We start from the raw sequence: 113,103 nt of genomic DNA, 5'->3' as shown, positions 1-113,103 counted from the left end.
ACCGTCACCTATCCGTTTCGCGCCAACACGAATGAAAGCACCTTGCTGATCGGCAGCGATGGCGCGGCCATCGATGTCGACGAGCACTCCGTGCGCGAGGAAGACCGGGCCACGCCTGCCTGGCAAGCGTTTACCGCCGCCCACCCGGACGCCATGCCGTTCGCGCCCGCCGAGTTCGTCGGCAGCACGGCCACCGGCGATGGCGGCCAGAGCGTGCTGTTTTCCACGCCCCTGATCACCTGCCACGCCTGTGCCGACGATGGCGCCCTGCTGGTCGCCTACACGATCGACAAGGCCGGTATCGTGCGCGAGCGAAAACTATTGACGATCAAGTAAGGCTGCATCAAAGACAAGAAAGATGAGATAGAATTGCTTGGTGGCATGTCTATACGAGTACATGCCATCGATCCAAACTTACTTATCACAGGAAACCATGCGCCGCTCTTGCCTTGCACTGCACCTCACCGCCGCCCTGCTGCTGTCCAGCCCCTTCCACCTCGCCACTGCCGCGCCCGCCGCTACCGCTTCCTCCAGCGCAGCCACGCCGCTCGTCATCGGCGAAAGTTTCAGCATCGATTCGCAGGCGCTGAAAGAAAAACGCCACATCAATGTGTACATGGCGCGCGCCTGGGATACGCCGCCCGACGCCCCGCTGCCCGTGCTGTACATGCCGGACGGCGGCGTGGCCGAAGACTTTTTGCACGTGGCCGGCTTGCTGCAAGTGTCGGTGGCGAATGGCACGATGCGCCCCTTCATGCTGGTCGGCATGCAAAACACGCAGCGCCGGCGCGACCTGACGGGCCCGACCGGGAATGCGGAAGACCGCAAGATCGCCCCCGTCGTGGGCGGCGCGGCCGCTTACCGGACCTTCATCCGCGATGAGCTGATGCCGGAAATCAAGCGCCGCTACCGCACGACGGGCGAGACGGCCATCGTCGGCGAATCGCTGGGGGGCCTGTTCGTGGTGGAAACCTATCTGCTGGAACCGCAACTGTTCGACCATTACGTGGCGTTCGACCCCAGCCTGTGGTGGAATCATGGCGCCCTGCCGCGCCAGGCGGCGGCCCTGCTGGCGAAAGGCACGCCGGGCAAGCACAGCCTGTACCTGGCGTCCAGCAGCGAAGCAGGCATCGCCGTGGAAGTGCAGCGCCTGGCCGACGTGCTGGAAAAACAGGCGCCGCGCGACTTGCAATGGCATGTGGAAAAGATGCCGGAAGAAACCCACGGCACGATCTATCACCCTGCCGCCCTGAAAGCGTTTCGCAGCGTCTTCAAGCCGGCCACGCCGCCGCAATAAGCGGGACGGGAACGGGGACGGCTACGGCGCCGGCAGCGCCTGCCCCATCTGCTCGCGCAGCCAGTGCAGCAAGGTGGTGCGGCGCGCGTCGCCATCGAATGGCAGCGGCGACAGCAGGAAATAGGCGCTGCCGTCGCGCCGGAAACCGAAGGGCGCGACCAGGCGCCCGCTGTCGAGGTCTTCGCGCGCCATGAAGACTGAGCCGATGGCCACGCCGAGGCCGGCGCAAGCCGCTTGCAGGCTCAGATAGAAGTGCTCGTAGGTCTGGCTGCCGCCCTGGCCGCCGCCGTCGGCATCCTTGCCGGCGGCGCGCCAGTGGGTCCAGGCGGCCGGGCGCGACGCCGTGTGCAGCAGGCGCCGCGCGGACAGGTCCAGCCTGCCTTGCCGCAGCAGGGCCGGCGCGCACACGGGCGCGATCCATTCATCGCATACCTTTTCCGCATGCAAGCCCGCATCCCACAGAAAATCGTTGCGGCGCAGCGCCACGTCCACCGCGTCGCGCTGGAACGCCACCGGCCCGCCCGAGGCGAACAGGTGCAGTGGCACCTCGGGATGCCGCTGGTAAAAGTCGCCGAGGCGCGGTATCAGCCATTTCATCGCGATCGTCGGCTCGCACGACACCACCAGCGGCCCCTGGCGCACCGGCTGGCGCACGGCGTCGAGGGCGGCGTCGAGCCGTTCGAACGCTTGCTGGACGGCATCGCGCAGCTGCGCGCCCGCCGGCAGGAGGAACACGCCGCGGTTGCGGCGTTCGAACAGGGGCGTGCCCAGCGACGTTTCCAGCAGGCGGATTTGCCGGCTGACGGCCCCGTGCGTCACGTGCAGCTCCGCGGCCGCCTGGACGAAACTGCCCAGCCTGGCTGCAGCCTCGAAGAACCGCAAGGTGCCCAGCGCCGCCTGCCTAGTCATGATCTGTCACTTTTTCTCACACATATCCGCAAGATATCATCGTTTTTCATGGAAGGCCATTCTAGCGATAATTTGTCTTCCGGCAGCCCGCATGCGCGCCGCGCCCTTGCCCAATAGGCGAGAAATAGTCACCGATGGCCGTGCGGGCGCCACCACTGCCCAAGGAAGACACATGATTGCATTGCTTGCCGTTGCCCTGATTACCCTGCTGGCCTCCATCGTCCCCGGCCCCGATTTCGCGATGGTCACGCGCAACAGCTATCTGCATGGCCGCCGCGCCGGCCTGCTGGCCGCGCTCGGCATCGCGCTGGGCGTGCAAGTGCACGTGTTCTATACGATGTTTGGCGTAGCGCTGCTCATCGCCGGTTCGCCTGCGATATTTACAGCGATCAAGCTGGCCGGCGCCCTCTACCTGGCCGTGATCGGCTGGAACACCTGGACCAACCACGCCGGACTCGTCATCGACCTGCACGGCGGCGCCAGCGTGCCCCGGCATAAAATCTTGCTCAACGGCTTACTGACCAATGCCCTGAACCCGAAAACGACCCTGTTTGTCATCAGCACCTACACCCAGGTGGTGCAGCCCGGCACGCCGTTGGCAGTCCAGTTCGGTTACGGGCTGTGCATGTCCGCCATCCACCTGGCCTGGTTCGCCCTGGTGGCCGTCTTTTTCTCGCAAGCGCGCTTCCGCATGCGCATGGTCAGCCACCAGCGGAGCATCGATCGGCTGATCGGCGCGGTCCTGATGGCGCTGGGCGTCGCGCTCGCCTGCGCCAACATGGACAAACTGTAATCTGGCGCGGGACGTGCCCGCCACATCCGGCGGGTAAAATCGGCGACCCTTCTCCCCCCGCCGAGTACAGATATCCATGAGTTTTTTACAACTATTTATTCTTTCCATCGTCCAGGGCTTCGCCGAGCTGCTGCCCGTGTCCAGCTCCGCCCACGTCATCATGGCGGAAAAGCTGATGGGCCTGGACCCCACGTCGCCGGAGCTGACCATGCTGCTGGTGATGCTGCACACGGGCACCATGTTCGCCGTCATCGTGTATTTCTGGAAATCCTGGCGCGCCACGTATTTCAGCTCGGCCACCGCCTTCCGCAGCAATGTGCTGCTGCTCGTGGCCGCCACGGCCCTGACGGGCATCGTCGGCTTTGGCTTGCTGAAAGGCATTACGCACGTCATGAGCAAGGATGCGCCCGGCTTTGAAATCGAGCACCTGTTCGGCAACGCGAAACTGATGGCCGCCGCCCTGGCCGCCGCAGGCGTGCTGATCATTGTGTCGTCGCGCCTGCAGGCGCGCCAGCATGGCACCTTGTCCATCGGCAAGGCAATGGTGATCGGCGCCGTGCAGGGACTGTGCCTGCCATTCCGGGGCTTTTCCCGCTCGGGCGCCACCATTTCCGCCGGCATCGCCATGGGCGTGCCGCAGCGCCGCGCGGAAGAATTCAGCTTCGCCCTGGCCGTCGTGCTGACGCCGGCCGTGCTGGTCAAGGAAGGCTGGCGCTTCTACCAGGCCGTGGCAAACGGCAGCCTCGATCATCTGGAGCACGGCAACAGCCTGCTGCACCTGCTCGGCCCCAGCCTGCTGGGCATGCTGCTGTCGTTCCTGGCCGGCTTGCTGGCCCTGCGCTGGCTGTCGGGCTGGCTGGAACAAGGGCGCTGGCATTTCTTTGGCGCATATTGCCTGCTGGCCTCCTTGGTGGTGCTGTACGTAGGGTAAAATCGCCGGGTTTGCGTTAAACGCCTATAAAACCTACTGCGCGTCGTGATTTACGGCCTGCGATGCTCACTGTACCTGCGTACAGTTGCGCTTCTCGACCGCAACTCCCTTCCGCTCGCTACGTTTTCTTCGGCGTTGTTGCTTTATTATCCCAGCCAGGTTTTACTGAAAGCCAACGATGAATTTCGCCGCCACCGCCGCCCTCTCGCTTGCCATGTCCACCGATGCCTTCGCGGCCGCCGTGGGCAAGGGCGCCGCCCTGCACAAGCCGCAATGGCGCGAAGCGCTGCGCACGGGGCTGATCTTTGGCGTCATCGAAGCCATCACGCCCATCATCGGCTGGGCCCTGGGCAGCGTGGCCGCGCCCTACGTGGAAGCGTGGGACCACTGGATCGCCTTCAGCCTGCTGGGCATCATCGGCTTGTTGATGATACGCAATGCCCTTTCCGATGCCGACGAAGAAGAAGCGCCAGCCCAGTCGCACTCGTTCTGGGTGCTGGCCGTGACGGGCCTGGCCACCAGCATCGACGCCATGGTGGTGGGTGCGGGTCTGGCTTTGCTGGGCGCCAACATCGTCGTGACGGCCGCCGCCATCGGCTTTTCCACCTTCGTCATGGTCACCCTGGGCGTGATGCTGGGCCGCGTGCTGGGCACGGTGGCGGGCCGGCGCGCCGAGCTGGTGGGCGGCCTGGTGCTGATCGTCATCGGCTGCGTGATCCTGTACGAACATATCGGCCATCCTGCCTGAGGCCAGGCAAGGCTTGCGCACGCAATGGCCGGCGGCGCAGGCGACGCGCCACTTTGTGCTACATTCAAGGCTCTGCATTCCTGTCCCGCAAGGTGACCATCATGGAAACTCTTGAGCTGCTTTTTGCCTCGCTGGTGCGCGAAACGGCCGAATCGATACGCGACCACCACGTCCCTTTTGCCATCAAGCACGACGAGCGCGCCTATTTCGAGTGGATGGACGGGCATCCGCTCGATGGCTATATCCAGGAAGCGTATCGGGAAATCGAAGAAACAGCCCAGCAGATCCGTGCCATCCGCGCTGGATGATGACGGCGGCCGCAAGCTACTGCACGGGCGGCTTTGCGGCTGGCGATGCTCACCGCACCGAAGTGCAGTTGCGCTTCTCAGCCACACATCACCGCCGCTCGCTACGCTTGCGACAAGCGCCGAGACCTGCGTCGAATCGTGGCTTGAAATGGCGGTCTTGATTCAGATCAAACACTCTGCTGTTCCTATCGAATTGATGGCCCAATGCCGTGACAATGGAATTGGAGGCGGGAGACATGGATCAGGAACAAAAACACCAGATCAGGGGTTATGAATTTCATGTGACGGGGGCGCTGGAGAAGGATGGGCGCTACCGGGGCATGATCTTGATCAGCAAACGCGGCGATACCTTGCAGGCGTATGCCAAGCCCGTGCTGATTGAAACGCCGAGCAGTTTCAAATCCGTGCATGCGGCCTTGATCGAGGCCTCGGCGTACGCCCAGGAACTCATCTATAACGGCGCCATCAAGGCGCTGCTGCCGGCCGAGGCGCCGCTCGCGGGTACACAGGCCGATACGCAGGCTGGTACGCAAGCGCCGCAGCCGCCGGATTTCGTCGGCAACTGACGCCGGCAAGCCAAACCAGCGCCCTGGGCGCGCGTATAATGACGCGCTTTCCCGGATGAAAACGCAAAACCATGGAATATGTGAACTTGCCGCTGGCCTTCCTCGTCGGCTGCGCCCTGATTGCCTTGCTGGCCAAGAAGAATGGCTATTCGTGGTACCTGTTTTTCTTCGCCATCGCCGTGCCCACGCCCCTGTTGCTGCTGGCCTTGCCGCATGTGGTGGGCGTGGAGGCCGCTTCGCTGACCTCCGTCCGGCTGGGTACCGCCCTGCTGTTCCCCGTGGCCGGCTTGCTGCTGGCCCTGCGGCGAAAACACTGACCCGCAAGCGGTCTCAACGTGCCGGCACGCCATCGGCCAGGCGCCAGCCGACGGACAGCGCCAGTTGCTGCGCCTCTTTTTCATTGCTGCAATCGTCGTAATCGCAGGTATCCGCATACGCGCCGCACGCCTGGTTCTGGCTGACATACGAGCCGACCCAGCGGCCATCGCGGCGCTGGCTGGCCGTGGCGCTGATGGTAAAACCCTTGTGGATGGTGGGATTTTCAAAAGGCATAATTCCTCCGATGCAAGAAGCGTCAGGGACCTGACTGGCTTCCACTATGCGCCTTGCGGCCGCCCACGTCTGTACGTTTGACCACACTCACGAAAAGGGCGCGCGCCGCGCTCGCGCCGGCAGGCGATCGGGTATGATTTCCCCATGTGTGGACGATTCGATCAAAATGACACGGCGCGCGTGCTGGCGTCATCCTTCGGCTGGACCGACGCGGTGTTCGACAGCGAGGCGGAAGCGCACCTGAACGTCTCGCCCGGTACCTACCGGCCCATCCTGCACATCCAGGATGGCGTGCACCGGGTCGACGATGTCTTCTGGGGCTACCGCCCCGCCTGGGCCGCCGCGGCCACGCCCGCTCCCGGCAAGAAGAAAATCCCCATCGCCATCAATGCCCGTCTGGAAAAGCTCGCCGGCGCCTACTGGAAACCCTTGCTGCGCGCGGGGCGCGGCATCGTCTGCGTTTCCGGCTGGTATGAATGGACGGGCGAGAAAGGCGGCAAGCAGCCGTGGCACATCCACCGCAAGGACCGCGCGCCCCTGTTCCTGCTGGCGCTGGCCCAGTTCGGCCCCTACAAGGTCAATCGGGAAGAAGCGGGCTTCGTGCTGGTGACGGCCGACAGCATGGGCGGCATGGTCGACATCCACGACCGCCGCCCCGTGGCCGTCAGCCGGGAAGACGCGCACCGCTGGCTGGCCCCCGCCCTGACACCCGAGCAAGCGCTGCACCTGGCGCGCACCTGCATGCTCGACGTGGACTTGTTCGAATGGCATGCCGTCGACAATCCGCTGGTGCCGTCCGCCAGGGCCAAGGCGCCGCCGCCGGCCGCGGCGCAAAGTACGTTCGACTGGGGTACGGATTAAGGCAGGCGCGCAAGGCGGCGCCACAGCGCTTCCATGGGACCTTGCCTGAAATGGCGCAGCCAGTAGCGGCTCAGCAGCACCTGCCCCGCCATCATCACGACCGCCAGGCCCAGCATCTCGGCGGGACGCAGTGTTGCGCCCCAGCCCAGGCCCGGCCCCTGCAGCAGCCAGGTGCCGATCAGCGATTGCAGCAGATAATTGCTCAGCGCCATGCGTCCCACGGGCGCCAGCCATGCACCGAGCCAGCGCAGCATGAAGGGGCCGGCCAGCATCAGCGCGGCCACATAGCCAGCCGCGAGCACGGGGCCGCCGGCGAACAGGCCCACTTCGAACAGGGCCGTGTCGAACACGGTTTGATACGGATCGGCCACCTGCCACGCGACGGCCCCCGCCGCCAGCAGGTTGAACGGCAAGCCCGCGCCCAGTCCCACGGCACGCACCCAGCGCCACAGGTGCTGGTGGCGCTGCGGCTGCGTCAGCCAGCCGAAACGCACGGACAAGATGCCCAGCAAGAACAGCACGATGATATGCGGCAGCATGACGGCCGAGTACAGCAAGGAGACGAGGAAATCGTTGGCGCGCAGCCTGGCGACGGCCCATGCGCCGCCCTGCGTGTAGACCGCGTAACGCTCCGCAAAGGCCTGCAGGTCGCGTGCGATGTCCGGCGCGCCGCCCTGCTGGCCCACAGGAATCAACAGGCACATGAATAATAGAAAACCGGCCGCCACCAGCCAGGCGCGGTTGCGCACGCGGCTGAGCCTGGCGGACAGCAGGGGCAGGACCAGCATGCCGGCGACGGCATACGAGGTCAGCACGTCGCCGCTCCAGATGCAGAAGCCGTGCAGCAGGCCGAACACGAGCAGCCAGCGCAAACGGCGCCGGTAAGCCGCTTGCGCCGCCTCCCAGCTACCCAGTTGGCGCCGCAGGGAACGTGTCTGCAGGGCAAAACCGGCGCCGAACAGAAAAGCGAAGATGGGGTAAAACTTGAATTGCGCTAACGCCGCCACGCCGAAAATGACGAGCTGGTCGAGCACGGGCGGCTGCGCCGGCAAGGTGCCGTAGCGCAAGGACAGGCTGCCCCAGGCGAACGACCAGATATTCACCAGCAAGATGCCAAACACGGCGATGCCGCGCAGCACATCGAGCTGCAGCAGGCGTCCGGGTTTGACGTGCATGGAAGCAACGGCGTTCAGGGGCGCGCCAGGGTCGGGTAATCGCCCACCTGCAGGCTGAAGCCGGACGCATCCGATTGCAGCCGCGCCTGGCCGCCGAACGGCAAGGTGACGCGGCGGCGGATGTGGCCGAATTCCAGTCCCGTCAACACGGGCACGGGCAGGCGCTCGCGCACGTAGGCCAGCATGGCATCGACATCGTAGCCCTTGTCCATCGGGCTCAGTTTATAGCCGGAAAAGTCACCGAGCACAACCGCTTGCTGGCGCTGGATCACGCCCGCGTGCAGCAGTTGCAGCAGCATGCGCTCGACCCGGTACGGGTGTTCGTTGACGTCTTCCAGGAACAGGATGCCGCCATCGATCTGGGGGAAATACGGCGTGCCCAGCAAGTGAACCAGCATGGCCAGGTTGCCGCCCCACAGTTGCCCGCTCAGCTCTACCTGCGGATTGCCCGCCGCCGCGCCCGTGACCGTGTGCGTGGGACCGGCCAGGCACGACCACAGTTGATCCAGCGTAAATTGCTCGGGCTCGTCGCGGATAAAATCGTCACAGATCATGGGGCCGGCAAAGCTGGCGCGCCCCGTTTTTGCCAGCAAGCCCATGTGGAAGGCCGTAAAATCGCTGTAGCCGACAAACAGCTTGCCGCTGTCGGCCATGCGGTCGAAATCGATGTCGGGCAGGATGCGGCTGATGCCGTAGCTGCCGCGCAAGGCGATCACCACTTGCACGGCCGGGTCGGCGGCGGCCGCGTTCAACTGCGCCAGGCGGCCCGCATCCGTGCCGCCGAAGCGCTGGAATGTGTGGTCGGGGTCGTAGTAATTGTGGACGGTGGCGCCTTGCGCCTGCAAGCGGGCGATGCCGCGCGCCAAAGCCGCCTCGTCGGGCGCACAACCGCCCGGCGCGACGATGGCAATGCCAATCTCAGGTGTCTTCAAAATATGCCTGGCTAGTCAAGTGGTGGGCGCGCCTGGCTCAAGCTGGCTGGGAGCGCATCTGGGGCGCCATCTTACCTTGCAGATGCACATCGATCAAGGCGAGCAGGCGCTCGATCAGCTGGGGCGGCATGTCGTGCCCCATGCCTTCGATCACTTCCAGCCGGGCTCCGGGGATCAGCGCCGCCGTATCGATGCCGCAGGCGACGGGGATCAAGGGGTCGGCCGCGCCATGGATCACGAGCGCCGGGCAACTGATGCTCGGCAGCAAGGCCGTACGCTCGCCCGAGGCGGCGATCGCCACCATTTGCCGCGCCACGCCTTCGGGGCAACTGCCCCGCTGCAGTGCCGCTTCGATGCGCTGGTACAGCAGTTTTTCCGACACGGGATAAGCGGGACTGCCGATCACGCGCACGGTGGCGGCCATGTGCGCCATCAGTTCGGCGCGGCTGGCGTTGCGTTTCGGGCGTTGCAGCAGCGCATTGCGCGCGGCCCGCGTGGGGCCGGGCAAGCCGCGCCGGCCGCTGCTCGACATGATGGAGGTCAGGCTGAGCACCTGCAGCGGCGCGCGCGCCGCCATCACTTGCGCGATCATGCCGCCCATCGACACGCCGATCACGTGCGCCTGGGCAATCCGCAGGGACGCCAGCAAGCCCAGCGCATCGTCCGCCATGTCATCGAGGGTGTAGGAAGTCTTGAGGGGCCAGCCCAGCAGGTTTTTCACGTAGGCCAGCGGCAGATACGGCTTGCCCGCCAGCGCCATCTTGCTCGACAGGCCGCTGTCGCGGTTGTCGAAACGCACGACCCGAAAGCCTTGCTCGACGATGCCTTCGACGAAGTCCGCCGGCCAGGCAATCAGTTGCATGCCCAGGCCCATGACCAGCAGCACGCACGGGTCATCGGGGTTGCCGTGGCTCTCATAAGCTATGTTGAGGCCGTTCGCCATGATGGTTGCCATGATTGCCTCTCTTCAGGAACCAGCACGCAGGCACGATCGCTGCGGCCTTGCAATCAGCATACCACTATTGTGCTTCAGACATGAGACCGGCACGCGGTACACAAGCTGAAGTGTTGCCGCGCCGGTACGGCGCGCGGCAACCGTGCAGAATCATCGCTACTGCTTACTTGGCCTTCGGCAAGGAATCGGCCAGATCCACCCAGCTTTGCGGCTGCGGTTTGCCGCGCTCGCGCACGCCGAAGAAGGAGACCACTTGCGTGCCGTCGTTGTCGAAGAACTCGACGGAAGTGACGCCGCCGCGCTTGACGATCCAGCCGCTGCGCAGGGCCGTGTCGCGGATGTGCAGGTTGAAGTCCGGGTCCAGCACGTTGAAGAAGCCGCCGGCGGCCATGGTTTTCTCGATCTTGCCGCTGTAGATCTGCGTCAAGCCTTCATTGCCCAGGAACACCATGATGGCGACCTTGTCCTTGGCCGCGTTTTCCAGCAGGGTGCGCAGCGCCGCTGGCGTCACGCGCTCGACCACGCCGGCCGGCGCCAGGCGCAGGGCCTGTTCGCGCGACAGGTGGAATTCGCGCATGATTTGCGCAAACTGGTGCACGTCCGTCATGTCTTTCCAGGCCAGCTGGAATTCCTTGACGTCGATCTCGGCATCCGGCTTTTCCGCCGCTTTCGGCGCCACGGCCAGCACGTTCAGCTCCGCGCTTTGCTGGGGCATGCGGAAGGTCGCCACCAATTTATCGTAGACGGCCACACCCGGCTCGTTACGCAGGTAGATCTTGTGCACGGCCGTGCCGTTGGCGTCGAAGAATTGCAGGCTGCGCGTCGGCTTACCATCGCGGCCCGCTTGTTCTACCGCAAATGCGTATTTCCAGTTTTCAAAGTGGAAACGCAGGTCAATCTGGCCGCCCAGGTAACCGCCCGCGATATTGCGCTGGCGCGCTTCCGTTTCCGGGTCCTTGGCGTCGGCCTGCTCGGACTTGTCGCCCGCCTGCTTGAATTTGCTGGCGACGCCCGTCGTTTCGATGACGCCGTTTTCATTGCGCGTGATCGCTTGCACGATGCCCAGGTCCAGCGCGGCGCGCATGATTTCGCGCGGCTGGTTGCCGTCGGCCTGCAGGCGAGTGACGCCCTTGCCGATGTTGGTTGCCAGCAATTGCGCTTCGGATACACCCAGCGCGCGCGCCGCGTCGCGGATCTGCAGCTTCGGCTGCTCCGTGCGCAAGGTGGACCAGCGTTCCGCCAAAGTGGCTGGGGCCGCGTATGCGTTTGCGATCAGCAGGCTGCCTAGCAGGGATAGAACGAGTTTGGATAACTTCATAGAGAGACCATTCAATCAAACATGGAAAAAAAGAGGGGCAAGCACCCCTCCCCGGTAGAAATCAATAGTTGACGCTGAGGCTGGCGGCGACGTTGCGGCCCGGCTTGGCGTAGCGCTCGATCTCCAGGCGGCTGGCAGCCGTGGTGCCGGCGGCCAGGCTGCGCGCGGCGGCGTAATCCCAGTACTTGCGATCCGTCAAGTTGTACACGCCGACGATGATCTTGGCGTTCTTATGCACGTTCCAGTAGGTCGACAGGTCGAAGATGGTGTACGACGGCACCTTGAAGAGCGGCGCGGTCCCGCCCATCAGCAAATCGTTCGGCGCCTGTTTCTCGCCGGCATGCAGCGCCGTCAGTTCCAGGCCGAACAACTTGTTCGTATGGTCATAGCCGAAGGTCAGCGCCGTCTTGGCCGGCGCCACCGAGGCCAGGCCGCCGCTCTCGCCCGTCAGGGTATTGAAGGAGCGGCCCTTGGCCACGCCCGTGGCCAGGTCGACGCGGTAGCCCTGCATGGCCGGCAACCAGGTTCCCAGCTCCGCGCGCAGGCTCAGCTCGGCGCCCCAGGTGCGCGCATTGCCGATGTTTTCCGGACGGAACAGGCCCAGGGTGAGGGTCGGGTAATTCACCGGATCCAGCTCTTGCGCCACGTACTCGATCATGTTCTTGTACTCCGTCTGGTAGACGGACGCCTGCATGCTCAAGCCCCTGGTCACGTCGCCTTTGAGCCCCAGTTCATATGCCTTGCTGGTTTCCTTGCCCAGATTCGGATTGCCCAGCACGGCATAGCCATTCCCCGTGCCCGTATAGCTGATGGAATCATAGGTACCCGTGCGTTCGATCGCCGTCGGCAGGCGCGTGCCGCGCGTGAACGTGGCGTAGGCTTGCATTTCCGGCAGCACTTCCACGGACAGGCTCAGGCTCGGCGTGAAGTAGGAATCGCTCTCCTTGCGCACTTCCTTGGCCGCATTCGGCACGCCGATCAGATAGTTCTGCAGGTTTTTCGGCTCCAGTTTGCGGTAGTCGGCACGCAGGCCCGGCGTCAGCACGGCTTTCTTGCCGCCCAGGTCGAAACTGAGGTCGTCGCGCACATACAGGGCCAGCTTGGTGACATCCATGTCGGCCATGCGGTTCTTGCGCGTGATCTGGTGCTCGCCCGTGGCGATGAGGGTGCGGTCTTCCATCCAGGGACGGCGCGATTTGGCCTGTTCCAGCTGCACGCCGTACAGCAGCGCGTTGTCGGCGTTGAGCTGCTTGAACGCTTCCGAGGTCAGGCCGATGCTGTCATTCTTGAAGCTGGTGTCGATGGCGCGCAGGGAGTTGCCGCGGTAAACATAGCGCCCCTTGCTCTTGTCCTCGATCTTCGCGTTCTGCAGGTAGACTTTCGAGGTCAGGCGGTCGAACAGGGCGAAATCCTTCAGCACCACCTCGTGGCCCAGGCTGACGCGGGTGCGCTTGGTGGTGGAATCCTGCTGCACGCCGTCCGGGTACATGGCGCTGACTTTATTGTTGAGGTCGCGCTTGTTCTTGCGTTCGAACATGTCGACCGTCAAGTCCAGCTTTTGTTCGCCCGGCAAGGCCCACACCAGCTTCGACAGCAAGGCGTTCGAATGCCAGTCATCCGGGTTGACGGTGGCGCTGCCGCGGCTGTCCAGCTGCTCGCCATCGCGGTGCACGTACACTGCCAGGCCTTGCAGACTGGCGCCGATCTTGGCGGCGCCCGTCAGGGTGTGCGCATTGCTGCGGTCCACCGTGGCGCGGCCGTATTTATACGCCACATAATGGTCCACCCCTTCGCCCAGGTAATCTTCGGGCGACTTGGTGATGAAGGCCACGCCGCCGCCCAGGCCGGGATTGGCGCCGCTGACGGCCGTCGTGCCCGAATCGATGCGCACTTCGCGGAAAGTTTCTGGATCAAAATAATCGCGGCCCATGCCGAAGGCGTTCATGTTACTGCTGTCCGGCTTGGGTGCCGCGTCGGGCAGGGAAATGCCGTCGAGTTCCAGGCTGACCCGGTTGCCTTCCAGGCCGCGGATGTTGTAACCGGTATTGCCCGCGCCATCCCACATGCCGCCGCCGCCCGAGGCCGCCATTGACGTGCTGATCAGCGGCTGATAGCGCACGACGCCGGCCATGTCCGTCACGTTGCGGCGCTCCAGGTCGTCGCTGCGGATCACCGTCTTGGTGCCCGCGCGGCGCTCGTAATCCTGTTTGGCGTTCACGACGATTTCCGGGAAGACAGGCAGCTTGGCCGGTTCCTGCGCGGCCGTGCCTGCATTGACGGCGGCGTTTTGCGCGGCCACGGGCAGCAGCGGCGCGGCGAACAGGCCCAGCAAGGCGGCGCGCAGCACCAGGTTATGGCGGCGGACAGGCAGGTGAGCTGGGGATACGACGGGTGCAGCGAGGCGCTGCGTAGGCACAGTAGTCATGATGATCCGGTGGAAGAGTAAAGGCTGGCTCTTGAACCCGGATCGATAACGAAAGTGTTAACGATGTATAAGGAAAGTTTGCTGGCGAAAACAATACTGTAACACGAATCATTCTCATTTGAGAATGGCAAAGTGGTCTAGACAGATGTTATTTCGCAACAGTTGTAAAAAATGCCAGCCGGGGTGGCTGGCATGGCTGGCACGCGGGACAAGGCCGTGGCGGCCCCGCCCTGTCTGGGGCGAAATCAGGCCGGCGGATGGGCCAGCTTGCGCGCTTCCGCCTGCGCGCGGCGGCGCTCGGCAAAGAAACGCTTGAGGAAAGCGCCGCACTCGTCGGCCAGCACGCCGCCAGCGATGGCCGTCTGGTGGTTCAGCGCCGGCTGCTCGAACAGGTTCAGCACGGAACCGCAGGCGCCCGTCTTCGGGTCGCCCGCGCCGTACACGACGCGCGCCAGGCGCGCATGCAGCATGGCGCCCGAGCACATCACGCACGGTTCCAGCGTCACGTACAGCTCGCAGCCGGGCAAGCGGTAGTTGCCCAGCTTTTCGGCGGCCGCGCGCAAGGCCATGACTTCCGCGTGCGCCGTGGGGTCGTGGCGGCCGATGGGCTGGTTGTAGCCGACGGCGATGACTACCCCATCCTTGACGACGACGGCGCCGACGGGCACTTCACCCAGGTCCCATGCGTGCTGGGCCTGTTCCAGGGCCAGCTGCATGTAGCGCGCGTCCTGCGCGCTAGCGTGCGTTTCAGTCATCGGTCACTTCTGCCCAGCAATTCGGCGTTTCATGCAACACCAGCTTATGCAGGTGCAAGCCCGTGCCGAAATGGTCGGTAAATGCGGCTTTCAGGATGTCGAAGGCGATGCGCGCCAGGTTTTCCACGGTCGGGATGCGGTCGATGACGACGGTTTTATGGTCGGGCAGGCTGGCCAGGAAGTCGCGCACGGCCGTATCCTTTTCGTACACGAGGAAGGCGTGGTCCCACACATCGACCAGGTGCTGCTTGGCCAGGGTTTTCACGTCGGAAAAGTCCATGATCATGCCATTGTCGGAATTGCCTTCCGCTTCGATGACCTTGCCGACCAGGGTGATTTCCACCGTGTAGCGGTGGCCGTGCAGGTTGCGGCACTGGCTTTTGTGGTCGGGAATGCGGTGGCCCGCGTCGAATTCGAGCTTGCGTGTGATAGTCAGCATATTATTTGTTTTAAGGGATTTGCAGGAGTTTATGGGTTTGCAGGCTCAGCTTCCACTTCGGGTTGCTTTTGCATGTTTCGATGGCCAGCTTCATGTTGTGCGCGGCCAGGGGGCCGTCCATCGCCTGCACGAAGAAGTTCTCGAAGTCCAGTTGTTCGTAGGCGGCCAGGTCTTGCTGGAACTGGGGGATGACCACCTTGATTTCATTGCCTTTGTGCACCACCAGGGTGGAACCCATCTTCGGGCTGACGCAGATCCAGTCCACGCCGGCCGGCACGGGCAAGGTGCCATTGGTTTCGATGGCGATGGTAAAGCCGACCGCGTGCATGGCGTCGATCAGGGCCGTGTCCAGTTGCAGCAGCGGTTCGCCGCCCGTAAACACCACGTATTTGCTGGGCGCGTAGCTGGCGGGCCACAGGCTGTCGATCAGCGCGGCCAGTTCCTGCGGCGTCTTGAACTTGCCGCCCAGTTCGCCGTCCGTGCCGACGAAATCCGTATCGCAGAACTGGCACACGGCCGTGGCGCGGTCGCTTTCGCGGCCCGTCCACAGGTTGCAGCCGGAAAAGCGGCAAAACACGGCCGGACGGCCCGCGTGCGCACCTTCGCCCTGCAGGGTATAAAAAATCTCTTTGATGCTATAAGTCACTGTATTTCCTAAGAGCTGGCTGGCGTCATCGCGCAGGGCGAACGCATCGGGGCTGGCGCGTGGCGCCGTTACCGCAAAAGCCGATTGACAACCCTCTATTATATGCCGCCGCGACACTTCCCGTGCAAATGCCGTGCCCGCCGCCTGCCGCTGCGGCATCCGGGGGCCGGAAATCGACACGGGCAGGCATAACTGCGCGGCTTTTGCGTTTAGACAATGTAAATGATCTCAAGTTAATATATTTTCTGTAAGAACATTGCCTGATGGAAAACATTGAGGGAGCATGGATATGGTGCAACGCTGGCTACGCCCGCCGTACCGCCTGAGTATTCTGGCCTGCCTGGCGGCGGCCGCACTCGCGGCCCTGCACGCCGGCCATGCCGCCGGGCCGATGCAGCCGGCCGGCACGCCCTCCCCCTTGATGCTGGCCTGTGCCGTCCTGCTCGGCGCGCTGGCGTTGCTGCTGTGGCGCCAGCGCCGCCTGGCGCTGCGCCTGCAGGCACTGGAACAGCTGCGCGCGGAGGCGGAACAGGCGCGCCTGGCCGGCGAACAGCACAAGGCGCGCGCGCAGGAACGCCTGCGCATCGGGCGCGACATCCACGACGACCTGGGCCAGCATCTGCTGACCCTGAAAATCGACCTGGCCATGCTGCAGACCAGCACGCATGACGCCGCCCCCTTGCTGGCGCGCCAACTGGATATGATGGCGCGCAATATCGACCTCAGCATCGCGGCGCTGCGCTGCGTCATCCACGACCTGCGCCCGCCCGCCCTCGACGCGGGCCTGCAAGCGGCGTGCGACGGCTTGCTGGCCGATTTCAAGCGCACCACGGGCATCGCTTGCAGCTGCGACTACCGGCTCGACGCCGCCGCCGGCAGCGCGCACGGCCCGCTGCTGTATCACGTGCTGCAGGAAGCGCTGGCGAACATCGCCCGCCATGCGCGCGCCACGCATGTTCAGCTGAGCCTGCAGCAAGCGGGAGCCACCCTGGCATGCCGCATCAGCGATGACGGCGTCGGGCTGTCGGGCTCGCCACCGCGCCTCGGCTGCGGCCTGTCCGGCATGCATGAGCGCGTGGCCGCCGCCGGCGGCAGCCTGCACATCGAAAGCCGCAGCGGCGCCGGCACCACCTTGCGCCTGTCCCTGCCGCTGGCCGCCTGCGAGGAGGCGCCCGTGCTGCACGACTGATCGTGGTGCCATAAATATTGCTCAATATCAACACCTTCCGTCCCGCTGCGCTGCATCATGGCCAACGAGCCAGCCCCATTCACCCCAAGAAGGATGCTTACATGCCGGATAGCCATGCTCATGCCAGCGCATCGCCCTGCGATGCAGCCCAGGGTTTTGCCGTCAAGATGATGGAATTGCTGGTGGTGCCCACCTTTGTCCTCGACGTGCATGGCCAGGTGATGATCTGGAACCGCGCCTGCGAGCAGCTGACGGGCGTGCCGGCGGCCGAAGTGCTGCGCACGCGCGAGCCGGGCCGCTGCTTCTACAACGACGAGCGCCCCACCCTGGCCGACCTGCTGCTGGCCGGGCGCGGCGGCGACATGCGCGCGCTGCACGCCCAGCAGCAGTACCGCAGCAGCACGGGCGGCAATCTGTGCGCGGAAAACTGGTGCGACATGCCGCGCACGGGGCGGCGGCGCTACCTGGCCGTCGATGCCAGTCCCATCTATGGCAATCACGACGAGCTGATCGCCGTCGTCGAAACCCTGCGCGACATGACGGATGAAAAACGCGCGCACGTGGAACTGGAACGCCTGGCCACGCGCGACGGCCTGACGGGCCTGGCAAACCGGCGCTGCTTCGACGACACCATCCTGGCCGAGTGGCAGCGCGCCCAGCGGCAGGGCCAGCCCCTGTCGCTGCTGATGGTCGACGTCGACAATTTCAAGGAATACAACGACAGCCATGGCCACCAGGGCGGCGACCTGTGCCTGCGCAAGGTGGCCGGCGCCGTGGCCAGCGAAATGCGCACGAACGACCTGGTGGCCCGCTATGGCGGCGAAGAATTTGCCGTCATCCTGCCGAACCAGTCGCTCAAGGGCGCGGCCATCGTGGCCGAACGCATCCGCCAGCGCGTGGAACGGCTGCAACTGCCGCGCAAGCGTCCCGACGGTGCCTGCGTCACCGTCAGCATCGGCGCCGCCACGGCCCTGCCCGGCCCCGGCACGGAACTGGGACAGCTGATCCACACGGCCGACTGCGCCCTGTACCGCGCCAAGCACCTGGGCCGTAACCGCATCAGCCTGCCGGAAACGACGCTCACGTAGGCAACAGGGAAGCACGACCAAATTTGGTGTATATTTAGTCCTATCACAGTTTTTCGCATTCGGAGCCGCCATGGACCTCAAGGAACGCATCAAGCCGATTTCCTATCTCAAGGCCAATACGACGGACATCGTCAACAGCTTCGACGCGGGCCAGGACGAGCCCATCATCATCACGCAAAATGGCGAAGCGAAGATGGTCGTGCTGTCCATGCACGCGTATCAGGAAGGCAAGCGGCAAGCGCGGCAGATGCAGGAGCAGCATGCATTCATGAAACTGATCGCCATGGGCAACCAGGACATCGCGCGCGGCGACGTGGTGTCCGAAGAAGACTTCCTGGCCAGCCTCGATCAGGACTGACATGGCGCGCATCGTCGTGCTGAAAAGCGCGCAAGCCGATTTCAATGAACTGCGCAGCGACTTCAAGGCGCGCCACACGGCGGCAGCGCACGCGCAGTTCATCGCAGCTTTCCGGCAATTATTCGCCGATCTCAAGACCTTCCCCGACAGCGGCACACCCGTCGCGGCCGCCCGCGAAGTCGGCATGGATGTGGAGCAACGCCTGTGCGAAGTGATCCGCGTCATCTACCACCATGACCGCGCGCACGACACCGTGTACATCCGCATGTTCCTGCCCACCAAACGCGACTTCCTCGCCCACTTGACGGCGCGCATCCTGCGGCCCGACTTTTAATCTCCCCCCAGCGCAGCGTTCCGACAGCGCCTTGCCCCTATGCACGGCGGCACGAATATTCTATGCTGCGGCGTTGCACTTTCCACATTCCAGAAAAAGAAGGAGCCCCCGTGTCAAGAATCATGCCTGTGTTGTTACCCGCTTTCGCCCTGGCCCTGTCGGCCATGGCCTCGTCGAACCTGGGCGCCGCGCCCGTCAAACCGGCCGCCGCCCATAGCGCCGCGGCCAGCAAGGCCGATCTGCTGCCATTCAAGGCAACGGAAAAGACCTTGCCCAACGGCTTGAAGATCATCATCGTGCCGACCGGCTTCCCGAACCTCGTCTCGCTGCAGATTCCCGTGCAGACGGGTTCGCGCAACGAAGTCGAGCCGGGCAAGTCCGGTTTCGCCCACTTCTTCGAGCACATGATGTTCCGCGGCACCAAGGCTTATCCGCCCGAGAAATACCAGGAAGTCATCACCCGCGCCGGCGCGCGCCAGAACGCGTATACGAGCGACGACCTGACCAATTACCACACGACGTTTGCCAAGCAAGACCTGGAAACCGTGCTGAAGGTGGAAGCGGACCGCTTCCAGCACCTCGACTATGCGGAAGACGCGTTCAAGACGGAATCGCGTGCCGTGCTGGGCGAATACAACAAGAACAGCGCCAATCCCGTGTCGAAACTGTTCGAAGTGATGCGCGACAGCGCCTACACGACGCATACCTACAAGCACACGACGATGGGTTTCATTCAGGACATCGAAGACATGCCGAACCAGTACGCATATTCGAAGCTCTTCTTCGACCGCTGGTACCGTCCCGAGCGCACCACCATCATCATCGCCGGCGACGTGGAACCGCAGCAAGCGATCGCGCTGGTGGAAAAATACTGGAGCAGCTGGCAGCGCGGCAAGCAGCAGGCGGCCGTGCCCGTGGAACCAAAGCCGCGCGGCCCCGTCTACAAGCATGTGGTCTGGCCCACGCCGACCCTGCCGTGGGTGGCCGTGGGCTTCCACGCGCCCGCGTTTTCCGTGAAGGACAAGGACCAGGCCGCGCTGGCCACCCTGCTGTCGCTGTCGTTCGGCCGCACCTCGCCCCTGTATAAACGCCTGGTGCAGAACGAGCAAAAGGTCGACCAGTTGTTCGACATGACGCCGGACCGGGTCGACCCGACCCTGGCCGTGCTGGGCGCGCGCGTGAAAAACATCGATGACGCCGTCTACGTGCGCGACGCCATCCTGGCCACCGTGGCGCGGCTGCGCGACACGCCAGTGAGCGACAAAGACCTGGCGGACGCCAAGTCGGCGGAAAAATACGGCTTGATCCGCTCGCTCGACAACACGGAACAGATCGCCGGCACCCTGGCTTCCTTCGTGCATTTCGACCGTTCCTACGCCACCATCAACCAGTACTACCGCCTGATCGATACGCTCACGCCGGCCGACCTGCAGGCGGCCGCGCGCAAATACCTGACGGACGAGGGCCTGGTGGTGACGACCCTGTCGCACCAGCCGATTGCGGCCGCCATCGCCGCCACGCCAAAGCTGGCCAGCCTGCTGCCGGCCGCCCCGACCGCGAAGTTCGACGTGCTGGTGCAAAAGTCGGCGCTGCCGCAGATCCGCTACAAGCTGCTGTTCATGGCCGGTTCCGCGCAAGACCCGCAAGGCAAGGAAGGCCTGGCCGCGCTGACGGCCGCCATGGTGGCGTCCGGCGGTTCGTCCGAGCGCAAGATCGACGAAGTCAACCAGGCCCTGTTCCCGCTGGCCGGCAGTTTCAGCCAGCAGACGGACAAGGAAATGACGACGTTTACGGGTTCCATCCACAAGGATAACTGGACCCAGTTCAACGCCATCGCCCTGCCGCTGCTGCTCTCGCCCGGTTTCCGCGAAGACGACTTCCGCCGCCTGAAGGATGCGCAAAAGAACGCGCTGCTGCTGGACCTGAAGGACAATAACGAAGAGGAATTCGCCAAGGAACGCCTGCAAACGAATGTGTATGCGGGCACGCCGTACGGCCACCCCGTGCTGGGCACGGTCGCCGGCATCGACGCCATCACCCTCGACGACGTGAAACAGTTCTGGAAGAGCGCGTATGCGCAAGGCGCCGTCAAGGTCGGCATTTCCGGCGACGTGTCGGACGCCATGACGGCCTCGCTGACGCAGGCGCTGGCAAGCTTGCCGGCCGGCCCGGGCTTGCCCGCCACCGTGAAACCCGCGGGCCGCAAGGCGCAGGGCCTGGAAGTGGAAATCATCGAGAAAAACACGCGCGCCACGGCCATTTCCTTCGGCTTGCCGCTGGACGTGACGCGCACGCACCCGGACTTCCCCGCCCTGTGGCTGGCGAAGACGTGGCTGGGCGAGCACCGCGCCTCGAATTCCTACCTGTACCAGCGCATCCGTGAAATCCGCGGCATGAACTATGGCGATTACGCGTACATCGAAGCCTTCCCGCGCGGCATGTACCAGTTCTTCCCGAACCCGAACCTGGGCCGCAAGGCACAGCTGTTCGAAATCTGGATCCGCCCCGTGGCGCCGGACAACGCCCATTTCGCCCTGCGCGTGGCACTGACGGAATTGGGCAAGCTGGTCGACAACGGCTTGACGCAGGACGATTTCGCCACCACGCGCGACTACCTGATGAAGAACGTCTTCGTCATGACGTCGACGCAAGACCAGCAACTCGGTTATGCGCTCGATTCGCAATGGTATGGCACGCCGGAATTTACCAAGTTGATGCGTGATGGCTTGTCGAAACTGACGCTGGCCGACGTCAACCGCGCCATCCAGCAGCACCTGTCGGCGAAGAACCTGTCCGTGGTGATCGTCGCCAAGGATGCGGCCGGCTTGAAGGATAAGCTCGTCAGCGACGCGTTCTCTCCCATCAAGTACGACGGCAACAAGCCGCAGGCGCTGCTCGATGAAGACAAGGTCATCGGCGCGATGAAGCTGGACATCAAGCCGGCGGCCGTCACCGTCACGCCGGCGGCACAGGCGTTCGCCAAATAGCCGCGGCAACGCACCAGATAAATGCAGCTATGGCCGCCAGCATAATGCTGGCGGCTTTTTTTATGCACGAAAATGATGCATCGCAGCACCAGGCTCTAATTATGTTCCGACATTATTTGATTATCTCCCGGCATTATCTCGCCCTCCCCAGTAGGGCCAGCGATAATCGCCGACGCACCAAAATTGTGCATCTGCAAAATATTACAAATGTAAAAATTTGCAACATTCCTGGACGTATGAAAAAATGACAATTTATCACAACGCGGATTAAATTTAAAATAAACACATATAAAACAAACACTTACCTGATTTATGGAAAATATTTTTATTACATAAAATGTAATAATTTGGAATTTATTAGCACAGTTTCTTTTTAACGCCATCAATTTTTTATCAAATATGTAAGCGCAAAAATATTCTAGATTAACTGTTGTGTCAACGTGACAATATTAAAAAAAACATAGCGCGGCGTTTCCGAAGATGTTTTGATAAAGGTCTAGGCAATACTGTTTATACGGTTTTGCAACAAAAATCGCTCAAGCGATTCACTAGACCGGGAAAGCCGGACATTGCACAACGATGGTCGGCCATGTGTTCAGCAGTTGAAAATTGATGGAGAATATTTTGCTCAAAAAAATAGTCTTAAAACAAAGCGTCATCGCAGTCGCATTGACCCTGTCTTCTTCGCAACTGGTCTATGCCCAGCTGGCTCCGCAGGAGCCGGCACTGCAAAAAATCCTGATCACCGGCTCCAACCTGAAGCGCGCCGACAAGGAAGGCACCTCGCCTGTCGACGTGATTACCGCCAAGGACATCAAGGACAGCGGCGCGTCGACGGTGGCCGAACTGATGAAGCTGATTCCATCGATGGGCACCGATACCAATCAGGATCAGGCCAGCGGCAGCGGCTTCGCCAAGGGCGTGGCCACGGCATCATTGCGCGGCCTGGGATCGAGCTCCACCCTGATCCTGCTGAACGGGCGGCGCATGACGCCATCCGCGTACGCCGATCCGAACAATGGCAATTCGACCCTGTATGACTTGAACAGCATCCCCCTGTCCGCCCTCGACCGCGTGGAAATCCTCAAGGATGGCGCATCGGCCGTCTACGGCTCGGACGCCATCGGCGGCGTCATCAACTTCATCACCAAATCGAACTACCGAGGCGGCCAGTTATCCGCCAATGCGAGCGCCAACGACGACAACCGTTTCCGCCGCAAGAACATCAATGGCTTTTTCGGCACCGGCGACTTCGATACCGACGGCTATAACGTCTTTGTCGCCGTCGATTACTCCGAACGCGATCGCGTGGCGCGCCGCGATGTCAATGACATCGCCTATTCCACCTACCAGGACCTGAACGGCCGTTTCCGCTCGAACTATTCGAGCGCCGTGTCGAAATATGCAACGATTTTCCGCGAGTCCGCACCCGGATCGAAAAGCTTTGGCGTCACCCAGGCCAATGGCCCGGCCCGCATGACCTTCAACCTGGGCTGCGATCCCAGCGAGCGCATTACGGGCGGCACAAAGGACGGCCTGCTGCCAACCAGCGTGCTGATCGGCCGCACCTTCTGCAACTACAACGGTGACCAGTTCCTCGAAGGCACGGGCGCCGGCAAGGATGCCAGTGTCCTGACACGCGGCACGCTGAAGATCAACAGCAAGGTGACAGGTTTCGCCGAAGGGGCCTACACGCGTTCGAGCCGCAGCTACACGGGATTGCCTATTACCTTGGGCAATGCCCAGGTTACCAACTTTACCGCCACGGGAACGGGCGAACCTTTCCAGGTCATCCTGCCCATCGGCCACCCGGACAATCCGCTCAGCAATGCACGCGCCTCGGTCAACTACCGTTTCGAAAACCTGCGGGGCGGCTCGCAAACCGTGAATGAAAACTCGCGCCTGCTGGCTGGCTTGCAAGGCGACCATTTCGGCTGGAACTGGGAAAGCGGCGTGCTGTGGAATCGTTCTGAGCGCGAAGAAACAACATATGGCCAACTGTACCTGCCAACCTTGCGCAAGCTCAACACAGGTACATCGCTGGCGCAACTGGTGGCCGATCCCACGCTTGGCCACGATGTCACAGACCGCGGCATAGCTGAAATTCTCCAGTGGGATGGCAAGGCCAGCACGGAATTTGGCCAACTCGGCGGCGGCGCCATGGGACTGGCGGTGGGCTTTGAACTGCGGCGCGAAAAAATCCGCATCGATCCTGACAGCCTGACGGCCAGCGGGCAAATCCTGGGTGTCGCCAATACCGCCATTGACGGCCAGCGCAATGTCAAGTCGGCTTTCGTCGAACTGCGCACGCCATTCACGAAAAGCTTCGAAATGGATTTCGCCGGACGCGTCGACAAATATCCTGGCATCAAGACCAACTTCGTGCCGAAGGTGGGTGCCAAATGGACAGTCACCGATACGCTGGCGCTGCGCGGCACCTACGCCGAAGGCTTCCGCGCGCCGGCACTGTCGCAAGTGACGCCCGGCGGTGCGCAATATTTCCTGCGCGGCGTGTATGACCCGAAACGCTGCGAGGAGGATGAAGAGACGCCGCGTCCGAATGGCGTCGCTTCCGACTGCAACAAGACGACTTCGGGCGTCGGTAACGCCAATCCCGACCTGAAACCGGAAACCTCGAAGAGCTACTCGCTGGGCCTGATCTACTCCCCGGCAAACTGGCTGGACTTCGTGGTCGACGTGTACAAGGTGCGCAAGGAGAAGGAAGTGGCGCTGGGTACGGCCAGCGACGCCTTGAAAAACGAAGACCGGATGCCTGAAAACGTCATCCGCGACCAGAATCCGGTCAACTTCATCACCGACGCGAATGGCAATCCGATTCCAGGCACGGGCCCGCTGCTGGGGGTCAAGACGCCATGGACCAACCAAGGTGCCACCGAGTTGAAGGGCATCGACCTGGAAGCGCGCATGCGCAACAAGCTCGGCGAATGGGGTTCGCTGAGCTCGGCCTTCCGCGCCACCTATGTCTACAGCTACAAGATGGCGCAGGTGGCAGGCGACGTGGAAAATAACGTCACCGGCAGCCGTCCTGGCTTGTCCGACTGGCAATTGGGCGTGGGCACGGACATGCCGCGCGTAAAAGCCTCGCTGACCACGTCGTGGACCAAGGGCGATCACAACGTGAATGCCTCGCTCAATTTCGTCGACAGCATTTCGCTCAAGCGCTTCCGCGATGGCGCTACCGTCTACGACCAGCCTTTCTGTGCCTATGGCACGAAGAAGCCGACCGATGCGGCGCCGGATCGCAATACCTCGATTCCCGGCTATGAAACTGCCTTCCCGGATTGCAAGGTCGCCAGCTGGACCACGGTCGGTCTCGGCTATACCTACACGGGTTTCAAGAACGTGAGTCTGAGCATCAACATCCAGAACTTGTTCGACCGTGCCGCGCCTTACGATCCAGGCTACCCAACTACGGGCTACAACGAGGGCTTGCATAACAACTATGGCCGCTACTTCACCTTCAACGGACGTTATACGTTCTAATTAGCTGCAGGCACGCTCTTGACGCCTCCTTCGGGAGGCGTTTTTTTTGCCGTGCCGACATCAGATGCGGAAACGCTCCCGGCGTTGCCTTCAGCAATCTACTCGAAGGGATTGGCCACCGACGTCACTTCGGGCGGCGGCAGCTGGTCGGGCAATTCCTGCTTTTCCAGTTGCGCCACCACGTCGCCCAGCAGTTTTTGCAACTGTTTCGCCAGCGCCAGGCCCGGCTTGTCCAGGGTCAGGTCGATGTCGCCGCTGATGCTGATGCGGTCGACACGGTTTTCGATGCTCAGGCCGCCGATCTCCAGCACATCGCTTTCATTGGCGTACGGGACGAATTTCTTTGCGCACATGGGATTTCCTTTCAAAGGGATTATTTTTTCGACTTGCTATTGATCTTGGGCAAACTCAGCATGCGCAACTTTTGCTGGCGCGTCAGCGACGGTAACAGATCGATGCCTATCCTGTCTTCCAGTTGCGCAATGCTCAGCACTTCATACGCCTTGGTATCGACGTTTTCAATGAAGTAGGCGGCGCCGGCGCGCTGGCGCGGGCTGTACACGGCCTTGTACAGATGGCTGGGCACAATCACTCTTCCCACCTTGCGCAGGTTGCCGCCAATGAAAGCCGGCCCCGTTATCACATATAAGTCACCCTCTTTCTTCGCCATCTTGCGCACGGCACCCTCGATGCCGGCCCACACATAGCGGTTGTTGCGCGCATCCTGCGGCACCATGTTGGCCAGGGTAAAGCTGTCGCGCTGGCTCTGGCGGTCCGGCATGTCGCCGTTCGGCGCCATGTGGCCACGGTCGAAGCCGCTGCGCGCATAATCGGCCAGCTCGGCGCGCTGGGCGGCGGGCAGCTTGCGTTCGGCATGGAAGGAATTTTCGCGCGACAAGTCCTGCGCCGCTTCCAGGTTGTTCGCCGTCAAGTGTTCAGCCGACCACAGCGGCGTGCGCGTAATCCCCGAATGCATCACGCCAAACACGTTGTAGCACAGCTCCCTGGTTGCCACGTCCAGCTTGGGGTTGGTGATTTCCGGCTTGCGGCCATCGACGTAGTGGGCGGGACAGGCATCGGCATGCGCCAGGTTCGCGGCAAAGGCGGAAGCCAGCAAGCCGCACGCCAGGGTCAGCCTGGCGATCGATCGTTGAAACATATTTCCCTCTGAAATCTTTGCAGGCCAGCATTCTAGCGGACGGCGGCCCTCGCCACAAACCGGCACAAACCTGGCGTGCGCGGCGGCGAACGGGCGTGCAGGCGGGCGTGCGGGCGGCCCTGCGCAGAGCTGGCGCAAATAAAGGCCAACAGGCCGCGCACAGCCATTCATATCTGCTAAGATTGCCTTGATTCGTTCGCATCGACCATTCAAGATTTGGAGAGCATATGATCAAAAAAACCCTGCTGCTGATCGTTGTCGTCGTCGCCGCCATCCTTGGCTATGCCACCACCAAACCCGACACCTTCAGTGTCCAGCGTGAAATCACCATCAAGGCCCCGCCCGAGAAAATCGCCGGTCTGATCACGGACTTCCACTACTGGGCCGCCTGGTCGCCGTGGGAAAAGCTCGATCCGGCCATGCGCCGCACGTTTACAGGCCCCGCCAATGGCCTGGGCGCGCAATATGCCTGGACGGGCAATGACAAGGTGGGCGCCGGCCGCATGGAAATCACGGAAGCGGCCCAGCCCGAACGCACCGTCATCAAGCTGGACTTCCTCAAGCCGTTCGAAAGCCACAACACCACCACGTTTGCCATGACACCCGAGGGCGACAGCACCAAGGTGAACTGGACCATGACAGGTCCCAGCCCTTACGTAAGCAAGGTCATGACGGTCTTCGTCAGCATGGATACCATGATCGGCAAGGATTTCGAGAAGGGCTTGAACAACCTGAAGGCGGCAGCAGAGCGCTAAGCCTTCCCCGTCGCGATGAAAAACAGGGCCGTGCGGCCCTGTTGTCGTTGGCGCCGCCCCTTGCGGGGCAGCCGGCTCAGAACTGCTCGATCCAGGCCGCCAGGTGATCCGGCGTGAGCGCCGGTTCAGCCTGCACCACCTTGCCCTGCAAGCCCATTTCCGTTTTACTCAGCTGCAAGGACCAGCCGCGCCGCGCCAGCCACAGCAAGCTGGCCAGCCAGAACGAGTGAATGGCCGAAACGGGCGTGGTGGTGGGCGTTTCCAGGAATTCCGTCAGCAGGCGGCCATCGAGGAACAGCGCCGTGCCGCCCTGGTTTTGCAGCGCCGCGCCGAACACGGGCAGCAGCATGTCGATCGCCTGTTCCACGCCGCGCCCCGGATGCTCGCGCTCGAGCGTATCGAGCTGCTGGCGCACGGCGGCGGCAAAGGCCGTGCCGCGGAAGGCTTCTGAACTGACCAGGTCGGCATAATCCATCAACAGCCAGTCCGGCTCGGGCGGCGTGACGCCGGCCGTCAAGGCCGCCGACAAATACGCTTCCACGGGCAGCTGCTGTTCCGGACCGGCCAGGCTGGCGCACAGCGCGTACAGGCTGCCGATGCGGTTGGCGACGGCTTGCCGCTGGCGCACCATCAGCTTTTCGCGCAGCAATTGGGCGTGCTCGTTGCGCAAGCGCGCCAGTTCCAGCGCCTGTTTGAGTTCCATGCGCAGGGCCGCGATATCCCACGGCTTCTGGATGTAGCGGTGGATCTGCCCCTGGTTGACGGCTTCCACCGTGTGTTCGAGCTCGGAATACGCGGTGGTCAGGATGCGCACGATGTGCGGATGGCGGTCCCAGGCATACGACAGCAGCTCGTTGCCATAGGCGCCCGGCATGCGCTGGTCCGACACCAGCACGGCGATGCGGTCGGCCTGCTCGTCCAGGATGCGCTTGCCCTCCTCGACCGAGGTCGCCGTCAGCACGTCGGCCAGCGGCGCGATGGCGCGCTGGAAATATTTGAGGGCGTTGGCCTCGTCATCGACATAGAGTATCGTCGGCAAGCCTTGCGCCGGCTCACGCTGAGCCGGTAAACGCAGATTGGCGTCAATCATGCTCGTTCCTTATATGTACTGGAAAATTCAGGGTTACCGTGGTGGAAGTGCCAAACTCGGTGGCGATGTCGAGGTTGCCGCCGAACGACTGCATCATGCGGTGGCAAAACACCATGCCCCAGCCCTTGCCTTCGTCGCCGTTGGCACTGACGGGGTCGATCAACAGCTGTTCGACAATCTCGGGGGCGATGCCGGCGCCATTGTCGCGCACCATGATGCGGCCGGCGTCGATGCGGATGCCGATCGCAGGATGAGCCTGCTCGCCGGCCGAGCGCAAGGCATTCGCCAGCACGGACGATAAAATCAGGGCGACGCAATTGGGCGACTCGGCAATGGAAAAATCGTCGCCCACGTCCACCGTGATGGCGGCGCGCTGGGCCGTGCTCAAGGGATAGCTGTCGAGCAAGGCCGCCAGCAGCTGGCGCGCGCTGCCGGCGCGGCGTCCGCCCTGCATGCCGGGCCCGGCGCTTGCCAGGCGCACCGTGTCGACAAAGCTGGCCAGCACCGACAGGCAATAGCGCGCATTGTCGTGCATCAAGGCGGCCGCTTCGCCGATCTCGGCCTGCGGCACCGCCTCCGCCTGCGCGCGCCGGGCGATGCCGCGCGCAAAATTGGCGATGGCCGCCAGCGGCGTGTTCAATTCATGCGCCAGAAACGCCAGCGATTCTTCCATCGCCACCAGGCCCTGGCGGCGCGCGGCGCGCTCGCGTCCCGTCTGCACGGCCAGTTGCAGCGCCGTCTGCATGGCGGCCAGGTCGAGCGGTTTTTCCAGCAGGCGGAACACCGCGCCGCCGTTGATCAGTTCGAGCAGCACATCCTTGTCCGCATACGCGGTGACGAGCATGCAGACGATGTGCGGATAGCGCTGCGCCACTTCCTGCAGCAATTCGCTGCCCAGGCGGTCCGGCATGCGGTAATCGGTGACGAGCACGTCGATCTGTCCGGCCTCGTCTGCCAGCAAGGCGAGCGCCGCATCGACGCTCAGCGCCGTCAGCACGCGGTAGCGGGCCCCGGCGGCGCGTTCGAAATACTTGCAGGCGAGCGCTTCGTCGTCCACGTACAGCACGCTGGCGCGGCTATCGTTATCCATGCTAACGGCCCTCCCAATCGGAGCGCTGCAAGTCGAAATTCATGCTGGCCCACGCGCCCAGCTCGCTTTCGGCCGTGAGGGTGCCGCCGTGGCGCTCGATCACGCCATAGCTGATGCTCAGGCCCAGGCCCAGGCCCTGCCCCACTTCGCGCGTGGTAAAGAACGGTTCGAACACGCGCGCCAGGTTTTCCGGGGCGATGCCGGGACCGTTGTCGCGCACGCTGATGCGCAGGCGGTTCTCGTCCCAGTGGGCCGTGATGCGGATCTCGAACGGCGGCGCATTGCCCTTGCGCATGGACAGCACGGCATTGCCCAGCAAGTTGATCAGCACGCCCACGATGGCCGCTTCGTCGCCGCGCACCAGGGTGTCGACCGGCAAGTCGTGGCTGATGCTGACATTCTTCGTTTCATGGCCCACCAGGCGGATGGCCGCGTCGAGCGCGCTGCGGAACTGGAAGTGTCCCGTTTCCAGCTGGTTGCCGCTCTTGCGGTAGGCAAAGGTCTTCAAGTCGGACACGATGTGCTGCACGCGCAGCATGCCCTGCTTGGCGTCGGCCAGGCATTCGCTGACGAGCGCGCTTTGCTTGGCGGCCGGGTCTTCGATGGCCACCTCGATGGCCATCATGCAGAAATTCACGGGGTTATTGACTTCATGCAGCATGCCGGCGGCCAGGGTGCCGATGGCAGCCATTTTCTCCTGCTGCAGCATCTGCCCCTTGATATCGGCCAGACTTTTGTTGGTTTCTTCCAGTTGCGTGTTCTTTTGCGCCACTTCCGCCTTCAGCTGGAACAGCATGAAGCGGGCGCGCTCATTGAAATAGGTAAACACGGCACTGATGCTGGCCGACATGATAAGGAACAAGCAATTGACGACAAACGTACCCGCCAGGTCGAAGCCGCCCGCATGCCAGGCACAGGCGCCCACATACAGCAGGCAGGAGATGGCGCCGAAAACCATATTCTGCCACAAGCCGAAGGCCAGCACGATGCCCGACGAATAGATGGCCAGGGTCATGCCCACATAATAGATCGAGGTGGCGCCTTCCGTGACGGCGATCATCCAGGCGATCATGATCTGCGGCAAGATCAGCCAGACAAAGGTCAAGCCCTGGATGCGGTCCTGCGCCCAGCGCGTGCGCATGGCCAGCACGACGCAGAAGATCAGCACGGACACGAGGATGCGCGCACTGGTGAACGCCGACTGCTTGTCCGGATACAGGGCCGAATCGAGGCCCATGCCCAGCAGGATCAGCACGATGCCCGTGTACGCCCCGCCGCGGCTGAATTCCAGGCGGAAGTCGCGCAAAACGGCCGTGTAGCCGGCGTGCAGGCCTGGAGTATCCATCAAGGAATGCTCACTTCCGCGAACACATTCACGCCCGTGGCATCGACATAGATCAGCGGGTCCGTCGCGTGCTCGGGCAGCAAGGCCGACAAGCCCTCTTCATTGCGATAGATCAAATGCCATTCCAGCAAATGCTCCATGCCGAACTTGCCCGGGTTATTCGCGTGCACATTGGTGACGAGCAAACGTCCGCCCGGCCCCACGCGCGAGGCGAAATGCATCAGCAGGCGCGCGCACACCTTGTCGGACAGATAGTCGAACAGGCCGGCGCAATACACGGCGTCGAAACTGCCGGGCAAGCCCGTGATACCGGCGCCATGACGGCGCTTGAGCAGGTTGTGCACGGAATCGTGTACATAATCGATCTCGACCACGCGCCCCGTGCGCTGCATGATGGTGGTCAGGCGCGCGCGCGTCCAGTCCAGGGTCTCGCTGCTGAAGTCGACCAGTTCGAAGGCCAGCCACTGCGCGTCCGGGCACGTTTCCAGGAAGCGCTGCACCTCGATGGCAGGGCCGCAGCCCACGTTGAGCACTTTATACACGCGCCCGGCAGCGCGCGCCGCGGCCGCCTTCTGCGACAGGAATTCCGTCAAAATATCGATGCGGTTGCGGTGTGCCGTGGCGACAGCCGCCTGCAGGAAGGCCGCATTGACGATCTGAAAGTACGTGCTCGGCCCCTGGCGCGGGTCGTCCAGCAGCTGGTTGACCATCTGGTAATCGCCCGCGTAACCGAGCGGCTTGGTAAACGTGCGGAAGACGAACGGCGCGCGCAGGATCAAGGGATGCAGCGCCGCCTGGGCGAAGGCGCGGTGCGCGGGCGCCCGCTCTTCCTCGACGAGCGACGCTTCCACTTCGAGCTGGCGCAGGTACAGCTGGGTCTGCTCCATCAGCGGCAAGGCCAGCTCGTCGAAGATATCGGGGCGCAGCCGGCCGTTTTCCTTGGGCAGCGAGTCGGACAAGTCGACTTGCTCGACCCAGCGCGACACTTCCGACAAGAAAGCGCGCATTTCGTTGACGACGATCTGGTAATCGCGGCGGATGCGGAAACGCTCGCCCCAGCCGGCGACAAAGGCGCTCGACTCTTTCTGCACAGCGCCCTTGACCACCACCACGTCGCTCAGCTCGCGCCACTCGTCGATCAGGGTCACGGAAACGATGGCGGTCAGGCCCGTGTTGACGCTGCTGATGACGACGGCCTTGCCCACGTAGGCATTTTTCGCCCCCATGCGCACCGTCACGTCATTGAGCACCTCGCTGACCTGCACAATCGAGTATGGATTATAGATTTCCATGACCAGCGAATTGCGCTGCAAGTTGAAAATCGTGCCGCGCACCGCCTCACCCTGGGTGTTGCGGAAACTGACGACTGGATCGATCTGCGATTGTGAATACACGATTGAGCATTATCAAGTTGCCCGGTTTCCGGCGCACCCCACGGGTGACGCCAGTTTCCAGGCTGGGTTAAGGCACGGCACACCGGTCGTCTGCCGCCGGCACCGCCATCAAGATGACGGAATTGCGGCGTCGTTTGACGCCGTGCCGGAGCGCCTCAAAGCGCGTCTGTTCGCTCTCTGATCGAGTGTACTATGGATGTAGCAGAACGGGCAATTGTTCCCTCAGGAACGACTGTCCGTGGCGCTGGCGCGCAACGCCGGCGGTCAACCTGCCACAAAAAGGGCCAAAGCATGGCGCAGCAACTGCGGCGTTTGCCCTGTCCAGCGCTTGAACGAGCGGCGAAAGTTGGTGGCATCATGAAAGCCAAGATAGGCGGCCACGGCGTCGTTGTCGTAGCCATGCGCCTGGAACAGATAGATCGCCTTGTGCGCGCGCACCTGGTCCAGCTCGGCCTGGAAATGCGTGCCATGGCGCGCCAGGTGGCGTTTCAGGGTGGCGGGACTGACGCCGAACTCCTGCGCCGTGCGTTCCAGGGTCGGCGCGCAGCGGATATTGGCCAGCAGATAGTCGTACAGCGCGCCGAGCAGGCTCGCGGCCGGCACGGGCGCCACGGCCGCCGCGCGCAAGGCTAGCGCCGCCGCCGTGGCATTGCCGCGCGGCCAGGGTTTATCCAGCCAGCTGGAATCGATGAGCATGGCGTCGACCTGGCAATCGAAGCGCAGCGCCTGGCCCAGGTGCACTTCGTGCTGCTCGACGTGGCGGGGCCGCGCCCGATTGAAGCAAAAGCGCCACGGCAGCGCTTCGCCGGCCAGCCAGCGGCACATGGCCGCCAGCGCCGTCATGTGCATCTCCACCAGAAAAGGCAGCTGGCTGGGCGCGCCGAACGCATCGACCCAGTACAGCACATGCATGTCGCCCGCCTCGCGCAAGCGCGGCTGCAACAGCGGACACAGCAAGGTGTGGAATTCGCACAGGATGCCAAGCGCCTGGCGCAGATTCTGCGCCTGCAGCAAGGCGTGGCTGGCCGCGCCGTAATGGCCGGGCAGCATTTGCTGGCCCAGCATGAAGCTGGTATCGGCACTGTCCAGGCCGCGCGCCACGTTGGCCAGCAATTGCAGGTATTGCGCGGCGCTGACCTGGCTTTCCGCGGACGGCAGCGCGCCGCCATCGAGGCCCGTACCCTTGAGCAGCGGCGCCACGGCCAGTTCGCGGCTGCGCGCATAATCGAGCACCAGCGCCGGCTGGTGATGGGCCGCGATGCTGGGGTCGCCCTGCTGGTTCAGCGGCATCAGGCGGGCGCGGCGGAACTGGCCCTGGGACCGGCGCTGCGGCCGGGCGTTTCCACGGCCCGGCTCAGCTCGGCAAGCACCACTTCCGGCACGCCATCGGTGAGCGCGCACGCATGCCGCAGGCTCAAGCGGATTTCGCGGTTGTCGTTGGCGTGGTGGCGCATCTGTCCCACCATGGCGCACAGGTGGCGCGCCTTCGCGGCCGCATCCTCGCGCGACACGCCCGGCATCAGCACGGCGAAGCGGTCGCCCGCATAGCGGCACAGCAAGTCGTCATTGCGCAAGTTCAACAGCAGCATGTGGCCCACGGCTTGCAGCACGCGGTCGCCTTCGCGGTGGCCGTATTCGCGGTTAATCAAGTGAAAGCTGTCGATGTCGAGCAAGACCAGCGCGCAATCGAGGCCGGGCCGGCGCTCCTGTTCCAGGCGCATCTGCGTGCGCAGATAGCTGGCGTCGGCCAGCTGCGTGATGCGGTCGAAGGCGCGGTGGTCGCGGAACAGGCGCTCGCGCTTTTGCAGGTGTTCGTTCAGGCGGAACTGTTCCTGGCGCCAGTAATACATGCCGATCGTCAGCACCAGCATACCGAACGGAATCAAGGCTTCCAGCCAGTTATCCCACACGGCGCTCTTGTCGACGGCAAAGAATTCGTCCAGGCAATCGGCCCAGGAGCCCAGCATGATGGCGCACAGGCCGCCGGCGATCAGGCGCGTCACCCGCCCGCGGGGACGGCTGCTGAGGGTAAACAAGAACCAGATGCCCGCCATGACGGCCGTGCCGCCCTCGCAGACGATATCCATCCACTTCCAGATGGCAAACGGTTTAAGGTGCCCCAGTGTGGCGTACAGGAACAAGAACAAGGGCAACGCGAGCGCTGCGGCAATCAGGCTGTTACGGTGCAACGGCAGCATGTGGGAAACCTTTAAAAGTGGTGCTGTCGCCACGATAGCGCCCGCCCATGACGGCACGATGACATGCCCCACGCCCGTGCGGCAGGTGCAAACGGCTCATCATTAACAGCGCAGCCGATGCAAATCCGGCAAGCCGCATCCCATGCGCCCTGCGCTGGCAGGTCATTTCAGCTCACCATGATTCATTTCCAGCTGGAAAGCGCTCACAGGCCGTTGTTTTCAAGGTGGCAAGCCCTTGCCTGTCACGCAATCGTCATATTTGCTGCCTAGAATCCGCCCGGTTCCCTCCCCTAACCGAGCTCTTCATGAAAACCATGCACACTTCCTTCCCCTCCCCGCTGCGTCTGACGGCCGTGGCCCTCGGCATCATGGCCGTCTTCAGCGGCCAAAGCCATGCGCAAGCGCAAGATGCGGATGGCCAGCCGGCCGCCACCGTGGTCGTCAGCGGCCAGCGCGCCAGCCTGCGCAACGCCATCGCCGCGCAAGAGAAAGCGGACAATATCATCAGCGTCATCAGCAGCGACGATATCGGCGGCTTGCCTGACAAAAACGCGGCCGAGGCGCTGGCCCGCTTGCCGGGCGTGTCCGTGCAGCGCGACCAGGGCGAAGGCCGCTACATCACCGTGCGCGGCCTGGGCCCGGACTTGAACGCCGTCACCATCAACGGCGCGCTGGTGCCGTCGCCGGAAGCGGGCCGCCGCGCCGTGGCGCTGGACATCCTGCCTGCCGGCCTGATCCGCACGCTGGAAGTCTCGAAGACTTTACTTCCTGAAATGGACGCCAACTCGCTGGGCGCCACCGTCGAAGTCAAGTCGCTGTCCGCCTTCGACTTGCCGGGCAAGCTGCTGTCGGCCAACGTGGGCGCCAGCTATGATGAAAAGACGGGCAAGACCAGCCCCAGCGGCGGCGCCCTGTGGGCCCAGCGCTTCCTCGACGGCAAGCTGGGCGTTGCAGCCGGCCTGAGCGCGGAAAAGCGCTCGTTCGGCTCGGATGACGTGGAAACGGGCGGCGCCTGGAGCAAGGGTAAATTGTCGGGCCTGGAATTGCGCGACTACCTGCCCGTGCGCAAGCGCGGCGCCCTGGCCGTCAACCTCGATTACCGTCCCGAAGCGGGCAACAGCTGGTTCTTGCGCTCGTTCCTCAGCGAATTTTCCGACAATGAAGTGCGCGACCGCCTGACCATCAGCAATATCGCGGGCGGCAGCCTGGCGGAAGGCCAGACGGCCAGCACGCGCGCCGAGCGCCGCATCCGCCAGCGCAAGTACACGCAGCAAGTGCGTTCCTTGGTGCTGGGCACGCAACAGAAATCGGGCGATTGGACCCTCGATGTGAAAGGCGGCCTGAGCCGCGCCACGGAAGACACGCCGGAATCCTTGAACGACGGCCGTTTCCGCGGCACCAGCAATTTCGCCGGCATCAGTTTCACGGATACGCAGGAACCGAAATTGAGCGGCCCCGCCTCGCTGTACGACCCGGCCAGCTACGCACTCAACGCCATCACCCTGCAAAAGCGCTACTCGAAGGACAATGAACACCACGCGCGCATCGACCTGGCGCGCAAGTTTGACATCGCCACCCTGAAATTCGGCGCGAAAGTCAGCCGCCGCGAAAAAACCAATGACACGGATCAATGGGCATATAACAGCAGCAAGGCTTCCAGCGGCAATTACTGGGGCGCCGGTTCCACGTCGATGAGCAATTTCGTGCAAGGCCACACGCTCGACTACGACCTGGGCAACATCGGCGTGGCCCTGGACCCGTCCCTCATCCGCGCCCGCGTGGCGGGACTGGACCGCGCCAAGGCGCGCCTGGCCACGGAATCCGTCATCAACGACTACCGCATGCATGAAGACATCAACGCCATGTATGTGCAAAACAGCTATGACTTCGACGCCTGGCACATCCTAGGCGGCGTGCGCGCCGAGCGCACCAGTTTCGAAGCAAACGGCTCGCAGGTAGACAGCGCAGGCGTCGCCACGGCCTTGACGCGCGAACGCTCGTACACCAACTGGCTGCCAAACCTGCAAACCCGTTATGACCTGGATCAACATACCAGCGTGCGGGCCGCCTGGACGCAAGCCGTCGTGCGCGCCAACTTCAGCCAACTGGCGCCGGGCATCAGCCTGGCCAGCAACACGGAAGCCGTGATCGGCAACCCGGACTTGAAGCCGCTGAAGGCCAACAACCTGGACCTGGGCATCGAAAGGGTACTGGGCAATGACGGCGTGATGTCGGCGTATGGTTTCTACAAGGACATCAAGAATTTCACGTACACGACCAACCTGGCCGGCACGGGACAGTGGGCCGGCTACACGACGGCGACCTCGTATGCGAATGGCGACGCGGCCAAGGTGAAAGGCATCGAACTGGCCTACATGCAGCCGCTGCGCATGCTGCCGGCGCCCTTCAATCGTTTCCTCGTCGGCGTGAACGGCACCCTGAGCACCTCGAGCGCGCAAATCGGACGCTTCGACAAGGCGACGAACAAACAGATGAACCGCGACATCCGCCTGCCGGGCCAGTCGAACCAGGTGATGAACTTGATGCTGGGCTATGAAACGGGGCCGGTCAGCGCCCGCCTGGCCCTCAACTACAAGTCGCCTTACCTGCTGGAAATGGGCAACGACATCCTCGATCAAAGCCAGGACCATATCGTCGCCGGCCAGAAGCAGCTCGATTTCTCGCTGTCGTACCAGATCAACAAACAATTCCAGCTGATGTTCGAGGCGGCCAATCTGAACAACGAAAAATACTATGTTTACCAGGGCACGAAGCAGTACAACGTGCAAAACGAACAATATGGCCGCACCTTTAAAGTGAGCCTGAAAGCCAGCGCCTTCTGATGATGATTTCCAATAATATGAAAAAAACCGTACTCTGCAGCGCCCTGCTGGCTGCCTTTTGCCTCGCGGGCACGGCGCAAGCCGCTTCTGCCAACGCTGTGCCTTCCTTCACGCAGGAAGCGGAGGAACTGTCGCGCCTGCCCGGCGGCGGGTGGCTGCTACTCGACAAGCACGGCTTGCGCCTGTTCAACGCAGCCGGCCAGGAACAGGACCGTATCGCCGTGCGCGCCAAGCAACTGGACACGCGCAGCGATGGCAACAAGGTGCTGGCCGTCTTCCTGGAAGCGGACACGCAGCGCCCCCTGCCCGTCTCCGTCGACGTGCAGGCCGGCAAGCTGGTCAAACTGGCGCCATTTCCCGTGCCGACGTTTTCCGTGGAAGCGTCGTGCCTGTACCGCGACGCCCAGCAACTGGCCCATCTGTTCTTGATCGGCAAGGATGGACAAGCGGAACAGTGGGTGATGCAGGGCGAGCAGCGCAGCCTGGTGCGCAAACTGGCCTTGCCGCCGCACGCCAAGCATTGCCGGGTCGACGATGGCGCCCAGCGCCTGCTGGTGAGCGAGTCGAATATGGGCGTGTGGGCGTATGACGCCGAGTCCGAAGGCATGGGCAAGCGCGAAGTTGTGGCGCTGCGCAAGCCGTATGGCCAGCTGGACGGTGGCGCCGGCGCGCTGGCCATGCTGCCGGGCGGCGTTGCCGTGCTCGATGGCAAGGCGGAAAAACTGCACCTGTACACCCACCAGGGGAGTCAATGGACGGCCATGCCGCCGCAAGCGGTCGCCTTGAACGTGCGCAAGGGCGACAGCCAGCTGGCGCTGGACAAGGACTCCTTGCTGCTGCGCGGCAAGAACGGTTGGCAAACGCGACCCTTGAAATGGGCTGGCAAGGCGGAAACGCAGCCTGCGGTAGCCATCATCGCCCCACAGGCGCAGACGGAGCCGATGGCGCGCCAGGGCGACGCGGCCGACGATCCAGCCATCTGGCTGTCCAGCAACCCGGCCGACGCGCGCATCCTCGGCACCAACAAGAAGCAAGGCTTATTGGTCTACGACCTGCAAGGCAAGCAGACACAACTGCTGGAAGTGGGACGCCTGAACAACGTCGACGTGCGGCAGAATATCCAGTTGGGCAGCAGCAAGGTCGACCTGGCCGTCGCTACCCAGCGCGACGATAACAGCATGATGTTGTTCACCATCAATGCCCATGGCGTGGTGGCGGAAGCGGGCCGCTTCCCTACCGGTCTGAAAAGCATCTACGGCATGTGTCTGTACCAGCCAGCCAGCGGCGGCGTGGAAGCGTTCATCAACGACAAGGACGGCACCTTCCAGCAATACAGCATCGGCCTGGAAGGCAACAAGTTCACCGCCACCCTCTTGCGCAGCTTCAAGGTCGCCACCCAACCGGAAGGCTGCGTGGCCGACGACGCCAACGCCCGCTTGTTCCTGGGCGAGGAAACGCGCGGCATCTGGACCACCTCGGCCGACGCCGCCAAACCGGACGCCCTCACCATGGTCTTGCCCGTCGGCGCGAACCTGACGGCCGACGTGGAAGGCATGGCCATCTACCGCAAGCCAGCCGCCAAGCCGGACACCGGCTACCTGATCGTTTCCAGCCAGGGCGACAGCAGCTACGTGGTGCTCGACGCGCAAGCGCCATATGCAGTGCGCGGGCGCTTCAAGGTGGGATTCAACCTGCCCGCTGGCATCGACGGCACCTCGGAAACGGACGGTCTGGACGTCACCTCCGCCAACCTGGGCGGCGCGTACGCGCAAGGCATGCTGGTAATCCAGGACGGCTACAAGCGCCTGCCCGATGGACCGCAGAACTTCAAGTATGTGGCGTGGGGGGATGTGGCGAAGGCGTTGAAGCTGGACTAGCGACACAGGGGCGGCCCGCACAGGCCGCCCTTGCCACCGCGCGAAAGACAGGCGCTAAGCCGCGCGCGGCAGATCGATGACCAAGGGCAGGCTTTCGCCAAAAAAATCCACCTTGCCCGTCAGAGCCAACCGTTGCGCGGACAGTTCCACCAAGCACAGGTCCGCCACATCGCGGTATTCCATCATGTAGAGACTATATTCACAGTCCGTATTGCTGGCATCGACGGCCAGCCCATGCAGGGGCGATGCATCCGTTTCCGCGACGAGCAAGCCCTGCAAAATGAAGGACGGCGGATACAGCGCCCATGACCAGGGGGCATCGTCATCTTCCGTCAGCCGCATGAACTCCTCGTCGTCGGCCTCGATCTTGATATTGATTTCCCGCATACCATTGGCAAGTGCCGCCACGCTGATCCGGGATTTCGCGGCATCCACTGCAAAATTGGTGTCGCCGATACTAAATACATGCATTCAACACTTCTCCATCGTAACAAGTCAAGGCACGGCGGCACGCACGGAAAGCGTTCCCGTCGCGCCCGGCTGGGTCAAGGACATGCGCAGCACCCAGCTGTACTTGAGCCGCCCCTCGCGCAAAATGGCGTAAGACGAGGTAGCCATATCGCCCTGCCGGTCCTCGGCTTTCTGCATCACGGTATAACCGGTGCTCGCAGGAGGAAGCCACCGTTCAAACTCGCGCTTCAAGTCGGCTGGAGCTATCTGTTTCACCACAACGGAGCAGGTTTGCGGCTGCGTGGCAACTACTGTAAAGCGGCCGCCTGTTTCCCTCGTGGACCAGGACTTGCCAGGCACATTATCCGGCAGTGCCCGCGCCTCTTTTGACGTCACCTCGACCAGTTTCACTCGCCTGACTGCCGTTTCGATCTGATGCACATCCCCCTGGGAAGGCATGCAAACGCCGAGAAATAGCTGCATCGCCCATTGTTCAGCGGTTTCAGGCTCTTCCGCGCGAACGCCGCAACTGGCCCCCAAGACGAACGCCAGGATCGTGCATCCGACGAGTTTCTTCCCGTATTGCCCCTTAACTGCTTCTCTCATTTGCTCCCTCATTAACATCATCATGCCGCACCGGCAAGCAGGCAGGCAAAGCGCTGTGCCAGCATGCTCCATCGTTTCCGGAGACCGGCCTCGGCGTTGAATGCCGATGCCTTGCAATAGGCAAGCAGCTCTTCGCAACGCGTCTTGCTTAGCGAAATATTCCCCGATTCCATACAGGCATCCATGCCGCAGCATGCGCCGGCAAGGTACACATCGAGATAAGCGACGCCACCGCGCTGCAGCAGTTCCTGCGCCAATTCAGCCACCACGCTCCTGACGCACCAGGCTTCCTTCGCCCCCTGCGTCTCCGCGCGGTACAGGGCGGCAATCAGCGGCAAGGAGCATGCCTGCGCATGCTCTTCGAAATAATTGCCTATCACGGTGCGAAACTCCATGTTGGCATCGTCGAAATCGGCCCCATGCCTGCCATTCCAAGCAAAGGCAATTTTCGCTTCGGATGAGGGGGTATAGGATGCAACGAAATCCACTGCCAGTGCTGTCATATTCTCAATTCATGCCGATTCAGGCTATTGCCCATTCCCGTGGACTGCTTGTCAGCCAGCGGACATGCGCGGGCAATCCATCAATCGCCCTGCTGTTGCCAAAACGCCTTGCCGCCCTTGATATAGATCAAGGCACTGGCAGAACCCTCTTTCGCCACCACGATTCCATCCGTTTTCAGCTTGAGGGATTTTTCATGATAGCTGTGCTGCAACGATCCCTTGTCTTCCACCTGCCATACTTCCAGCCAGGCGAAATCGTCGCCGCCGCTGGACAAGGCATGTCCGGCACCGACGATGAGGGGCGACGTCTTTTGCCTGAACAGGAAGGCGATGCCCTCCTTCTTGCTGTCCTTGTTCCTGACAAGCACGGCCAGATCACCCTTGCCATCGCCATCGAAATCGCCGCGCAGGATAAACGGGTTCATGCGCGCGCTCACTTCGACCGCTTCGCGTTTGGCCAGACTATCGAGCTGTTGCGTTGCCCAGGCCGGCAATTGCGCCTGCGGCGGCAAGGCCTGTGCTCCAGCCGAGCCGGCGGCAAACACCAAAGCGACGGTCACTGCCATGCTTTTGCAATTCATAGAGCGGCTCCATAGAGACAAAGAATCGGTGGCGGCACCCCACTGATCAGTGGTGTACTGCCAGAATAGCATTATCAGAAAATACTTGCACTATTACAACAGTGCCCGGTCCGCTTTGCAGCCAGTACGGGAGGATAAATGCCATCCGTTGCAGATCTGCCAGCGACTAGCGGCCTGTTGCGTATTAAAATGGCGCCCCATGACCTCCCCCGCCTCGACCTCCTCCCTCCCCGACAGCATCTTGCTCCCCTCCCTGGCCGTACTGGGAGGGCAGATTTCCGTCAATCTGGGGGCGGCGATTGCGAAGAATCTGTTTCCCGTCGTTGGCGTGGAAGGGATCACGGCGTACCGGGTGGGATTTTCGGCGCTGATACTGCTGGCCATCTTCCGGCCGTGGCGCTATCGCCTGACGCGCAAGGATGTACTGAACTTGCTGGTCTACGGCTCCGTGCTGGGGCTGATGAACTTGCTGATTTACCGGGCGTTTGCGCTGATACCGATCGGTATCGCGGTCGCCATCGAGGTAACAGGGCCGCTGGCCGTGGCCATGCTGTCGTCGCGGCGGCCGCGCGATGTGCTGGCCGTAGCGTGCGCCGTGTTTGGCTTGTATTTACTGTTGCCGCTGCAAGGCAGTCCAGGCAGCCTGGACCCTGTCGGCGTGGCATATGCGCTGGGGGCAGCCCTGTGCTGGGCGCTGTATATCATCTTCGGCAAGCGCGCCTCGACCTTGCAAGGTGGCCAAGCCGTGGCCTGGGGCATGACGGTGGCAGCCATGGTAACGGTGCCCATCGGCATCACCTACTCGGGCACGGCTCTGCTGGCGCCGTCGATTGCCTTGATGGGCCTGGCCATTGCCATGCTGTCCAGCGCCCTGCCGTACTCTCTGGAAATATTTGCCTTGCGCCGCTTGCCGCAAGGCGTGTTCGGCATGTTCAGCAGCGCGGCGCCCGCCGTCAGCGCGCTGGCCGCCATGGCCGTGCTGGGAGAACTGCTGAGCCTGACCCAGTGGCTGGCCATCGCCTGCATCGTGTTCGCGTCGGCCATGGCGGCGCTGGGCGCACAGGGCGGCAAGCGCTAGCGGCCTTCAGGCCATCCCGTATCGATTCCTGCGCGCTTTCCTTCCTGCCGCCATTCCTGCGCCGCCGGGCATCGCTGCGCCGCTGACGGACAGGTTTTGATGCCCGCCTGTAAAATACGTCATTGCTTGCCATATCGTGCACTTCCGCCTCAACGATGACATATCCATTTCTTTTTCGCTGGTTTTCCCCTCTCGCCGCCGCAGCCTTGCTGCTGGCGCCAGTCGCCGCCGCACAGGCGGCCGCTCCTGCCGCCCTCACGGGCAATGCCGAAACGGGCAAGGCCGCTTTTCGCAAGTGCGCCTCTTGCCATCAGGTAGGGCCATCGGCGCGCGGCGGCTTCGGCCCCAAGCTGACGGGCGTGATTGGCCGCAAGGCCGGTGCCACCACCGACTATAAATACTCGGCGGCCATGAAAAACGCGAATATCGTCTGGACCGAGCAAAACCTGGCCGGCTTCCTGAAAGCGCCGAGCGATTTCATTCCTGGCAATAACATGCGTTTCTGGGGCATCGGCAACGCCCAGCAAGTGGCCGATCTGCTGGCCTATCTGCGCACGCAGTAAGCGCATGCAATAAACGTATATGCAACGACGTCAGCGTCCAAACTGGCCGAGTGCCAGCCTGCACGCATGCAGGCACATGCACGCGCATATGGAGGCATCAGGCACGTGACGCCAGATCCAATTCCCGGCGCTTGCAGCACGCCCTTACGCTTCTTGTGCGCCGCCTCATGGTCGCGCAGACGACTCTAGGGCTTGGCCGGCAGCTTGCGCACGCACAGATAGATGGAATACAGCGCCGCCAGTCCCACCAGCACGTACACGCCGCGCGACGCCGTCGACATGGCGCCCAGGATGCGGGCCACGATATCGATATCGAACAAGCCCACCAGCGCCCAGTTCAAACCGCCCACGATCAGCAGGATCATCGAGATCCAGTCGACCACGTTCAGGCGCTTGGCCGACATTTCCTCATTTGCCGCACCGTCCGATCCTGCCTGGATATTCGCCATGTCAGCCTCCTGTGAATAAGAAGAAAGACCCGCCGTCGGGTCTGTGCAAGGAACAGTGTAGGCGCTGCACCGGCATGCGCCAGTCGGACGATACCGGGTATCGAGGTAGGACGCGTCTGTAATACGGCGAGTGATTTTATCTGGCAACAAATCATGCCGCTGTTGCTAAACAGGCAGTGACTAATTCCAATATGGAAATATTTATAGATTACTTAGTACCGCACTGCTACACTCATTTCACCCCAGCAACTTCAGGGGACAAGCGCCACGCCATGCCGCAGGCATGGGAGACGGCCACCATGGGACAACAGCTGAGGGGACATGAATATTTCAAACATACGTATCGGTGTGCGCCTGACCACAGGCTTTTTGCTCACTTCGCTTTTACTGGCCGTGGTGGTGGTCATCAGCACGTGGCAGTTGTCGACCGTGAGCGGGGAAATCGATAGCAGCGTGAACCAGCGCTATGCGCGCATCGCGCAATTGCAGGCCACGCGCAACAGTACGCAGGAACAAGCCGCCCTGCGCGAACTCGACCAGCAGATCGCCACGCAATCGGTGCAGATGCGCACGGCGGCGGAGGCGGCCATGGCCCGTGCGCACGATACCAGCGTGCTGATCATTGCGCTGGGCCTGGTCGGCGGCGTGTTGAGCCTGGCGACGGCCTGGTTCATCAGCAGCGGCATCGTGCGGCCCTTGCGGCATGCCGTCAAAGTCGCGCGCAAGGTGGCTGGCGGCGACTTGAGCGAACATATCCGCGTCGATTCCCGCGATGAAGTGGGGCAACTGCTGCAAGCCCTGAAAGACATGAATGCCAGCTTGATCACGATCGTGGGCGAGGTGCGCGGCGGCACGCACGACATCGCGGGCGCCTCGGGCGAAATCGCCGCCGGCAACCTCGACTTGTCGCAGCGCACGCAGGCGCAAGCCAGTTCGCTGGAGCGCACGGCCGCCTCGATGGACGAGCTGACGGGCACCGTCAAGCAAAATGCCGATAACGCGCGGCAAGCCAATCAGCTGGCGCAATCGGCCGCCGCAGTGGCAGGCAAAGGGGGCACAGTGGTGGCGCAAGTGGTCGATACCATGAGCTCGATCAACGCTTCGTCGAAAAAGATCGTTGACATCATCGGCGTCATCGACGCCATCGCCTTCCAGACGAATATCCTGGCCTTGAACGCGGCCGTGGAAGCGGCGCGGGCCGGAGAGCAAGGGCGCGGTTTTGCCGTCGTGGCCGCTGAAGTCCGCACGCTGGCGCAACGCTCGGCCGGCGCGGCCAGGGAAATCAAGCAACTGATCGGCGACTCCGTCGAGCGGGTCGACGCAGGCGCGCGCCTGGTCGATACGGCCGGCGCCACCATGCGCGAAATCGTGGCCAGCGTGCACCGCGTAACGGACATCATAGGCGAAATCAGCATGGCCAGCGGCGAGCAATTGTCCGGCATCGAACAAGTCAATGCCGCCATCGTGCAAATGGAACAGGTAACGCAACAAAACGCAGCCCTGGTGGAACAGGCATCGTCCGCGGCGGCCAGCATGCAGCAGCGCGCCACTCTACTGTCAGGCACGGTTGGCATCTTCAAGCTGAGCCGTGACCAAGTGTTAGCCCAAGCCGCACACGGCATCAGCCTGGTAGCCGCACAGACCACGCACGCTGTCACCGCGCCGGCAAACCTGTCTGCCGCAAGCGTTAGAGCGCGGCTGAAAGCCTGAGTTCCCCAGCTCATCGCCTCGCCGCGATAAATTCGCTATAGCTGCTTGTACATGACCGTGGTGGCGTCCAGCCGGTCACCGGCCGGCGCCAGCGCATAGCCGGGGATGCTGCCCGCCGCCACGTAGCCAAGCGACAAATACAACGGTTCGGCATGGTCGCTGCTGCGCGTGTCCAGGGTCAGCAAGCTGCGCGGCAAGAGGCGCGCCTGCTCTTCCAGCGCCTGCATCAGCTGGCGCGCGAGGCCGCGACGGCGAAAAGCGGGTGCGACCAGCAGCTTGCGCACTTCGGCCCGGTGCGCCTGGTTGGGATTGGTATCCCAGTCCAGCTGCACGGCGCCGGCCACCGCCCCTTCCACCTCGGCCACCAGCAGCAGGCGCACGCCGCGCGTGACGGCCGGCAAGACGTTATCCGTCCAGAACGCCTGGCTGGCCGCCGTGTCGAACGGCAAGATAAAACCGATGCTGGCGCCGTCGTGTACGCATGCCTGCAGCAGCGCGCCCAGCTCCGGCAAGCGTTCGAGAATGTCGGCGGATGAAAAATGGCGTAGCGATGCGGGCATGGCGACCTCAGACAAGAAAGAGAAAATAGCGGGCGCCGCTGTCCGGCGGCGTCATGAAGGCGCTGGCGCCGTGCAGCTGGTAGCGCAGGCAATCGCCGGCCAGCAAGTCGTGCGAGCGGCCGTCGACGGTCACGTTCAGCTTGCCTTCCTGCAGCAACAAATGGTGTTCCATGCCGGGCCGGGGCGAGGCGGCGTAGGCGATCGTCACGCCCGCGCCCAGCTCGCATTCGAGCGCTTCGCCGGCCAGCGCCCGCGCCGGGGGCGAGACGGAGCGGCGGATAAAACCGGTGTCCGGGTCCGTCCACACGCTTTGCTGGGCCCGCCGCAGCAGAGGCGGAAAATCGTCTTCCACCATGCGCAGCAGGCGCGACATGGCCAAGCCATACGCGGCGCACAATTTGCCCAGCACGTTTGTCGTCGGGCTGACTTCGCCATTTTCCAGGCGCGATAAAGTTGCGCGGCTGACCTGGCTGGCACTGGCCAGCTGATCCAGCGACCAGCCCCGCTCCACGCGCAACTGTTTTAAACGGGCCGCCAGCCGCTGTTCCGTATCGTTTTCTGTGAGTGCTGAATTTTCCATATATGGGAATTTATCCCTCACATGAAAAACAGTCAAGCAGTTTGAGCGCGTTACCCCGCCATGCGCGACGCGTGGCGGCACAATTCCAGGAAACCCGTCAAACGGGGCGAAAGGATCTTTTTGGACTGGCGAATCAGGTAAAAGTTGCGTTCCAGGGGCGGCAACATGGTTTCCAGTTCCACCAATTGCCCGCTGGCCAGCAAATCGGCCACCACCACCCGCGACAGGCAGGCGATGCCCAGCCCGGCCGCCGCGCCATACTTGATCGCTTCCGAGTTGCTGAACTCGCCCGCGGCGCGCAGATAATGCAGATACGGCACCAACGCCTGCTCCACGGCTTCACGCGTGCCCGAGCCTGCTTCACGCAGCAGCCAGCCCGCCTGGTTCAGTTCCGTAAAACTGAGCAGATGGCGCAGTTGCGCCAGCGGATGCGTGGGCGCGGCCACGATCAGCATCTGGTCCGTCAGCCACGGCTCCACCAGCAAGCCCGCTTCGTGGCACGGCCCTTCGATCAGGCCGATATCGACACGGAATTCCGCCACGGCGGCCGCGATGTCGGCCGTGTTGGCAATCGTCACCTGGGGAATGCTGCGGCCGTACTGCTGCGCCGCCTGCGCCAGGATCTGCGGCAGCAGATAAATGCCGATGGTCGTGCTGGCGCCGATTTGCAGGCTGACGGGCACGGATGGGTCGGCGCCCGCGAACTGGCGCTCGATGCTGGCGGCCCCGTCGCGCATCTGCCGCGCCTGCGGCAACAGCAAGCGACCATTGTCGTTGAGCAGCAAACGCTTGCCCACCCGGTCGAACAGTTGCGCGCCCAGCAGCGCTTCCAGTTCATTCAGGGCCGCGCTGGTGGCCGATTGCGACAGCGCAATGTGTTCGGCCGCCGCGCTGGTGCTGCCCGTGTCCGCCACCGCCAGGAAAATCTGTAACTGCCGCAAGGTCAACGCCATCTAACTACCTATTTTATAGGTTAAACATACAAAAACAATCCGTTTTACCATTTAATCGACGAACTGTACAGTCATGCCATACGCATAAAAACATGGAGTACGGCATGTCTTCCCTCTCAAGCACCAATACAACAAGTTTCAGCGACCGCTACGGCCGTTTGCTGCCGGGCCTGCTGCTCAGCGGCGTGATCGCCTGGGGCGCCATTGCGCTGGGCAAGCTGGAATGGATGCAAAGCCACGGCATGAGCGCGCTCACCCTGGCCATCATGCTCGGCATCGTGCTCGGCAACAGCGTGTATGGCCGCCTGGCGCCCACCTGCGGCGCGGGCGTGGCCTTTTCCAAGCAGACATTATTGCGACTGGGCATCATCCTCTACGGCTTCCGCCTGACCTTCCAGGATATCGGCCAGGTGGGCCTGGCCGGCATCGCCATCGACGCGCTGGTGCTGGCGTCCACGTTTGGCCTGGCCATGTTCCTCGGCACCAAGGTGTTCAAACTGGAACGCAACAGCGCCATCTTGATCGGCGCGGGCAGCTCCATCTGCGGCGCGGCGGCCGTGATGGCGACCGAGCCCGTCGTCAAGGGGCGCAGCGAGGATGTCACCGTGGCCGTCTCCACCGTTGTTGTGTTCGGCACCATCGCCATCTTCCTGTATCCCTTGCTGTACCGGTGGAACCTGGGCTGGCAGGTGCTGGGCGCCACGCCCACCGCGTTCGGCGTGTACATCGGTTCGACCGTGCATGAGGTGGCACAAGTGGTGGCGGCCGGCAAGTCGATCGGGCAAGAGGCGGCGAATGCGGCCGTGATCGCCAAGATGGTGCGCGTGATGATGCTGGCGCCGTTTCTCGTCATCCTGTCAGCGGTCTTGGCGCGCAGCAAGGCCAGGAGTGGCAACGGCGGCCACGACAAGGCGGCCAAGCTGGCCATCCCCTGGTTCGCCTTCATCTTCATCGGCGTGGTCGCCTTCAATTCGCTGGGCCTGCTGCCAGCAAGCATGGTAGCCACCATCACCGATATCGACACGGCCTTGCTGGCCATGGCCATGGCGGCCCTGGGCTTGACGACGCACATGTCGGCCATCCGCCGCGCCGGCATCAAGCCCCTGCTGCTGGCCGGCCTGCTGTTCTGCTGGCTGATCGCCGGTGGCGCCGCCATCAACCATGTGGTCGCCAGCCTGTTTGCATGACACTCGCCCGTGTCGGGCCGGGGTAGCCGACACGGGAGTCGAAAACTTCGTACAATAAGCGTGTTTTGACTCTCAATCCGGCTCCGGCCCCACCCAGGAACACCCATGCATCTCTCGAACTGGCTGCTTTTCTGCAGCGTCGCCCTGCTCGTCACGTTTTCTCCCGGCCCGGCCGTCCTGCTGGCCATCTCGAATGCCATCGCCGTCGGACCGCGCCGCGCCATGATCAGCAGCATGGGCAACGGTTTCGGCTTGTTCATCATTTCCGGCGTGGCCATGGCCGGCATGGGCGTCGTGCTGGCCACCTCGGCCACGGCCTTCATGCTGCTGAAACTGGCTGGCGCCCTGTACCTGGTGTTCCTGGGCATCAAGCAATGGCGCAGCAAGACCAGCGTCGTGGCCGATGCGCCCGTGGCACCCGGCGCGGCGAATCCCAACACGTTCTGGAAACTGTTTCGCCAGGGCTTGACGGTGGCGCTGACGAACCCGAAAGCCATCCTGTTCTTCTCGGCATTGTTCCCGCAATTCATCACGCCGGGCGAACCGGTGGCCATCCAGTTCACCGTGCTGACGACCTCGTTTGTCGCCTGCGCCATGCTGGCCCACTTGTTCTACGCCAACCTGGCGCGCCTGCTGAAAACCCAGCTGGCCACGCCGGGCCGAGCCAAGCTGTTCAACCGCATCTGCGGCGGCGCCTTCGTCTTGCTGGGCCTGAGCCTGCTGCGTCTGCGCAGCAAGGCAGCGTAACTAGTCTTTTTCCGTCAAGAACGCCTCGATGCTGGCCGCCAGGGCCAGCGGCGTTTCATTCATCGGATAGTGTCCCGCATTGCCCAGCACCTCGAGCCGGGCTTGCGGGTACCACGCCAGATACGTGCGGCGCATCAGGGCCGCGTCAAAACGGGGGTCGTGCTCCCCCACCAGCGCCAGCAACGGCAGTGCCACGCGCGCCGCCTTGATTTCTTCACTGAAATCCGTCCCGCTCCACGCGAGGAAGTAGCGTGCAAACGCGGCCCGATCCGCACTCTCCCACGAATATTGCGCCTTCCAGTCCAGCCAGGCGGCAGGCAAGCGCCCGCCCGTGCTGCGGTCGATGATGGCGCGCCGCGCCTGCTGGTTGCCGCTGGCGTCGAGAAACAATTGCCGCGCCGCCCCGTCGAACGCCACGCCGCAGCTGGGCACGGGCGCCACGGCCACCAGTTTGCGCAAGCGCAAGGGCGCCAGCAGGGCCAGCCGTTCCAGCGCCATGCCGCCCATCGAGTGGCCCACCACGCTGAAGGTGGCAAAACCGAGCGCATCGGCCAAGGCCAGCGCGTCGCGGGCGACCTCTTCCATCGAATACTCACCCGCCGCGCCACGCATGCCGCCATAGCCGCGATTGTCCATGAAGACATAGCTGAAAGCGCCGCCGTCGAGACCCGCTTCCATCGGGGAAAAAGCGTGGGCGTCGCCAAACCAGCCGTGCAAGACGATGACGGCGTGCGGGCCATGGCCCACGCGATGATAGGTATTGTGCATGTTCACTCCTGAAAAGAGTGTGATGGTAAGCGGACGGCAAGCGGCCCGCCTTCGATGGAAGGTCAAATACTGTAGAGTATGGGCCATGGATGATTTTTATACGGAAGTGCCCCGCCCCTTGATCGCCACGGCGCGCGACCATGCCGCCGATGCCGTCTTTCCCAGCCATAGCCATGCGCGCGGGCAATTCGCCTATGCGGCGCGCGGGGTCATCAGCGTGCACACGCCGCAAGGCAACTGGCTGGTCCCGCCGCAGCGGGCTTGCTGGGTACCGGCCCGGCTTTCGCACGGCATGCGCATGCATGGCGTCGTGACCATGCACAATGTGTTTATCGACGCACCGGCCATCGCCGGGATGGGCTTGCCGCCCCACTGCCAGGTGCTGGACGCCTCGCCGCTGCTGCGCCAGCTGCTGGCCGAAGCCGTGACCGTGGATGCCTTGTACGTCGAAGCATCGCGCGCCGGACGACTGATGGCCTTGCTGCTCGACGAGATTGCCGCCGCCAAGCCCCTGCCCCTGAGCGCCCCGCTGCCGCAGGAACCTCGGCTGGCGAACCTGTGCCTGGACTTGCTGCGGCAGCCGAGCCTGGACAGCAGCCTGGATGCGATGGCGGCGCAGGCCGGCATGAGTCGGCGCACCTTTACGCGGCAATTCCGCGCCCAGACGGGGCTGGCCTTTGCCCAATGGCGCCAGCAAGCGTGCCTGCTGGCGGCCATCACGCGGCTGGCGGACGGGCAAGCCGTCACCCGTGTCGCGCTCGACCTCGGCTATGCCAGCCCCAGCGCCTTCACGGCCGCCTTCCGCCGCGTGCTGGGCCAGGCGCCCAGCGACTATCTGGCCTAGGCCATGGTGGCGGCGATGCGCTGCGACAATGCCTGCGCCAGTTTCTGCACGTGGTAGCCATCGACAAAGCCATGGTGGGCTTGCGCGGAAAACGGCACCCGCATGCGGCCATCCTCTTGCGCGGGGCCAAACTTGCCCCAGGTAAAGGTCGGGATATCGGCATCGCGGTGACGGTGGATCGGGTGTTCGATGGCCGCCAGCTCCAGCCACGGCAGGCAAGTGATGAAGATATTGTTGCGCTGCTCGCGCTCGGTTTCCCCCTCGCCCGTATTGATCAGCGCAGAACTGGCTTCCGCGAAACGCTTGGCTGCCAGGCTGCGTTCGATGAACAGGTCGAGCTGGTCCGTCATCGTGAAACGCGTGTAATTGAGGTTCTCGTCGCCATTGATGACGGTATAGGAAGCGGGAAAATCGTCGATCCTGATCACTTCACCCTGGTAGATGCGGTACATGAACTGATCTATATCCCTGACCGTATTGAGCAGGCAAAACAGGAAAAAATGAAACACGGGGATTTTCCGTTCCTTGCACCAGGGCCGGAAGTCCGGCACGTCGAGCTGGAAGTTGATGTTGACGAGGGGATTGTCGAATGCCCGGAACAAGTCGTAGCGGTCGCGCCGCTTTTCAAAATTTTTCATGCGGCGAGTGTAGACGATGGGGGGACTGGCGGGCAAGTCATGCCGTATCGGCTTGCCAATAACTTATCAATGCGACATGGAGCACCAATCGCTCCCTGTTATTCCTCACTGCGGCTTGACTGCCTGGCGCGCAAATCAAGAAAAACATGCCCCAGGATTTTTCTGTCGTGTATATCGACGATCACAGTCAGATAAGTATCATCGCGGGGAACGGGAATGCCGATGTGCTGAAACTTTCCATCTGACGACTCATAAATATGCGCGACCTGCCAATTCCAGTCCGCGGCGTCGCCAAAGTCACTCCCGATGACCAGATCGGCATATGCCCAAAGATCGACGACTTCCCTGGCGGTCTCGGTCACCTTCAGCATAGGCGCATGGAAGGTTTTTTGATATTCGTCATTCGACAGTAACTGTGTTTTCATTTTTTATCTGCATTTGGCCGCCGACCGGGATAAGCCGGTCGCAAGCCTCCCCGTATCGGGAGGCTTATTTCCACCGGAATTACGACGCTTGATTAATCTCGTCGTCTATCATATTGGCGAACAGGTCGAAACTCAGGATACCCGTGCCGATGCATGAAAATACGGTCGTACCCGCCGCATCCTTGATCGTCAATCTCTCGGTCCAGTCGTTCTGATTCATGCACTTCAGGCTGGCGCCAGGCCAGGTGACGCCGTCCACATGCAAGCCCTGCGCCGAGAAGGCCAGTTCCTGTGTCTTGACATTCAGGAAATTGCCGAACAAGCGTTTCTTGTATACCTCGCCGCTGCTGATGTAGCGGAAAGTCACGCGCTCGCCGTCCGCCAGCTTTTGCTTCAAGACGGGCATGCGGTAATCCAGGTAACGGGAGCGAAATTCGTCCATGAATTCGTCAAAGCGCTTGAGTTCTCCGGTAGCCCATATCCAGGGCTGGTCGGCGCCCGTGCGGTAGGCAAAGTTATTGATCATGCCGGTCATGGCGGTGGAACCGCCGGCAAACAGATACAGGTCCTCGATATCGGCAAAGGCGGCGTAGCTGCGAATGCCGTTCAATTCATGCACCACACCGTCTTCATGCAATTCAAAACGGCTTTTCCGCCGCTTGAGCATTATCGCGCGCATGACCAGTACCAGCACGGCGAGCAGCAATAGAAAAGCCGCCGTGCCGTACAGAATAGTCAAATTGCTGTGCGTGCCCAGCTTGGCGCCATTACGCAAGGTCATGGCCTGCGTATCGGTCAGTGTTTTCTGAGGGATGGTCGTGCTCAGGTACAAGACAAAACCTGCCACTGCCGCCAGGATCGCCGCAAATACCGCAAACAGCCTAGGCACCGTCTTGCCATGAAAATACACGGCGAGTGCTTTATTGGTTTGCGGGATACTAAAATTGCCCATGTAATCTTCCTGTTAAATGATAGGGAGGGTTTTACAACCCGGAGGTCGAAATATATTCGGCCCGGATTGTCTCCTATCTATTACAGGAATGGCCACACGCACGCACATTCAATACTGATTTCTTACAATAATGCCCCTGATTACTGGCCGGCCACAGTTATTATCTGGCATTGCAGAATTTCCCGGGCCACCTCGGCCACGCCTTCTTCCAGTTCTCCCATTGTCGGTGCATGGGCGAAGCGTTGCAATTCCCCGTCCAATTCGAATGCCAGATCCCGTGAATGGCGCACGATGCCTTGCAACACAAAGTACTTCCATTGTTCGTCATTACCGGCCAGCACCGTTTTTATACAGGGGGCAAGGCGCACACCGATGCCGGCCAGGTAAGGCAGGAGCACGCCGGCCACCGGCCAATTGACATCTTGCACCCATTCCAGGATCTGCGGCATGGCTGGATGGACTTCCTCCCAGCTCAAGGCGATCAGGGCTCGCGCGTTGCGCGTATCGTGTTTATCGCGCGGCAACGGCAGAGGCGTGCGGGGCGTCTCGCCGGTGCGTTTCATGCGGTGCCGCCGTGCGCCAGGCCCCGCTGCACCTTCCACGCCAGCGGCAAGGTCAGCAGCAATACGGCCGCCAGCGCCAGCAGGGCCGTGTGCACGCTCGTATGGTCGCCCAGCGCGCCGAACAGCACGGGGGACAGCGCCCCGCCGCCGATGCTGCCCGTGTAGAACAGGGCAAACGCATGTTCGCGCTTGCCGGGTTCGGCCAATTCCGGCACCACGCCATACAGCACGGATGAAGTGCCATTGAGCGCCAGCCCCAGCAAGGGCAGCATGGCCATGACGCCGGCCAGCGGCAGCCACAGGGCCAGCACGATCAGCAGCGAGGTCATCGATTCCGTCAGCCACACGGTCTTCATCATGCCGATGCCCGCGCCCAGGTAGCCGCACAGCAACTTGCCGAAGGCGCCGCCCACGAACAGCAGGGACAAGGCCACGCCGATGCCGGCCGTGCCCGCTCCCTTGCTTTTCAGCAAGAATGGCAAAAAGGTGAGAAAACCCATGCGCACGGCGCTGTCCAGGGTGCCCGTGGCCAGCAAGGCGCGAAAGCTCGCCTTCGAGCCGCTGCCGGCGATGGTCTTGCCCGCCTTCTTCGCACCCGCCTGCAGCTCGCCCGGTTTCGGCAGCAGCCACCACAGCAAGCCGGCCGCCGCCAGGCCAAGCAAGCCCAGCAAGGAGACGCTGGCTTGCCAGCTGCACACCAATAACAGCAAGCCCACCAGCGCGGGAATCAGGGTCTTGCCGATATCGCCGGCAAAGTTGTAGTGCGACAGCGCTTCCTTCACGCCGCCGCCCGCCTCGTGCGTGTCGGTGACGATGGAAGACGCCAGCGGATGCTGCGTGCTGGCGCCCAGGCCGCCCAGCAGCAAGGCGATCAGCAAGACGGCCAGGCCGCCCGCCTGCCCCGCGATCAGGTAGGCGACGCCGGCCAGCGCCGTGCCGCCCACGAGCATGCGCTCGCGGCCCCAGCGCTTCGCCATGCGGCTGGCCAGCAACTGGAAGCCGGCCATCATGCCCGAGTAGGAACCGCGCAACAGGCCCACCATGGCGTAACTGATGGCAAACTGCGCCTGCCAGATGGGCAGGAGCACATAGATCACGTCCGTCAAGCCGTCATGCACGGCATGCGCGCTGCAGGCGGCGAACAGCGAGCGGCGGCGGATCGATTTGTCGGAGGGGGACGATACAGTGGCAACAGCGGCGGCGGATGGTTCAGTCATGACTTCGGCGGGTAAACGATGTGGACAGTGCAAGCTTACTACAGGGGCTGGCGGCGCAGCAGCACCTTGCCATACGTGCTCCAGCTACGCGTGCCGCCAACTTCAGGATCGATGGCAAAACGGCAACCCTGCACATAGGTAACCGCCGCCTCGACCAGTTCCGCTGGCAGGCCTGGCGCTTCGGCCACGATGCGTGCAGGGGCACCTTCGCTGCCGATAAACATGCGCAGCACGACGCCGCTGTCATTGCTGGCCAATTTGTCGAGGTTGTTATAGCCCTGGACGCGCTGGGAAGGCTGGCAGCTGCCGGGTACCAGCAAGGGACGCAAGAGCTCGGTATCGTCCAGATCCCATACATACTGAACACTAAAATTTTCCTTGGCCGCTCTATCAGCAGGGAACACGCACTGCCGCACATTGCTCAGCGCCGCATCGTCCAAAACTTTCCACCCCGAACTGCGTGCCACGGATGCCGTTGCCACCTTGCCATCCTGCTCTACGGAAAAGCGCACGCTCGTTTTACCTTCCAGTTCATACAGGCGTGCCTCGTGCGGATACACTTGGGGCGGACAGGTCGCGCCCGGCATCGCCTGGCCAAGCCCGGGCAGGATGGCCAGCACCGCTGCCGCACAGCGTAAGGGGAAGCTTGCTTCATGCATCGGCATCGTTACTCCAGCAATTGCTATTAAATAAGTTTTCAATTTTAGCAAATTGCCATGAACACCAGCAAGCCGCTGGCGAAACGACGGCAGGCGCGCCACCCGGCGAGGATGGCGCACCTGCCCATGCAAAACCTTGCTTGCCCGCTTATTTGGCCATCGCATCCTTGGCCATGCCATCCTTTTTCATCTCATCCTTCTTCATGCCGTCTTTTGCCATGGCATCTTTCGCCATGCCATCCTTGGCCATGTGGTCCTTCTTCATGTGCTTCTTCGCCATCGGCTTGTGCATGCCATCCTTGCCCATGGCATCCTTGTGCATGGCATCGGCCGAGGCGTCCTTGGCCATGGCGTCTTTCTTCATGGCATCTTGGGCGAACGCGGCGCCCGACATGAGGATGGCGGAAGCGATCAGGGCGGTGATGGTGGTTTTCATGATATGTCCTTGTCTCTGGGTTATATGGGCGAGATTGCCCGGTGGTAAAGCTGTTGCCGTGCTACGGGTACTGCCAAAATTGTTCAAGAGCCGCCGAACCAGTTGTAGCCCTGATTCTCCCAATACCCTCCCGGGTAGGTGTTCGTCACGAAAATGGCCTGGATGTGCTTGGGATTCTTGTAGCCCAGCTTGGTCGGCATGCGCAATTTCATCGGGTAGCCGTACTTGGGCGGCAATTCCTGGCCGTCGTAGCTCAGGGCCATGATGGTTTGCGGATGCAGGGCCGTGGCCATGTCGATGCTGGTGAAATAATCGTCAGCGCACTTGAAGCCGATGTATTTTGCCGTCGTGTCGGCGCCGACCCGCTTCAGGAAGTGGGCAAACGGCACGCCGCCCCACTTGCCGATGGCGCTCCAGCCTTCCACGCAGATGTGGCGCGTGATCTGGGTTTCCTGCGGCAAGGCGCGCAGTTGCGGCAGGGTCCACGGCTTCCTGTCGGCGATCAAGCCGCTCAATTCCAGGCGCCAGGCGTCGCCATCGACTTCTTCCACCTCGTCTTCGCCGTAATACGCGTTGAAGGGAAACGGCCGCGTGATCATGGAGTCCGGGTAGGTCGGCGCCAGTTTGTTCGGGTCGAACAGCCAGCCCTGTACCCTGTCGTTGAAGCGCGACACGGCCGCCAGCGCCGTCTCGATGCCGGACGGGTCGCTGACGTTGCAACCAGTCAACAAGGACAAGCCGCCCAGGGTCAGGCTGCGCTGCAGGAACAAACGGCGCGACGGTTGCTTGATCTGGCGCAAGGCGTCGTCCAGCATGGCCTGGCCCTGCTCCTGCACGATGATGGTTTTTTTCATGCTCATCTCCTTCAGCGGCCACGCAGCATGGCGACCAGTGTGCGCGGCACCAGCGCCACCATCAGCAAGTGCACGCCGACAAAGCCCGTCAGCAACGCCATGGCGATGAAGTGGACCCTGCGCGCGCTCTCGTAGCCGCCGATCAGCTCGCGCAGCAGGGGGAATTGCACGGACTTCCACAGCACCAGGCCGGACAGCACCAGCACGATGCAGTCGAGCATGACGAACAGGTAGGCGGCGCGCTGCACCATGTTGTAGCGGCGCGGGTCCGCGTGGGCCAGCTTTCCTTTCAGCGCGGCAACAAAATCGGCCAGCAACAGGCGCGGCGTCAGGGGAAAGAACTGGCGCCGCAGCCGTCCCGAGACGATATTGATGATCAGATACAGCAAGCCATTGGCCACCAGCAGCCACATGGCGGCAAAATGCCATTGCAGGGCGCCGCCCAGCCAGCCACCCAGGGTCAGCGCGCGCGGCAACTCGAAAGGGAAAAATGGCGCCGCGTTATAGATGCGCCAGCCGCTGGTGGCCAGCACCACGACGGCCACGGCATTGAGCCAGTGCGTCACGCGCAGCCAGGCGGGGTGGATCACGTTCGCTTGTCCGTCCATCACATCACTCCCTTCGCACAGGATGCCGTGCTGACGGCTTGCAGGATGGCGCTGCTGTCGGCCCGCTGCACGAAGGCGACCACTTGCAGCTGCTCCGGGCGCCAGCTGGCGGGCAGGTTGACTTCGCGGCGCAGCCGGGCGTGGCCTTGCGCCAGCGCAACGGGTCCCAGCCACAGGCGCACGGCCGCATCGTGATGCAGGGTGGCGCCGCGGTTTTCGCCGCGCAGCACTTTCGAGACGATGGCGCTTTCGCTGATGGCCACGTACAGCTGGCCGCCCGCCTGCCCATCCGCCGCGCTGGCATTGGCTTCAAGCAATAATTGTCCACCCGCCCCAGGCGTGGCGGACAGGCTGATATTGACGGGCGCGGCGGTCGCGTTGATGCGGCGGATGGCGGCCGGCAGTTGCGTATCCCAGCCGCGCAATTCCGTGCCGCCCACAAAGAATTGGGGCGTGTAGGCCACATGACGGGGCTGGTGGCGCAGCAATTCGGCCTGGCGCGCATCGAATTGCGCCTGCGCCAGCGGGTCCGTCCAGCCGATCTGGTCCCAGTACGTGACGTGCAGGGCCAGCGGCACGACCAGGCTGGCTGCCCCCGCTTCCTTGCGCAAGGCGTTCAGGCGCTGGTCGGCGGGCGGGCAGCTGGAACAGCCTTCGCTGCTGTACAGCTCCACCAGCGCCGCCGTCTGCGGCCCGCTTTGCACGGCGCAGCGCTGGCCGGCCGCCAGTTGCGCGTACACGGGTGCCGTCGCGGCCCACAGGCAGAGCGGAACGAGGCTGGCGGCAAGGCGGTGCTTGATATGCATGATGACTACCCGTTATAGTGAATGAAGAAGCGTGCTTGCCTGTCAATTCGCCGCAATGGCCGGATTGGTTACAGCCGCCGGCAAAATTAATGATATTTATTTTTTTCAACGCCTGTCACCAAAGGCCTGCATGCAACGAATACCTGTAAGCGAGCACCTGCATGGAACGGAATTGCGGCTGCATGGCTTGATGCTGCGCGGGCTCGAGGGCGATGCGGCGGCGTATCGCAGTTTCTTGCAGGCCAGCAGCAGCCATTTGCGCGCATTCCTGCGGCGCCGCCTGCAGCGCTGGCCGGACGAGGTGGAAGACCTGGTGCAGGAGTGCCTGCTGGCCATCCACAACCAGCGACTGACGTATGACACGGGCGTGCCGCTGACGTCGTGGATCCATGCGATCGCCCGCTATAAATTGATCGACTGGCTGCGCCGGCATGGACGGCGCGAAGCGCAGCACTTGCCGTACGACGAAGAAGATAGCGCGCAGGAACTGTTTTCCAGCGCCGATGCCGAGGCGGCCGAAGCCAGCCGCGACCTGGGCAAATTGCTGGCCAGCTTGCCGGCGCAGCAGCGCGACGCCATCGTGCATACCAAGCTCGACGGCTGGTCCGTGCGCGACACGGCGGCGGCCATGCAGATTTCGGAAGCCAGCGTCAAAGTGGCCGTGCATCGCGGCTTGAAGGCACTGGCAGCCAACTTGAGGATAAGGACACCATGAAAACCGATGACTTGATCGCCATGCTGGCCAGCGGCCCCGACGTGGCCGCCGCGCCGCCCCCGGGCGCCCGCCGGCGCGCCGCCACCACCCTGGGCGCAGGACTGCTGGCCAGCGTGACGCTGATGACCCTGTTGCTGGGCGTGCGGCCCAACTTGGAACAGCTGGCCCTGCTGCCGGACTTCTGGATCAAGGTCGGTTTCGTCATATGCCTCTCCCTGGCGGCCTGGCAAGTCACCCGCCGCCTGTGTGTGCCCGGGGCGCCGACGCGCGCCCTGCCCCTGCTGCTCGCCGTGCCCCTGCTGCTGATGTGGGCGCTTGGCGCCCTCATCCTGAACGAAGCGCCGCCCGAGCAGCGCGCCGAACTGTTCTGGGGCGCCACCTGGCGCAGCTGCCCTTTGCTGATCGCCACCCTTTCCTTGCCCCTGCTGGCCGCCGTGCTGCGCCTGATGCGCCAGCTGGCGCCCACGCGCCTGCGCCTGGCCGGCGCGGCTGCCGGTTTTGCCGCCGGCGCCATGGCGGCCCTCGTCTATTGCCTGCACTGCCCTGAACTGGCCGCCAGCTTCGTCGGTTTCTGGTATGTGCTGGGCATGCTGATACCCACGGCCATCGGCGGCGCCATCGGCCCTAAAGCGCTGGCCTGGTAAGTTACTCTCGCAGCAGGCGCGGCGCCCGTCAAGCGGCCATTTCACGCCTATCGACTTCATATCCGCAAAAGTCACGCATTCCCACGCGCGGCCTTTACCCCTGCATACGCGCTGACATAGCGCAACAGGCTATCGCCACCAGCCGCCGGATTGTCTTTTCTTGTCCACAAAATATTTATTCTTACCGACATGCAATACGCGCGTAGATTCGACTGCGTGCGCCAGCCCCTGACGATCGACGGCCGTTCATTCCGCTACCAAAAAATAAGTTGTGGGGAATTGAATCTGATCGTGCTGGCGCTCCGTACAAGTGATGCAGCTCCGTAATTTCCGCAAATCCTGCCACTGCGTATAACAATTCAGGGAGAATCGACATGTCTTTGCACCACTCGAAAACCGCGCTGGGCGCCGCCCTCATGGGCAACCTGCTCGCCGTATCCTTCACGTTGGCCATCGCGCCAGCGGCCCACGCTTCCAGCCACCGCGAAGCGCCATTCATCACGCAAAACCCCAAAGTCGACGCCACCGACTTCTATATGTTCCGCAGCTATGAGGCGGGCCGCGGCGCCTACACCACCCTGGTGGCCGACTACATTCCCCTGCAGGACGCCTACGGCGGCCCGAATTACTTCGCCATGGACCCCAACGCCCTGTACGAAATCCATATCGACAACAATGGCGACGGCAAGGAAGACCTCACCTTCCAGTTCCGCTTCACCAACACCATCAAGGATGGCCAGTTCACCGTGGGCGGCAAGAAAGTCTCGATTCCGCTCGTCATCAACGGCGGCGCCATCGACAGCGTCAATCCGGCCGGCCTGAACGTGCGCGAAACGTACAGCGTCACCGTAGTGCGGGGCGACCGCCGCACGGGCACCAGGAGCGCCGTCACCAACGCCAGCGGCGGCGGCACGACCTTCGACAAGCCCGTCGACAACATCGGCAACAAGGCCATCCCCAACTATGCCGCGTATGCTGCGCAACATGTGTACGCCGTCAATATTCCCGGCTGCGCCACGCCGGCGCGCATGTTCGTCGGCCAGCGCAAGGACCCGTTCGTCGTGAACCTGGGCGAAACGTTCGACTTGATCAATATCAAGGCGCCCGCCACGGAATTCGCCGCGAATGCGGAGTCGGCCGCCAAGGACGACCTGGCGCGGAAAAACGTCACGGCCATCGAGATGGAAGTGCCGACCGCCTGCCTGACGGCTGGCAGCGACCCCGTCATCGGCGGCTGGACCACGGCCAGCCTGCGCCAGGGCCGCTTGCTGAACCCGGCGCCGGGCACGGCCACCACGGCCTCGAAGGAAGGCGGCGCGTGGGTGCAAGTGTCGCGCCTGGGCATGCCGCTGGTGAATGAACTGGTCATCGGCCTGAAGGACAAGGACCGCTTCAACGCCAGCAAACCGTCGGGCGATGCGCAATTTGCCGACTACGTCACCAACCCCACGGCGCCGGCCCTGGTGGAAGTGCTGTTCGGCTCGGCAGGCGCCAAGGCGCCCACCAACTTCCCCCGCAACGACCTGGTGGCCACTTTCCTGACGGGCATCAAGGGCGTCAACCAGCCCGTCACCGTGACGGCGTCCGAAATGCTGCGCCTGAACACCTCGATCGCCCCCACCGCCGTCGGCGCGCAAAAGCGCCTGGGCGTGATCGATGGCGATAACGCGGGCTTCCCGAACGGCCGCCGCCCCGGCGACGACGTGGTCGACGTGGTGCTGCGCGTGGCCATGGGCAAGCTGTGCACCCTGAACATCGGCTGCGCCCCGGCCGATGCCCCGGCCGGCGCCCTGCACTTCACGGATGGCGCCTTCCTCGATGAAACCTACTTCACGGCAGGTTTTCCCTACCTGAAAAACCCCATCGCCGGTTCGCCGCAACTGTAAGCCTACGAGGAGAATACGATGAAAAAGCTCCATGCATGCGGCGCCCTGGCGCTCACCACCCTGCTGGCCGGCTGCGGTGGCGGCGGCAGCAGCCACGGCGGCGATAACGGCGACGGCGGCGTCACCCCTCCGCCCGTGGTCTTGCTCGACGCCTTCTATGTGGCCGTCAGCAACGTCATCCTGACCACCAGCGATGACAAGGACGGCGTCGCCATCGACGCCATCATGGCGACCTCTCCGGAAAATACGGAGCCGGTACCGTTGTAACGCGCAGTAACCGAGTGCGGGCGCCGGAGACAGCGTTCTCCGGCGCCCGCCCTTGCCGCCCTACTCCACCGTCGATGGCGTCCACGATGAAAACACCGATTTCCCTGCTGTGCGCCTGCCTGCCCGCACTGGCGCTGGCCGCGCCCTACACGCCGAAAGACGGCAGCGCCGTCATCGAGCAATTGCCGCGCCGCGCCGACGCCACGCAGCTCGCCTTGCGCGGCCTGCGCCAGCAACTGAATGACACGCCGCAAGACCTTGCCCTGGCCACCAGCCTGGCCCAGCGCTACATTGCCCTGGCGCGCAGCGAAACGGACCCGCGCTACCTGGGCTACGCGCAAGCGGCGCTGGCGCCCTGGTGGCGGCAAGCGGCGCCGCCCGTCCCCGTGCGCCTGCTGCGCGCCACCATCCTGCAAAGCACCCACCATTTCGGCCCGGCCCTGCAAGACCTCGACGCCGTCATCGCCCAGCAGCCGCAAAACGGCCAGGCCTGGCTGACGCGCGCCACCGTCCTCACCGTGCAGGGCGACTACGCCCAGGCGACAGCCAGCTGCGCCCGGCTGTCCGCCCTGACGACGCAGCTCGTCACCGTCACCTGCCTTGCCAGTATCGCCAGCGTCACGGGCCGGGCCGCCAGCAGCGAGCGCTTGCTGGACCTGACCCTGCAACGCAGCGCCGGCGCGGCGCCGGAGCTCGACAGCTGGGCCGCAACCCTGCTGGCGGAAATGGCCACGCGGCGCGGAGAGGCAGCGCTGGCCGAGGCGCGCTACACGGCGGCGCTGGCGCGGCAGCCGCGCGACAGCTATCTGCTGGGCGCCTACGCGGATTTCCTGCTCGACCGGCAACGCCCGCAGGAAGTCGTCAAATTGCTGAAAGAGCAGCAGCGCATCGACGCCCTGCTGCTGCGCTACGCGCTGGCGCTGCAGGCGCTGCCCGGCCAGCAGACGGCCTTCCAGGCGGCGAAAGCGGAACTGGCGGCCCGTTTCAATGCCGCCATGCAACGCGGCGACACCGTGCACCAGCGGGAACAGGCCCGTTTCGCCCTGTTTTTGCAACAGGATGTGCCGGCCGCCCTGCAACTGGCGCAGAAAAACTGGGCCATCCAGAAGGAAGTGCCCGACATGCGCATCTTGCTGGAAGCATCCGTGGCCGCGCGCAACTACGCGGCGGCGCAACCGGTGCTGGCCTGGATCACGGCGCATGGCGTGGAAGACGTGGCCCTGCAGCGCCTCGTCAGGCAGCTGGGACCGCAGGATGGGCAAAAACTTAGTGCCGCAAAGAAAGCAGGTGCGCTGTGAACGCCCGCATGCTCGCGTTGCTGCTCACCCTGTGCGCCTGGCTGGCCCCCGCGCAGGCGCACAAGCCCAGCGACAGCTACCTGAGCCTGGCCGTGCACGGCCAGCAGATCGACGGGCAATGGGATATCGCCCTGCGCGACCTCGATTTCGCCATCGGCCTCGATGGCAATGGCGACGGCGCGCTGACCTGGGATGAAATCCGCGCGCGCCACGCGGCCATTGCCGCCTACGCGCTGCAGCGCCTGCAGCTGGCCAGCGACCGGGGCGCCTGCCCCTTGAAGGCCGTCGAGCAGCTGATCGACCAGCATACGGACGGCGCCTACAGCGTGCTGCGCTTTGCGGCCACCTGCCCCGGCAACGCCGCGCCAGCCACCTTGAGCATCGGCTACACCCTGTTCGCCGACCTCGACCCGCAGCACAAGGGCTTGCTCAAGATCGACAGCGGCGGCGCCACGCAAACGGCCATCTTCGACCCGGACAGCCCGCGCCAGACGCTGTCCCTGGCCGCCCCCGACCGCCTGGCGCAGTTCGGCGCGTATGTCAAACACGGCATCTGGCATATCTGGATCGGCTACGACCATATCCTGTTCCTGCTGTCCCTGCTGCTGCCGGCCGTGCTGCTGCCGGGCTTGCGCGAACAGCGGCAAGGCTTGAAAACGGCTTTTTATGACGTGCTGAAAGTCGTCACGGCGTTCACGCTGGCCCATTCCATCACATTGACCCTGGCCAGCCTGTCGCTCGTGTCGCTGCCGTCGCGCTGGGTGGAATCGGCAATTGCCGCTTCCGTGATCCTGGCTGCGCTGAACAACCTGCTGCCCCTGTTCCGCGGCAAGCGCCCCGTGGCCGCCTTCATATTCGGGCTGATCCACGGTTTCGGCTTCGCCAGCGTGCTGCGCGACCTGGGCTTGCCGCAAGGCTCCCTGCTGGCCAGCCTGTTCGGCTTCAACGTGGGCGTGGAAATCGGCCAGCTGGCCATCGTCGCCGCCTTCCTGCCGCTCGCCTGGCTGCTGCGCAAGACGTGGCTGTACCGGCAAGTGCTGACCGTCGGCTCGCTGGCCATCGCCCTGGTCGCTTGCGTGTGGCTGGTGGAGCGGGTGGCCGATATCAAGCTGATTTCAACGTGATGGCCGCCCGATAGCGTTGCTGGACAGCCACTGCCGGGCCACAAGTCCCGGCATTCGGGCTACAATACGAACAATTCTCAATCGCATCAAGGCCTGTCTGTCCTGTGGACCGTGGCATGGAAAGGTTGCATGCTACGCCCCGAACTGGAACTGCATCGGCAAATCGAAGTCCTCTACAGCGACCACCATGGCTGGCTACAGGGCTGGCTGCGCCGCAAGCTGGGCAACGCCTTCGACGCGGCCGACCTGGCGCACGACACGTATCTGCGCATCCTCGCGCGCGGCCGCGCGCCCGCTCCCGTGGAATCGCGCCAGCACCTGGCGCAGATCGCCAACGGCCTGGTGGTCGACCTGTTCCGCCGCCGGCATATCGAGTCAGCCTACGCGGACGCCATCGCCGCGCAGCCGGAAGCGCTCGTGCCGACGCCGGAAATGCGCGCGCTGATCGTCGAAGCGCTGATGGAAATCGACGCCATCCTGGCCAGCCTGCCGAACAAGGTGCGCGACGCCTTTTTGCTGTGCAAGCTCGAAGGCATGGCCTACGCCGACATCGCCGCGCGCCTCGACGTGTCCGTCTCCTCCGTGGAAAAATACATCGCCCGCGCGCTGCTGGCCTGCTGCATGGCGCAATGCGCATGAACGGCATGCACTCGCCGCCTGATGGCGCTCCCATCGCCCCCGCAGTGCTGCAGCGCGCCGCCGAGTGGATGGCGCGGCTGTGGGCGGAAGACGCCAGCGCGGCGGATGCCGACGCCTGCGCCGCCTGGCGCGCCGCCCACCCGGAGCACGAACGGGCCTGGGCCCGGCTGCAGCGCTTCGCCCGGCAATTCGAGGCCCTGCCCCGCGAAGTGGTGCGCGGCGCGCTGGCGCCGGCCCAGCGCCATGCCGCCGGCCGCCGGCGCGCCTTGCAGCTGCTGGGATTGATCGCGGCGGGCGGCGGCACGGCCCTGCTGGCGCACGAATCGGGCCTGTGGCAGCGCGCCGCCAGCGATTACCGCACGGCTGTCGGCGAGACGCGCGCCATCGTGCTGGCCGACGGCACGCAAGTGGTGCTGGACACGGCCAGCGCCATCGATGTGGCATACAGCGCCGGCGAACGGCGCATCGTGCTGCGCGCGGGGGCCATCCTCGTCACCAGCGCGCACGAAACGGCGCCTGTCTACCGTCCGCTGCTGGTGGCGACGCCGCAAGGCACGGCCACGGCGCTGGGCACGCGCTTTGGCGTGCGCCTCGATGCCGACGCCAGCAAGGTGGCCGTGTTCCAGGGCGCCGTCGCCCTGCAGCCACGGCAGGACGGCGCCGCGCCGGTGCACCTGCAGGCGGGCCAGCAGGCCGGCTATACGCGCCGCGCAGTGCAAGACATCGGCAAGGTGGAAGACAGCGCCGCCGCCTGGGCCGACGGCCGCCTGGTGGCCGAACGCATGCCGCTGGGCGAACTGCTGGCCGAGCTGGGACGCTACCGTCACGGCGTGCTGCGCTGCGACGCCTCCATCGCCGGCCTGCGCGTGACGGGCGTGTATTCGCTGCGCGACACGGACCGCTCGCTGGCCAACCTGGCCCTGAGCCTGCCCGTGCAGCTGCGCTACCGCACGCGCTACTGGGTCAGCGTAGGGCCGCGCCAGGCGTCCTGAAAAATATAGGTAAAATAAATGAAAAGAAGTTGAGGGTTTGGGCTTTTCGTTCGGAATACGGGAAGAACCGATTTTTTCCTTCCACTTTCCAAGGATCTGCACCATGCCCCCTCGCCCGACCGCACCCAAGCTGCGTCCATTTCCCCTCGCCGTCGCCATCCAGGCCCTGTTCCTGGCTGGCGCCGCCATGGGCGCCCTGGCCGTCACTGCCCCTGCCGCCCACGCGCAAACGCTTGAGAATGCGCAAGCCAAGCGCCCCTACGCGATCCCCGCCGGACCGCTGGAGCGGGCCTTGACCGCGTTTGCCAGCGCGGCCGGCGTGGAACTGTCGGCCGACGCGGCCCTCTTGCAGGGCAAGCGCAGCGGCGGCCTGGCGGGCAGTTATACCGTGCGCCAGGGCTTCGACGAACTGCTGCGCGGCCAGGGCGTGCGCGTCGTGGCGGGCGCCAACGGCGCCTATGCGCTGCGGGCGGACGCCTCCGCAACGCCATTGCCGGCGCCGGCAAGCGCACAGGCGGCGCAGGCCAGCGCCACCCTGCCCGCCATCACCATCAATGCCACGGCCGAACGCGAAACGGCGACGGGCTCCGTGCGCGGCTACGTGGCGCGGCGCGCCGCCTCGGCCACCAAGACGGATACGGCCTTGAATGAAAACCCGCAATCCGTGTCCGTCGTCACGGCCGATGAAATCAGCGACCGCAACGCCGAATCGCTCGACGAGACCCTGCGCTACACGGCGGGCGTGACGCCAAACCAGCGCCCGCTGGGCAGCGACGATTCCTCGCTGCTGCGCGGCTTCACCATCGAAACGAACGGCATCCTGCAAGATGGCTTGCGCAATTCGGGCCGCACGTTTGGCGCCTCCATCGAGCCGTATGGCCTGGAACGCCTGGAAGTGCTGCGCGGCCCCGCCTCCGTGCTGTACGGGCAGATTCCACCGGGCGGCATGGTCAACGCCGTCAGCAAGCGTCCCAGCGCGGACGCCGTGCGCGAAGTGGGCATCGAGTACGGCAGCTACCAGCGCCGCCAGCTGAAAGCGGACGTGGGCGGCACGCTCGACGCGCCGGGCGCCTGGACTTGGCGGGTCGTCATGCTGGGCCGCGAAGCGGACACGCGGCTGGATCGCGACCGCGACAACCGCCTGTACTTCGCGCCGTCCCTCACTTGGCAGGCAGGACCGGCCACGCGTTTGACCCTGCTGGCCCGCTACGAGCAGGACAACCAGCAATACGCGTTTCCCAACCAGCTGCTGGTACCGGGCCCGCGCGGCCAGGTGGACCCCGGTGTCAACCTGATGGGCGACGACAACCGCTTCAAGCGCCGCAACACCATGCTGGGCTACGAGTTCGAGCATGCGTTCAACGATACGTGGTCGCTGCGCCAGAACCTGCGCTACACGCACCTGAAGAACGACCGCACGGACATGTTCCCGCTGGGCTTGAATGACGATGGCACGGTGAAGCGCTATTTCATGCCCGTCGATACGGCGTCGAAAAGCCTGTTCGCCGATACCCAGCTGCAGGCGCACTTCGCCACGGGCAGCCTGGCGCACCAGGTGCTGCTGGGCGTCGATTACGCGAACATCCGCAACACGGACGAATACCGCCACCAGCAGGGCTTTATCGAGCCGATCGACCTGTACCAGCCCGTGTATGGCAAGCAGCCCCTGGTCCCGGCCAAGTCGCCGACCCGCGCAGACGCCCCGTCGCGCCAGCTGGGCCTGTATGCGCAGGATCAAATCAAATGGGACCGCTGGGTCGTGACGGCGGGCCTGCGCCGCGACAAGGCGACGCAATCGCGCGACGTCACCGACCTCCATGCCGGCAGCGTGAAAGCGGACTACCATCAGTCGCCGTCGGCCACCACGGGCCGCGTGGGCGCCGTCTACCTGTTCGATGGCGGCTGGGCGCCGTATGTCAGCTACGCCACCTCGTTCTCGCCCGAACTGGGCGTCACGGCCAACGGCGACGCCCTGAAGCCGTCGCGCGGCAAGCAATTCGAGGCTGGCGTGCGCTATGAACCCGTGGGCCAGCGCGCCAGCTACACGGCCGCCGTCTTCGACCTGGTGCGCGACAACGTCACCACCTCCGACATCGGCAACCCGGGCAGCCTGCTGCAGACGGGGCAAGTGGGCTCGCGCGGCCTGGAACTGGAAGCGCGCACGGAGTTCGCCAGCCGTCTGAGCCTGATCGCGCAATACACCTACCTCGATACGGAGGTCAGGAAGAGCAATAACGGCGACCTGGGCTTGCAGCAGTCGGGCGCGCCGCGCCACAGCGCCTCGGCCTGGGCGCGTCAGGCGTTCGACCTGGGCACGGCCTTGCCCGCGTATGCGGCGCTGGGCATGCGCTTTCTCGGCGCCATGCGCTCGAACTCCGACGGCGACAACCTGAACATCCGCAATGGCGGCCTGACGCAGTGGGATGCGGCGCTGGGCGTGTCGCGCGGGCCGTGGCAGTTTTCCCTCAACGTCAACAATGTGCTCGACAAGCAGACCCTGTATGACTGCGGCTACCTGCCGGGCCTGTGCTACCGCAATGCCGAACGCACGGCCAACGTCAGCGCGATGTACAGGTTCTGATGCCATCGCTGCACATGCGCCCCGCACTGGCGGCGCTGCACCGCTACGCGGGCCTGCTGATGGCCGGCTTCCTCATCGTGGCCGGCGTCACGGGCAGCGCGCTCGCATGGAAGGATGAGCTGGAAGCGGCCATGCTGCCCGCCGTCTTCCGCGCAGCGCCGCCAACGCCGGGCGCGGCGCCGCTCGACGCCCTGCTGCTGCGCGAGTCCATCGCCGCGCGCTTTCCCCAGGCGAGCGTCATGTACGCGCCCCTGTCCGCGCCGCCCGGCCGCAGCATGGTGTTTTACCTGCGCCCGCCCGGCGACGCGCCGCTGGCCAGCGACGAAGTGTTTGTCGATCCTTATACGGGCGCCGTGCTGGGCCAGCGTCGCTGGGGCGAGATAAGCCAGGGCGCCATCAACCTGCTGCCCTTCATCGAGCGCCTGCATTACGCGCTGGCGCTGGGCGACACGGGCTTGTTCATCTTCGGCCTGGTCGCCATCGTGTGGACGGTCGATTGCTTCATCGGCGCCGCCCTGACCTTCCCCGCGCGCCTGAAAAAACGCTCGCCGGGCAGTAAACCGTGGCTGCGGCGCTGGCGCCCGTCCTGGCTGCTGCGCCGCCATGGCGGCAGCTATAAACTGGTGTTCGACCTGCACCGCGCGGGCGGCCTGTGGCTGTGGGCCATGCTGCTGGTGTTTGCCTGGAGCGGCGTCGCCTTCAATCTGTACGGCGTGTATGCGGCCGTGATGCAGCCGCTGTTCCCGCACCAGGTGGCCGAGGAAGCGGTGGCGCGGCACACGCCGTCGCCGGGCCCGCAGCTGGACTGGCCCGCTGCGCGCGCGCAGGGGCGCCTGTTGATGCACGCGCTGGCACAGCGGCACGCGTTCGCCATCGTCGAGGAAAACGCGCTGTCCTACGAACGCGCGCTGGGCGTGTACAGCTACAACGTGCGCAGCAGCCGCGACGTGCGCGCCCACAAGGGCCTCACCACCGTCTTCTTCGACGCGGCCAGCGGCCGGCAACTGGCCGCGTGGCTGCCCACGGGCGCGGCCAGCGGCGACACCATCCGCAGCTGGATCAGCGCCCTGCACATGGCCTCGATGTGGGGCTGGCCCTTTAAGATGTTCATCTGCGCCATGGGCGTGCTGGTGGCAGGCTTGAGCGTATCGGGCGTGCTGATCTGGCGCCGCAAGCGCCAGGGGCAAGCCAAAGCCAAAGCCCTCATTCATTAGCGCAGCTAATAAGAGCATGCCGATTCCAACGGCTTATCAATAGGTGGCAGACGCCGTACAGTAGCTCCTGTTAATGACTGAAGGAGCTTGCGATGAACCGCGTCACCCTGAATAACGGCATCGCCATGCCCGTCGCCGGCTACGGCGTCTTCCAGATTCCCGACCCCGCCGAATGCGAGCGCAGCGTCATCGACGCCATCGCCGCCGGCTACCGCCTGATCGACACGGCCGCTTCCTACCTGAACGAAGCGGCCGTCGGCCAGGGCATCGCCCGCAGCGGCGTCGCGCGCGAAGTGCTGTTCGTCACCAGCAAGCTGTGGGTGCAGGACACGGGCTACGAGCGCACGGCACTAGCCATCGAGCAGTCGCTGCAGCGTTTGCGGCTCGATTACCTGGACTTGTTCCTGATCCACCAGCCGTTCGGCGACGTGCACGGTTCCTGGCGCGCCATGCAGGATGCGTATCGCAGCGGCAAGCTGCGCGCCATCGGCGTGAGCAATTTTCATGCGGACCGCTTGATGGACCTCATCGCCTTCAACGATATCGCGCCCGCCGTCAACCAGATCGAGATCAACCCCTTCCACCAGCAGGCGGACAGCGTGGCCTTCATGCTCGAGCACGGCGTGCAGCCGCAAGCGTGGGCGCCGTTCGCCGAAGGCCGCAACAACCTGTTCCAGAATGAATTGCTGCTGGGCATCGCTGGCAAGCACGGCAAGTCCGTCGGCCAGGTCGTCCTGCGCTGGCTGACGCACCGCGGCATCGCCGTGCTGGCCAAGACCGTGCGCCGCGAGCGCATGGCGGAAAACCTGGAAATTGACGATTTCGACCTGGACGAAACGGACATGGCCGCCATCGCCACCCTGGAAACGGGCAGCAGCAGCAGCTTCTTTTCGCACCGCGACCCGGCCATCGTCCAGTGGATGGCGGCACGCAAGCTCGCTATCTGATTCCCCGGGGGGGGGGGACAGTCCGCTCCCTCGTCAGGGAAAACCGATGAAGGCTTGCGGCACGGCGTCCGCCAGCCACACGCCATTGGCCGACACATAAAACACGTGTCCCTGCGCCTGCATGGCGGCTGCGTCCACCGTCAGCACGACGGGCTTGCCGTGGCGCGCGCCCACGGCCACGGCCGTTTCGCGGCTGGACGACAGGTGCACGTGGTTGCGCGATCCCGGCAGCAAACCGCCGGCACGAATCGCCTCGACAAAGCGGCTGGCCGTGCCGTGGTACAGCATGGCAGGCGGCGTGGCGGGCGGCAGAGCGATATCGACGGCAGCCAGGGAATGGCCCTGGTTGGCGCGGATGCGCAAGCCGTCGGCGCTGATGGCGTAGCGCGTCTTGCTGTCGCGCGCCACCACGTCATCCAACTGTTCACGGGAAAGGCGGCGGCCATGCCGGGCCGATTGCGCCAGCAGTTGGCCGATGTCGGCCCAGCCGTTGCTATCGAGCGCGAGGCCGATTTTTTCTGGGGCGTGGCGCAATATGAGGGAAAGAAATTTACTGGTATTTACTAAATGATCTGTCATGCCCCAGTCTACCGTTATCAGAACGCATATGACAAGGTCAGGCGTACGGAACGGGGTTCGACCGGATGGAAATGCCGGTCGTTCACCCCGTCCGCCGCCTCGCCAGGCAGGCGCGACGCATAGTAATAATCGATATCGCTGGCGCGCTTGTCAAACAGGTTGAACACGTCGAGCGACAACCGCGTCTTGCGGTTGAGCTGATACGCCAGGCGCGCATATGCCAGTGTAGTCGACGCGGAGCGCACGCTATTGTCCTCGATCAAGGGACGGGGGCCGAAATAGCGCAATTGAAAAGCGCCCGACCATGGGCCCTGGTCCGTCACCGTCACGCCGAACGAAGCCACCTTGTCGATGGCGCCGGGGATATGGTTGCCCGCCGGATCGTTTTGCGTATAGCGCGAGCGCGAGGCGGCCAGGTCCAGGTCGAACAGCAGCCACGGCGCGGCGATGTAATGGTTGTTCCACTCGATGCCGTGGCGGCGGCTGGCGCGGCTCGCTTCCGTCTCGCCCGCGTCGCCGACGAACAGCAGTTCCGACGCGATATCGAGGCGCCACAGGGCCAGCGAACTTTGCAGGCCCGGCAGCCATTCCGTGCGCGCACCCAGTTCCACGCCTTTCGTCGGCACCAGGGGCGTCACGGGCGTGGCAGCTTGGCCGTCAGGCAGGCGCGTCTGCGTCGTGCCCCGCGCATCGTTGCTATGAAAACCTTTTCCGTAGTTCACGAAGAATTCCGTCTTGCTCCACGGACCAAGAATCAGGGACAGCTTGGGCGACACCACGTGGTCGTTCGCCGTGCCGCTGTTGCCGTCGATACTACTATCGACTTTGAAACGGTAGGCGTCGTAGCGCAAGCCCGCCACCGAACGCAGCCACGGCAGCCATTGCACCGTGTTTTCGCCGTACAGGCCGATGCTGGCCTCGCGCACGCTGTCTTCGCGCACCGTACTCTGCCGTACTCGTTCCACCGTGTTGTACAGGCCCACGGGCGACAAGCGGTCGTAGCGGGCCTGCACGCCGACCTTGTTGCGCATGGGCAGTCCCGCCAACTCCGTGCTCCAGCTTTCGGCCGCGTTCACGCCCGCCACCGTGCGCCGCTCGCTTTGCTGGAACTGGTCGCCGGCGACCGGATTGGCAAGGAAATAGGTGAAATCGCTGTTCAATTCCAGTTGCGAGCGGATCAGGTAGGCATCCAGTTCGAACAACCGCTTCTCCGTGCGCTTGCGCATGGCGTACGACAGGCTGTAGCGCGACGTGTCGCCGCCGTCGCTGGGCGCCAGCGAGCCGAAACGGCCGATCTGGCCCGATGCCACGGCGCGCAGCGGCACCTGGTCCGTGGCGTTCCAGCTGTTTTGATACGCCATGCCCGTCACGCTGTAGCCGTCATCTGGCGTGCCCTGGCTGTAGCGCAGCACGCCGCTGTATTTGCGCACGTTTTCCGGCACGTCCCAGGGACCGTTGTTGCGGTTCACTTCGAGGCCGTACAGCAAGGTGCCAGGCCCGGCAGCGGCCGAATCGGCGACGACGCCGCGCACATAGCCGTGCTGGCCGACGGATACGCTGGCCTGGCCTTGCGGCAATTTGTCGGCCAGGCGGATACGGGCGCTGCCTGCCGAGGAAAAATCGCCTTCGCCGGCGAAATACGGCCCCTTCTTGTAATCGATGCGCTGCACCAGTTCGGGAATGAGGAAATTGAGGTCGGAATAGCCTTGCCCATGCGCATGCGTGCGCATGTTGACAGGCATGCCGTCGACGTAGGTGGCAAAATCCGTGCCATGGTCGAGGTTAAAGCCGCGCAAAAAATACTGGTTGGCCTTGCCGTCGCCGCTGTGCTGGGTGACGATCAGTCCCGGCACGAATTCCAGCAACTCGCCCGTGCGCAAGGCGGGACGGTTGACGATCAGTTCATTGGTGATGACGCCCTGGCTGGCCGCATCCGACGTGCCGACGGCGTTGTCATAGTGGCCCGTCACGCGCACGGTGCGCGACGCTTCGGCCCCTGTGGCCACGTCGGCCGGACTTTGCGCCGCCACTTGGCGCCCCATGCCCAACAATGCCAGTGCACAAGCTGCCACCAGTTTGCGTTTTCTCAATAGCATCGCGTCTCCCCTTTTTATGATGTCAGTACGGGCTCCTGCTGGCTATATACGCGGCGGATGGGCGCCTGGATTCAGCCTTTTCAAGGAGCGAGCGTGAACCTGAACGACAGCACCGGCAAGGCAAGCAGTCCCCCTTCCGACGTGCGCAAGCGCGACGTGCTGCCGTATATCCTGCTGTTCATCCTGCTGGCGGGGCTGCTGGCCGTGCTGGCGGGCGCCCTGTTGCCGCCCTACTATCATGCCGTGCCTGCCCTGCTGTGGAGCCTGGGCTTTTGCGTCAGCGGCATGCTGCTGGGATTCCTGTTCGGCATACCGCGCACCCTGCCCTCGGGCACCATCAACATGGCGCCGCACGACGAGCGCAGCAATGGCAAGGACCGCGCCACGGACGAGCCGCCGGCCGCCGGGGCCGATGCGGCGACGGGCAATGCCAGCAATACCCTGTTCCTGGGCACGCCCACGCCCATGGAAATCAATTCGAATCTGGTGGAAGTGTCGGACTGGCTGACGAAAATCATCGTCGGCGTGGGCTTGATCGAGCTCAAAAGCCTGCCCGGCAGCGCGCGCAACATGGCCGCCTTCATCGCACCGAGCCTGGACACGGACACGCCCACAGCCATGGCCGTCGTGGGCGGCATCATGCTGTTCTTTTCCGTGCATGGTTTTCTGATCGGCTACCTGCTCACGCGTATTTACCTGTCCATCATGATCAAGCGCGCCGACAGCATGGTCAAGAACGAATCCGTGCGCCTGCAAAGCGGTAAGGAAATCGAAGTGGCGGAACTGAGCCGTTTGCAGCAAAAATCGCTGGAGGACATGCAGGAAGCCGTGACGCAGCTGTTACTGGCCCATCCGCCGTGCGAGGGTGCGGCCGTCACGGCCCTGGCCGGCATGCCGGCGGAGAAAAAACCCGCCAGCCTGGTGCTGTGGCTGGACGACCATCCGCGCAACAATACCTTGCTGGTGGAACAGCTGGAACGGGAAAACATCAAGGTGGACCAGGCGGTTTCGACGCGGCAGGCGCTGACCATGCTGCAACAGAAACCCTATGCGCTGCTCATCACGGACATGGCGCGGGTGGAAAACCGCCGGCGTATCAAGGATGCGGGCATACGCACGGTGCGCGAAGTGCAGCAAGCCCAGCCCGGACTGCCCATCATCGTGTATTGCAGCAAAGATACGATTGCCAGCTACGGCACGGAAGCGGAGGCGGCCGGCGCCCGCTTCATCACCACCTCGGGCACCAGCCTGCTGGCCAGCGTCAACAAGCTATTGCATGAGGAACGGGGGGATGGCGCTCAGTCTTCCACGCAGTAACGGTAACTGCCCACGTAATGCAGCGAGCTGCGCTGAGGGTGCGCCAGCTGATTCGGCGCAAACACGCACACGCTGGCATCGGCCAGCACGCCCTGCGCCTGCGCATCCGCGCATGCCTGCGCCAGCCAGCTGTCGCCATACGACGCGCCATCGAGCAGCTGCGCCAGCGGTGCGGCCGACGCCAGCATGGCGCTCTCGAAACAGGCCGGCTCATAGGACGTGAGGCCCGTTTCCAGGAAGAATGGCGACGGCACGGCATCGCCGTCTTCCGTGTACGTGGGCGACAGATAAGCCTGCAGCGCTTCCCAGCTGGGAAAGCGCCCATTGCAGGCAAATACGTGGACGATGGGCACGCTGTCGGACACGCTTACAGCTTTTCCATCTTTTGCCGCACGGCCGGCGCTGTCGAAGCCGTCGGCGCCAGTTCCAGATAGGTTTTATAGGCCGCTTTCGCCTTGGCGGCATCGCCGGCCTTGGCATACGCGTCGCCCAGGTTCAGGTAGGCAATGGCGCGCGACGGGTCCATCTTGACCGTGTTTTCAAACCAGCGGGCCGCTTCGCGGTATTTTTCCTGCTTGTAGAAGACAAAGCCCAGGTTGTTGGCCGCCAGCGCAAAGTCGGGACGCAATTTCAGCGCTTCCGTAAATTGCGCTTCCGCCGCCGCATACTGTTTCTCCTTGTACAGCTGCAAGCCCCGGTCGTTGGCCCGCTGCGCCAGCTGGCGCGTGGACGACGGCACGGCGCCCGGCGTGACGATCTTCTGTTCGCCGCCCTGCAAATCCTTCACCGTCACGCTGGCCGCTGCCGGTTTGGCGTCCAGCTTGCTGTTCAGGGCGATGGCTTCCGTCGACAGCTGCGTCGTGTTCGGACTGAGGAATTCCGTTTCGCCCGGCAATTCAAAGACGAAATCGCCCCCTTCCGAGCCGGGCAGGCTGCCAAACGCGGGCGTCTGGTTCGACACGCTGGACACGGCCGGCGCCACATAGGCGGCCAGTTCCGTGGCCGTGATGAGGCCGTCGCCGTTCAAGTCGCCCTTGCCCGCCAAGCCTTGCAGCAAGGTCCACGTGAACACGGAGTGGCCGTTCGGTCCGCCATCGGCCACCAGCTGGTCGCCGCCGCCCGCCGTCAGCATTTGCCGCCCGATGCGCTTGGCGTTGTCGCGCAGGAAGGAACTGGAACCGGCGCCGCGCGTCAGGCCCAGGCCGCTGTAGCAGGCATCCATGACGAAGAACGCGTGCTTGGCCGTCAGCGATTCCGCGATATTCTGGATTTCCGTCATCGGAATCGCATCCGTGGCGAACTGCGCCGGATCGGAATCGACGGGCACGATGTAGCCGAGGTCGCGTCCGGAACTGAGCTTGCGCGTGGCGCCGTGGCCCGCGAAGAAGACGAAGATGCGGTCATTCTTTTGCACGCCGCCATGCGCCAGCTTGTCGTGGAAGGCAGCCAGGATATTGTTGCGCGTCGCTTCGCCATTTTTCAGGGTCACGACGCGCTCGGGCGCGAAGGCGAATTTCTCGATCAGCGTCTCGCGAATGCCTTGCGCATCGCGCACCGCATATTGCAGTTTCGGCCACTTGGCGTAGTCGTCGATACCGATCACCACGGCCCAGGAATTGGCGTAACCGGTGGTGACGGGCACCTTTTCCGGCGCCGGGGCCGTGCTTTTCGCGACCTGGAAGCTCGTGCCATCCCAGCCCGCGAATTGATAACCTTCGGCGATCAGCTTGTCGAGCACGGCCGGCAAGGCTTTCACCGTGCGTTCGTGGATGTCGTGGAACAGGACGATGCCCCGTCCCGCCTTGTCGACGGACGCCAGCACGCGATTGGTGATCGAGCTGGGCACGGGGTCGGCCCAGTCCAGCGAATCGATATTCCACATCACGGATTTCAAGTGCGCATCGGCCAGCGCGGCCATGCCTTCGCTGTTGCGCGCGCCATAAGGAAAGCGGAACAGCGCGGCCCGCTCGGGGCTGATGGCCTTCAACAGCGTATCGGTGCCGAGGATTTCGCCCTTCAGCTTGTCGCCTGTCTGTTTCGACAATTGTGCGTGGCTGAAACTGTGGTTGCCCACGGCATAGCCCTCTTTCATCAGCTTGCGGCTCACTTCCGCGCCCGCGCCCAGCTTGGCGTGGCCTTCCGCGTCCAGGCTGCCCAAGTTGCGGCCCACGTTGAAGAACACGGCCGGCACGCCATACTGTTTCAGGATGGCGCTGATTTCTTCCGTGTAGCGTCGGTGCGGGCCGTCGTCAAAGGTCAGCACGATGGTTTTCTTCGGCAAGCCGAGGCCGAAGATTTCCGCTTCGTCCTTCTTGGGTGCGGGCTTGGCTTCGGGCACGGAGCCAGCCGGCGGTGTTGCATAGGGCACGACGATGCCGTTTTCCTTGAGAATCTGTTCGCGGCTGTAGAGTTTTTTCAGCTGCGCCACGTAATCGTCCCACCGTTCACGCTTGAGTTCGATGGCGCGCTGGCCCAGGTTGCCGAAGATTTGCCGGATTTCCTTCTCGTAATTGCGCTCGATCTCGCCCAGCGCGTCGAGGTCTTCGGAAATGCGCTTGTGCAGCTTGATCGCCGGCAAGGACGAATCCTTGGCCACGTCGGCCAGCATGCTTTGCAGCAGTTCGCGGAACGCCAGGCGGTCCGCGTCGTACAGACCGGGATCGGATTCGATATAGGTCAATAAACTGTCGAGCGCCTCGAAGCGGCCCGGATTGGTGGGCGCCGTCAACTGGTCGAGCGCCGCATCGAGCCTGGCGATGCGCTCCTGGTTTTCATGGAACAGCGCCTGTCCCACCTTGCGGGCTTCGTCGCGCGCGCCTTCGGGCAGAGTTTGCTCGTCGGCCAGCAGCACGATAATCTTGCGGAAATTGCCCAGCAAGTCGCGGAATTGGGCGGCCACGGCGGCCGTGTCGACAGATGACTGGGGCGCGGCGGCTGGATTGCCCGCGGCAGGAGCGCCCGGCGTGGCGGTGGCGGCGGGACGGGTGTACGTATAAATGCCGGCCCCAGCGGCGAGTGCCACAACAACGGTGGCGGCGATCTTGATCGGCTTGGAAGTCACAGGCTTGTCATTCCCTTCACATACTATGCATAGCATTCAGATGGCGCGGATGCGCAAGATGCATAATTGTAAAGCACGCCTGGCACAAGCTCAGCCCGCACACATGAATTTCGGCAATAATATGGCTGCAAATATGACAACCAAGCTCCATCGAGCATAAAAATGGAAAAGACGATGCACAAGAAACTCTGCGCAGCCGCGCTGATGCTGGGCGTGGCCCTGATGCTGCTGCAACTGCGCGCACATGCGGGCGACGACGTGATCAACGTGGCGGGACGCGTATGCCTGCCCCATTGAGCCGCGTCCCGCGCTGACACTACACCTTGGCCGGTTCCCAGTAATTGGCCAGCCCCAGCTTTTTCAAGCCGGCCGCGACAAAGCGCGGCTCCAACAATTCTTCCGCCGTCAACGGTTGCCGGATCAACTTTTGTTCCTGCGCAAACGCCAGCACCCGGCGGTAATGGCGGTACACGGCGTCATCGTACAGGGGCGACCAGCGCTCCTTCCACTGCAAGCCCGGATCGTCGTAGCTGCGCCGCACCACGCTGTCGGGCGTGCCGTTGCGCGTGCCATCCTTGATGACGGCTTCGCGGTTGCCGTCGAGCGCCGCCCAGTGCTGGGCCCGCAGCCAGGCCGTGGCCACCAGTTCCGCGATGTCGGGATGGGCTTGCGTAAAATCACGCCGCGCCCACAGTTCCGCCCGCATTTTACGCTCGGGTAAGCCCTTGCTGGACCAGATGATGCGGCCGATGCCCTTGTCTTCCAGCGGATAGCCATTGATCATGAACAAGGCGTCGACGGCGCCCGTGGCCAGCGCGGCCGTGCCCGGTTTGAGGTCCATATTAATCAGGCGAAAATCCGTGGGCGACATGCGCTGGTCGGCGATCAGCTGGCGCAAGCCCAGTTCCCACGGCCGGCCCCGATGCACGCTGATGCGCTTGCCTTTCAGCTCGGCCAGCGACGTGGCGCGCGAACCGGTGGGCACCAGCAGGAACTGGTCCGTGCCCCGCCCCGCCGGCACGATCACCTGCGTGCGCACGCCGCCCGCGTTGAGGATGACGGACGGCAAGTCGCCATATGCGGCCATGTCGATGCGTCCGCTGGCGAACGCTTCATTCATCGTCGCGCCCGTGTCGCCCGTGACGGGCTGCCATTCCAGCCGCACGCCCCGCTGCTTCAGTTCGCGCGCCAGCCAGCCTTCCTGCTGCACCCGGTAGGCGATGCCGCCCAGTTCCGCCTTGCCATTCTCTGCAAAACCCGTCGAGGCGATGCGCAGGGCCGCCGGCGGCGCCCCCGCCTTCGCCGCCGACACTGCCTGTCCCGCCAGGGGCAGCAGCGCCAGCCCGCCCATCACCGTGCGTCGCCGCATCGCATTCTCCTCATCATCAAGCATGGCCACTGTTGACGTACTTCCCGCTCAAGCCGCCCGGCGCGCGTGCGCCAGCGCCGCTTCGAAAGGACGGGGGTCGATCCACGCGCGCACGTCGACCTTGCTGGACAGGAAGTTCCAGCGGAACAGGAAATCGCTGAAATCCTGCAAGCCCGCGATCGACGTTTCCGCCAGGTCCGTGTCCAGGCGCAGATGCGCATCCTTGCCGTAGGCCACCTGCACCCAGTGCTCGCTGGCATTCGATTCGCGCGCGAGGAAACGGCGCGTCTCGTCCGCATGGCCGCGCGCCCACGCTTCGGCCCGCAGCACCTGGTCGACCAGGGTGACGGCGGAAGCAAAATGGTTGTCCAGCAAGTGCGCATCCACGCTCAGGGTGCGCGGCGTGCCGTTGTTGGCGCGGATCAAGGGTTCCGGGTGGATGCCCGTGTCGATCACCGTATGCAAGCCGAACTGCTGCGCCAGCTGGGCGGCCGACGCGCCTTTCAGGAAGATGGCGTCCACCTCGCCCCGCAAGAGGCCCAGCAATTCCGGGCTTTGCCCGCCGCGCCGGGCGCCGCTGAACAGGTTCGTTGCCGCACCCTTTTCCGGCGCCGCCTCGCTCTGGCCCGTATTGACCACATAATCGACCAGTTCCACGTCCGCCACGGCCAGCCCTTCCAGGCTCAGCGCATTTTCCAGCCCCCGCAAGGCTTGCGCGCGCGCAAAGTCGATCTGCGCCTTGCTCCACAATGGCAAGCCGAAGCGCCGGCCCTTCAAGTCGCGCACCGTCTGGATGCCGCTGCCGGGCAAGGTCAATATCAGCTGCGTCTCATCCGACCACGACAGGCCGATCACGCGCGTCTCGCGTCCCGCCGCGCGCGCCCACAGGGCCGGGATATTGCCGCCGTGACGCACGGAGTTCTGCAGGGTATGGTCGAAATGCGATTCGCGCACGGCTTCCTGGTCCGATTCGCGCAGCGAGCGCAAGCCGGTGCCGTCGGCGCGCAAGGCTTCTTCCAGCCAGCCTTGCTGCAGGGCTATCCCCAGGCCCGTGGGGACGGGGCAGCGCGTGTACCACAGGGTGTCGAGTGCGTTGCTATTGCTCATCTTGTATCTCCAGGTTGATGGATATCAAAAAAACTACAGCGCCATCCTGCGCGCCCATTCATTGCCATCCCACAAGCTGCTGGGGTGTTCTTCCCGCGCCACGGGCGCATGCGACTCGTCGAGGTCGCTGAAATCCGCATGCAAGCCGTCGCGGATGGCGACAAAGCCGGCCGAACCGCGCTGGCGCGGATGGGCCAGCGGCACGTCCTGCACCCGGCGTACCTTGCCGGGACGCGCGTCGAGCACCACGATGCGGTCGGCCAGGTAGACGGCTTCATCGATGTCATGCGTGACCATCACCATGGTGATGCCCTCGTCCTGCCACAGGCGGCGCAGTTCCTGCTGCAAGCGCAAGCGGGTCAGCGCGTCGAGCGCGCCCAGCGGTTCGTCCAGCAGCAGCACGTCGGGCCGTCCCACGAGGGCGCGGGCAATCGCCGCCCGCTGCGACATGCCACCCGACAATTGATGCGGATACGCGTCCGCATAGCCATCGAGGCCCACGCGCGCGATTTCCGCCGCCACGCGGGCTTCGCGCTCGGCCAGCGGCACCTTGGTATTGCTGAAAGCCACGGCCACGTTTTGCTGCACCGTCAGCCAGGGGAACAGGCGGTGATCCTGGAACACGAGACCCCGGCGCAGATCCGTGCCACGGATGGGCGCGCCATCGTGCAGCAACAAGCCCGTGGAATCCGTGTCCAGGCCCGCCAGCAGGCGCAGCAGGGTTGATTTACCGCAACCTGAGGCGCCCACGATGGCGACGAATTCGCCCGGCGCGATGGTCAGCGAAATATCGTCGAGCACGGGTAGCGGCGCGCCTTTCAGGGAAAACGACTTACTCACGTGCTGCACTTGCAAGCCGCCGCTCAGGTGCTGCTGTTGCGGCGACAAGGCCGATGGGGAAACAAAATCATTCATGGCGCACTCTCTGCAGTGGGGGCGAGGGAAGGAATGGCGGCGGGCGGCGAGCGGCGCAGCCAGCGGCTGCCGTGGAAAACCAGCCAGGCGGCCAGCCAGGGAAATAGCCAGATCAGGAACACATTGCGCAAGCCCGTCAGGTCGGCCAGGCGGCCCGCCGCCAGCGCGCCGGCCGTGCCGCCCACCATGCCGAACAGGGTCAAGTGGGCGGAAACGCGGGCCTTGTCGACGGGGGCGCGGGCGATATTGTCCGTATTGACGAGGTTATTCACGCCCAGGCCCAGCCCCAGCAGCACGGAGGCGGCCAGGTAGACGATGCTGGAAGGCCACAGGCCCAGGATCAGCAAGGCCGCCATGATGGCCAGGTGGGCGCCGCCATACAGTTGCTCGCGGTAGCGGCTGGCCAGCACGAAGCGCCCCAGGAACAGCAGCACGAGCACGCAGCTGAGTCCCTGCACGGCCATCAGCCAGACGGAGTGGTGCGCAGGCCAGTGCAGCACGCGGATGGCCAGCAAGATGGAAAACACGCCCACGCTGGACGCCGTGAAGCTGGCGAGGATTTCAAACAGATAAGTGACGCGCACAATGGGCACGCGCAGCAGTTCGCGCAGGCTGGCCGCGCCCGGCAGCGTGGAGTGCCCGGCCTGCTTGCGCGACGCCGTATTGTCAGGCAACACTTGCCAACCCAGCACTGCCAGGATGGCGAACATCAGGGCCGAGATCAAAAAGCCCGCCTTCAGCCCCAGTTGCGCGATCAGGTAATTGCCGCACAGTGGTCCGAGGAACTGCATGCCGAGAATTAATGTTCCCTTGTACCAGCCCGCCTTGCCCTGCCCCAGTTCCGGCAAGCGCACGAGAAACACGGTACTCATGGCCACGATGCGTAGGGAAATGCACAAGCCCACCAAAAACATCAGCAAGGCCACCCATTGCCAGCCGGGCAACCACGGCAGCACGCAAAAGGCCAGCGCCAGGCTCAGGCTGACACCCGCGTACAAATGCTTCGGATTGCCGCGCGACAAGATGTAGCCGGCCGGAATGGTGCCCAGCGCCATGGCCAGGGTTTCCGCGCTGCTGATCGCGGCCAACTGAAAGTTGCTCACGTGCAAATGCAGCCCCAGCAGGGTGGCCAGCACCTTGTTCATGCCGATGGTCACGCCCGACAGCAAAGTCAAGCCGATAAAGCGCAGCAAGAAGGCGCGCAGCTCGCCTTCGCGGGCGCTGACGGCCGCGTCCGGTTGGAATGGCAGGGATTTACTCACTGCTGCGCCCCTTCACCAGCAGGCGCGCGAGGCGCGCAAACGCCACGTTCATCGCTTGCGCCAGCAAGGCGATCACGAGCACAGCCAGCAAGACGACATCCATGCGGCCCGACACTTCGCCATTGAGCAACAATGACCCCATGCCGGGACCGGCTGAAAACAGCAGTTCGCCGCCCAGGCAAGCGAGCCAGGCAAACGCCAGCGCATGCGTGACACCCGTGACGATGGCCGGCATGGCGCCCGGCAACAGGATCTGGCGCAAGGTCTGCCAGCGCGTCAGGGTCAGCACCAGCCCCACTTCGCGCAAACGCCCTTCCACCTGGCGCATGCCCGCATACGTGTTGAGCACGGTGGGATAGAAGGCGGCGATGGCGATCACCAGCAGCTTGGCGCCGTCGCCATTGCCCACCCACAAGCCCAACAAGGGAATCAGGCCCAGCAACGGTACTTGCCGGATGCTGTGGAACAGGGGGCCGATCAACCGGTCCGCCAGCGGCGACTGCGCCATCAGCGCGCCCGTGACGATGCCGGCGCTGCCGCCCAGCAGCAAGCCGGTCAGGGTACGGCCCAGGCTGGCGCGCAGGTGCACCCACAGCTCGCCCGTGACGAGCAAGTCGCGCAAGCTGTGCGCCAGGTCGCCCAGGGATACAAAGATATAGGCGGCCGCCGCGCCCTGGCCGGACGCCCATTGCCAGGCGCCCAGCAAGGCCAGCGGCAGCAGCGCGCCCTTGATGATCCGGATCAAACGTTGTTTCATGTGGCGCCTCCCTTACCATCGCCACTACGTTTCCAGCGCATCAGCCGTGCTTCCAGCGCATGGCAGGCCCGGTCCAGGCCAAAGCCGATCACGCCCGTCAGCACCACGCCCACCATCACCACGTCGAGGCGGAACATTTGCCGGCCCATTTCCATCATCTGGCCCAAGCCGCTGTCCGCGGCCAGCAATTCCGCACCCACCAGCACCATCCACGAGCGCGACAGGGCGATGCGCATGCCCGTCAGCGCGGCCGGCACGATGGCCGGCAAGACGATCAGGCGGATGCGCTGCCAGCGCGAAAAGCAATACACTTGCGCTACCTCAAAGTAGCGCTGCGACAGGTTGCGGATGGCGTCATGCACGGCCAGCGCGACGATGAAGAAACTGGCCTTGGCAACGATAAACACCTTGAAACTCTCGCCTATGCCGAACAGCAAGATGAACAGCGGGATCAAGGCGACGGTCGGCAACTGGCGCAAGACATTGAAGGTGGGGTCGATATAAGCGCGCAAGCCAGGGGACAGCCCCAGCACGACGCCAAAGGCCAGGCCGCAGCTGGCGCCCAGGCCAAAGCCGGCCAGCAGGCGGAACAGGCTGATGCCCAGGTGCTGGCCCAGTTCGCCGCTTTCGGCCAGGTCGCGGGCCGTCAGCAGCACTTGCCATGGCGACATCAAGATGTGCGCAGGCATCCACTCGAAGGTGGTGGCGGCCGTCCACAGCAGCAGCAAGGCCAGCGGCGACGCCCACACGGACCAGGGTGAACGGATAAAGCGCTGCAGCAAGGGGACCGAGGTTGCGCGCGCTGGCGCGGGGGGGCGCGGCAAGGCGATGGCGCGGGCGATGGAAGTCATGGTGCCCAGTACGTTTGCAGTTTCAGCTGCGCCAGCGCCGCGTTGACAAACTGGGGCGCGAACAGGCTGTCGACTTGCAGCGGCCGCCCGATCAGGCCTGCGCTCTTCGCATATGCCGCCTCGCCCACGTAATGCTGGCGCAGGCTGGCCGTAAACAGGGGCGACCAGCGCGCCTGCCATGGCGTGTGGTCGCCCGCCAGTTCGCGCCGCACCACGCTTTCCACCTGGCCCGCCGCCGCCTCCGTGCGCACGTATTCCTCTTCGCCACCGGCGCCGGCGGCCCGGTGGTGTTCGCGCACATAGGCCGTCACCACCAGCTGGGCCAGCTGCGGCCAGCGTTGCAGGAAGCCGCTGTCGGCCCACAGCTCGGCGCGCATCTTCCAATCCTGCGGCGGCGCCTTGCTGGCCCAGATGATCTTGCCCACCTTTTTATCTTCCAGCAAGAAGGCGTCGCTGAGGGTAAAGAAGGCATCCGCGCCGCCCGTCGCCACGGCCGCCGCGCCCGCCTGCGGATTGAGGTTGAGGATCTTGACGTCGCGCAAGGTCATGCCATTCGCTTCCAGCAAGCGGGCAAACGGGTATTCCCACGGCCGGCCCCGGTGCAGGGCGATCTTCTTGCCCTTCAAATCCTGGATCGATTTCGCCGTGGAACCGTTCGGCACCACCAGATAGGTATTGTTGGCGCTGCCGCCGGGCAAGATCAGCCGCGTCTGCAAGCCCGAGGCATTGGCGATAATCGACGGCAAGTCGCCATACTGGGCCAGGTCGATCGAATGGTTGGCAAACGCTTCGTTGACTTGCGTCGCCACGGAATTGGTGGTGACGGGCACCCATTCCAGCTTCACGCCCAGCTTGCCCAGTTCGGCCGACAGCCAGCCCGTCGACGCCACCTGGGCGGCGGAACCGGCAAACACGGTCTTGCCGGACGGCGCCGTGCGGGCCACGACGGCGATGCGCACGGCGGCCGGCAGCGGATCGGCGGCCGCCGCCATCGCTGGCGCCAGCAGGCTGGCCGCCACGGCGGTGGCGACTGCCTTGCGCCAGATCAAACGTAAGAATTTCAATGACATTGCGGGCCTGTTCGTGAAAGGGTTACACCAGGTCGGTGGCGGGCAGCAGCGACAGCGCGCGCGCCGTGTCGATCAGCTTGCTCATCTTCCATTGCTGCAGCAGCACGCCGGGACCGAAATCGCGCGATCCGCCAATGGCCTCGGCCGCGATCTGGATTTTCGCGCCCTCTTCCAGCAGCAGGATGAATTCGGCCAGCTTCAGCAAGCCCTGCTTGCCCCACACGGTGGCGCCGCCATTCGCTTCCAGGATGGCCGTCGCATGCGTGTTGCGGGAGATTTCGCCGAGGATGAAATCGACTTCCGGCTGGCGGCGGTCGATATAGATGGGAATTTCGCGCACCAGCTGGTAGCGCTGCACGGGCACGTAGCGGATCGGCAGGGTGCGGTGCGTCTGCGCCCACGCGCCCAGCGACGGCGAATGCACGTGCGAAATCGACGTGACCTCCGGCCGCTCGCGGAACAGTTTTAAGTAGCGCGCGCCGCCGTTGTTCGCGTCGCCCGCGAGCACCGTGCCGTCCAGTGCCAGCACGGCCGCCTTCAGGGGCTGGCCGCGGCGGAACGGGCCCGGATCGTTGACCACCACCACCTTGTCGCCGCCCGGCGTGCGCTCGACGAAGCCCACCGTGCCATTGGCCGTCAGGCTGCCCGTCTCGCGCAAGCCGTCGAAGGCGATCTGCGCATCGCGGCGCACCTGCTCCACGAAGGCCAGTTCGGCCGCCGTCAACTCCTGCACCTGTACTTGTTGTGCTTCCGCTTGTGCCACGTCCGTCATGTCATGCTCCATTCGTTGGGGTTGGAATACGGGTCAGTCCTGTCTCTACTTTCGCAAGACGCGTGCCAGCACCAGCGCGGGGAAAATGGTGCATGGCTGCTGCCTGCGCAACAGCGGCTGCTGGCGCGGCAGCAGCACCGTCCGCACGCGCTGTCGGCCAGCCAGCAAGCGGCGCGGGCACGTTTCCTGCACGGTTACAGGCTTCCACCACCACGAAGGAATTCCATGACTACCGTAACTGTCCCCGCCGTCGATACCGTCTGGTTCACCCGCTGCCCCGTGCCCACGGCCACGGGCCTGGCCTACAAACTGGGCTGGCTGGACGAGGAATTCGCCCGCGACGGCATCGCGTTAAAGACCCTGCAGGAAGTGGGCGGCGAGCTGGCGCGCCACCACTACGACCACGGCTTGTCCACGCTCGTGCGGGAAGGCGGCAACCTGCTGGCCCTGCCCGCGCGCGCGCAAGGGGCGCCCACGCGCCTGATCGGCCTGACCTGGATCGACGAGTGGCAAGCCATCCTCGTACGCCCCGGCTCCGGCATCGCCACGCCCGCGCAGCTGCAGGGCAAGCGTCTGGCGCTGCCCGTCTTCCGCGCCGAGGACTTGCGCGACAACCGGCGCGGACGCAGCATCGCGCGCGGCATGAGCCTGGCCGGCTACAAGGGCGTGCTGGCCTCGGCCGGCCTCACGCTCGACGACGTGCATCTGGTGGAAGTGGGAGTCGACGCGCCGGCGCAGGCCAATCTGGGCGCGGGCCTGTGGCAAGGCATCGCGCCGCTGCTGCGCGGCGAAGTCGATGCCGTCTACGTAAAGGGCGCGGCAGCGGCCGAGGCGGCCCGCGTGGCGGGGCTGGAAGTAGGCATAGACATCGACGCCCTGCCCGACCGGCGCTTCCGCGTGAATAACGGCACGCCGCGGCCGATCACCGTGCATGAGACCATGCTGGAACAGCATTTCGAGCTGGTCGTGCGCTTCCTGACGCAAACGCTGCGCGCCGCGCACTGGGCCCGCAGCCACAAGGAAGACGTGCTGGCCATCCTGCAGGGCGAGACGCGGGCCGGCGCCGACGCCGTGGCCGAAGCCTACCGCGACGGTTTTCATTTGACCCTGGCGCCCGACCTGTCGGAAGAAAAAGTGGCGCTGTTCCGCCAGCAGAAGGATTTCCAGCTGCAGCACGGCTTTCTCGATCGCGACGTGGATATCGAGGCGTGGATCGACCGCAGGCCTTTGGAAGAGGCGCAGCGGAGACTCGACGCGCTGCTGCAAGCGGCGGCGTAAGCTGGCGCCATAAACGACAAGGCCGGCGCAATCGCCGGCCTTTTTACATCAGGCGGTCACGCTCAGAACTGCAGCGTGTACGACGCCCCCACCGTGCGGCCCTGGCCGATGATGACGGTGTCGCCATTCACGGCGCCCGGCACGAAGCTGGTGAGCGTGTGGTTGCGGTAGACCTTGTCGGCCAGGTTGTTCGCATATGCCGTGATGCGCTGCTTGCCGCCCGGGAGCACGTACGACAGGCGCGCATTGGCCAGCGCGAAGCCGCCCTGGTTCAGCAAGTCGCGCGCGGCATTTTGCGGGTCGACATAGTAGTACTGCTTCGACGTGTAGCGTACGTCGCCGCTGAAGACCAGCTGCGCGCCATTGCCCAGCGGGTAGCGGTAGTCGGCCGCCAGCAAGGCCGTCACGTGGGGCGAGCGCACGAATTCATTGCCGGAGCGGTCGCCGCCATTGTTCTGGATGGCGAAATCGTCGAATTCCGTGCGCAGCAGGCCGATATTGGCGTTGAGGTGCAGGTTGTCCGTCGGCTGCGCCTCGAGCTCGAATTCCGCGCCATTCACGTGGGCCTTGCTCACGTTTTGCAGGTAATTGACGCTTTGCGTGGGGTCGCCGTTGTACACGCCCGTGATATTCACCTGCACGTTCTTGTAGTCATAGTGGAAGACGTTGGCGTTGAAATTCAGGCGCCCGTCCAGCCATTCCGACTTGATGCCCGCCTCGAACGAGTTCAGGGTTTCCGGCTTGACCGTGTTCAGGGCGCGCACGTCCGTGGCGCTCGTGTTGTAGCCGCCCGACTTGATGCCGTGCGCGTACTTCAGGTAGCCGCGCAGGGTGCGGCTGAAGCGGTACTCGGGCGTCACGTCATACGTCAGCGCATTCCACGTGGTCGATGGGTTCGACGTGAAATTGTTGTTGGCGACCGAGGCGGCCGCGTAATTGCCGCCCTTGACCGTGTTCCACCAATTCGACGCATCGCCAAACGTCACCGTGTTCGATGCGGCCTGCACACGCTGCAAATCGAGGTCCTTGGTTTCCGTCGTCCAGCGCAAGCCGAAGGTGGACAGGAACTGCTCGCTGAAGTTGACGGTCGTGCTGCCGAAGATGGCCGCGCTGCGCGCCTTGTGCTGGTAGACGGTGCGGTTGTAGCCGACGGGCTGTGTGCTGCCCGCCAGCGCCGGCACGGTGCCGTTGGGCAGGCGCGCGCCGGCCGAATCGGAATCGATCTTTTCATTAAAGTAGAACAGGCCCGCCACCCAGCTCACGGCGCCGTTTTGCGGCGACGTCAGGCGCAGCTCCTGCGACACCTGCCGGCTGCTCGCCTTCGAGCGGCTGCGCCCCACTTCCAGCGGCGTGTTGTCGCTGTCGCCCGTCGCCTCGTTGCGGAAGTTTTCATAGCCGGTGATCGACGTCAGGGTCAGCTCGCCCAGCGCGTATTCCAGGTTCAGCTGCGCGCCGCCCTGCGTCACGTCGCTGTCGGCCGGCGCATTCGTGCTCACGTCATCGGGATTCGTGCTGGGGATGTAGCCGTTGCGGTAGACGCCATTCGCGCCATAGCTGGCCACGGTGGTGGTGGCGCCCTTGGTCGTGTAGTCGCGGTAATGCAGGTTCAAATTGGCCGTCAGGTCGCGCCCGATCAGGGCCTTGAGCTGGCCGCGGATGGCGCTGTCCTTGAGCTTTCCATCGCGCTCGCCCGTAAACTGGTTGTGGAAGCGGCCCTTGTCCTGCTGCTCCGTATGGAAGGAGAAGCGCCCCGCCAGCACCTCGTCGACCAGCGCGCCGCCGATGGCCCCTTCGGCCAGCTTGGTGTCGTAGCTGCTGTAATCGACCTTGGCGTAGCCGCTGGACTTGAACGACGGTTTGCGCGAAATCACGTTGATGGCGCCGCCCGTCGTGTTCTTGCCCCACAGGGTGCCTTGCGGGCCGCGCAGCACTTCCACCCGGTCCAGGTCGAACAGGGGAAAGCCCGTGGCGCTGGAATTGCTGATGTAGACGTCGTCGAGGTAAAAGCCGACGGGATTGGGAAAATCGATCTGCTGCTGGCCCGCACCGACGCCGCGTATCCACCAGCGCGGGCGGCCATGCTGCTGCGTGCCTGCGGAGGCGTTCGGCACGTAATTGAGGATTTCGCTGGCCGAGCGGCCGATGCCCGTGTCGAGCAGCTCCTTGCCGCCCAGGACCGTGATCGCGCTGGGCACCTTCTGTGCGGATTCTTCGCGCTTTTGCGCCGTCACCGTCACCGATTGCAGCGCGGCGCCCTCGCCGGCGCCGTTCGCGTCGGCCGCGGCGATGACCTCTGCACCGGGCGCTTCGGCATGGGCCATGCCATGGACGAGCATCAGGCCGCCGATGGCAAAGGCCGAGCGCAGCGCGCGGCGCACTGGCGTCAAGTGAAAGGGGAAAGAGGAAAAGGCGGCGGGGGCAGTCGAACGGCGCATGGGTGATTATCCTTGAGTAAAGTCAAAACGCGAGATGGTGATGACCTGTATTGCAAGGGGCATGCCCGCTGCCGCAGCGCAGCAAAATCGTCGTTAAGTGATTGATTTGAAAGGAAGACTATCGGAGTGATAGTGCTGTTGATTTGGCAGCAGCGGCGCCGCCGCGTGCTGCCTGCGCGACAGCAGGCGGTGGCGCTGCTGTCGCGGCAACAGGGGATACTCAGGCGGCCCGCAGCAGGGCCGCCGTGTGGCCACGCACGAGGGGCAGCACTTCCTCGCCCACGCGGTACGCTTCTTCCAGGTGCGGCGTGCTGGCCAGGATGAAGGCGTCGGCGCCCAACTGCACCAGTTCGTCGAGGCGCTCGGCCACCTGCTGGTAGCTGCCGACGATGCCCTGCGTCTGCCCGCCCCGCAGCAGGTTGAAGCCGGACCAGATATTCGGCGCCGTGATCAAGTCCTTGTAGCTGTTCAGGGTCGTCGGGCGGTTGCCCCGCTGGCGCGCCGCGCCCACGGAATCGCCGCCATCGGCACCGAGGAACTGGCGCAGGGTGGCCGCATCGACGGCCTCGAAACCCTTGCGCACTTCGTCCCACGCCTCTTCTTCCGTGGCGCGGGCGACGATGTCGACGCGCACGGCGCACTTGATCTTGCGGCCCAGCAGCGCCGTCTTTTCATGCACGCGGGCGAATTTCTCGCGCAGCTGCTCGAACGGTTCCAGCCACGTCAGGTAGTAATCGGCATGCTTGGACGCGGAACCAAGGGCCGCGTCGGACGAGCCGGAAAAGTAAATCTCGGGGAAATCCTGCTCCGACAGCGGCGTGGCCAGTCCCGCATCTTCCACCTGGTAAAACTTGCCCTGGTAGGAAAACGGCCCGCCGCGCCACACGCCGCGCACCACGTCGAGAAATTCCGTCGTGCGCGTGTAGCGGTCGTCGTGGCCGGCCGAATCGCCCCACCACAGCTGCGCCGGACCACCGCCGCCCGTGATCACGTTGTACAGGGCCCGCCCGCCCGTGGCCCGCTGCAGGCTGGCCGTCATGCGCGCAGCCACCACGGGATTCAGGAAGCCGGGCTGGAACGGGATCATGAAGCGGAAAGTGCTCGTTTCGCGCGCCAGCAGCGCGGAAATGGCCCACGGTTCGTCCGTCATGGGGAAGGATGGAATCAGACCGCCCTGGAAGCCGGACAATTCGGCCGCGCGGGCGATTTCCGCCAGGTAGTCGATGTAAGTAAAGCCGTCGGCGCCGCCGCCACCGAGGCCGGCCTGGCGCAGGTTGTCATTGCCGGGAAACCAGTCGCCGCGAAACGGCGTGCGGGCGCGGTGCGAACTCGGTTCGCCATGCGTGGGGATGCGCCAGAAAAAATCGATAGCCATGTGGGGTACTCCTTCAATAGGTTGGATACGGGGACTCAAGCCGCTTGCAGCTGGACGCGCAACGCTGCCCGCACGCGGGGCAGCACGTGCTCGCCGATGCGGTAGGCTTCCTCGAAATGGGGAATGGCCGCCAGCACGAAGCTGGACACACCGGCTTGCGCGTAGGCTTCGAGCGCTGCGGCGACCTGTGCATGGCTGCCGACCAGGGCCCCGCGGGCGCCCGTTTGCGCTTGAGCAAAGCCCGGCCAGAAGGCTGCCGTGCCGCCCGCCGTGTTGTCGTCGAATGGCGCATCGTCGGGCAGGCCCGCCCCGCTGCGGTAGCGGCGCGCGTCGCGCAAGGCTTCGTCGAAGGTTTCGCGGGCCAGCACGTCGATGCGCAAGCCCGCCGCCACGGCGCGGCCCAGCTGGCGCGCCTGCGCATGCAGGCTGGCGATGGCGGGCTGCAAATCCTTCACGGGCGCCGCGTCGAAGACGTGCACGTCGGCCTGGCGCGCCGACAGGGCCAGCGCCTCCGGCGACTCGCCCGTCAAATAGATGCCATTGACGGGATGGTGCGCCAGCGGCCCCTTGAAGCCGCCGTCCTGCACTTCGAAGAACTTGCCCTTGAAGCTGAACGGCGATGTATTCTGCACGCCGCGCGCCACCGTGATGAATTCATCGATGCGGGGCAGGATGTCGGCATCCGGCGCCGCATCGCCCTGGCGCCGGCGCGCTGCAGCGTCGCCGCCAGGGCCGATCTGCCAGGCGAAGCGTCCCCCCGTGAAGCGCTGGAAGCTGACGGCGTTCTTCGCCGCATACACGGCCGAACCCCAGGCGGCATCGAATTCCGCGATCAGTTTCAAATGGCGCGTGCTGCGGGCCAGGTAGCCGGCGACGATCCAGCTTTCATCGCCCTGCGTATCGTGGCGCACCTGGATGCCGTCGAAGCCGGAAAGATCGGCCGCGCGGGCGATCTGGTGCAGATAATCGAAATAGTTAAAGGGCGGACGCGCGCCGCGCGGGTCGCTCACGCCCGCCTGCAGGGGGCTGGGCGCGCCGGCGTTTCGCTCGCCGCGGCGCGTGATGCCGGGCGCCGCGTAACGGCCATCGCCGCTGGTGGGCAATTGCCAGATGAATTCTATGGTCATGCGTGGACTCCTGTCGTGGGTCGAAGAAAAGACCGTACGCGCATCGCGCAGCGGCCTGCCCTACCCTCCTCGCAGAAAACATGCCATGCCGCAGATGCCCGCCGCGGCCCGCCGCTGTTGATTTGGCAGCAATCCGCTGCCCCCATGGCAGCAATGTGCTGCGCGCGCAGCAGCCATGAAAAAAGCCGGAGCCGCATCGCTGCGGGTCCGGCTCCGGGAGGTCGCTCGTATGCCTAATCGATGGCGCCCGCCTTTTTCAGGAAAGTGCGCAGGATGTTGCGGCTCAAATTCAAGTGCCTGGCCGTGCGCACCTGGTTGCGCTCATTGCGCTCCCAGGCGGCGCGCACCAGTTCCTGCTGCATCGCCTCGAATTCCACGGCTTCGCCCGAGTCGAGCAAGGCTTGCCAGGCGCGGGCAAAGCGCTCGGCCGCCAATAAATCGTCCTGGCCGGGCGCGCCGTGGGCCGCATAGGCGATATCGGCGCCGCCCGCCCAGGCGTCTGGCACAGGCACGGAGACAGGCGTGGGGACAGGTGCGGCAGCGGGCGCCCTGTGCCAGCCCGACAGGCTCAAATCCTCAGCTCGCACGACGCCGCTGCGGCAGACGAGCAGCGCGCGATGGATGACGTTTTCCAGTTCGCGGATATTGCCCGGCCACGGATAGGCCAGCAAGGCCTCTTGCGCGTCCAGGCCCAGTTCCACCTCGCCCAGGTGCAGGCGCTGCGCATAGATGGCCATGAAGTGGCGCGTCAGCGGCATGATGTCGCCTGGGCGCTCGCGCAGGGGACGCAGCGGCAGGCCGATCACCTGCAGCCGGTAATACAGGTCTTCGCGGAAGCGCCCTGCCCGCACGGCTTCGGCCAGGTCCACGTTGGTGGCGGCGATCAGGCGCACGTCGATGGGGATGGCGCGCCGCGCGCCCAGGCGCACCACTTCGCGCTCCTGCAGCACGCGCAGCAGCTTGACCTGCATCGCCAGCGGCAAGTCGCCGATTTCATCGAGGAACAGGGTGCCGCCGCTGGCCGCCTCGAACCAGCCAGGCTTGCCCTGCTGCGCGCCCGTAAACGCGCCTTTTTCATAGCCAAACAGCTCGCTCTCGACGAGGGTTTCGGAAAACGCGCCGCAATTGATCGCCACGAAGGTCTGTTCGGCGCGGCCGCTCAAGCCGTGCACGTGACGCGCAATCAGTTCTTTTCCCGTCCCCGTTTCGCCCGTGATCAGCACCGTCGCCTCGCTGGGGGCGATGCGTTCGATCAGCTCGTGCAACTGGCGCGAACGGGGGTCGGCAAAGACAAAGGCCGTGGCGCGTACCAGCAAGCTCATTTGCTGCGGGTCGCGGAAGGCGACCAGCGCCTCGCTGTCGCCGTCGTCGCCGGCACCGCGGGCCAGGTGGGCGCTGCGCGCGAAATCGCTGCTGAAGTTGTGGGCTAAGAGTTCCATGGGCCGACTATACCGCGCTCCATCTCCAGGCGTGAACGAATGGTGCCGCGCTAGCTTATCCGGAATTTGCATATCCGGCCGCATGCCCAGCGCTGGCCCGAACCTTGCGTAATTATTGAGACGCGCCATGTCGCCAATCCACCACGGAGTTCCTCCCATGCCAGCACGCCAGCTTGTCCTGAATGTCTTTTTACAACGCCACGGCCACCATCCCGCCGCCTGGCGCCATCCATCGGCCAGCGCCAGCGGACGGCCCGACCTGGCCTGGTGGCTAAATGCCGCCAGGCTGGCCGAAGCGGCCAAGTTCGACAGTTTTTTTATCGCCGACTTCATCGGCCGCGCCGGCGACGTCACGCCGGACACGGGCCGCGCCGCCATCGGCCTGCCCTTCGAGCCATTTACCCTGCTGTCAGCCATTGCCGCCGTCACCCGCCATATCGGCTTGATCGCGACCGTCAACACCAATTACGAGCATCCGTACCACGTGGCGCGCAAATTCAGTTCGCTCGACCACCTGAGCGGCGGGCGCGCGGGCTGGAACATCGTCTCCTCGTTTGGCGAACACACGGCGCGCAATTTCGGCATCGATGCACCGCGCAGCCACGCCGAGCGCTATGCGCGCGCCGATGAATTCGTGTCCCTGTCCAAGATGCTGTGGGATAGCTGGGATGACGATGCCTTCGACCGGCCCGACCGCGCCAGCGGCCAGTTCTACCAGCCGGCAGCGGGCCATGCGCTCGATTTCCAGGGCCGGTACTTTGCCTCGCAAGGCTTGCTGGACTTGCCCCGCCCCGTGCAGGGCCACCCGGTGCTGGTCCAGGCGGGCAATTCCGAGACGGGCCGCGAATTTGCCGCGCGCCTTAGCGAGATGGTGTACTGCTCTGCCACCTCGCTGCCCGTGGCGCAGGCGTACTACGCGGACGTGAAGGGCCGCATGGCCAAGTATGGCCGCGCCGAGGATCAATTGAAAGTGACGCCGGGGCTGTCGGTGGTTGTGGCCGAATCGGACCAGCAGGCGCAGGACCAGTTCGGCGAGCTGCAGGCACTGGTCGACTTCAGCCACCTGGAATTTGGCGGTTTTGATTTATCCGGCTATCCGCTCGACGGCCCCCTGCCCGAGCTGCCCTACCAGGCGCCAGAAAACGGCAAGGGGCGCTTCCTGCAGCAGCTGGAGCTGGCCCGCCGCGAGCACCTGACCTTGCGCCAGCTGGTGCTGCGCTTCAGGGTCGCACGCGGCCACCTGCAAGCCATCGGCTCCGTCAAGACGGTGGCGAACCTGATGGAACAGTGGTTCGTGGAACGGGGCGCGGATGGCTTCAATGTCGTGCCGCCCCTGCTGCCGCAAGGCTTCGAGGATTTCACCCGGCTGGTGGTGCCGGAACTGCAGCGGCGCGGCCTGTTCCGCACCGACTATGCGGCCAGCACCCTGCGCGGACATTTGGGACTGGCGCGGCCCGCCAACCCGCAGACGGAAGCGCGGGCGCAGGCCGCCTGAGCAGCGCGAGACTACGCCTGCTCCGGATCGAAATGCTTGCGCAAGCCTTGCCAGCACACGAAATAGTCGTTTTGCAGCAGGCCGCCGTCCAGCGCGAATGGCGTGGGCTTGAGGATGGTGCGCGTCTCGAACATGAAGGCCATGGTGTCGCCCACCTTCACGGGCGCGGACGTGTCGCTGTGCGACGCCTTGTCGAAGGTCTGCGCATCGGGGCCGTGGCCGGACATGCAGTTGTGCAGGCTGGCGCCGCCCGGCACGAAACCGGCCGCCTTGGCGTCGTACACGCCGTGGATCAGTCCCATGAATTCGCTGGCCACGTTGCGGTGGAACCACGGCGGGCGGAAGGTATGCTCGGCGGCCAGCCAGCGGGGCGGGAAGATGGCGAAGTCGATGGCGCCGAACAGGGGATTTTCGCTGGGCGCCTGCAGCACGAGGAAGATCGACGGGTCCGGGTGGTCGTAGCTGATCGAGCCGATGGTGTTGAAGCGGCGCAGGTCATATTTGTACGGCGCGTAATTGCCATGCCAGGCCACCACGTCCAGCGGCGAATGGTCCAGGGTCGTGCGCCACAAATGGCCGCCGAACTTGGCCAGCAGTTCGCATGCGCCGTCGATGTCTTCATACGCCGCGTGCGGCGTGAGGAAGTCGCGGCTGTTGGCCAGGCCGTTCGAGCCGATGGGGCCCATGTCCGGCAGGCGGAAGGCCGTGCCGAAGTTTTCGCACACATAACCGCGCGCCGCGCCATCGGGCAGGGTCACGCGGAAGCGCACGCCGCGGGGGATGACGGCGATTTCCTGCGGTTCCAGCTCGATCAAGCCCAGTTCCGTGGCAATGGCCAGCCGGCCTTCCTGCGGCACGACCAGCAATTCGCCATCGGCCGAGTAAAAGAAGCGCTGCATGGAGCGGTTGGCCGAATACACGTGGATGGCGCAACCGCTCATCGTTTCGGCGCTGCCGTTGCCGGCCATGGTCTGCCAGCCGTCGATGAAATCCACCGCCGTGGCGCTGTCGGGCAGCGGCAACGGGTCCCAGCGCAACTGGTTCGGCGGCGTCGGCGGCATGGCGTGGAAGTCGCTGACGATGCGGGTGTTTTCCAGCAAGGTAAACGGTGGATGCTGGCTGGCTGGGCGGATGCGGTACAGCCACGAGCGCCGGTTCTGCGCGCGCGGCGCCGTGAAGGCCGTGCCCGACAATTGTTCCGCGTACAGGCCCAACGGCGCCTGCTGCGGCGAATTCTGCCCTTGCGGCAAGGCGCCGGGCACGGCTTCCGTGGCAAACTCGTTGCCAAAGCCGCTTTGGTAGCCGGCGCCTATCATGCCGGCTCTGCCAGGCCGTCGGCCGCGTCGCGCAGCAAGCCCTGCACCACGTCGGCCTTGCCGATGGCGCCCATCGCCAGCAAGGCGAAACGGGCGAGGAACAGGGGCGAACGCTGTTCGCCCAGGCCGCCCATGGTGTGGCACAGCTCCGTGTAAAGATTATCCAGTTCGATATCGGTCATGTTGTCTCCTTGTTACTTCGATTGGGCGATGCCGGCCGCCGCCAGCGCTGCCGCCACCTGCCCCGCCTGCACTTGCCGCCAGCGTCCCAGCACGTGGCCGTCCGGGCGCACGAGGTAAAACGTGCCAGGCTGCGCGTCGAACAGCGAGAATACCTGCGCCGTGTGGTCCCAGGCGCACTCCTGCGCCCCGCTACGGGAAATCGCCACGCTCGTCAGCGGGAAGGTGTCGCCCAGCGCCTGCAATTCAGCGGGAATGCCCCCATCCTCGCTGAAGTACAGCCCCGTGAAATGGCCATCGGCGCGCTTGAGCAAATCGGTAATATACCCCGCTTTTTGCCCGCCGTCGTACGGCAGCGCCAGCGGGCATTCCGGCAAGACCGTGCCCGGCGCGGGGCCGGCGGCAAACGTGTCGGGGTCCGGCGCATTCAGGGCCGACTGCGCATACGCGATGGCGCTCGTCTGGCGCGGGTTGATCAGCGAGCGCACGTGCGCGTGCCTGCCCGCCAGGCCCAGCACGGCCGTGCGCATCAGCTCGAAGGCAAAGGTGGGCGGCGCCATGAATTCCGTGCTTTTGGTGCCGTGGCGCAAGTTTTCATGGGCGGCGAACACGCGCTCGTCCGAATAGCTGTCCAGCAAGGCATGCGACGCCTGGCCCTTGACCACGTAGGCCAGCTTCCAGGCCAGGTTGTCCGCATCGTCGATGCCGGAATTGGCCCCCCGCACGCCGAAGATGGGCACGAGGTGGGCCGCATCGCCCGCGAACAGCACGGGGCCATGCCGGTATTTTTCCAGGGTCAGCGCATTGGCCTTGTAGATGGTGATCCACACGGGATGCCACGGCGCCGTTTCGCCCATCATGGCCAGCAGGCTGTCAACGCGGGGCGCCACGTTTTCCAGCAGCACGGCCGCCTGCGCATCCTCGTCGTCGCGCAACTGGTAGTCGATGCGCCAGATATCGTCGGGCTGCTTGTGCACCAGCACGGTCGAACCGGGATTCGACGGCGGGTCGAAATACGCGAGGCGCTCCGTCGGGCGCTCGCTCTTCAGGTGGATATCGACGATCACATAGCGCCCTTCATAGCTGGTGCCCTGCAATTTGAGCCCCAGCGCCTCGCGCACCACGCTGCGCCCGCCGTCGGCCGCCACCAGCCAGTCCGCCTCGATTTTATAGGTTTCATCGGGCGTGGCCACGGTGACGGTGACGCCGTCGGCGCGCTTGTCCACGCCAGTCACCCGCGTTTGCCAGCGGATATCGATCAATTCCGGCTGGCGCTCGGCCGCATCGAGCAGGAATTGCTCGATATGGTATTGCGCCAGGTTGACCATCGGCGGCAACTTCTGGTTCGCGTCTTGCGGCATCGTGAAGTGCAGCACCTCTTCCTCGCGGTAAAAGCTGCGTCCGCCCGCCCACGGCAAGCCCTTGCTGATAAAACCGTCGAGCGCGCCCAGGCGTTCGATGATTTCCAGGCTGCGCCGCGAGATGCAGATGGCGCGGCTGCCCGTGCATACGCCGTCGTCCGCCTCGATCAGCACCGAGCGCACGCCGTGGCGGGCCAGGCCCAGGGCCGTGGCCAGGCCCACGGGGCCGCCGCCGACGATCAGGACCGGGACATGCTGCGTGGCGGCACCGGCCGGTTTACCGGGCGGATACACCTTCGGCACATGGGGGTAAGGGTGAAACGTGTCGCTCATGATGGGTCCTCTTCGATCAAGTATGGTCTTTGCCGCCGCGCGCGATGGGCAGGGTCAGCACGATGGCCGCGCCCGCCAACAGCAGGACGCTGGCGTACAGCAAGCCGGTGGCAAAGCTGTGCGTGATATCCTTCAGCCAGCCCACGACGACGGGATTCAGGGCCGAGCCGATATTGCCCGTGGCATTGATGACGGCGATGCCGATGGCGCGCGCGCCCAGGCTCAGGGCCCGGTCCGGCGTCGTCCAGAAGACGGACATGGCCGTATAAGCGCCCGTTGACGCCATGCACACGCCCAGCAGTTGCAGCACGGGGTTGGCCGAGTACGCCGTGCACAGCCAGCCGGCGGCCGACAGCAGCATGGGCCAGACGATGTGCCAGCGGCGTTCCTGCAGGCGGTCCGAGCGGCGGCCCCAGGCGATCATGCCGATCACGGTGCACACTTGCGGGATAGCCGCCAGCAAGCCGATCTGCGTGTTGCTGGCATTGCTATTGAAACTTTTCACGATCAATGGCGTCCACACGGCCACCATCGCCAGGGTATTGACCAGGCAGAAATAGGCGATGCCGAATTTCAGCACGGTGGGCGACAGCATTTCTGCCAGCACCGAGGTTTTTTGCTGCGGCGCAACAGGTTTCTGCTCGGCCGCCAGCATGCGCGCCAGCACTTGCCGCTCCAGCTTGCCCAGCCAGTTCGCCTTGGCGGGCGAGTCGTCCAGGTAGCCGTACACGGCCAGGCCCAGCAGCACGGACGGCATGCCTTCGAGCAAGAACAGCCATTGCCAGCCCTTCAAGCCCCAGTGACCATCGAGCCCCAGGATCAGGCCCGACAGGGCAGAGCCGATGGCGGCCGTGACGGGCATGGCGATCATGAACAGGGCGTTCGCCCGCGCCCGATAGGCGCTGGGAAACCAGTAGGTCAGATACAGCAGCATGCCGGGCAGGAAGCCCGCCTCCGTCACGCCAACGAGGAAGCGCAGCGCATACAGGCTGGCCGGGCCGCTGGCGAACAGGGTCGCCGTCGAGGCCAGGCCCCAGGCGATCATCATGGAGCCTATCCATTGACGGGCGCCGATGCGGGCCAGCACGATGTTGCTGGGAATGCTGCAAGCGATGTAGGCGATGTAGAACAGGGTGGTGGCAAAACCGAACTGGGTGCCGGACAGGCCCAGGTCTTGCATCATGGTCAGGCCGGCGAAGCCGATGTTGATACGGTCCAGAAAGGAAAACACGAACAGCAGGAACAGAAAGCCCAGCAGATGGCGCGACACCTTGCGCATCACTTGCTGTTCCAGTTGATTGGTGGCCGCGTCGAGGACGGGCACGGGGGTGGCGGGGGTGGCCGCGGGGGCGATGGTCATGCTGGTCTCCATAAGGTGTCGCTCTCCCCTTGCTATTGTTATTGGGTGAGAGCGGCCGGGTGATCCCGGCTTGCAACACAGTATGCAGACGCGCGCCGCAAACCTTGTCCCCATTTGGGGGACGTTTCGCGGCTAAAACAGTCAGAAAGGCGAAGCCATCCCTACGCCAAAAGGACTAAGGGGCTGGCGCCATGCACAGCGCAAACAGTTGCCGCTGGCTGGAAATGCCCAGGCGTTTATAGGCGCGCTTCTGGTAGGTGATGACGCTCGATGGCTGCACACCCATGGTTTCGGCGATTTCCACGGCCGTGAGACCTTCGAGCACGCAGCGCAGCACGTCCAGTTCGCGCTTGCTCAAGGCGGGGCAATGCTGGCGCAGCCTTGCCAGCATCAGCGGCGCGACGCCTTGCGTGGCCTGCCCCTTCAAGCTGTAGTGATGCTTAACGGCATGGGCAAACAGCGGTGACAGGGTTTCGATGCCCGCCACTTCGCCGGGCTGGAACTGGCCCTGGCTGCTGTCGCGGTAGAAATTGACGGACAACCAGATATCGCCGGCCGGCTGCACCAGCAGGGACAGGCGGTCCGACACGTTCGGTTTCTGGTAGCAGACAGCGCGGTAGCCGGGATGGTCGATCTCGTCACTGGCCTGCTGGTGCAGCACGATGGCGGGATCGATCTTCCGCCCCGGCGCCGGGGCGATCACGCGCTGGTTGCCATCGAGCGCATAGTAATGGCGGGCGTAGCTGTCGGCGATATCCTGCAAAAAGCGCCCGCCGCGCCGGTCGGCCACGGCAACGGTGCGGGGGCGGTTGCCGAATTCATAGGCAAAGATCGTGCACTGGGCAATGGGCGCGACCGTGCTGACCGTCTTCAGGATCGCCCCGGCGACGGCGTTCACGTCGGCATGGCCGATGGCCGCCATCAGCTCCAAGGTACGCCCGAAGTCCAGCTGCCCTTCCGCCGGCGGCCGCTCGACGCGCCAGTAACGCATGCCCGGCTCCTTACTGCCTGCGTTGCGGCAAGACCCAGTCCGGCCGGATGTAATGGCAAGTGTAGCCGTGCGGCAAGCGCTGCAGATAATCCTGGTGTTCCGGTTCCGCTTCCCAGAACGGGCCGGCCGGCGCCACTTCCGTCACCACCTTGCCGGGCCACAGGCCGGAAGCATCGACGTCGCGGATCGTGTCCTCGGCCACCCGTTTTTGCTCATCACTGGTATAAAAGATGGCCGAGCGGTAGCTGGTGCCGCGGTCGTTGCCCTGGCGGTTTTCCGTGCTGGGGTCGTGGATCTGGAAGAAAAATTCCAGGATCTTGCGGTAGCTGATGGTGTTCGGGTCGAAGATGATCTCGATCGCTTCCGCATGCGTGCCATGGTTGCGGTAGGTGGCGTTGGTCACGTCGCCGCCGCTGTAGCCCACGCGCGTGGCGATCACGCCCGGATAGCGGCGCAGCAAGTCTTGCACGCCCCAGAAGCAGCCGCCGGCCAGGATCGCGGTTTCCTTGTTTTGTGTCATGTTGATCATTCCTTGCTCTGAGATACTGGGATTAATCGTTTATCTTACCCTGTCGCGCGATTTTCTTCAGCGGGCCAGCAAGCGCTTGAGCTGCGCCGCCTGATAGGCGCCGATGGCGTCGTTGAACAGGCAACGGATCAAGGGATCGTCGACGGTGTCCGCTTCCACCAGTTCGGCGCGCGTAGCTTCGTCGAAAGGACCATCGTTGATGCGCATGTACATCGACGTCAGCGATTCACCGAGCACCAGCGCCGCGTGGCATTTCACCAGCGGCACTTGCGTCGTCCAGCCCGGCGCCTCGCCCGTGTCCGGCACGAGGTCGATCAAGTCGCCATGCGTGCGGTAATGCAGGATGGTGGCCGCGCCGTCATGGCCGTACAGCGCCAGGCGCCACACGCGCGGGGCCCGGAAATAACTGTCCTCGGGCAGCTCCATGTCGCGGTAGCGTTCGAGCAAGCCGCGATGGCAGAAGTCCAGCACCAGCGCCGTGTCGGCATCGTTCAAGGGCGCGAAACGGCGGGCGATGTCCGCCGTGGCGGGCGCAAGCGCCTCCGGGCGGTAGTCGAAATCCACGTCCTGCGGCCCCACGGGAATGACCCAGGGCAGCGGCGCGGCCGGCGCCATGCCGTGCGCATCGAGCAGCACGGCCGTCGATGGATCGAGGCGGAAGATGTGCGTCTCGGGCAGCGCGGCGCCCATTTCATCGGCAAAGCGGCGGTAGGTAATCGGGAACATCGCATGGTTGTACCAGGACCAGTCTTCCTGCACGAATTGGCAGGAGCTGGGCACGAGGTAACGGGGCGCCAGCGCGCGCAGCTGCGGCACCCAGTCATCCGGGAGTTCGACCGGCCCCCGCGCCGCCTGCGACGGCGCGATGACGGCGATCTCGCGCATGGTCTGGAATGGCCACAGCACCATGTCCCAGGGCGCAAAGGCGGCCAGCTGCGCCAGTGTCTCGGGGCCGATCCAGGAATCGACGACGTTAAGCACATTCAAACCCGCTGCGCGCACCTGGAACAGCGAGTCGACGTCGTCGTCCAGCGCGCGGCGCGGAATCACCTCGATGCTGCCCACCTGCACAGGCACGTCCACGTGCAGCTTCTCCACCTGCGTAAAACCGAGCGCGCGCAGCATCGCGAACAGTTCGTCGAAGACGCAGTACAGGTAGATGGGCGTGGCGCGGTCGAGCGCATCAAGGCTGTCGAGCGAGCAGTGGTCGTCGTGGAAGTGCGAGATGAAGACGGCATCCCAGCGCAGCCGGCGCACGGCGTCCAGGTCGAAGCGCACGGGCGGAAACGCGTGGCAGTTGCGGCTGAACGGGTTTTCGACGATGGGGTCGAAGGCGATGGCCGTGCCTTCGCATTCGAGGACATAGCCGGCGTGCAGGATGCGGGAGATTTTCAGGGGCATAAGCAAATTCAGGTTGGGCAGCGCGCCATGATAGCTGAAAAGGCGGCCGCCCTGCCCCGTGTTTACTTAGTACGGATTATTCAGCACATCCATCGCGAAATACGTAAAGATCATGTCCGCGCCCGCGCGCTTGATGGCGCCCAGGGTTTCCTGCACCACGCGGCGCTCGTCGATGGCGCCCGCCTGCGCGGCGAACTTGATCATCGCATACTCGCCGCTGACCTGGTAGGCGCCGATCGGCAAACGCGTCGCTTCGCGCAGGTCGCGGATGATGTCCAGGTAGGCGCCGGCCGGTTTGACCATCAGCGCGTCGGCGCCTTCGGCTTCGTCGATCAGCGATTCGCGCACCGCTTCGCGGCGGTTCATCGGGTCCATCTGGTAGGTCTTGCGGTCGCCCTTCAGGGTGCTGCCGGCCGCGTCGCGGAACGGGCCATACAGGCCGGAGGCGAACTTGGTGGAATACGCCATCACGGGCGTGTCGTGGAAACCGGCCGCATCTAACGCGCTGCGGATGGCCGCCACCTGGCCATCCATGGCCGCCGACGGGGCGATGATGTCGGCGCCCGCCTGGGCGGCGATGACGGCCTGCTTGCCCAGGTTGAGCACCGTGCTGTCATTGTCGACCGTGTCGCCATGCAGGATGCCGCAATGGCCGTGGTCCGTGTATTCGCAGAAGCAGGTGTCGGACATGACCACCATTTCCGGCACGGCGTCCTTGATGATGCGCGACATGCGCGCCACCAAGCCGTCCGGGTTCAGGGTGTCCGTGCCGTGGCTGTCCTTGTGGTGCGAAATGCCGAAGGTCATGACGGAGCGCAGGCCGGCGCGCGCATAGCGCTCGACTTCCTGCGCCAGCTTCGCTTCGGGAATGCGGCGCACGCCGGGCATGGACTTGATGTCGATGAATTCGCTGCTGCCTTCGTCGACGAAGATCGGCAGGACCAGGTCGCGCGGATTGATCTCGGTTTCGCGGAACAGCTCGCGCAGTTGCGGGGTCGCGCGCAGGCGGCGCATGCGCGAAGTGGGAAATTGTGCTGGCATGGGATGACTGGCTTCAGGTTAACAACGCCAGCAAGTATACGCCGATCGCGCCGATTGCGCCGGGCTGCCCGGCAAAAAAGCCGCGCAGGTCAAGAAACCCCGCCCTGCGCCGTCATTGCGCGTGCAGCAGGGCCGCCAATTGCCAGCGCATGTCGGCCGCCAGCTGCACCAGCATGGCGCCGCGGCGGCGCGCATCGGCGCGCTTTTTCGACGGCACCAGCTCCAGCTCCGGCATCCGGCAAGGGCCGCAAGGCAGGCGGTAATTGCCGTCGCTGGTGGGCAGCGCATGCAGTTCCCGCCACGCCAGGTCGTAATCGCAGGAGATATGGCGGCGCCGGCGCCAGTTCAGCGCGATGCGGTTGGCGTTGCTGACCAGGTCCAGGTGGCCGCAGCCGAAAAAGTCGCCCAGGTCGCGCAAGGCGGCCACCATCAGGTTTTTCGGCCGGCAGCCGTGCAGCGCCCGCGTGGTCTCCTTCACCGCCTGCGCGCCGGCGGGCGAGCGCAAGCCCTGCAAGGCGCCCAGCTGGATGACGGCGCCGCCAGGCTGGGGCCGGAACAGGAAACTGGCCAGGTACAGCGGCACGCCGTCGCGCGTCAGGCGCAGGCACAGCTCCCCTTCGCGGTGGCTGTCGTGGATGGCCGTCAGCTGCAAGCGGTAGCTGGCGCCGTCCTTGCCTTCGATGGTGGCCAGCACCAGCGCGCGCCGCGCCGCGTATTCCACCAGCGGCCGCGCGCCCGCCTGCCACAGGAAACGGTAATGCCCGCACAGCAGATCCACCCTCGCCGCGCAGCCCAGCTGGCGGCTGGCGTAGGGACGATAGATCTTGTAGCGCAGGCTGGGATGGACTTGCGCCAGCGCCGCCAGGCCCGGCGTCGCGGCGATGACCGCTTGCCAGCGCGCGCGCTGCAGGGGAAACACGAGCGCGCCCAGCGCCGCCTTGATCCGGTGGCCATGCTGGCGCAGTGGCGCCGGTTGCAGCGCGGCGTTGTCGCCGGTGGCGGTAAATGTATGCATGAAACGGCTCTACTGAACGGGACGCGGCGACGGCCGCAGGCAGCCCGGCGCGGGCCGCTGCGCGCACGCAGCCGCTCTACGCGGGGTAGAGCGGATGATAGGGGGAGGTGAAAATGAAGGGGGTTACAAGTTGGTAATGTGCGGATATGCCACGGGCACTGGCAAGCTAGCGCAGCAGCCGCAAGCGCAGGCGCAGGCCCGGCGCCGCATCCTCGATATCCAGGCTGCCGCCATGCAGGGCCGCGATGGCCGCCACGATGGACAGGCCCAGGCCATTGCCGGGCAAGTGGCGGCTCTTGTCGAGCCGGTAGAAGCGCTGCGTCAGCTTCGGCAATTCTTCCGTCGGCACGCCGGGGCCGTTGTCGCGCACGGCCAGCCAGCAGCCCCGTTCATCGCTGCCGGCCGACACTTCCACCGTGGCGCCCGGACCCGCGTACTTGATGGCGTTGTCGACCAGGCTGGCCAGGGCGCTGCCCAGCAGGTTGCGGTCGCCGCGCGCCGGCACGCCCTCGCCATACATCTGCACCAGCAACACGCCCTGCTCGTCGGCCGTGGCTTCGTACATTTCCACGATATCGGCGCCGATCTGCTGCAAGTCGATGTCGTCGAAATTCTCCGGGCGCATGCCCGATTCGGCCGCCGCGATCTGCAGCAGCTTGTCGAACACGCGCGTCAGGTCGTCGATGTCGTCGATGGCCGCCTGCGCCGCACTCTCGTGGCCGGCCACGTCCTGATGCTGGCGCAAGGCGCCATCGAGCTTGTTGCGGATGCGCGCCAGCGGCGTGCGCAAGTCGTGCGCGATGGCGTTCGACACGTGGCGCACGCCTTCCATCAAATGTTCGATGCGGTCGAGCATGCGGTTGATGTCGCGGCTCAGCAAGCCGAATTCATCCTCGCTGGAGACGGGAATGCGCCGGCTCAGGTCGCCCGCCTCGATTTCCCCCGCCGTGCGGCGGATCTGGCCGATGCGCGCCTCGAGCTGGCGGCGGAACAGCCACGCGCCCGCCACCACCAGCAGGATGGCCACCCCGCCGCCATAGGCCAACGAGCGCAGCACCAGGGTGCGGATCGACTTGCCCTCTTCCATGTCGCGCCCGACGAACAGGCGCGCGCCGCCCTCCAGGTCGCGGATCAACATGCGCGCGGGCACTCGGCGCCCTTCCCGCGTGACGTCGCGGTGCAGCAAGCGGCCCACGGGGCTGCCGACGTCGGGCCAGGACGACAGATTGCCCGCCACGCGGCGGCCGTCGGCGCCCACCAGCAGGAAGATTTCCGTATCGCTGTCGGTGCGGTCGGTCAGCAAATGGGCGATTTCCGCCGTCGTGCGGCTGGCGTCGTCCTGCTGGTACAGGGCGGCGAGGCGCTCCGAGAGCAGGGTCAGCTTGCGGTCCACGCTGCGATCGAGCACGCCGATGGTGCCGAAATAGAAGACGGCGCAGACGATGCTGATCGAGACGACCACCAGCACGCCATAGCCGAGCGCCAGGCGGGCCGCGATCGAGCGGTGCCAGTTACGCACTGTCGATCACGCCCAGGGTGTAGCCGACGCCGCGCACCGTGTGGATCAGCGGCGGCGAAAATTCCTTGTCCACCTTGGTGCGCAAGCGGCTCACCTGCACGTCGATGACGTTGGTCTGCGGGTCGAAATGGTAGTCCCACACGGCTTCGAGCAGCATGGCGCGCGTGACGGACTGGCCCTGGTGGCGCATCAGGTATTCGAGCAAACGGAATTCGCGCGGCTGCAGGGCGATTTGCCGGTTGGCGCGCGTCACGCGCATGGTGCGCATGTCGAGCACCAGGTCGGCCACCTGCAGCTGCGTCGATTCGGGCACGGGCGCGGCGCGCCGCAGCAGCGCCTCGATGCGCGCCAGCAGTTCGGCGATGGCGAACGGTTTCGACAGGTAATCGTCGCCGCCGCTGCGCAAACCGCGCACGCGCTCGTCGACGCTGGACAGGGCCGACAGCACCAGCACGGGCGTGTTGCGGCCCATGCCGCGCAGGCGCGCGACGATGGCCAGGCCGTCGATCTCGCCGGGCAGCAGGCGGTCGAGCACCAGCGCATCCCAGTCTTCGCCGCAGGCCAGACGCATGCCGTCGATGCCATTGTCGCAGGCGGTGACGTCGTGGCCAGCCTCGCGCAGGCCGGCACAGATATAGCGGGAAGTTTCAGCTTCGTCTTCGATGACCAGGCAGCGCACGGGAATTCCTTGTAAAGAGCGGGACAGCAAACATGCGCAGCATACGCCAGGCGCGCGCCACTTGCCAGCCCCGTCGCGCGGCGTTCCCGGCTAGTTACATTTTCCGCGCAGCTTGGCGATCGCCACGAAGGGCAAGGCATACACGCCGCCGATGGCGAGCGGGCCGATGCCGGTGGGCTGGCGCTTCAAGCCATCGGCGTGCAGGCAGTCGGGTACCTTCGCTTCGGCAAAGGCGGCGGCAAACTGCTCATATTTTCGGTCGGCGCGTATCGTCACCTGCTGCATGGCCGGCTGCGGCAGAGAGTCGCGCACCTGCGCCTCTTCCTCCAGCACGGCGCGCACGGCATCGCGTATCATCGTTTGCGTCAGTTGCGGTGCCGGCCCAGGACCCTGTACCGGCGCCGCTTCGGGCGCCTGCGCGCCCGCTGGCGCCGCACCGCACAGCCATATCAGAGTAACAAGCTTGCGTGCCATTTTCATCGTCATCATCCATGCATGCCAGGTTTGCAATATTTCTCATAATATAGCAGCATTCATGCGCGCCGCCGCGTGCGGCGAACGATGGCAGGGTCGGGTACAATACAGCCTCGACAATTTTTGGCCGCGCCCGCGCGCGCATGTGCGCAGGTTTATCGGCGCCTCCCGGCTTGCCGCGGCCTGCATAGCCACCACTGCCATTAACGAACAGCAGGCACGCCCGGCGCGCGCCACAGACAAATACAGCCATGAAACCCACCCACTCTCTCGCACTGGCGCTGGCCATCACCTGCGGCAGCGCCGCCGCCGCCGACACCAAGCAAAGCATGCTGTTCGATGAAATCCCCATCGGCAGCTGGAGCACTTCCGCCGAACTGGGCGCCATCACCACCTCGGGCAACACGGTCGGCACCTCCGTCACGGGCAAGATCGACGCGCGCCAGGAACTCGATGACTGGAGCAACCAGTACATCTTCAGCGGCTACTTCAAGGAAGACGAGACGACGAACGACGACGGCGAGAAAGTGCGCGAACGCTCGGCGGAGCGCTTTTCCGCCTCCGCCAAGGCGGCCTACAAGCTGATGGCCGACCATGAAAAACTGTTCGTGCTGGCCTCGCACGTGAACGACAAGTTCGGCGCCTACACCAAGTACTCGACCCTGGCCGTCGGTCATGGCTCGCGCTGGTACCAGTCGAGCGACAAAAGCGTCGACGTGGAAATCGGTCCTGGCTATTTCAGCGGCACCAACGACGCGGGCGAATCGGAACACGGTCTGACGGTGCGCGGCGCGGCCGCCATGAAGTGGAAGATCAGCCAGTCGGCCATGTTTACGCAAACGATCAGCGTGGAACGGGGCACCTCGAACACCCACTCGATCGCCGAGACGGCCCTCAGCACGAAAATCAACGGCACCATGCAGATGAAGGCCGCCTTCAGCGCCCGCAACGACACGCGCGTACCGGACGACAAGAAGAACACGGATACGCAGACGTCGCTGACCCTGGTCTACTCGTTCTAGGCGCGGACCGGCCATGCTGATGCGGCGTCTGCGCGTATGCGCCCTCCTGTGCGCCGCGGCGCTCCTGAGCGGCTGCGCCGCCGTCACCGTCAGCGCGATCTCGCCGGCCGACTACCTGCAGCAGCGGCGCGGCGACATCCTCACCACGGGGAAATTGAGCGCCGCGGCCAGCGAGGTGCTGCGCATCATCGGCAGCGACATCGCCGCCTGCGAAGCCAATACGGGCAGCTGCCGCGCCGACCTGGCCCGCTCCGAGCTGCTCAGCGACGAGCAGCGCCTGGCCACCCTGTCCGAATTGTGGCTGGAAAGCGCGCTGGCGGAAGAAAAACAGGGCGGCCACGCCAGCGCCGAACTGCTGGCCGCCTGGCTGGAATCGGCCCGCTATGCGTATGCCTACCTGTTCTACACGACGCGCACACCGGGCCAGCGCGCCTTCGAGGAACGCCAGACGCAGATCCGCGACTACTATAACTATGCCGTGCAAAAGGCCGTCGGCAACCTGTTCCGCCACCGCGGCGAATACCGTCCCGACGGCCATGTGATCCGCGTCGCCGGCTGGCAGATCGACAGCGAATTGTCGGCCCTGCGCCTGCCCGAGGACGGCACCCTGCCCGAAGAGCTGCTGCCGGCCACCTCGCTGTCGTTTTCCGGCCTGCGCAATGTGTACCGGCGCGACGGCTTCGGCGCCGACCTGGTGGCCGTCATGCCCAAGCCCCAGGCGTCGAAAGGCGACTATGTGCCCTACCAGGAAACCCGCTTCCCCGTCGTCACGGCGCTGATCCGCTTCGACGGCAACAGCCTGCAGGAAGTGCTGGCCACGCAGCAGCTGCTGGTGATGCTGGTCGACCCGACGCGCAGCGAATCGACGCGCATGGCGGGCCAGGAATTGCCCGTGGCCGCCAATTTCACGGCCGGCTATGGCTTGTGGCTGGCCCGTTCCGGCTTCGGCGTGCAGGCGCTGCGCACCCTGTTCGGCCGCGCCGACGGCATTTCGCGCCCGCAGGTGCACCTGATGCAGCCCTACGACCCGAACAAGCGCACCATCGTCATGCTGCACGGCCTGGCCAGCAGCCCGGAAGCGTGGATCAACGTGGCGAATGAACTGATGGGCGATGAACAGCTGCGCCGCCGCTACCAGATCTGGCAAGTGTACTACCCGAGCAATGCACCGCTGGCGGCCAACAACGCCGCCATCCGCCAGGCGCTTGCCGCCACCCTGGCGCAGTTCGACCCGGCTGGCAAGGCGGACGCCGCCAACGACATGGTCTTGATCGGCCACAGCATGGGCGGCGTGCTGGCGCGCCTGATGGTGTCCGATGCCAGCAACACCCTGCTCGACGCCATCACGGAAGAATACAATTTGAAGGGCAAGAAGGCGGAGAAGGTGCGCGCGGGCCTGGCGCCCTACCTGAATTTCACAGCCATGCCGCAAGTGAACCGCGCCATCTTCATCGCCGCGCCGCACCGCGGTACCTCGTTCGCCAACCACAAGGTGGCGCGCTGGATCGCCAACCTCGTCACCTTGCCGATCACCATGCTCGACCAGTTGTCGGACGCGGCCGGCAGCCTGGCGCAGCTCGATACAGGCAGCAGCGAACCGCTGCGCATCCCCAACAGCATCGATAACCTCAGCGACAAGGACCCGTTCGTGCGCCTGGTGGCCGACCTGCCCATCAGCCCGAAAGTGCGCTATTACTCCATCATGGGCAACGACACGCCGGACCTGCCGCTGGCCGAATCGAGCGACGGCGTGGTGCCCTACGCCAGCGCCCACCTCGACGGCGCGTTGTCCGAAAAAGTCATCCCGTCCTGGCACAGCGTACAGGAAAGCCCGCAGGCGATCCTGGAGATACGGCGGATTTTGCGGCTGCCGGACACCTTGCCATAAGGCATCGCAGGTCGGATGCGCGGAGCAGCACCCTGGGCAATCCCACCTACCCGCCCTGCCTGCCTCCAGCCATTGCTCATCAGCATCGCCACGGCGCCGATAAAGAGGCAAGAAAGCAATGACCATGACCGCGCGGCTGCATATCCAGCTGCCTGATGCGGGAAAAATGCGCTCTTCGCTTGATAAAGTTGCGAAACATGATAATCTTGTGAGTGAGATGTCCGCCGCATTTATCCGAGGAGTGAACATGACAGCACATCTGACTCACAGCACCCTGGCGCCCGACCGACAGGAATGGACAGATAGGGACTTGCGGGCAGTGGAACAATTCTCGCAGTTGGTGGGTGCGCAACTCGACATGCTGGCGCACGGTCCCGAGCGCGAGCGCCTGATCGACCTGGCCACACGCGCGCTCAATGCGGCGCGCGCCTCGCTGGTCGCCACGCCGCCATCGATCCTGCTGCAACTTCCTGCATCAAAACTCAAGGTTTCAGAAGTCATTGGCCAGGGATGGGTGGAACTGTCGCAAGCGTCGCTGTATCGCGCCGTGGAAAGCCAGCGGTTTTATTGCGTGACGCCCAAGGGACGCAGTATCGGCAAGGAGTTTCCGGCTTGGCAATTTGTGCAGCCCGTGCCGGAACTGATCGCGCCCGTGCTGGCCATCCTGGCCGGCCAGCCGAGCAGTGAAATCCATGCTTTCTGGATCAGCAGCGCAGACGAACTCAACGAACTTTCGCCAGCAGAGATGCTTGCAGGCAAATCGTTTGAAACGCGACCCGCTGTGCATCCCAGCCAGCAGGCGCTGCTGGATCTGCCGGCCAGCGAGAGATTACGCAAGGTCATGGCATCGGCAAAGTGGCAGCATAGGGGGATGGCTGACATCATAGGCTAGTCCCGCATGACGTCTGAACTGCAAGAAACACCAATTCCGCCAGACATGGCCGCACGCCTGCCGGCATTGGCATCGCTGCGCACTGAATTATTGAGCAATATCATCATCCTTCAGGCCGGCCAGGCCCTCGTGCGCGCGGCGTGGAACACGGCATCCATCTGGCCGGCGAAGGTTGAACGGACCTACCGCTTCGGTCCGCCCGCCGAGCTGGCCAATGCGCACGGCTTCCCCTATCACTGGGTGTATATCGCGGACGATGCCTACACGGCAGCCTGGGAAGCCCAGCTTTGCCGTAATGATGCTACGCGCCCGGGCACCTTTTACCTCAACCACAATGCGCAACAAGCGCTGATCGCGACGCTGTCATTCAGCGTGCCACTGCGACTGCTCGACCTGACGGGCCTGGCCGCCAGCCGGCTGGGCATCTATGACCAATTGCGCAGCCCCGATCACGGCTGGTGCCAATGGCTGGGCTGGCAGCTGGATCGGATCATTGCGCGGGAGGCAGGCGCGATTCACGGTTTCATGTATCCATCGCGCCGCCAGCCCGGCAAACTTGCGTATGCCATTTCATCGCGCCACATGAGCAAGCTGGGCAGCGACATGGCGTGCCAACACGTGCGATTCGGCGACACCGCGGCCTGTGCGCGCCTGCTGGCCGATCGCCTGCGCGTGGATCCGCCCTGACCTGCCTCCCCTACGCCGGCTCGCGCCACTTGTCCTTGATTTCAAGCATGGCCGGCAGCTGTTCGATGAACAGCGCCAGCAGTTGCGGGTCGAAGTGCGTGCCGCTGTCGCGCTGCATGGTGGCGATGGCTTCGTCGACCGTCCAGGCGCGCTTGTACGGGCGTTCGCTGGTGAGGGCGTCGAAGACGTCGGCGATGGCGACGATGCGGCCTTCGTGGGGGATTTCCTCGCCCTTCAAGCCTTGCGGATAGCCGCTGCCATCCCATTTTTCATGGTGCGTCAGGGCGATGGTGCGCGCCATTTTCAAGAGGCCGCCCGCGTGCTCGCCGATGATGGCCGCGCCGATTTCGGCGTGGCTGCGCATGACTTTCCATTCGTCCGCATCGAGCTTGCCCGGTTTTTGCAGGATGGCGTCGGGGATGCCGATCTTGCCCACGTCGTGCATGGGCGCCGCGTTGAGCAAGTCTTCCGCCCTGCCCGCGCTGTAGCCGGCCGCCAGCGCCAGCTGGCGCGCGTAATAGCTCATGCGGATGACGTGCATGCCCGTCTCGTTGTCCTTGTATTCGGCGGCCTGGCCCAGGGTCTGGATCACCTGCAGGCGCGAGCGGCGCAATTCCTCGGCGTCCACCAGCGACAGATGCGTGCGCACGCGGGCGCGCACGATGGGCGGGCTGACGGGTTTCGTGATGTAGTCGACGGCGCCCGCGTCGAAGCCGTCCGCCTCGTCCTTCACGTCGCACAGGGCCGTCACAAAAATGACGGGGATGGACGCGGTGGCCGGCATGGCCTTCAACTGGCGGCACACTTCATAGCCCGTCATGGCGGGCATCATGATGTCGAGCAGGATCAGTTCGACGGGGTTGTTCTGCGCCAGTTCCAGCGCCTTCTCGCCATCCTTCGCATACAGCAGCCGGTAATCGTCCTGCAAAATCTGGCGCAGCACCTGCAGATTCGTCGCTTCATCGTCGACCAGCAGCAGGATCGGTTTGTCTTCGTGTAAGGTCATCGTTAGCCCAATATCAGGAAAGGTCGGCAGGCGTTGGCGCTTCCAGCCACGCCAGCAGCTGGCGCAGCACGCCCGCGGCACGCGCAAATTCAAAGTCGTCGATGGCGCTGGCCAGCGCCTGCAGGCGCGGCTGCTGGCCGTGCGGCGCCAGCATGGCGGCGATCTGCGCCATCAAGGCGTCGTCCAGCTGCCCGCCTTCCAGGCTGGCGATGGCTTGCCGCAGCAAGGCACCAGCGGCGGCTGCATCGAGGGGCGCGCTGGCGGCCGGCGCCTGCATGGCCACGGCCGGCATGCCCGCCTCTTCCAGCTCGCCGGCCAGCGCCATGAAGACGGCCGCCAGCTGCACCAGCAATTCGGTCACCGGCAACTGGCGCGCAATCGCTTGTTCGATGCGCCCCAGCAGGCTTTCGACCTGCACCAGGCACAGGTTGCCCGCCGCACCCTTGATACGGTGCAGCAGGTGGCCGGCCACGCTGCTGCCGCCCCGTTCCAGTTCCGCCGCCAGCATGGCGGCGCAGTCGCCATTGGCCTGCACGAAGCGCGCGATGGCCCGCTGCAGGGCTTCGCGTCCGCCCCACAGGGCGATGCCGCGCTGCCAGTCCACCTGGCCGGCAGCGGCGCGCGCCGCCGCACCGGCCGCCGGCGGCGGCATGGCCACGGCGATATCGAGCAGGCGGGCGATTTCCGCCGTCAGCTTGTGCATTTCCAGCGGCTTCGAAGCGAAACCGTTCATGCCGGCCGTCTGCGCGGCGCGCCGGTCCTGTTCCAGCACGCTGGCCGTCAGGGCGATGATGGGCGTCGCCTTCAAGCCCTGCTCGCGCTCGTGCACGCGGATCAGGCGCGTCGCTTCCAGGCCATCCATGCGCGGCATCTGCACGTCCATCAGGACGATGTCGAAGCTGCCCTTGCCGAATTCGCGCACGGCGCTCTCGCCATCGCTGGCGGCGATCACCTGGTGGCCGGCCGCGCCCAGGCTGATCAGGAGCAGCTCCACGTTCTGCGGCACGTCGTCGGCCGCCAGGATGCGCAGCGGCGGCAAGGCCACCACGGGCTGCTCGCTGCGGCGCGCCACGGCCTTGCCCGGCGCCAGCGGCAGCAGCACGTGGAACACGCTGCCCACGCCCAGAGTGCTTTCCACCGTGATGGTGCCTTTCATCAGCTCGACGAGCTGCAGCGAAATCGTCGTGCCCAGGCCCGTGCCGCCAAAGCGGCGGCTCATCGAGGAATCGGCTTGCGTGA

The 113,103-nt window shown here is 64.4% G+C and carries 110 protein-coding genes (2 of these 110 cut by a window edge); 43 read left to right on the top strand and 67 right to left on the bottom strand.

Translation table 11 applies throughout. The features are described 5' to 3' along the window. Together O3298_RS11985 and O3298_RS11980 are read left to right on the top strand one after the other, a co-directional pair. Positions 1 to 336 carry the 3' portion of a hypothetical protein gene (locus O3298_RS11985; RefSeq protein WP_251348597.1) on the top strand. 306 nt of this gene lie to the left of the window's left edge, so 336 of the gene's 642 nt are visible here — the last part of the coding sequence; its start codon lies beyond the left edge, outside the window; its stop codon occupies positions 334 to 336. 97 nt (positions 337 to 433) lie between these two features. Further along, on the top strand, positions 434 to 1,297 hold the full coding sequence (locus O3298_RS11980) for an alpha/beta hydrolase (RefSeq protein WP_305059457.1): 864 nt from the start codon (positions 434 to 436) through the stop codon (positions 1,295 to 1,297). A gap of 21 nt (positions 1,298 to 1,318) precedes the next feature. Here the strand turns inward: O3298_RS11980 and O3298_RS11975 are convergent, their stop codons facing one another. Continuing rightward, the gene (locus O3298_RS11975) at positions 1,319 to 2,206 is read right to left on the bottom strand and encodes a LysR substrate-binding domain-containing protein (RefSeq protein ID WP_305059456.1); all 888 of its coding nucleotides are present in this window, start codon (positions 2,204 to 2,206) and stop codon (positions 1,319 to 1,321) included. A 172-nt stretch (positions 2,207 to 2,378) separates the two neighbouring features. Between O3298_RS11975 and O3298_RS11970 the strand changes: the two genes are divergently transcribed. The 6 genes from O3298_RS11970 (at position 2,379) to O3298_RS11945 (ending at position 5,869) form a co-directional block, all read left to right on the top strand. Continuing rightward, positions 2,379 to 2,999, top strand: coding sequence for a LysE family translocator (locus tag O3298_RS11970; RefSeq protein ID WP_305059455.1), 621 nt, complete (start codon positions 2,379 to 2,381; stop codon positions 2,997 to 2,999). A gap of 76 nt (positions 3,000 to 3,075) precedes the next feature. Then, a complete protein-coding gene (locus O3298_RS11965; protein WP_305059454.1) occupies positions 3,076 to 3,930 on the top strand; it encodes an undecaprenyl-diphosphate phosphatase in 855 nt (284 codons plus the stop codon). A gap of 178 nt (positions 3,931 to 4,108) precedes the next feature. After that, positions 4,109 to 4,678: a manganese efflux pump MntP gene (mntP, locus tag O3298_RS11960; RefSeq protein ID WP_070218395.1), complete on the top strand. Its 570-nt coding sequence runs from the start codon at positions 4,109 to 4,111 to the stop codon at positions 4,676 to 4,678. 101 nt (positions 4,679 to 4,779) lie between these two features. Then, the gene (locus O3298_RS11955; RefSeq protein ID WP_251348592.1) at positions 4,780 to 4,986 is read left to right on the top strand and encodes a hypothetical protein; all 207 of its coding nucleotides are present in this window, start codon (positions 4,780 to 4,782) and stop codon (positions 4,984 to 4,986) included. 236 nt (positions 4,987 to 5,222) lie between these two features. Then, positions 5,223 to 5,552 carry a hypothetical protein gene (locus O3298_RS11950; protein WP_251348591.1) on the top strand — a complete coding sequence of 110 codons (330 nt, stop codon included), beginning with the start codon at positions 5,223 to 5,225 and terminating at the stop codon, positions 5,550 to 5,552. A gap of 71 nt (positions 5,553 to 5,623) precedes the next feature. Beyond that, positions 5,624 to 5,869: a hypothetical protein gene (locus tag O3298_RS11945; RefSeq protein WP_305059453.1), complete on the top strand. Its 246-nt coding sequence runs from the start codon at positions 5,624 to 5,626 to the stop codon at positions 5,867 to 5,869. A 13-nt stretch (positions 5,870 to 5,882) separates the two neighbouring features. On the opposite strand, the gene O3298_RS11940 is transcribed toward O3298_RS11945, so the two are convergent. Continuing rightward, a complete protein-coding gene (locus tag O3298_RS11940) occupies positions 5,883 to 6,104 on the bottom strand; it encodes a hypothetical protein (RefSeq protein WP_099667857.1) in 222 nt (73 codons plus the stop codon). Between the two features lie 144 nt (positions 6,105 to 6,248). Here O3298_RS11940 and O3298_RS11935 point away from each other — a divergent pair, with 144 nt between their 5' ends. Beyond that, a complete protein-coding gene (locus tag O3298_RS11935) occupies positions 6,249 to 6,965 on the top strand; it encodes an SOS response-associated peptidase (RefSeq protein ID WP_305059452.1) in 717 nt (238 codons plus the stop codon). Here O3298_RS11935 and O3298_RS11930 read toward each other — a convergent pair. The 8 genes from O3298_RS11930 to queE all read right to left on the bottom strand — a co-directional run bounded on the left by O3298_RS11930 (position 6,962) and on the right by queE (position 15,610). After that, positions 6,962 to 8,140, bottom strand: a complete 1,179-nt coding sequence (locus tag O3298_RS11930; RefSeq protein WP_305059451.1) for a DUF418 domain-containing protein — start codon at positions 8,138 to 8,140, stop codon at positions 6,962 to 6,964. The two genes, O3298_RS11935 and O3298_RS11930, sit on opposite strands and share 4 nt — an antisense overlap. Before the next feature lie 14 nt (positions 8,141 to 8,154). Beyond that, positions 8,155 to 9,072: a muramoyltetrapeptide carboxypeptidase gene (gene ldcA / locus O3298_RS11925; RefSeq protein ID WP_305059450.1), complete on the bottom strand. Its 918-nt coding sequence runs from the start codon at positions 9,070 to 9,072 to the stop codon at positions 8,155 to 8,157. Positions 9,073 to 9,109: 37 nt separating this feature from the next. Beyond that, a complete protein-coding gene (locus tag O3298_RS11920) occupies positions 9,110 to 10,027 on the bottom strand; it encodes an alpha/beta fold hydrolase (RefSeq protein WP_099667853.1) in 918 nt (305 codons plus the stop codon). Positions 10,028 to 10,190: 163 nt separating this feature from the next. Next, positions 10,191 to 11,345 (bottom strand): hemin-degrading factor, encoded by a 1,155-nt coding sequence (locus O3298_RS11915; protein ID WP_289914645.1) that lies wholly within the window; start codon positions 11,343 to 11,345, stop codon positions 10,191 to 10,193. A 61-nt stretch (positions 11,346 to 11,406) separates the two neighbouring features. Beyond that, positions 11,407 to 13,770 (bottom strand): TonB-dependent hemoglobin/transferrin/lactoferrin family receptor, encoded by a 2,364-nt coding sequence (locus O3298_RS11910; protein WP_305059449.1) that lies wholly within the window; start codon positions 13,768 to 13,770, stop codon positions 11,407 to 11,409. Between the two features lie 245 nt (positions 13,771 to 14,015). Then, the gene (gene tadA / locus O3298_RS11905; RefSeq protein ID WP_251348582.1) at positions 14,016 to 14,525 is read right to left on the bottom strand and encodes a tRNA adenosine(34) deaminase TadA; all 510 of its coding nucleotides are present in this window, start codon (positions 14,523 to 14,525) and stop codon (positions 14,016 to 14,018) included. Further along, positions 14,518 to 14,964: a 6-carboxytetrahydropterin synthase QueD gene (gene queD, locus O3298_RS11900; protein WP_034755997.1), complete on the bottom strand. Its 447-nt coding sequence runs from the start codon at positions 14,962 to 14,964 to the stop codon at positions 14,518 to 14,520. Before queD ends, tadA begins: the two co-directional genes overlap by 8 nt. Positions 14,965 to 14,974: 10 nt before the next feature. Then, a complete protein-coding gene (queE, locus tag O3298_RS11895) occupies positions 14,975 to 15,610 on the bottom strand; it encodes a 7-carboxy-7-deazaguanine synthase (RefSeq protein ID WP_034785949.1) in 636 nt (211 codons plus the stop codon). Positions 15,611 to 15,893: 283 nt separating this feature from the next. Between queE and O3298_RS11890 the strand changes: the two genes are divergently transcribed. The 6 genes from O3298_RS11890 (at position 15,894) to O3298_RS11865 (ending at position 25,070) form a co-directional block, all read left to right on the top strand. Further along, on the top strand, positions 15,894 to 16,799 hold the full coding sequence (locus O3298_RS11890) for a sensor histidine kinase (RefSeq protein WP_305059448.1): 906 nt from the start codon (positions 15,894 to 15,896) through the stop codon (positions 16,797 to 16,799). Between the two features lie 101 nt (positions 16,800 to 16,900). Continuing rightward, positions 16,901 to 17,887, top strand: a complete 987-nt coding sequence (locus O3298_RS11885) for a diguanylate cyclase (RefSeq protein ID WP_251348580.1) — start codon at positions 16,901 to 16,903, stop codon at positions 17,885 to 17,887. Positions 17,888 to 17,957: 70 nt separating this feature from the next. Further along, positions 17,958 to 18,245 (top strand): type II toxin-antitoxin system Phd/YefM family antitoxin, encoded by a 288-nt coding sequence (locus O3298_RS11880; RefSeq protein ID WP_289904851.1) that lies wholly within the window; start codon positions 17,958 to 17,960, stop codon positions 18,243 to 18,245. A gap of 1 nt (position 18,246) precedes the next feature. Beyond that, positions 18,247 to 18,579: a type II toxin-antitoxin system RelE/ParE family toxin gene (locus tag O3298_RS11875; RefSeq protein WP_305059447.1), complete on the top strand. Its 333-nt coding sequence runs from the start codon at positions 18,247 to 18,249 to the stop codon at positions 18,577 to 18,579. A 122-nt stretch (positions 18,580 to 18,701) separates the two neighbouring features. Beyond that, entirely contained in the window at positions 18,702 to 21,566 is a 2,865-nt protein-coding gene (locus O3298_RS11870; RefSeq protein WP_305059446.1) for a pitrilysin family protein, read from the top strand. A 669-nt stretch (positions 21,567 to 22,235) separates the two neighbouring features. Further along, positions 22,236 to 25,070, top strand: coding sequence for a TonB-dependent receptor (locus tag O3298_RS11865; protein ID WP_305059445.1), 2,835 nt, complete (start codon positions 22,236 to 22,238; stop codon positions 25,068 to 25,070). A 98-nt stretch (positions 25,071 to 25,168) separates the two neighbouring features. Here O3298_RS11865 and O3298_RS11860 read toward each other — a convergent pair whose 3' ends face one another. Then, positions 25,169 to 25,423, bottom strand: a complete 255-nt coding sequence (locus O3298_RS11860) for a hypothetical protein (protein WP_305059444.1) — start codon at positions 25,421 to 25,423, stop codon at positions 25,169 to 25,171. Between the two features lie 20 nt (positions 25,424 to 25,443). Beyond that, positions 25,444 to 26,229, bottom strand: coding sequence for a DNA/RNA non-specific endonuclease (locus O3298_RS11855; protein WP_099667845.1), 786 nt, complete (start codon positions 26,227 to 26,229; stop codon positions 25,444 to 25,446). A gap of 227 nt (positions 26,230 to 26,456) precedes the next feature. Here O3298_RS11855 and O3298_RS11850 point away from each other — a divergent pair, with 227 nt between their 5' ends. After that, a complete protein-coding gene (locus O3298_RS11850; protein ID WP_305059443.1) occupies positions 26,457 to 26,984 on the top strand; it encodes an SRPBCC family protein in 528 nt (175 codons plus the stop codon). A 76-nt stretch (positions 26,985 to 27,060) separates the two neighbouring features. Here the strand turns inward: O3298_RS11850 and O3298_RS11845 are convergent, their stop codons facing one another. The 6 genes from O3298_RS11845 to O3298_RS11820 all read right to left on the bottom strand — a co-directional run bounded on the left by O3298_RS11845 (position 27,061) and on the right by O3298_RS11820 (position 34,101). After that, entirely contained in the window at positions 27,061 to 28,074 is a 1,014-nt protein-coding gene (locus O3298_RS11845) for a response regulator (protein WP_251348576.1), read from the bottom strand. Next, entirely contained in the window at positions 28,067 to 29,164 is a 1,098-nt protein-coding gene (locus O3298_RS11840; RefSeq protein ID WP_305059442.1) for a hybrid sensor histidine kinase/response regulator, read from the bottom strand. The genes O3298_RS11845 and O3298_RS11840 overlap by 8 nt, the downstream gene beginning before the upstream one ends. Before the next feature lies 1 nt (position 29,165). Further along, entirely contained in the window at positions 29,166 to 30,509 is a 1,344-nt protein-coding gene (locus O3298_RS11835) for a sensor histidine kinase (protein WP_099667841.1), read from the bottom strand. Further along, positions 30,509 to 31,903: a class I SAM-dependent methyltransferase gene (locus tag O3298_RS11830; protein WP_099667840.1), complete on the bottom strand. Its 1,395-nt coding sequence runs from the start codon at positions 31,901 to 31,903 to the stop codon at positions 30,509 to 30,511. The genes O3298_RS11835 and O3298_RS11830 overlap by 1 nt, the downstream gene beginning before the upstream one ends. 264 nt (positions 31,904 to 32,167) lie before the next feature. After that, a complete protein-coding gene (locus O3298_RS11825; RefSeq protein WP_289897776.1) occupies positions 32,168 to 33,193 on the bottom strand; it encodes an AraC family transcriptional regulator in 1,026 nt (341 codons plus the stop codon). Next, complete coding sequence (locus O3298_RS11820) at positions 33,193 to 34,101, bottom strand: GGDEF domain-containing protein (RefSeq protein WP_099667838.1); 909 nt, start codon at positions 34,099 to 34,101, stop codon at positions 33,193 to 33,195. The genes O3298_RS11825 and O3298_RS11820 overlap by 1 nt, the downstream gene beginning before the upstream one ends. Positions 34,102 to 34,406: 305 nt before the next feature. On the opposite strand from O3298_RS11820, the gene O3298_RS11815 reads away from it, so the two are divergent. Together O3298_RS11815 and O3298_RS11810 are read left to right on the top strand one after the other, a co-directional pair. Beyond that, positions 34,407 to 36,944, top strand: a complete 2,538-nt coding sequence (locus tag O3298_RS11815) for a TonB-dependent receptor (RefSeq protein ID WP_305059441.1) — start codon at positions 34,407 to 34,409, stop codon at positions 36,942 to 36,944. Positions 36,945 to 36,961: 17 nt separating this feature from the next. Continuing rightward, a complete protein-coding gene (locus tag O3298_RS11810) occupies positions 36,962 to 38,821 on the top strand; it encodes a phytase (protein WP_289910121.1) in 1,860 nt (619 codons plus the stop codon). 54 nt (positions 38,822 to 38,875) lie between these two features. Here the strand turns inward: O3298_RS11810 and O3298_RS11805 are convergent, their stop codons facing one another. The 4 genes from O3298_RS11805 to O3298_RS11790 all read right to left on the bottom strand — a co-directional run bounded on the left by O3298_RS11805 (position 38,876) and on the right by O3298_RS11790 (position 40,946). Next, on the bottom strand, positions 38,876 to 39,292 hold the full coding sequence (locus tag O3298_RS11805; protein WP_289910123.1) for a hypothetical protein: 417 nt from the start codon (positions 39,290 to 39,292) through the stop codon (positions 38,876 to 38,878). A 24-nt stretch (positions 39,293 to 39,316) separates the two neighbouring features. Further along, complete coding sequence (locus O3298_RS11800; protein WP_305059440.1) at positions 39,317 to 39,877, bottom strand: hypothetical protein; 561 nt, start codon at positions 39,875 to 39,877, stop codon at positions 39,317 to 39,319. Between the two features lie 20 nt (positions 39,878 to 39,897). Then, complete coding sequence (locus O3298_RS11795) at positions 39,898 to 40,380, bottom strand: hypothetical protein (protein WP_289910125.1); 483 nt, start codon at positions 40,378 to 40,380, stop codon at positions 39,898 to 39,900. Positions 40,381 to 40,460: 80 nt separating this feature from the next. Further along, entirely contained in the window at positions 40,461 to 40,946 is a 486-nt protein-coding gene (locus O3298_RS11790; RefSeq protein ID WP_289910128.1) for a hypothetical protein, read from the bottom strand. A gap of 214 nt (positions 40,947 to 41,160) precedes the next feature. Between O3298_RS11790 and O3298_RS11785 the strand changes: the two genes are divergently transcribed. Then, positions 41,161 to 42,039, top strand: a complete 879-nt coding sequence (locus O3298_RS11785; RefSeq protein ID WP_289910129.1) for an EamA family transporter — start codon at positions 41,161 to 41,163, stop codon at positions 42,037 to 42,039. A gap of 155 nt (positions 42,040 to 42,194) precedes the next feature. Then, positions 42,195 to 42,602, top strand: a complete 408-nt coding sequence (locus O3298_RS11780) for a cytochrome c family protein (protein WP_289910130.1) — start codon at positions 42,195 to 42,197, stop codon at positions 42,600 to 42,602. 185 nt (positions 42,603 to 42,787) lie between these two features. Here O3298_RS11780 and O3298_RS11775 read toward each other — a convergent pair whose 3' ends face one another. Next, positions 42,788 to 43,051 carry a DUF378 domain-containing protein gene (locus O3298_RS11775; protein WP_218965320.1) on the bottom strand — a complete coding sequence of 88 codons (264 nt, stop codon included), beginning with the start codon at positions 43,049 to 43,051 and terminating at the stop codon, positions 42,788 to 42,790. Positions 43,052 to 43,372: 321 nt separating this feature from the next. Between O3298_RS11775 and O3298_RS11770 the strand changes: the two genes are divergently transcribed. Further along, the gene (locus tag O3298_RS11770; RefSeq protein WP_305059439.1) at positions 43,373 to 44,761 is read left to right on the top strand and encodes a methyl-accepting chemotaxis protein; all 1,389 of its coding nucleotides are present in this window, start codon (positions 43,373 to 43,375) and stop codon (positions 44,759 to 44,761) included. Between the two features lie 35 nt (positions 44,762 to 44,796). Here O3298_RS11770 and O3298_RS11765 read toward each other — a convergent pair whose 3' ends face one another. The 3 genes from O3298_RS11765 to O3298_RS11755 are packed head-to-tail and all read right to left on the bottom strand — an operon-like array spanning position 44,797 to position 46,854. Continuing rightward, the gene (locus tag O3298_RS11765) at positions 44,797 to 45,321 is read right to left on the bottom strand and encodes a GNAT family N-acetyltransferase (protein WP_099667830.1); all 525 of its coding nucleotides are present in this window, start codon (positions 45,319 to 45,321) and stop codon (positions 44,797 to 44,799) included. A 7-nt stretch (positions 45,322 to 45,328) separates the two neighbouring features. Next, complete coding sequence (locus O3298_RS11760; RefSeq protein WP_289910135.1) at positions 45,329 to 45,901, bottom strand: helix-turn-helix domain-containing protein; 573 nt, start codon at positions 45,899 to 45,901, stop codon at positions 45,329 to 45,331. 50 nt (positions 45,902 to 45,951) lie between these two features. Beyond that, a complete protein-coding gene (locus tag O3298_RS11755) occupies positions 45,952 to 46,854 on the bottom strand; it encodes a LysR family transcriptional regulator (RefSeq protein ID WP_099667828.1) in 903 nt (300 codons plus the stop codon). Between the two features lie 104 nt (positions 46,855 to 46,958). On the opposite strand from O3298_RS11755, the gene O3298_RS11750 reads away from it, so the two are divergent. Next, a complete protein-coding gene (locus O3298_RS11750; protein WP_305059438.1) occupies positions 46,959 to 48,041 on the top strand; it encodes a YeiH family protein in 1,083 nt (360 codons plus the stop codon). Between the two features lie 105 nt (positions 48,042 to 48,146). Then, positions 48,147 to 48,788, top strand: coding sequence for a LysE family translocator (locus O3298_RS11745; protein ID WP_099667826.1), 642 nt, complete (start codon positions 48,147 to 48,149; stop codon positions 48,786 to 48,788). Here the strand turns inward: O3298_RS11745 and O3298_RS11740 are convergent, their stop codons facing one another. Beyond that, positions 48,789 to 49,556 (bottom strand): alpha/beta fold hydrolase, encoded by a 768-nt coding sequence (locus O3298_RS11740; RefSeq protein WP_305059437.1) that lies wholly within the window; start codon positions 49,554 to 49,556, stop codon positions 48,789 to 48,791. A gap of 85 nt (positions 49,557 to 49,641) precedes the next feature. On the opposite strand from O3298_RS11740, the gene O3298_RS11735 reads away from it, so the two are divergent. Continuing rightward, positions 49,642 to 50,400 carry a helix-turn-helix domain-containing protein gene (locus tag O3298_RS11735; protein ID WP_305059436.1) on the top strand — a complete coding sequence of 253 codons (759 nt, stop codon included), beginning with the start codon at positions 49,642 to 49,644 and terminating at the stop codon, positions 50,398 to 50,400. Here the strand turns inward: O3298_RS11735 and O3298_RS11730 are convergent. The 10 genes from O3298_RS11730 to O3298_RS11685 form a co-directional block, all read right to left on the bottom strand. Further along, positions 50,397 to 51,038: a CatA-like O-acetyltransferase gene (locus O3298_RS11730; RefSeq protein WP_305059435.1), complete on the bottom strand. Its 642-nt coding sequence runs from the start codon at positions 51,036 to 51,038 to the stop codon at positions 50,397 to 50,399. The two genes, O3298_RS11735 and O3298_RS11730, sit on opposite strands and share 4 nt — an antisense overlap. Positions 51,039 to 51,136: 98 nt before the next feature. After that, complete coding sequence (locus O3298_RS11725) at positions 51,137 to 51,463, bottom strand: hypothetical protein (protein ID WP_305059434.1); 327 nt, start codon at positions 51,461 to 51,463, stop codon at positions 51,137 to 51,139. A gap of 79 nt (positions 51,464 to 51,542) precedes the next feature. Beyond that, on the bottom strand, positions 51,543 to 52,415 hold the full coding sequence (locus O3298_RS11720) for a hypothetical protein (protein ID WP_305059433.1): 873 nt from the start codon (positions 52,413 to 52,415) through the stop codon (positions 51,543 to 51,545). Positions 52,416 to 52,555: 140 nt separating this feature from the next. Beyond that, complete coding sequence (locus O3298_RS11715) at positions 52,556 to 52,978, bottom strand: DUF5071 domain-containing protein (protein WP_289910144.1); 423 nt, start codon at positions 52,976 to 52,978, stop codon at positions 52,556 to 52,558. Beyond that, complete coding sequence (locus O3298_RS11710) at positions 52,975 to 54,195, bottom strand: MFS transporter (protein ID WP_289910145.1); 1,221 nt, start codon at positions 54,193 to 54,195, stop codon at positions 52,975 to 52,977. Before O3298_RS11710 ends, O3298_RS11715 begins: the two co-directional genes overlap by 4 nt. 38 nt (positions 54,196 to 54,233) lie before the next feature. Continuing rightward, positions 54,234 to 54,860, bottom strand: a complete 627-nt coding sequence (locus O3298_RS11705) for an energy transducer TonB (protein ID WP_289910146.1) — start codon at positions 54,858 to 54,860, stop codon at positions 54,234 to 54,236. 142 nt (positions 54,861 to 55,002) lie between these two features. Further along, on the bottom strand, positions 55,003 to 55,290 hold the full coding sequence (locus tag O3298_RS11700) for a pentapeptide MXKDX repeat protein (RefSeq protein ID WP_099667818.1): 288 nt from the start codon (positions 55,288 to 55,290) through the stop codon (positions 55,003 to 55,005). 83 nt (positions 55,291 to 55,373) lie between these two features. Next, a complete protein-coding gene (locus tag O3298_RS11695; protein WP_369811585.1) occupies positions 55,374 to 56,105 on the bottom strand; it encodes a molybdopterin-dependent oxidoreductase in 732 nt (243 codons plus the stop codon). Between the two features lie 50 nt (positions 56,106 to 56,155). Further along, positions 56,156 to 56,752 (bottom strand): cytochrome b/b6 domain-containing protein, encoded by a 597-nt coding sequence (locus O3298_RS11690; protein ID WP_305059431.1) that lies wholly within the window; start codon positions 56,750 to 56,752, stop codon positions 56,156 to 56,158. Continuing rightward, the gene (locus O3298_RS11685; RefSeq protein WP_305059430.1) at positions 56,752 to 57,558 is read right to left on the bottom strand and encodes a DUF1223 domain-containing protein; all 807 of its coding nucleotides are present in this window, start codon (positions 57,556 to 57,558) and stop codon (positions 56,752 to 56,754) included. Before O3298_RS11685 ends, O3298_RS11690 begins: the two co-directional genes overlap by 1 nt. Positions 57,559 to 57,688: 130 nt before the next feature. Between O3298_RS11685 and O3298_RS11680 the strand changes: the two genes are divergently transcribed. The 11 genes from O3298_RS11680 to O3298_RS11630 all read left to right on the top strand — a co-directional run bounded on the left by O3298_RS11680 (position 57,689) and on the right by O3298_RS11630 (position 69,865). Continuing rightward, on the top strand, positions 57,689 to 58,273 hold the full coding sequence (locus O3298_RS11680) for a sigma-70 family RNA polymerase sigma factor (protein WP_099668507.1): 585 nt from the start codon (positions 57,689 to 57,691) through the stop codon (positions 58,271 to 58,273). Next, a complete protein-coding gene (locus O3298_RS11675) occupies positions 58,270 to 58,917 on the top strand; it encodes a DUF1109 domain-containing protein (protein ID WP_289910152.1) in 648 nt (215 codons plus the stop codon). The genes O3298_RS11680 and O3298_RS11675 overlap by 4 nt, the downstream gene beginning before the upstream one ends. Positions 58,918 to 59,291: 374 nt before the next feature. Continuing rightward, positions 59,292 to 60,803 (top strand): DUF4331 domain-containing protein, encoded by a 1,512-nt coding sequence (locus O3298_RS11670; RefSeq protein WP_289910154.1) that lies wholly within the window; start codon positions 59,292 to 59,294, stop codon positions 60,801 to 60,803. An 18-nt stretch (positions 60,804 to 60,821) separates the two neighbouring features. After that, entirely contained in the window at positions 60,822 to 61,070 is a 249-nt protein-coding gene (locus O3298_RS11665; protein WP_099667811.1) for a hypothetical protein, read from the top strand. Positions 61,071 to 61,156: 86 nt separating this feature from the next. Next, the gene (locus tag O3298_RS11660) at positions 61,157 to 62,368 is read left to right on the top strand and encodes a hypothetical protein (RefSeq protein ID WP_289910156.1); all 1,212 of its coding nucleotides are present in this window, start codon (positions 61,157 to 61,159) and stop codon (positions 62,366 to 62,368) included. Positions 62,369 to 62,376: 8 nt separating this feature from the next. Next, entirely contained in the window at positions 62,377 to 63,492 is a 1,116-nt protein-coding gene (locus O3298_RS11655; protein WP_289910157.1) for a HupE/UreJ family protein, read from the top strand. A gap of 129 nt (positions 63,493 to 63,621) precedes the next feature. Beyond that, on the top strand, positions 63,622 to 64,131 hold the full coding sequence (locus O3298_RS11650; RefSeq protein ID WP_289897741.1) for a sigma-70 family RNA polymerase sigma factor: 510 nt from the start codon (positions 63,622 to 63,624) through the stop codon (positions 64,129 to 64,131). Further along, positions 64,128 to 65,123 (top strand): FecR domain-containing protein, encoded by a 996-nt coding sequence (locus tag O3298_RS11645; protein WP_289910159.1) that lies wholly within the window; start codon positions 64,128 to 64,130, stop codon positions 65,121 to 65,123. Before O3298_RS11650 ends, O3298_RS11645 begins: the two co-directional genes overlap by 4 nt. A 103-nt stretch (positions 65,124 to 65,226) precedes the next feature. Next, complete coding sequence (locus tag O3298_RS11640) at positions 65,227 to 67,704, top strand: TonB-dependent siderophore receptor (RefSeq protein WP_289910161.1); 2,478 nt, start codon at positions 65,227 to 65,229, stop codon at positions 67,702 to 67,704. Continuing rightward, a complete protein-coding gene (locus tag O3298_RS11635) occupies positions 67,704 to 68,918 on the top strand; it encodes a PepSY domain-containing protein (protein ID WP_305059429.1) in 1,215 nt (404 codons plus the stop codon). The genes O3298_RS11640 and O3298_RS11635 overlap by 1 nt, the downstream gene beginning before the upstream one ends. A 92-nt stretch (positions 68,919 to 69,010) precedes the next feature. Beyond that, a complete protein-coding gene (locus O3298_RS11630) occupies positions 69,011 to 69,865 on the top strand; it encodes an aldo/keto reductase (RefSeq protein WP_305059428.1) in 855 nt (284 codons plus the stop codon). 33 nt (positions 69,866 to 69,898) lie between these two features. On the opposite strand, the gene O3298_RS11625 is transcribed toward O3298_RS11630, so the two are convergent. Together O3298_RS11625 and O3298_RS11620 are read right to left on the bottom strand one after the other, a co-directional pair. Continuing rightward, positions 69,899 to 70,444 (bottom strand): RNA 2'-phosphotransferase, encoded by a 546-nt coding sequence (locus O3298_RS11625; RefSeq protein WP_305059427.1) that lies wholly within the window; start codon positions 70,442 to 70,444, stop codon positions 69,899 to 69,901. Positions 70,445 to 70,461: 17 nt separating this feature from the next. Continuing rightward, positions 70,462 to 72,540: a TonB-dependent receptor gene (locus O3298_RS11620; RefSeq protein WP_305059426.1), complete on the bottom strand. Its 2,079-nt coding sequence runs from the start codon at positions 72,538 to 72,540 to the stop codon at positions 70,462 to 70,464. Between the two features lie 93 nt (positions 72,541 to 72,633). Between O3298_RS11620 and O3298_RS11615 the strand changes: the two genes are divergently transcribed. After that, complete coding sequence (locus O3298_RS11615; RefSeq protein ID WP_305059425.1) at positions 72,634 to 73,857, top strand: response regulator; 1,224 nt, start codon at positions 72,634 to 72,636, stop codon at positions 73,855 to 73,857. Here O3298_RS11615 and O3298_RS11610 read toward each other — a convergent pair. Both O3298_RS11610 and O3298_RS11605 read right to left on the bottom strand, forming a co-directional pair. Next, the gene (locus tag O3298_RS11610) at positions 73,839 to 74,222 is read right to left on the bottom strand and encodes an immunity 22 family protein (protein ID WP_305059424.1); all 384 of its coding nucleotides are present in this window, start codon (positions 74,220 to 74,222) and stop codon (positions 73,839 to 73,841) included. The genes O3298_RS11615 and O3298_RS11610 overlap by 19 nt on opposite strands. 2 nt (positions 74,223 to 74,224) lie before the next feature. Then, positions 74,225 to 76,918 carry a polysaccharide deacetylase family protein gene (locus O3298_RS11605; protein WP_305059423.1) on the bottom strand — a complete coding sequence of 898 codons (2,694 nt, stop codon included), beginning with the start codon at positions 76,916 to 76,918 and terminating at the stop codon, positions 74,225 to 74,227. A gap of 174 nt (positions 76,919 to 77,092) precedes the next feature. Here O3298_RS11605 and O3298_RS11600 point away from each other — a divergent pair, with 174 nt between their 5' ends. Next, a complete protein-coding gene (locus O3298_RS11600) occupies positions 77,093 to 77,215 on the top strand; it encodes a hypothetical protein (RefSeq protein WP_255206395.1) in 123 nt (40 codons plus the stop codon). Positions 77,216 to 77,234: 19 nt separating this feature from the next. Here the strand turns inward: O3298_RS11600 and O3298_RS11595 are convergent, their stop codons facing one another. The 8 genes from O3298_RS11595 to O3298_RS11560 are packed head-to-tail and all read right to left on the bottom strand — an operon-like array spanning position 77,235 to position 85,021. After that, positions 77,235 to 78,287, bottom strand: a complete 1,053-nt coding sequence (locus O3298_RS11595; RefSeq protein ID WP_305059422.1) for an ABC transporter substrate-binding protein — start codon at positions 78,285 to 78,287, stop codon at positions 77,235 to 77,237. Between the two features lie 48 nt (positions 78,288 to 78,335). Beyond that, on the bottom strand, positions 78,336 to 79,394 hold the full coding sequence (locus O3298_RS11590) for an ABC transporter substrate-binding protein (protein ID WP_305059421.1): 1,059 nt from the start codon (positions 79,392 to 79,394) through the stop codon (positions 78,336 to 78,338). A 33-nt stretch (positions 79,395 to 79,427) separates the two neighbouring features. Beyond that, the gene (locus O3298_RS11585) at positions 79,428 to 80,309 is read right to left on the bottom strand and encodes an ABC transporter ATP-binding protein (protein WP_305059420.1); all 882 of its coding nucleotides are present in this window, start codon (positions 80,307 to 80,309) and stop codon (positions 79,428 to 79,430) included. Beyond that, positions 80,306 to 81,571: an MFS transporter gene (locus O3298_RS11580; protein ID WP_305059419.1), complete on the bottom strand. Its 1,266-nt coding sequence runs from the start codon at positions 81,569 to 81,571 to the stop codon at positions 80,306 to 80,308. Before O3298_RS11580 ends, O3298_RS11585 begins: the two co-directional genes overlap by 4 nt. Continuing rightward, a complete protein-coding gene (locus O3298_RS11575) occupies positions 81,564 to 82,328 on the bottom strand; it encodes an ABC transporter permease (RefSeq protein ID WP_305059418.1) in 765 nt (254 codons plus the stop codon). Before O3298_RS11575 ends, O3298_RS11580 begins: the two co-directional genes overlap by 8 nt. After that, complete coding sequence (locus O3298_RS11570; RefSeq protein ID WP_305059417.1) at positions 82,325 to 83,179, bottom strand: ABC transporter permease; 855 nt, start codon at positions 83,177 to 83,179, stop codon at positions 82,325 to 82,327. The genes O3298_RS11575 and O3298_RS11570 overlap by 4 nt, the downstream gene beginning before the upstream one ends. Next, positions 83,176 to 84,249 (bottom strand): ABC transporter substrate-binding protein, encoded by a 1,074-nt coding sequence (locus tag O3298_RS11565; RefSeq protein WP_305059416.1) that lies wholly within the window; start codon positions 84,247 to 84,249, stop codon positions 83,176 to 83,178. The genes O3298_RS11570 and O3298_RS11565 overlap by 4 nt, the downstream gene beginning before the upstream one ends. Before the next feature lie 22 nt (positions 84,250 to 84,271). Next, on the bottom strand, positions 84,272 to 85,021 hold the full coding sequence (locus O3298_RS11560; RefSeq protein ID WP_305059415.1) for a class II aldolase/adducin family protein: 750 nt from the start codon (positions 85,019 to 85,021) through the stop codon (positions 84,272 to 84,274). Positions 85,022 to 85,246: 225 nt separating this feature from the next. Here O3298_RS11560 and O3298_RS11555 point away from each other — a divergent pair, with 225 nt between their 5' ends. Beyond that, a complete protein-coding gene (locus tag O3298_RS11555) occupies positions 85,247 to 86,299 on the top strand; it encodes an ABC transporter substrate-binding protein (RefSeq protein ID WP_305059414.1) in 1,053 nt (350 codons plus the stop codon). 62 nt (positions 86,300 to 86,361) lie between these two features. Here O3298_RS11555 and O3298_RS11550 read toward each other — a convergent pair whose 3' ends face one another. The 4 genes from O3298_RS11550 to O3298_RS11535 form a co-directional block, all read right to left on the bottom strand. Further along, positions 86,362 to 88,734: a TonB-dependent receptor gene (locus tag O3298_RS11550; RefSeq protein ID WP_305059413.1), complete on the bottom strand. Its 2,373-nt coding sequence runs from the start codon at positions 88,732 to 88,734 to the stop codon at positions 86,362 to 86,364. A 220-nt stretch (positions 88,735 to 88,954) separates the two neighbouring features. Further along, positions 88,955 to 90,109, bottom strand: coding sequence for an LLM class flavin-dependent oxidoreductase (locus O3298_RS11545; protein ID WP_099667790.1), 1,155 nt, complete (start codon positions 90,107 to 90,109; stop codon positions 88,955 to 88,957). A 35-nt stretch (positions 90,110 to 90,144) separates the two neighbouring features. After that, complete coding sequence (locus O3298_RS11540; protein WP_305059412.1) at positions 90,145 to 91,236, bottom strand: LLM class flavin-dependent oxidoreductase; 1,092 nt, start codon at positions 91,234 to 91,236, stop codon at positions 90,145 to 90,147. A gap of 233 nt (positions 91,237 to 91,469) precedes the next feature. Then, the gene (locus O3298_RS11535) at positions 91,470 to 92,675 is read right to left on the bottom strand and encodes a sigma-54 interaction domain-containing protein (protein WP_369811550.1); all 1,206 of its coding nucleotides are present in this window, start codon (positions 92,673 to 92,675) and stop codon (positions 91,470 to 91,472) included. Positions 92,676 to 92,832: 157 nt separating this feature from the next. On the opposite strand from O3298_RS11535, the gene O3298_RS11530 reads away from it, so the two are divergent. After that, on the top strand, positions 92,833 to 94,170 hold the full coding sequence (locus O3298_RS11530; RefSeq protein ID WP_289914564.1) for an LLM class flavin-dependent oxidoreductase: 1,338 nt from the start codon (positions 92,833 to 92,835) through the stop codon (positions 94,168 to 94,170). Between the two features lie 11 nt (positions 94,171 to 94,181). Here the strand turns inward: O3298_RS11530 and hmgA are convergent, their stop codons facing one another. The 12 genes from hmgA to O3298_RS11470 all read right to left on the bottom strand — a co-directional run bounded on the left by hmgA (position 94,182) and on the right by O3298_RS11470 (position 106,375). Then, complete coding sequence (gene hmgA, locus O3298_RS11525; RefSeq protein ID WP_289914563.1) at positions 94,182 to 95,486, bottom strand: homogentisate 1,2-dioxygenase; 1,305 nt, start codon at positions 95,484 to 95,486, stop codon at positions 94,182 to 94,184. Beyond that, positions 95,483 to 95,668 (bottom strand): DUF2783 domain-containing protein, encoded by a 186-nt coding sequence (locus tag O3298_RS11520; protein ID WP_092708909.1) that lies wholly within the window; start codon positions 95,666 to 95,668, stop codon positions 95,483 to 95,485. The genes hmgA and O3298_RS11520 overlap by 4 nt, the downstream gene beginning before the upstream one ends. Positions 95,669 to 95,680: 12 nt before the next feature. After that, positions 95,681 to 97,360: an FAD-dependent oxidoreductase gene (locus tag O3298_RS11515; protein WP_305059411.1), complete on the bottom strand. Its 1,680-nt coding sequence runs from the start codon at positions 97,358 to 97,360 to the stop codon at positions 95,681 to 95,683. Between the two features lie 16 nt (positions 97,361 to 97,376). Then, a complete protein-coding gene (locus tag O3298_RS11510) occupies positions 97,377 to 98,720 on the bottom strand; it encodes an MFS transporter (protein WP_305059410.1) in 1,344 nt (447 codons plus the stop codon). Between the two features lie 175 nt (positions 98,721 to 98,895). Next, positions 98,896 to 99,711: a helix-turn-helix transcriptional regulator gene (locus tag O3298_RS11505; protein ID WP_077405076.1), complete on the bottom strand. Its 816-nt coding sequence runs from the start codon at positions 99,709 to 99,711 to the stop codon at positions 98,896 to 98,898. A 10-nt stretch (positions 99,712 to 99,721) separates the two neighbouring features. After that, a complete protein-coding gene (gene msrA / locus O3298_RS11500) occupies positions 99,722 to 100,231 on the bottom strand; it encodes a peptide-methionine (S)-S-oxide reductase MsrA (protein WP_305059409.1) in 510 nt (169 codons plus the stop codon). A gap of 66 nt (positions 100,232 to 100,297) precedes the next feature. Next, the gene (locus tag O3298_RS11495; RefSeq protein WP_305059408.1) at positions 100,298 to 101,641 is read right to left on the bottom strand and encodes an MBL fold metallo-hydrolase; all 1,344 of its coding nucleotides are present in this window, start codon (positions 101,639 to 101,641) and stop codon (positions 100,298 to 100,300) included. Positions 101,642 to 101,707: 66 nt separating this feature from the next. Continuing rightward, the gene (gene hemB, locus O3298_RS11490) at positions 101,708 to 102,682 is read right to left on the bottom strand and encodes a porphobilinogen synthase (protein ID WP_305059407.1); all 975 of its coding nucleotides are present in this window, start codon (positions 102,680 to 102,682) and stop codon (positions 101,708 to 101,710) included. Between the two features lie 112 nt (positions 102,683 to 102,794). Then, positions 102,795 to 103,697 (bottom strand): DUF535 family protein, encoded by a 903-nt coding sequence (locus O3298_RS11485; RefSeq protein ID WP_305059406.1) that lies wholly within the window; start codon positions 103,695 to 103,697, stop codon positions 102,795 to 102,797. A gap of 166 nt (positions 103,698 to 103,863) precedes the next feature. Further along, the gene (locus O3298_RS11480) at positions 103,864 to 105,216 is read right to left on the bottom strand and encodes a cell wall metabolism sensor histidine kinase WalK (protein WP_305059405.1); all 1,353 of its coding nucleotides are present in this window, start codon (positions 105,214 to 105,216) and stop codon (positions 103,864 to 103,866) included. Continuing rightward, complete coding sequence (locus O3298_RS11475; protein ID WP_034785794.1) at positions 105,209 to 105,895, bottom strand: winged helix-turn-helix domain-containing protein; 687 nt, start codon at positions 105,893 to 105,895, stop codon at positions 105,209 to 105,211. Before O3298_RS11475 ends, O3298_RS11480 begins: the two co-directional genes overlap by 8 nt. A gap of 90 nt (positions 105,896 to 105,985) precedes the next feature. Continuing rightward, positions 105,986 to 106,375, bottom strand: a complete 390-nt coding sequence (locus tag O3298_RS11470) for a hypothetical protein (protein ID WP_305059404.1) — start codon at positions 106,373 to 106,375, stop codon at positions 105,986 to 105,988. 245 nt (positions 106,376 to 106,620) lie between these two features. On the opposite strand from O3298_RS11470, the gene O3298_RS11465 reads away from it, so the two are divergent. From O3298_RS11465 to O3298_RS11450, 4 genes are all read left to right on the top strand, one after another. Continuing rightward, a complete protein-coding gene (locus O3298_RS11465) occupies positions 106,621 to 107,391 on the top strand; it encodes a YdiY family protein (protein WP_289897710.1) in 771 nt (256 codons plus the stop codon). 13 nt (positions 107,392 to 107,404) lie between these two features. Next, the gene (locus O3298_RS11460; protein WP_305059403.1) at positions 107,405 to 109,279 is read left to right on the top strand and encodes a triacylglycerol lipase; all 1,875 of its coding nucleotides are present in this window, start codon (positions 107,405 to 107,407) and stop codon (positions 109,277 to 109,279) included. A 118-nt stretch (positions 109,280 to 109,397) separates the two neighbouring features. Continuing rightward, positions 109,398 to 110,171, top strand: coding sequence for a hypothetical protein (locus tag O3298_RS11455; RefSeq protein WP_305059402.1), 774 nt, complete (start codon positions 109,398 to 109,400; stop codon positions 110,169 to 110,171). A 6-nt stretch (positions 110,172 to 110,177) separates the two neighbouring features. Further along, complete coding sequence (locus tag O3298_RS11450; RefSeq protein ID WP_305059401.1) at positions 110,178 to 110,858, top strand: RES family NAD+ phosphorylase; 681 nt, start codon at positions 110,178 to 110,180, stop codon at positions 110,856 to 110,858. A gap of 10 nt (positions 110,859 to 110,868) precedes the next feature. Here O3298_RS11450 and O3298_RS11445 read toward each other — a convergent pair whose 3' ends face one another. Together O3298_RS11445 and O3298_RS11440 are read right to left on the bottom strand one after the other, a co-directional pair. Further along, the gene (locus O3298_RS11445; protein ID WP_289897706.1) at positions 110,869 to 111,864 is read right to left on the bottom strand and encodes an HD domain-containing phosphohydrolase; all 996 of its coding nucleotides are present in this window, start codon (positions 111,862 to 111,864) and stop codon (positions 110,869 to 110,871) included. A gap of 13 nt (positions 111,865 to 111,877) precedes the next feature. Beyond that, positions 111,878 to 113,103 carry the 3' end of a PAS domain S-box protein gene (locus O3298_RS11440; protein WP_305059400.1) on the bottom strand. The gene runs 2,482 nt beyond the window's last position, so 1,226 of the gene's 3,708 nt are visible here — the last part of the coding sequence; the start codon falls outside the window, past its right edge — the gene reads right to left on this strand; the stop codon is at positions 111,878 to 111,880.

The sequence above is a fragment of the Janthinobacterium sp. SUN137 genome (genome assembly GCF_030587265.1).
GTDB classification, from domain to species: Bacteria; Pseudomonadota; Gammaproteobacteria; order Burkholderiales; family Burkholderiaceae_D; genus Janthinobacterium; species Janthinobacterium kumbetense.
This window is presented reverse-complemented; position numbering and strand designations above follow the sequence as displayed.

Coding starts and splice junctions, on each gene's coding strand:
- O3298_RS11980 (WP_305059457.1), top strand. CDS start 434: ATGCGCCGCTCTTGCCTTGCACTGCACCTCACCGCCGCCCTGCTGCTG.
- O3298_RS11975 (WP_305059456.1), bottom strand. CDS start 2,206: ATGACTAGGCAGGCGGCGCTGGGCACCTTGCGGTTCTTCGAGGCTGCA.
- O3298_RS11970 (WP_305059455.1), top strand. CDS start 2,379: ATGATTGCATTGCTTGCCGTTGCCCTGATTACCCTGCTGGCCTCCATC.
- O3298_RS11965 (WP_305059454.1), top strand. CDS start 3,076: ATGAGTTTTTTACAACTATTTATTCTTTCCATCGTCCAGGGCTTCGCC.
- mntP (WP_070218395.1), top strand. CDS start 4,109: ATGAATTTCGCCGCCACCGCCGCCCTCTCGCTTGCCATGTCCACCGAT.
- O3298_RS11955 (WP_251348592.1), top strand. CDS start 4,780: ATGGAAACTCTTGAGCTGCTTTTTGCCTCGCTGGTGCGCGAAACGGCC.
- O3298_RS11950 (WP_251348591.1), top strand. CDS start 5,223: ATGGATCAGGAACAAAAACACCAGATCAGGGGTTATGAATTTCATGTG.
- O3298_RS11945 (WP_305059453.1), top strand. CDS start 5,624: ATGGAATATGTGAACTTGCCGCTGGCCTTCCTCGTCGGCTGCGCCCTG.
- O3298_RS11940 (WP_099667857.1), bottom strand. CDS start 6,104: ATGCCTTTTGAAAATCCCACCATCCACAAGGGTTTTACCATCAGCGCC.
- O3298_RS11935 (WP_305059452.1), top strand. CDS start 6,249: ATGTGTGGACGATTCGATCAAAATGACACGGCGCGCGTGCTGGCGTCA.
- O3298_RS11930 (WP_305059451.1), bottom strand. CDS start 8,140: ATGCACGTCAAACCCGGACGCCTGCTGCAGCTCGATGTGCTGCGCGGC.
- O3298_RS11920 (WP_099667853.1), bottom strand. CDS start 10,027: ATGGCAACCATCATGGCGAACGGCCTCAACATAGCTTATGAGAGCCAC.
- O3298_RS11915 (WP_289914645.1), bottom strand. CDS start 11,345: ATGAAGTTATCCAAACTCGTTCTATCCCTGCTAGGCAGCCTGCTGATC.
- O3298_RS11910 (WP_305059449.1), bottom strand. CDS start 13,770: ATGACTACTGTGCCTACGCAGCGCCTCGCTGCACCCGTCGTATCCCCA.
- tadA (WP_251348582.1), bottom strand. CDS start 14,525: ATGACTGAAACGCACGCTAGCGCGCAGGACGCGCGCTACATGCAGCTG.
- queD (WP_034755997.1), bottom strand. CDS start 14,964: ATGCTGACTATCACACGCAAGCTCGAATTCGACGCGGGCCACCGCATT.
- O3298_RS11890 (WP_305059448.1), top strand. CDS start 15,894: ATGGATATGGTGCAACGCTGGCTACGCCCGCCGTACCGCCTGAGTATT.
- O3298_RS11885 (WP_251348580.1), top strand. CDS start 16,901: ATGCCGGATAGCCATGCTCATGCCAGCGCATCGCCCTGCGATGCAGCC.
- O3298_RS11880 (WP_289904851.1), top strand. CDS start 17,958: ATGGACCTCAAGGAACGCATCAAGCCGATTTCCTATCTCAAGGCCAAT.
- O3298_RS11875 (WP_305059447.1), top strand. CDS start 18,247: ATGGCGCGCATCGTCGTGCTGAAAAGCGCGCAAGCCGATTTCAATGAA.
- O3298_RS11870 (WP_305059446.1), top strand. CDS start 18,702: ATGCCTGTGTTGTTACCCGCTTTCGCCCTGGCCCTGTCGGCCATGGCC.
- O3298_RS11860 (WP_305059444.1), bottom strand. CDS start 25,423: ATGTGCGCAAAGAAATTCGTCCCGTACGCCAATGAAAGCGATGTGCTG.
- O3298_RS11855 (WP_099667845.1), bottom strand. CDS start 26,229: ATGTTTCAACGATCGATCGCCAGGCTGACCCTGGCGTGCGGCTTGCTG.
- O3298_RS11850 (WP_305059443.1), top strand. CDS start 26,457: ATGATCAAAAAAACCCTGCTGCTGATCGTTGTCGTCGTCGCCGCCATC.
- O3298_RS11845 (WP_251348576.1), bottom strand. CDS start 28,074: ATGATTGACGCCAATCTGCGTTTACCGGCTCAGCGTGAGCCGGCGCAA.
- O3298_RS11840 (WP_305059442.1), bottom strand. CDS start 29,164: ATGGATAACGATAGCCGCGCCAGCGTGCTGTACGTGGACGACGAAGCG.
- O3298_RS11835 (WP_099667841.1), bottom strand. CDS start 30,509: ATGGATACTCCAGGCCTGCACGCCGGCTACACGGCCGTTTTGCGCGAC.
- O3298_RS11825 (WP_289897776.1), bottom strand. CDS start 33,193: ATGCCGCTGAACCAGCAGGGCGACCCCAGCATCGCGGCCCATCACCAG.
- O3298_RS11820 (WP_099667838.1), bottom strand. CDS start 34,101: ATGCTGCCGTTGCACCGTAACAGCCTGATTGCCGCAGCGCTCGCGTTG.
- O3298_RS11815 (WP_305059441.1), top strand. CDS start 34,407: ATGAAAACCATGCACACTTCCTTCCCCTCCCCGCTGCGTCTGACGGCC.
- O3298_RS11810 (WP_289910121.1), top strand. CDS start 36,962: ATGAAAAAAACCGTACTCTGCAGCGCCCTGCTGGCTGCCTTTTGCCTC.
- O3298_RS11805 (WP_289910123.1), bottom strand. CDS start 39,292: ATGCATGTATTTAGTATCGGCGACACCAATTTTGCAGTGGATGCCGCG.
- O3298_RS11800 (WP_305059440.1), bottom strand. CDS start 39,877: ATGAGAGAAGCAGTTAAGGGGCAATACGGGAAGAAACTCGTCGGATGC.
- O3298_RS11795 (WP_289910125.1), bottom strand. CDS start 40,380: ATGACAGCACTGGCAGTGGATTTCGTTGCATCCTATACCCCCTCATCC.
- O3298_RS11790 (WP_289910128.1), bottom strand. CDS start 40,946: ATGGCAGTGACCGTCGCTTTGGTGTTTGCCGCCGGCTCGGCTGGAGCA.
- O3298_RS11785 (WP_289910129.1), top strand. CDS start 41,161: ATGACCTCCCCCGCCTCGACCTCCTCCCTCCCCGACAGCATCTTGCTC.
- O3298_RS11780 (WP_289910130.1), top strand. CDS start 42,195: ATGACATATCCATTTCTTTTTCGCTGGTTTTCCCCTCTCGCCGCCGCA.
- O3298_RS11775 (WP_218965320.1), bottom strand. CDS start 43,051: ATGGCGAATATCCAGGCAGGATCGGACGGTGCGGCAAATGAGGAAATG.
- O3298_RS11770 (WP_305059439.1), top strand. CDS start 43,373: ATGAATATTTCAAACATACGTATCGGTGTGCGCCTGACCACAGGCTTT.
- O3298_RS11765 (WP_099667830.1), bottom strand. CDS start 45,321: ATGCCCGCATCGCTACGCCATTTTTCATCCGCCGACATTCTCGAACGC.
- O3298_RS11760 (WP_289910135.1), bottom strand. CDS start 45,901: ATGGAAAATTCAGCACTCACAGAAAACGATACGGAACAGCGGCTGGCG.
- O3298_RS11755 (WP_099667828.1), bottom strand. CDS start 46,854: ATGGCGTTGACCTTGCGGCAGTTACAGATTTTCCTGGCGGTGGCGGAC.
- O3298_RS11750 (WP_305059438.1), top strand. CDS start 46,959: ATGTCTTCCCTCTCAAGCACCAATACAACAAGTTTCAGCGACCGCTAC.
- O3298_RS11745 (WP_099667826.1), top strand. CDS start 48,147: ATGCATCTCTCGAACTGGCTGCTTTTCTGCAGCGTCGCCCTGCTCGTC.
- O3298_RS11740 (WP_305059437.1), bottom strand. CDS start 49,556: ATGCACAATACCTATCATCGCGTGGGCCATGGCCCGCACGCCGTCATC.
- O3298_RS11735 (WP_305059436.1), top strand. CDS start 49,642: ATGGATGATTTTTATACGGAAGTGCCCCGCCCCTTGATCGCCACGGCG.
- O3298_RS11730 (WP_305059435.1), bottom strand. CDS start 51,038: ATGAAAAATTTTGAAAAGCGGCGCGACCGCTACGACTTGTTCCGGGCA.
- O3298_RS11725 (WP_305059434.1), bottom strand. CDS start 51,463: ATGAAAACACAGTTACTGTCGAATGACGAATATCAAAAAACCTTCCAT.
- O3298_RS11720 (WP_305059433.1), bottom strand. CDS start 52,415: ATGGGCAATTTTAGTATCCCGCAAACCAATAAAGCACTCGCCGTGTAT.
- O3298_RS11715 (WP_289910144.1), bottom strand. CDS start 52,978: ATGAAACGCACCGGCGAGACGCCCCGCACGCCTCTGCCGTTGCCGCGC.
- O3298_RS11710 (WP_289910145.1), bottom strand. CDS start 54,195: ATGACTGAACCATCCGCCGCCGCTGTTGCCACTGTATCGTCCCCCTCC.
- O3298_RS11705 (WP_289910146.1), bottom strand. CDS start 54,860: ATGCCGATGCATGAAGCAAGCTTCCCCTTACGCTGTGCGGCAGCGGTG.
- O3298_RS11700 (WP_099667818.1), bottom strand. CDS start 55,290: ATGAAAACCACCATCACCGCCCTGATCGCTTCCGCCATCCTCATGTCG.
- O3298_RS11695 (WP_369811585.1), bottom strand. CDS start 56,105: ATGCTGGACGACGCCTTGCGCCAGATCAAGCAACCGTCGCGCCGTTTG.
- O3298_RS11690 (WP_305059431.1), bottom strand. CDS start 56,752: ATGGACGGACAAGCGAACGTGATCCACCCCGCCTGGCTGCGCGTGACG.
- O3298_RS11685 (WP_305059430.1), bottom strand. CDS start 57,558: ATGCATATCAAGCACCGCCTTGCCGCCAGCCTCGTTCCGCTCTGCCTG.
- O3298_RS11680 (WP_099668507.1), top strand. CDS start 57,689: ATGCAACGAATACCTGTAAGCGAGCACCTGCATGGAACGGAATTGCGG.
- O3298_RS11675 (WP_289910152.1), top strand. CDS start 58,270: ATGAAAACCGATGACTTGATCGCCATGCTGGCCAGCGGCCCCGACGTG.
- O3298_RS11670 (WP_289910154.1), top strand. CDS start 59,292: ATGTCTTTGCACCACTCGAAAACCGCGCTGGGCGCCGCCCTCATGGGC.
- O3298_RS11665 (WP_099667811.1), top strand. CDS start 60,822: ATGAAAAAGCTCCATGCATGCGGCGCCCTGGCGCTCACCACCCTGCTG.
- O3298_RS11660 (WP_289910156.1), top strand. CDS start 61,157: ATGAAAACACCGATTTCCCTGCTGTGCGCCTGCCTGCCCGCACTGGCG.
- O3298_RS11655 (WP_289910157.1), top strand. CDS start 62,377: ATGCTCGCGTTGCTGCTCACCCTGTGCGCCTGGCTGGCCCCCGCGCAG.
- O3298_RS11650 (WP_289897741.1), top strand. CDS start 63,622: ATGCTACGCCCCGAACTGGAACTGCATCGGCAAATCGAAGTCCTCTAC.
- O3298_RS11645 (WP_289910159.1), top strand. CDS start 64,128: ATGAACGGCATGCACTCGCCGCCTGATGGCGCTCCCATCGCCCCCGCA.
- O3298_RS11640 (WP_289910161.1), top strand. CDS start 65,227: ATGCCCCCTCGCCCGACCGCACCCAAGCTGCGTCCATTTCCCCTCGCC.
- O3298_RS11635 (WP_305059429.1), top strand. CDS start 67,704: ATGCCATCGCTGCACATGCGCCCCGCACTGGCGGCGCTGCACCGCTAC.
- O3298_RS11630 (WP_305059428.1), top strand. CDS start 69,011: ATGAACCGCGTCACCCTGAATAACGGCATCGCCATGCCCGTCGCCGGC.
- O3298_RS11625 (WP_305059427.1), bottom strand. CDS start 70,444: ATGACAGATCATTTAGTAAATACCAGTAAATTTCTTTCCCTCATATTG.
- O3298_RS11620 (WP_305059426.1), bottom strand. CDS start 72,540: ATGCTATTGAGAAAACGCAAACTGGTGGCAGCTTGTGCACTGGCATTG.
- O3298_RS11600 (WP_255206395.1), top strand. CDS start 77,093: ATGCACAAGAAACTCTGCGCAGCCGCGCTGATGCTGGGCGTGGCCCTG.
- O3298_RS11595 (WP_305059422.1), bottom strand. CDS start 78,287: ATGCGGCGACGCACGGTGATGGGCGGGCTGGCGCTGCTGCCCCTGGCG.
- O3298_RS11590 (WP_305059421.1), bottom strand. CDS start 79,394: ATGAGCAATAGCAACGCACTCGACACCCTGTGGTACACGCGCTGCCCC.
- O3298_RS11585 (WP_305059420.1), bottom strand. CDS start 80,309: ATGAATGATTTTGTTTCCCCATCGGCCTTGTCGCCGCAACAGCAGCAC.
- O3298_RS11575 (WP_305059418.1), bottom strand. CDS start 82,328: ATGAAACAACGTTTGATCCGGATCATCAAGGGCGCGCTGCTGCCGCTG.
- O3298_RS11570 (WP_305059417.1), bottom strand. CDS start 83,179: ATGACTTCCATCGCCCGCGCCATCGCCTTGCCGCGCCCCCCCGCGCCA.
- O3298_RS11565 (WP_305059416.1), bottom strand. CDS start 84,249: ATGTCATTGAAATTCTTACGTTTGATCTGGCGCAAGGCAGTCGCCACC.
- O3298_RS11560 (WP_305059415.1), bottom strand. CDS start 85,021: ATGACGGACGTGGCACAAGCGGAAGCACAACAAGTACAGGTGCAGGAG.
- O3298_RS11555 (WP_305059414.1), top strand. CDS start 85,247: ATGACTACCGTAACTGTCCCCGCCGTCGATACCGTCTGGTTCACCCGC.
- O3298_RS11550 (WP_305059413.1), bottom strand. CDS start 88,734: ATGCGCCGTTCGACTGCCCCCGCCGCCTTTTCCTCTTTCCCCTTTCAC.
- O3298_RS11545 (WP_099667790.1), bottom strand. CDS start 90,109: ATGGCTATCGATTTTTTCTGGCGCATCCCCACGCATGGCGAACCGAGT.
- O3298_RS11540 (WP_305059412.1), bottom strand. CDS start 91,236: ATGACCATAGAATTCATCTGGCAATTGCCCACCAGCGGCGATGGCCGT.
- O3298_RS11535 (WP_369811550.1), bottom strand. CDS start 92,675: ATGGAACTCTTAGCCCACAACTTCAGCAGCGATTTCGCGCGCAGCGCC.
- O3298_RS11530 (WP_289914564.1), top strand. CDS start 92,833: ATGCCAGCACGCCAGCTTGTCCTGAATGTCTTTTTACAACGCCACGGC.
- hmgA (WP_289914563.1), bottom strand. CDS start 95,486: ATGATAGGCGCCGGCTACCAAAGCGGCTTTGGCAACGAGTTTGCCACG.
- O3298_RS11520 (WP_092708909.1), bottom strand. CDS start 95,668: ATGACCGATATCGAACTGGATAATCTTTACACGGAGCTGTGCCACACC.
- O3298_RS11515 (WP_305059411.1), bottom strand. CDS start 97,360: ATGAGCGACACGTTTCACCCTTACCCCCATGTGCCGAAGGTGTATCCG.
- O3298_RS11510 (WP_305059410.1), bottom strand. CDS start 98,720: ATGACCATCGCCCCCGCGGCCACCCCCGCCACCCCCGTGCCCGTCCTC.
- O3298_RS11505 (WP_077405076.1), bottom strand. CDS start 99,711: ATGCGTTACTGGCGCGTCGAGCGGCCGCCGGCGGAAGGGCAGCTGGAC.
- msrA (WP_305059409.1), bottom strand. CDS start 100,231: ATGACACAAAACAAGGAAACCGCGATCCTGGCCGGCGGCTGCTTCTGG.
- O3298_RS11495 (WP_305059408.1), bottom strand. CDS start 101,641: ATGCCCCTGAAAATCTCCCGCATCCTGCACGCCGGCTATGTCCTCGAA.
- hemB (WP_305059407.1), bottom strand. CDS start 102,682: ATGCCAGCACAATTTCCCACTTCGCGCATGCGCCGCCTGCGCGCGACC.
- O3298_RS11485 (WP_305059406.1), bottom strand. CDS start 103,697: ATGCATACATTTACCGCCACCGGCGACAACGCCGCGCTGCAACCGGCG.
- O3298_RS11470 (WP_305059404.1), bottom strand. CDS start 106,375: ATGAAAATGGCACGCAAGCTTGTTACTCTGATATGGCTGTGCGGTGCG.
- O3298_RS11465 (WP_289897710.1), top strand. CDS start 106,621: ATGAAACCCACCCACTCTCTCGCACTGGCGCTGGCCATCACCTGCGGC.
- O3298_RS11460 (WP_305059403.1), top strand. CDS start 107,405: ATGCTGATGCGGCGTCTGCGCGTATGCGCCCTCCTGTGCGCCGCGGCG.
- O3298_RS11455 (WP_305059402.1), top strand. CDS start 109,398: ATGACCATGACCGCGCGGCTGCATATCCAGCTGCCTGATGCGGGAAAA.
- O3298_RS11450 (WP_305059401.1), top strand. CDS start 110,178: ATGACGTCTGAACTGCAAGAAACACCAATTCCGCCAGACATGGCCGCA.
- O3298_RS11445 (WP_289897706.1), bottom strand. CDS start 111,864: ATGACCTTACACGAAGACAAACCGATCCTGCTGCTGGTCGACGATGAA.